The sequence below is a fragment of the Acinetobacter sp. VT 511 genome (genome assembly GCF_001077515.1).
GTDB lineage: Bacteria > Pseudomonadota > Gammaproteobacteria > Pseudomonadales > Moraxellaceae > Acinetobacter > Acinetobacter schindleri.
This window is the reverse complement of the sequence record NZ_LFRE01000081.1, coordinates 1-107,212: the sequence shown is the minus strand read 5'-3', so window position 1 is coordinate 107,212 and position 107,212 is coordinate 1. Positions and strand designations below refer to the sequence as shown.

Annotated in this window: 87 protein-coding genes, 3 tRNA genes and 3 pseudogenes; 45 read left to right on the top strand and 48 right to left on the bottom strand. The window is 42.0% G+C overall.

All coding sequences use genetic code 11. The features are described from left to right. The first annotated feature begins 255 nt into the window (after positions 1 to 255). Both ACS72_RS12670 and lon read left to right on the top strand, forming a co-directional pair. Positions 256 to 846, top strand: coding sequence for a 5-formyltetrahydrofolate cyclo-ligase (locus tag ACS72_RS12670; RefSeq protein ID WP_048882315.1), 591 nt, complete (start codon positions 256 to 258; stop codon positions 844 to 846). A 142-nt stretch (positions 847 to 988) separates the two neighbouring features. Further along, positions 989 to 3,415 (top strand): endopeptidase La, encoded by a 2,427-nt coding sequence (gene lon / locus ACS72_RS12665; protein ID WP_048882314.1) that lies wholly within the window; start codon positions 989 to 991, stop codon positions 3,413 to 3,415. A 61-nt stretch (positions 3,416 to 3,476) separates the two neighbouring features. On the opposite strand, the gene ACS72_RS12660 is transcribed toward lon, so the two are convergent. After that, the gene (locus ACS72_RS12660) at positions 3,477 to 4,421 is read right to left on the bottom strand and encodes a M28 family peptidase (RefSeq protein ID WP_008301956.1); all 945 of its coding nucleotides are present in this window, start codon (positions 4,419 to 4,421) and stop codon (positions 3,477 to 3,479) included. 154 nt (positions 4,422 to 4,575) lie between these two features. Here ACS72_RS12660 and rlmH point away from each other — a divergent pair, with 154 nt between their 5' ends. The 3 genes from rlmH to ACS72_RS12645 all read left to right on the top strand — a co-directional run bounded on the left by rlmH (position 4,576) and on the right by ACS72_RS12645 (position 6,904). After that, positions 4,576 to 5,058, top strand: a complete 483-nt coding sequence (rlmH, locus tag ACS72_RS12655; RefSeq protein ID WP_017401572.1) for a 23S rRNA (pseudouridine(1915)-N(3))-methyltransferase RlmH — start codon at positions 4,576 to 4,578, stop codon at positions 5,056 to 5,058. Between the two features lie 113 nt (positions 5,059 to 5,171). Further along, complete coding sequence (locus ACS72_RS12650) at positions 5,172 to 5,948, top strand: dioxygenase (protein ID WP_008301951.1); 777 nt, start codon at positions 5,172 to 5,174, stop codon at positions 5,946 to 5,948. 185 nt (positions 5,949 to 6,133) lie between these two features. Next, on the top strand, positions 6,134 to 6,904 hold the full coding sequence (locus ACS72_RS12645) for an META and DUF4377 domain-containing protein (protein ID WP_034424213.1): 771 nt from the start codon (positions 6,134 to 6,136) through the stop codon (positions 6,902 to 6,904). Positions 6,905 to 6,976: 72 nt separating this feature from the next. Here ACS72_RS12645 and gdhA read toward each other — a convergent pair whose 3' ends face one another. Next, entirely contained in the window at positions 6,977 to 8,320 is a 1,344-nt protein-coding gene (gdhA, locus tag ACS72_RS12640; protein WP_004810752.1) for an NADP-specific glutamate dehydrogenase, read from the bottom strand. Between the two features lie 347 nt (positions 8,321 to 8,667). Here gdhA and ACS72_RS12635 point away from each other — a divergent pair, with 347 nt between their 5' ends. Beyond that, the gene (locus tag ACS72_RS12635; protein WP_004810753.1) at positions 8,668 to 9,459 is read left to right on the top strand and encodes an RnfABCDGE type electron transport complex subunit B; all 792 of its coding nucleotides are present in this window, start codon (positions 8,668 to 8,670) and stop codon (positions 9,457 to 9,459) included. A 4-nt stretch (positions 9,460 to 9,463) separates the two neighbouring features. After that, positions 9,464 to 10,168, top strand: a complete 705-nt coding sequence (nth, locus tag ACS72_RS12630; protein WP_004810755.1) for an endonuclease III — start codon at positions 9,464 to 9,466, stop codon at positions 10,166 to 10,168. 65 nt (positions 10,169 to 10,233) lie between these two features. Here the strand turns inward: nth and ACS72_RS12625 are convergent, their stop codons facing one another. The 4 genes from ACS72_RS12625 to ACS72_RS12610 form a co-directional block, all read right to left on the bottom strand. Continuing rightward, a complete protein-coding gene (locus tag ACS72_RS12625; protein ID WP_004810756.1) occupies positions 10,234 to 10,446 on the bottom strand; it encodes a hypothetical protein in 213 nt (70 codons plus the stop codon). Between the two features lie 86 nt (positions 10,447 to 10,532). Further along, positions 10,533 to 11,192: an adenylate kinase gene (gene adk / locus ACS72_RS12620; RefSeq protein WP_048882313.1), complete on the bottom strand. Its 660-nt coding sequence runs from the start codon at positions 11,190 to 11,192 to the stop codon at positions 10,533 to 10,535. A gap of 84 nt (positions 11,193 to 11,276) precedes the next feature. Then, the gene (locus ACS72_RS12615; RefSeq protein WP_048882312.1) at positions 11,277 to 12,593 is read right to left on the bottom strand and encodes a membrane protein; all 1,317 of its coding nucleotides are present in this window, start codon (positions 12,591 to 12,593) and stop codon (positions 11,277 to 11,279) included. Positions 12,594 to 12,659: 66 nt separating this feature from the next. Then, the gene (locus ACS72_RS12610) at positions 12,660 to 13,178 is read right to left on the bottom strand and encodes a hypothetical protein (RefSeq protein ID WP_004810763.1); all 519 of its coding nucleotides are present in this window, start codon (positions 13,176 to 13,178) and stop codon (positions 12,660 to 12,662) included. Positions 13,179 to 13,418: 240 nt separating this feature from the next. Between ACS72_RS12610 and mrdA the strand changes: the two genes are divergently transcribed. Next, complete coding sequence (mrdA, locus tag ACS72_RS12605; RefSeq protein ID WP_048882311.1) at positions 13,419 to 15,467, top strand: penicillin-binding protein 2; 2,049 nt, start codon at positions 13,419 to 13,421, stop codon at positions 15,465 to 15,467. Positions 15,468 to 15,470: 3 nt separating this feature from the next. Further along, on the top strand, positions 15,471 to 16,022 hold the full coding sequence (gene rsmD / locus ACS72_RS12600; protein WP_004810767.1) for a 16S rRNA (guanine(966)-N(2))-methyltransferase RsmD: 552 nt from the start codon (positions 15,471 to 15,473) through the stop codon (positions 16,020 to 16,022). Positions 16,023 to 16,107: 85 nt separating this feature from the next. Here the strand turns inward: rsmD and ACS72_RS12595 are convergent, their stop codons facing one another. Further along, positions 16,108 to 16,311, bottom strand: coding sequence for a hypothetical protein (locus ACS72_RS12595; protein WP_004810769.1), 204 nt, complete (start codon positions 16,309 to 16,311; stop codon positions 16,108 to 16,110). A gap of 246 nt (positions 16,312 to 16,557) precedes the next feature. On the opposite strand from ACS72_RS12595, the pseudogene ACS72_RS12590 reads away from it, so the two are divergent. The 3 genes and pseudogenes from ACS72_RS12590 (at position 16,558) to ACS72_RS12580 (ending at position 18,620) form a co-directional block, all read left to right on the top strand. Then, positions 16,558 to 17,294: pseudogene (locus ACS72_RS12590) on the top strand (sulfite exporter TauE/SafE family protein). A 92-nt stretch (positions 17,295 to 17,386) separates the two neighbouring features. Beyond that, a complete protein-coding gene (locus ACS72_RS12585; RefSeq protein ID WP_004810773.1) occupies positions 17,387 to 18,148 on the top strand; it encodes a 3-oxoacyl-ACP reductase in 762 nt (253 codons plus the stop codon). A 151-nt stretch (positions 18,149 to 18,299) separates the two neighbouring features. Then, positions 18,300 to 18,620: a hypothetical protein gene (locus ACS72_RS12580; RefSeq protein WP_004810776.1), complete on the top strand. Its 321-nt coding sequence runs from the start codon at positions 18,300 to 18,302 to the stop codon at positions 18,618 to 18,620. Between the two features lie 67 nt (positions 18,621 to 18,687). Here ACS72_RS12580 and ACS72_RS12575 read toward each other — a convergent pair whose 3' ends face one another. Further along, on the bottom strand, positions 18,688 to 19,275 hold the full coding sequence (locus ACS72_RS12575) for a 1-acyl-sn-glycerol-3-phosphate acyltransferase (protein WP_004810777.1): 588 nt from the start codon (positions 19,273 to 19,275) through the stop codon (positions 18,688 to 18,690). Positions 19,276 to 19,466: 191 nt separating this feature from the next. On the opposite strand from ACS72_RS12575, the gene ACS72_RS12570 reads away from it, so the two are divergent. Then, the gene (locus ACS72_RS12570; protein ID WP_048882310.1) at positions 19,467 to 20,816 is read left to right on the top strand and encodes a hypothetical protein; all 1,350 of its coding nucleotides are present in this window, start codon (positions 19,467 to 19,469) and stop codon (positions 20,814 to 20,816) included. Positions 20,817 to 20,862: 46 nt separating this feature from the next. Here ACS72_RS12570 and ACS72_RS12565 read toward each other — a convergent pair whose 3' ends face one another. Next, positions 20,863 to 22,017, bottom strand: a complete 1,155-nt coding sequence (locus tag ACS72_RS12565) for a helix-turn-helix transcriptional regulator (protein WP_048882309.1) — start codon at positions 22,015 to 22,017, stop codon at positions 20,863 to 20,865. 213 nt (positions 22,018 to 22,230) lie between these two features. Here ACS72_RS12565 and ACS72_RS12560 point away from each other — a divergent pair, with 213 nt between their 5' ends. Beyond that, positions 22,231 to 22,713, top strand: a complete 483-nt coding sequence (locus ACS72_RS12560; protein ID WP_004810783.1) for a copper resistance protein NlpE — start codon at positions 22,231 to 22,233, stop codon at positions 22,711 to 22,713. Positions 22,714 to 22,788: 75 nt separating this feature from the next. Here ACS72_RS12560 and groL read toward each other — a convergent pair whose 3' ends face one another. Beyond that, positions 22,789 to 24,423 (bottom strand): chaperonin GroEL, encoded by a 1,635-nt coding sequence (gene groL, locus ACS72_RS12555; protein WP_004810785.1) that lies wholly within the window; start codon positions 24,421 to 24,423, stop codon positions 22,789 to 22,791. A gap of 71 nt (positions 24,424 to 24,494) precedes the next feature. Then, the gene (gene groES / locus ACS72_RS12550; RefSeq protein ID WP_004810787.1) at positions 24,495 to 24,785 is read right to left on the bottom strand and encodes a co-chaperone GroES; all 291 of its coding nucleotides are present in this window, start codon (positions 24,783 to 24,785) and stop codon (positions 24,495 to 24,497) included. 1,221 nt (positions 24,786 to 26,006) lie between these two features. Between groES and ACS72_RS12545 the strand changes: the two genes are divergently transcribed. From ACS72_RS12545 to ACS72_RS12540, 3 genes and pseudogenes are all read left to right on the top strand, one after another. Then, the gene (locus tag ACS72_RS12545; RefSeq protein WP_048882308.1) at positions 26,007 to 27,836 is read left to right on the top strand and encodes a phosphoenolpyruvate carboxykinase (GTP); all 1,830 of its coding nucleotides are present in this window, start codon (positions 26,007 to 26,009) and stop codon (positions 27,834 to 27,836) included. A gap of 326 nt (positions 27,837 to 28,162) precedes the next feature. After that, positions 28,163 to 28,493, top strand: a pseudogene (locus ACS72_RS18745) (alpha-ketoglutarate permease); the annotation flags it as partial. A gap of 196 nt (positions 28,494 to 28,689) precedes the next feature. Continuing rightward, positions 28,690 to 29,112 (top strand): hypothetical protein, encoded by a 423-nt coding sequence (locus tag ACS72_RS12540; RefSeq protein ID WP_034424215.1) that lies wholly within the window; start codon positions 28,690 to 28,692, stop codon positions 29,110 to 29,112. A gap of 48 nt (positions 29,113 to 29,160) precedes the next feature. Here the strand turns inward: ACS72_RS12540 and ACS72_RS12535 are convergent, their stop codons facing one another. Beyond that, the gene (locus tag ACS72_RS12535; protein WP_048882307.1) at positions 29,161 to 29,829 is read right to left on the bottom strand and encodes a methyltransferase; all 669 of its coding nucleotides are present in this window, start codon (positions 29,827 to 29,829) and stop codon (positions 29,161 to 29,163) included. Between the two features lie 261 nt (positions 29,830 to 30,090). Then, positions 30,091 to 30,939, bottom strand: coding sequence for a bifunctional methylenetetrahydrofolate dehydrogenase/methenyltetrahydrofolate cyclohydrolase FolD (gene folD / locus ACS72_RS12530; protein ID WP_008301933.1), 849 nt, complete (start codon positions 30,937 to 30,939; stop codon positions 30,091 to 30,093). Positions 30,940 to 31,092: 153 nt separating this feature from the next. Between folD and ACS72_RS12525 the strand changes: the two genes are divergently transcribed. Then, a tRNA-Cys gene (locus ACS72_RS12525) sits at positions 31,093 to 31,166 on the top strand. A gap of 10 nt (positions 31,167 to 31,176) precedes the next feature. Beyond that, positions 31,177 to 31,262: transfer RNA gene (locus tag ACS72_RS12520), tRNA-Leu, on the top strand. A 142-nt stretch (positions 31,263 to 31,404) separates the two neighbouring features. On the opposite strand, the gene ACS72_RS12515 is transcribed toward ACS72_RS12520, so the two are convergent. Continuing rightward, positions 31,405 to 31,587, bottom strand: coding sequence for a hypothetical protein (locus ACS72_RS12515; protein ID WP_008301931.1), 183 nt, complete (start codon positions 31,585 to 31,587; stop codon positions 31,405 to 31,407). 353 nt (positions 31,588 to 31,940) lie between these two features. Beyond that, positions 31,941 to 32,933 (bottom strand): NAD(P)H-quinone oxidoreductase, encoded by a 993-nt coding sequence (locus tag ACS72_RS12510; protein ID WP_008301929.1) that lies wholly within the window; start codon positions 32,931 to 32,933, stop codon positions 31,941 to 31,943. Positions 32,934 to 33,191: 258 nt separating this feature from the next. On the opposite strand from ACS72_RS12510, the gene ACS72_RS12505 reads away from it, so the two are divergent. Together ACS72_RS12505 and ACS72_RS18740 are read left to right on the top strand one after the other, a co-directional pair. Continuing rightward, positions 33,192 to 35,360 (top strand): glycerophosphodiester phosphodiesterase, encoded by a 2,169-nt coding sequence (locus ACS72_RS12505; protein WP_249888278.1) that lies wholly within the window; start codon positions 33,192 to 33,194, stop codon positions 35,358 to 35,360. 66 nt (positions 35,361 to 35,426) lie between these two features. Continuing rightward, positions 35,427 to 35,588, top strand: coding sequence for a hypothetical protein (locus ACS72_RS18740; protein ID WP_249888277.1), 162 nt, complete (start codon positions 35,427 to 35,429; stop codon positions 35,586 to 35,588). A 46-nt stretch (positions 35,589 to 35,634) separates the two neighbouring features. On the opposite strand, the gene ACS72_RS12500 is transcribed toward ACS72_RS18740, so the two are convergent. The 5 genes from ACS72_RS12500 to cysD form a co-directional block, all read right to left on the bottom strand. Further along, positions 35,635 to 35,892, bottom strand: coding sequence for a DUF2798 domain-containing protein (locus tag ACS72_RS12500; RefSeq protein WP_008301926.1), 258 nt, complete (start codon positions 35,890 to 35,892; stop codon positions 35,635 to 35,637). Between the two features lie 32 nt (positions 35,893 to 35,924). Next, positions 35,925 to 36,443 carry a PadR family transcriptional regulator gene (locus ACS72_RS12495; RefSeq protein ID WP_008301924.1) on the bottom strand — a complete coding sequence of 173 codons (519 nt, stop codon included), beginning with the start codon at positions 36,441 to 36,443 and terminating at the stop codon, positions 35,925 to 35,927. 241 nt (positions 36,444 to 36,684) lie between these two features. Then, positions 36,685 to 36,951, bottom strand: coding sequence for a hypothetical protein (locus tag ACS72_RS12490; protein ID WP_008301922.1), 267 nt, complete (start codon positions 36,949 to 36,951; stop codon positions 36,685 to 36,687). Positions 36,952 to 37,095: 144 nt separating this feature from the next. Beyond that, entirely contained in the window at positions 37,096 to 38,709 is a 1,614-nt protein-coding gene (cysN, locus tag ACS72_RS12485) for a sulfate adenylyltransferase subunit CysN (protein WP_048882306.1), read from the bottom strand. Between the two features lie 144 nt (positions 38,710 to 38,853). Further along, on the bottom strand, positions 38,854 to 39,768 hold the full coding sequence (cysD, locus tag ACS72_RS12480; RefSeq protein ID WP_048882305.1) for a sulfate adenylyltransferase subunit CysD: 915 nt from the start codon (positions 39,766 to 39,768) through the stop codon (positions 38,854 to 38,856). A 321-nt stretch (positions 39,769 to 40,089) separates the two neighbouring features. Here cysD and ACS72_RS12475 point away from each other — a divergent pair, with 321 nt between their 5' ends. From ACS72_RS12475 to pgaB (ACS72_RS12460), 4 genes are all read left to right on the top strand, one after another. Further along, positions 40,090 to 40,632, top strand: coding sequence for a hypothetical protein (locus tag ACS72_RS12475; RefSeq protein WP_048882304.1), 543 nt, complete (start codon positions 40,090 to 40,092; stop codon positions 40,630 to 40,632). Between the two features lie 582 nt (positions 40,633 to 41,214). Further along, complete coding sequence (locus ACS72_RS12470) at positions 41,215 to 41,850, top strand: YqiJ family protein (protein ID WP_048882303.1); 636 nt, start codon at positions 41,215 to 41,217, stop codon at positions 41,848 to 41,850. A gap of 82 nt (positions 41,851 to 41,932) precedes the next feature. Further along, entirely contained in the window at positions 41,933 to 43,639 is a 1,707-nt protein-coding gene (locus ACS72_RS12465) for a flotillin family protein (RefSeq protein WP_048882302.1), read from the top strand. A gap of 178 nt (positions 43,640 to 43,817) precedes the next feature. After that, entirely contained in the window at positions 43,818 to 45,020 is a 1,203-nt protein-coding gene (gene pgaB / locus ACS72_RS12460; RefSeq protein WP_034591915.1) for a poly-beta-1,6-N-acetyl-D-glucosamine N-deacetylase PgaB, read from the top strand. Here pgaB (ACS72_RS12460) and pgaD read toward each other — a convergent pair. The 13 genes from pgaD to sdhC all read right to left on the bottom strand — a co-directional run bounded on the left by pgaD (position 44,998) and on the right by sdhC (position 63,286). Next, positions 44,998 to 45,579, bottom strand: a complete 582-nt coding sequence (gene pgaD / locus ACS72_RS12455) for a poly-beta-1,6-N-acetyl-D-glucosamine biosynthesis protein PgaD (protein ID WP_008301905.1) — start codon at positions 45,577 to 45,579, stop codon at positions 44,998 to 45,000. The genes pgaB (ACS72_RS12460) and pgaD overlap by 23 nt on opposite strands. Position 45,580: 1 nt before the next feature. Beyond that, a complete protein-coding gene (gene pgaC / locus ACS72_RS12450; protein ID WP_008301903.1) occupies positions 45,581 to 46,843 on the bottom strand; it encodes a poly-beta-1,6-N-acetyl-D-glucosamine synthase in 1,263 nt (420 codons plus the stop codon). Continuing rightward, positions 46,840 to 48,645 carry a poly-beta-1,6-N-acetyl-D-glucosamine N-deacetylase PgaB gene (pgaB, locus tag ACS72_RS12445; protein WP_048882301.1) on the bottom strand — a complete coding sequence of 602 codons (1,806 nt, stop codon included), beginning with the start codon at positions 48,643 to 48,645 and terminating at the stop codon, positions 46,840 to 46,842. The genes pgaC and pgaB (ACS72_RS12445) overlap by 4 nt, the downstream gene beginning before the upstream one ends. After that, positions 48,645 to 51,098: a porin gene (locus ACS72_RS12440; protein WP_048882300.1), complete on the bottom strand. Its 2,454-nt coding sequence runs from the start codon at positions 51,096 to 51,098 to the stop codon at positions 48,645 to 48,647. Before ACS72_RS12440 ends, pgaB (ACS72_RS12445) begins: the two co-directional genes overlap by 1 nt. A 149-nt stretch (positions 51,099 to 51,247) precedes the next feature. Beyond that, positions 51,248 to 52,138 (bottom strand): succinate--CoA ligase subunit alpha, encoded by an 891-nt coding sequence (sucD, locus tag ACS72_RS12435; protein WP_008301898.1) that lies wholly within the window; start codon positions 52,136 to 52,138, stop codon positions 51,248 to 51,250. Between the two features lie 11 nt (positions 52,139 to 52,149). Continuing rightward, positions 52,150 to 53,316, bottom strand: coding sequence for an ADP-forming succinate--CoA ligase subunit beta (gene sucC / locus ACS72_RS12430; protein ID WP_048882299.1), 1,167 nt, complete (start codon positions 53,314 to 53,316; stop codon positions 52,150 to 52,152). A 181-nt stretch (positions 53,317 to 53,497) separates the two neighbouring features. Then, positions 53,498 to 54,928 (bottom strand): dihydrolipoyl dehydrogenase, encoded by a 1,431-nt coding sequence (gene lpdA / locus ACS72_RS12425; protein ID WP_004893506.1) that lies wholly within the window; start codon positions 54,926 to 54,928, stop codon positions 53,498 to 53,500. A 67-nt stretch (positions 54,929 to 54,995) separates the two neighbouring features. Continuing rightward, positions 54,996 to 56,210, bottom strand: a complete 1,215-nt coding sequence (odhB, locus tag ACS72_RS12420) for a 2-oxoglutarate dehydrogenase complex dihydrolipoyllysine-residue succinyltransferase (protein WP_004810833.1) — start codon at positions 56,208 to 56,210, stop codon at positions 54,996 to 54,998. An 18-nt stretch (positions 56,211 to 56,228) separates the two neighbouring features. Beyond that, the gene (locus tag ACS72_RS12415; protein ID WP_008301892.1) at positions 56,229 to 59,051 is read right to left on the bottom strand and encodes a 2-oxoglutarate dehydrogenase E1 component; all 2,823 of its coding nucleotides are present in this window, start codon (positions 59,049 to 59,051) and stop codon (positions 56,229 to 56,231) included. An 838-nt stretch (positions 59,052 to 59,889) separates the two neighbouring features. Further along, a complete protein-coding gene (locus ACS72_RS12410; RefSeq protein ID WP_048882298.1) occupies positions 59,890 to 60,600 on the bottom strand; it encodes a succinate dehydrogenase iron-sulfur subunit in 711 nt (236 codons plus the stop codon). Between the two features lie 14 nt (positions 60,601 to 60,614). Then, on the bottom strand, positions 60,615 to 62,513 hold the full coding sequence (locus ACS72_RS12405; protein WP_004810838.1) for an FAD-binding protein: 1,899 nt from the start codon (positions 62,511 to 62,513) through the stop codon (positions 60,615 to 60,617). A 12-nt stretch (positions 62,514 to 62,525) separates the two neighbouring features. Continuing rightward, the gene (gene sdhD / locus ACS72_RS12400) at positions 62,526 to 62,888 is read right to left on the bottom strand and encodes a succinate dehydrogenase, hydrophobic membrane anchor protein (RefSeq protein ID WP_004810840.1); all 363 of its coding nucleotides are present in this window, start codon (positions 62,886 to 62,888) and stop codon (positions 62,526 to 62,528) included. Continuing rightward, entirely contained in the window at positions 62,888 to 63,286 is a 399-nt protein-coding gene (gene sdhC, locus ACS72_RS12395; RefSeq protein WP_008301879.1) for a succinate dehydrogenase, cytochrome b556 subunit, read from the bottom strand. Before sdhC ends, sdhD begins: the two co-directional genes overlap by 1 nt. 1,001 nt (positions 63,287 to 64,287) lie before the next feature. Here sdhC and gltA point away from each other — a divergent pair. From gltA to ACS72_RS12380, 3 genes are all read left to right on the top strand, one after another. Beyond that, positions 64,288 to 65,562, top strand: coding sequence for a citrate synthase (gene gltA / locus ACS72_RS12390; protein ID WP_008301877.1), 1,275 nt, complete (start codon positions 64,288 to 64,290; stop codon positions 65,560 to 65,562). 186 nt (positions 65,563 to 65,748) lie between these two features. Continuing rightward, positions 65,749 to 66,243, top strand: coding sequence for a hypothetical protein (locus ACS72_RS12385; protein WP_048882297.1), 495 nt, complete (start codon positions 65,749 to 65,751; stop codon positions 66,241 to 66,243). A gap of 341 nt (positions 66,244 to 66,584) precedes the next feature. Next, positions 66,585 to 68,210, top strand: a complete 1,626-nt coding sequence (locus ACS72_RS12380) for an NAD+ synthase (protein WP_048882296.1) — start codon at positions 66,585 to 66,587, stop codon at positions 68,208 to 68,210. Between the two features lie 208 nt (positions 68,211 to 68,418). Here the strand turns inward: ACS72_RS12380 and ACS72_RS12375 are convergent. Further along, a tRNA-Met gene (locus ACS72_RS12375) sits at positions 68,419 to 68,495 on the bottom strand. 79 nt (positions 68,496 to 68,574) lie between these two features. Here ACS72_RS12375 and ACS72_RS12370 point away from each other — a divergent pair. Then, a complete protein-coding gene (locus ACS72_RS12370) occupies positions 68,575 to 69,075 on the top strand; it encodes a hypothetical protein (protein ID WP_081405862.1) in 501 nt (166 codons plus the stop codon). Between the two features lie 259 nt (positions 69,076 to 69,334). After that, the gene (locus ACS72_RS12365) at positions 69,335 to 69,781 is read left to right on the top strand and encodes a universal stress protein (protein WP_004810852.1); all 447 of its coding nucleotides are present in this window, start codon (positions 69,335 to 69,337) and stop codon (positions 69,779 to 69,781) included. A 49-nt stretch (positions 69,782 to 69,830) separates the two neighbouring features. Here the strand turns inward: ACS72_RS12365 and ACS72_RS12360 are convergent, their stop codons facing one another. Next, on the bottom strand, positions 69,831 to 70,163 hold the full coding sequence (locus ACS72_RS12360) for an MGMT family protein (RefSeq protein WP_048882316.1): 333 nt from the start codon (positions 70,161 to 70,163) through the stop codon (positions 69,831 to 69,833). Between the two features lie 120 nt (positions 70,164 to 70,283). Next, a complete protein-coding gene (locus tag ACS72_RS12355) occupies positions 70,284 to 71,783 on the bottom strand; it encodes a sodium:proton antiporter (RefSeq protein WP_048882295.1) in 1,500 nt (499 codons plus the stop codon). A gap of 222 nt (positions 71,784 to 72,005) precedes the next feature. Between ACS72_RS12355 and ACS72_RS12350 the strand changes: the two genes are divergently transcribed. Beyond that, the gene (locus tag ACS72_RS12350; RefSeq protein ID WP_048882294.1) at positions 72,006 to 72,560 is read left to right on the top strand and encodes a hypothetical protein; all 555 of its coding nucleotides are present in this window, start codon (positions 72,006 to 72,008) and stop codon (positions 72,558 to 72,560) included. 85 nt (positions 72,561 to 72,645) lie between these two features. On the opposite strand, the gene ACS72_RS12345 is transcribed toward ACS72_RS12350, so the two are convergent. Continuing rightward, positions 72,646 to 73,548 (bottom strand): neutral zinc metallopeptidase, encoded by a 903-nt coding sequence (locus ACS72_RS12345; protein WP_048882293.1) that lies wholly within the window; start codon positions 73,546 to 73,548, stop codon positions 72,646 to 72,648. Between the two features lie 49 nt (positions 73,549 to 73,597). Then, positions 73,598 to 74,524 carry a DUF808 domain-containing protein gene (locus ACS72_RS12340; protein ID WP_048882292.1) on the bottom strand — a complete coding sequence of 309 codons (927 nt, stop codon included), beginning with the start codon at positions 74,522 to 74,524 and terminating at the stop codon, positions 73,598 to 73,600. Between the two features lie 189 nt (positions 74,525 to 74,713). Here ACS72_RS12340 and trpS point away from each other — a divergent pair, with 189 nt between their 5' ends. Then, positions 74,714 to 75,727 (top strand): tryptophan--tRNA ligase, encoded by a 1,014-nt coding sequence (gene trpS, locus ACS72_RS12335; protein WP_048882291.1) that lies wholly within the window; start codon positions 74,714 to 74,716, stop codon positions 75,725 to 75,727. Between the two features lie 396 nt (positions 75,728 to 76,123). Here the strand turns inward: trpS and lysS are convergent, their stop codons facing one another. Further along, positions 76,124 to 77,653: a lysine--tRNA ligase gene (gene lysS, locus ACS72_RS12330; protein WP_048882290.1), complete on the bottom strand. Its 1,530-nt coding sequence runs from the start codon at positions 77,651 to 77,653 to the stop codon at positions 76,124 to 76,126. A 376-nt stretch (positions 77,654 to 78,029) separates the two neighbouring features. Between lysS and ACS72_RS12325 the strand changes: the two genes are divergently transcribed. Further along, a complete protein-coding gene (locus ACS72_RS12325; protein WP_004810867.1) occupies positions 78,030 to 78,536 on the top strand; it encodes a YqiA/YcfP family alpha/beta fold hydrolase in 507 nt (168 codons plus the stop codon). Positions 78,537 to 78,604: 68 nt separating this feature from the next. Here the strand turns inward: ACS72_RS12325 and ACS72_RS12320 are convergent, their stop codons facing one another. Next, positions 78,605 to 79,147 carry an adenine phosphoribosyltransferase gene (locus ACS72_RS12320; protein ID WP_005221224.1) on the bottom strand — a complete coding sequence of 181 codons (543 nt, stop codon included), beginning with the start codon at positions 79,145 to 79,147 and terminating at the stop codon, positions 78,605 to 78,607. A gap of 497 nt (positions 79,148 to 79,644) precedes the next feature. Here ACS72_RS12320 and rubA point away from each other — a divergent pair, with 497 nt between their 5' ends. From rubA to oxyR, 4 genes are all read left to right on the top strand, one after another. Further along, positions 79,645 to 79,809, top strand: a complete 165-nt coding sequence (gene rubA / locus ACS72_RS12315) for a rubredoxin RubA (RefSeq protein WP_004783011.1) — start codon at positions 79,645 to 79,647, stop codon at positions 79,807 to 79,809. Between the two features lie 78 nt (positions 79,810 to 79,887). Continuing rightward, the gene (locus ACS72_RS12310) at positions 79,888 to 81,066 is read left to right on the top strand and encodes an NAD(P)/FAD-dependent oxidoreductase (protein WP_048882289.1); all 1,179 of its coding nucleotides are present in this window, start codon (positions 79,888 to 79,890) and stop codon (positions 81,064 to 81,066) included. Positions 81,067 to 81,122: 56 nt separating this feature from the next. Further along, on the top strand, positions 81,123 to 82,067 hold the full coding sequence (gene estB / locus ACS72_RS12305; RefSeq protein WP_004810873.1) for an esterase EstB: 945 nt from the start codon (positions 81,123 to 81,125) through the stop codon (positions 82,065 to 82,067). Between the two features lie 12 nt (positions 82,068 to 82,079). Then, the gene (oxyR, locus tag ACS72_RS12300) at positions 82,080 to 82,979 is read left to right on the top strand and encodes a LysR family transcriptional regulator OxyR (protein WP_004810876.1); all 900 of its coding nucleotides are present in this window, start codon (positions 82,080 to 82,082) and stop codon (positions 82,977 to 82,979) included. 116 nt (positions 82,980 to 83,095) lie between these two features. Here oxyR and ppk1 read toward each other — a convergent pair whose 3' ends face one another. Both ppk1 and mtgA read right to left on the bottom strand, forming a co-directional pair. Further along, entirely contained in the window at positions 83,096 to 85,177 is a 2,082-nt protein-coding gene (gene ppk1 / locus ACS72_RS12295) for a polyphosphate kinase 1 (RefSeq protein ID WP_048882288.1), read from the bottom strand. A 128-nt stretch (positions 85,178 to 85,305) separates the two neighbouring features. After that, positions 85,306 to 85,980: a monofunctional biosynthetic peptidoglycan transglycosylase gene (gene mtgA / locus ACS72_RS12290; RefSeq protein WP_004810883.1), complete on the bottom strand. Its 675-nt coding sequence runs from the start codon at positions 85,978 to 85,980 to the stop codon at positions 85,306 to 85,308. Between the two features lie 77 nt (positions 85,981 to 86,057). On the opposite strand from mtgA, the gene ACS72_RS12285 reads away from it, so the two are divergent. After that, on the top strand, positions 86,058 to 86,876 hold the full coding sequence (locus ACS72_RS12285) for a rhomboid family intramembrane serine protease (protein ID WP_008305178.1): 819 nt from the start codon (positions 86,058 to 86,060) through the stop codon (positions 86,874 to 86,876). 18 nt (positions 86,877 to 86,894) lie between these two features. On the opposite strand, the gene ACS72_RS12280 is transcribed toward ACS72_RS12285, so the two are convergent. Both ACS72_RS12280 and ACS72_RS12275 read right to left on the bottom strand, forming a co-directional pair. After that, positions 86,895 to 89,369 carry an ABC transporter permease gene (locus ACS72_RS12280; protein WP_008305179.1) on the bottom strand — a complete coding sequence of 825 codons (2,475 nt, stop codon included), beginning with the start codon at positions 89,367 to 89,369 and terminating at the stop codon, positions 86,895 to 86,897. Between the two features lies 1 nt (position 89,370). Further along, positions 89,371 to 90,096 carry an ABC transporter ATP-binding protein gene (locus ACS72_RS12275; protein ID WP_048882287.1) on the bottom strand — a complete coding sequence of 242 codons (726 nt, stop codon included), beginning with the start codon at positions 90,094 to 90,096 and terminating at the stop codon, positions 89,371 to 89,373. A 27-nt stretch (positions 90,097 to 90,123) separates the two neighbouring features. On the opposite strand from ACS72_RS12275, the gene ACS72_RS12270 reads away from it, so the two are divergent. After that, a complete protein-coding gene (locus ACS72_RS12270; protein ID WP_167367467.1) occupies positions 90,124 to 90,741 on the top strand; it encodes an arylesterase in 618 nt (205 codons plus the stop codon). Between the two features lie 35 nt (positions 90,742 to 90,776). Here the strand turns inward: ACS72_RS12270 and ACS72_RS12265 are convergent, their stop codons facing one another. Further along, positions 90,777 to 91,391: a carbonic anhydrase gene (locus tag ACS72_RS12265; protein WP_004810892.1), complete on the bottom strand. Its 615-nt coding sequence runs from the start codon at positions 91,389 to 91,391 to the stop codon at positions 90,777 to 90,779. 309 nt (positions 91,392 to 91,700) lie between these two features. On the opposite strand from ACS72_RS12265, the gene ACS72_RS12260 reads away from it, so the two are divergent. Both ACS72_RS12260 and ACS72_RS12255 read left to right on the top strand, forming a co-directional pair. After that, positions 91,701 to 92,735 carry an alpha/beta fold hydrolase gene (locus ACS72_RS12260; RefSeq protein ID WP_026056764.1) on the top strand — a complete coding sequence of 345 codons (1,035 nt, stop codon included), beginning with the start codon at positions 91,701 to 91,703 and terminating at the stop codon, positions 92,733 to 92,735. A 14-nt stretch (positions 92,736 to 92,749) separates the two neighbouring features. After that, positions 92,750 to 93,757, top strand: coding sequence for a hypothetical protein (locus ACS72_RS12255; RefSeq protein ID WP_048882286.1), 1,008 nt, complete (start codon positions 92,750 to 92,752; stop codon positions 93,755 to 93,757). A gap of 39 nt (positions 93,758 to 93,796) precedes the next feature. On the opposite strand, the gene ACS72_RS12250 is transcribed toward ACS72_RS12255, so the two are convergent. Together ACS72_RS12250 and nfuA are read right to left on the bottom strand one after the other, a co-directional pair. Next, the gene (locus tag ACS72_RS12250; protein ID WP_008304772.1) at positions 93,797 to 95,860 is read right to left on the bottom strand and encodes a TonB-dependent receptor; all 2,064 of its coding nucleotides are present in this window, start codon (positions 95,858 to 95,860) and stop codon (positions 93,797 to 93,799) included. Between the two features lie 178 nt (positions 95,861 to 96,038). Then, positions 96,039 to 96,677: a Fe-S biogenesis protein NfuA gene (nfuA, locus tag ACS72_RS12245; RefSeq protein ID WP_048882285.1), complete on the bottom strand. Its 639-nt coding sequence runs from the start codon at positions 96,675 to 96,677 to the stop codon at positions 96,039 to 96,041. A gap of 160 nt (positions 96,678 to 96,837) precedes the next feature. Here nfuA and ACS72_RS12240 point away from each other — a divergent pair, with 160 nt between their 5' ends. Next, complete coding sequence (locus ACS72_RS12240; protein WP_008304768.1) at positions 96,838 to 97,455, top strand: rhomboid family intramembrane serine protease; 618 nt, start codon at positions 96,838 to 96,840, stop codon at positions 97,453 to 97,455. 201 nt (positions 97,456 to 97,656) lie between these two features. Continuing rightward, positions 97,657 to 99,198, top strand: a complete 1,542-nt coding sequence (locus ACS72_RS12235; protein ID WP_048882284.1) for a hypothetical protein — start codon at positions 97,657 to 97,659, stop codon at positions 99,196 to 99,198. A 372-nt stretch (positions 99,199 to 99,570) separates the two neighbouring features. On the opposite strand, the gene ACS72_RS12230 is transcribed toward ACS72_RS12235, so the two are convergent. Beyond that, positions 99,571 to 101,190 carry an inorganic phosphate transporter gene (locus ACS72_RS12230; protein WP_017401556.1) on the bottom strand — a complete coding sequence of 540 codons (1,620 nt, stop codon included), beginning with the start codon at positions 101,188 to 101,190 and terminating at the stop codon, positions 99,571 to 99,573. Positions 101,191 to 101,706: 516 nt separating this feature from the next. Here ACS72_RS12230 and metH point away from each other — a divergent pair. Both metH and ACS72_RS18735 read left to right on the top strand, forming a co-directional pair. Next, positions 101,707 to 105,393, top strand: coding sequence for a methionine synthase (gene metH, locus ACS72_RS12225; protein ID WP_048882283.1), 3,687 nt, complete (start codon positions 101,707 to 101,709; stop codon positions 105,391 to 105,393). Positions 105,394 to 105,509: 116 nt separating this feature from the next. Next, positions 105,510 to 107,027: pseudogene (locus ACS72_RS18735) on the top strand (AAA family ATPase); the annotation flags it as partial. Between the last annotated feature and the right edge of the window lie 185 nt (positions 107,028 to 107,212).

Here is a 107,212-nt window from a genome sequence, read left to right as displayed (position 1 = left end):
GAGCGATTGCAACCCGATTTGATAAGCTTGCACGAAATTACCAGTCTATGATTTACATTGCTTGCATGTTTATTTGGTGTAAAGCCAAATGAGGACACGCCCTAATAAAATATTTTTCAATATCTGAATAGCTGTGTAAATTCTTAGTCATCACCTGCTTTTACTCAAAATTTATCTTCTTTAGGTCTTCTTTTTTACTTTTTGCTTTTCCTGCCTTAGACTTATGCTCAGCACCATCTAAAGTTCAGATAATTTATGTATACGACCGTTCAGGAACTTCGAAAAAAAATCCGCCAAGCCCGTCGTCGCATTTCCCGATTTGAACAAAAAAAATCTGCCCAGCAAGTGCTAAATCTGCTTAGATCAAATCCTCAATTTATTCACTCACAGCATGTCGGTCTTTACTTAGATGCTTTTGGTGAAATTCGCACTCAGCAAATTATTGAATATTGTTTCTCTGTCGATAAAAAAGTCTATTTGCCAGTGATCTGTAACATGAATCAGCGATTAGAATGGGTACGGATTAACAAACACCTATACCGAAACAAGCGTTTTTTCCATCATCGTTTAGGCATGCGTGAACCTATGCAAAGTCGTGGTTTGCATGTATCAAAACTTGATTTATTAATTATGCCGTTATTGATCTGTGACTATCGAGGTACCCGGATCGGAATGGGTGGTGGGTATTATGACCGTACCTTGGCGACAGCGTATAAGAAACCCTATCGTCTTGGTTTGGCACATGATTTACAGCTTGTAGAAACATCATTACCCCGGGAAAAATGGGATCAGCCTGTAGATGCACTTTTAACTCCTACACGCTTGCTACATTTTAAGCGTTTGTAAATCAATTCATTGACTAAGTTACTTTTAAATCAAATAATTAGTCAATAATTATACAATTTCATCTGAACGACCCTTGTAATTTTAAAAATACCCATCACTATAAAATACATGGCAACATCGTTGTCACTCATTAGGAGTGCCCATGTCTGAAATTATTATGAATGAAGAAAGCTTTGAGCCTCAGGTTCCAAGTGTATTACCACTTTTAGCGTTACGTGATGTAGTGGTATATCCACACATGCAAATCGCGCTATTTGTCGGTCGTGAAAAATCGATCAATGCAGTTGATGTGGCTCGTAACAGTGACAATCTGGTATTTGTGGTTGCGCAAAAAGATTCGCTTACAGAAGAAATTGATCACGACAACTTATATCAATACGGTACTGTCGCGAAGATTGTGCAGGTTGTGAATCATGAAAATGATGAAAACTGTATCAAGGTACTCATCGAAGGCCTTTATCGTGCCAAATTAACTAAAATCATTGATGACACTGATTATCTGACTGCTGAACATGAGCTTAGTCCGATCACTGTCAAGATGGACAATGACACTCAGGATACCCGTGTAGAGGAACTGCGTGCGTTATTTGCCCAGTATGCAGAAGCGAAGTTACGTAATGCACGTGAACTGATTGCAGCTGCAAATAAAATTGAAGACTTGCTTCAGTTATTGTTCTTCGTGGCAACTCGAGTGCCGCTGAACATCGAAATCAAGCAAAAATTCCTTGAGCACGATGAGTTTGAAGCGCATCTGGCTGAACTAATGACTTATTTACTGCAACAGTCTGAAGAACAGCAGATTGAGCAAACCCTGCATGATTCAGTCAAACGCCAAATGGAAAAGAATCAGCGTGAATATTTCCTGAATGAAAAAATGAAGGTGATTCAACGCGAACTTTCTGACCTGAATGGTGGTGCAGAAGATGATGTCGCTGAGATTGAAAAACGTCTGGCTGAAGCAGACCTGCCTGAGCACGTACGTAAAAAAGCGGAAGCTGAGTTCCGCAAGCTGAAAGCCATGCAACCTGCATCAAGTGAAGCTGCGGTTGTTCGCAACTATCTTGAAGTGATCCTAGATACACCTTGGAACAAAGCGAGCAAAGTCAGCATTAACCTGAACAAGGCTCAGGAAATTCTGGATGCTGATCATTATGGTCTGGATGATGTCAAAGATCGTATTGTGGAATATCTGGCAGTTCAGTCACGTGTGAAAAAACTGCGTGGCCCGATTCTATGTCTAGTAGGTCCTCCGGGTGTAGGTAAAACCTCTCTGGGTGAATCTGTTGCCAAAGCAACTGGTCGTGAATTCGTGCGTATGGCCCTAGGTGGTGTACGTGATGAAGCTGAGATCCGTGGTCACCGTCGTACTTATATCGGTGCGATGCCAGGTAAAATTGTGCAGTCTTTAACCAAAGTTGGTGTAAAAAACCCACTGTTCTTGCTTGATGAAATCGACAAGATGGCTCAGGACTACCGTGGTGACCCTGCTTCTGCACTGCTTGAAGTACTAGATCCATCACAAAACAGTAAGTTCAACGATCATTACCTGGATCTGGATCTGGATCTGTCTGAAGTGATGTTCATCTGTACTGCGAACAGCATGAATATTCCGGAAGCTTTGCTTGACCGTATGGAAGTGATTCGTCTACCGGGTTATACCGAAGATGAAAAAGTCAATATTGCTGAACGCTATCTTGTTCCGAAAGCAATCAAGAACAATGGTTTACGCAGCAAAGAATTGACCATTCATGAAGAGGCGATTCGCGACATCGTACAGCGTTATACCCGCGAAGCTGGTGTGCGTAGCCTGGAACGTGAAGTTTCTAAAATTGCCCGTAAGGTAGTTAAAGAAGCGGTGAGCAAGAAAGCGAAAAATCTTCAGCTTGAAGTGAATTCGAACAACTTGCCAGAGTACCTGGGTCCTCACAAATTCGATTTCGGCATGGCTGAAGAAGAACCAGAAGTGGGTCGCGTAAATGGTCTGGCTTGGACTTCGGTTGGTGGTGAGTTACTGACAATTGAAGTAGCAGCGGTTCCGGGTAAAGGTAAATTCATTACTACCGGTTCTCTCGGTGATGTGATGAAAGAATCGATTACCGCCGCGATGACCGTAGTACGTACGCGTGCAGCTGAATTGGGTATCGAAGCTTCCCGCTTTGAAGAAACCGATGTACACGTACATTTACCTGAAGGTGCGACACCGAAAGACGGTCCATCTGCTGGTCTGGCACTAACCACTGCTCTCGTGTCTGCATTCACAGGTATTACGATTCGTCCTGATATCGCGATGACCGGTGAAACCAGCTTACGTGGTCGTGCGATGCGTATCGGTGGTCTGAAGGAAAAACTGCTTGCTGCTCACCGTGGTGGGATCAAGCTGGTATTCATTCCGCAAGACAACGTACGTGACTTGGCTGAAATTCCTGAAAATGTGAAAGAAGGTCTGGAAATCAAAGCCGTGAAATCAATCGATGAGATTTTACCATTGGCACTTACCTCTATGCCGAAAGCATTGGTAAAAACCCCAATTGTAAAAGCGACTGATGAATCTAAAGCCGCACGTCACTAAGTGATCTGCTCATAAAAAAAACCTGCTCCGGCAGGTTTTTTTTATTATCTCTACCTAAATTTTATGGATTTAGAACGGTTTGCATCAATCCGTCTACCACATAAGTCATTTTTTTCAGATCCAGTTTATCTAGAGTGTCCTGCTCAGTGTTGTAATAAGGATAACGGTAATGAGCTGTGTCACTGATCAGTACAGTTGGAAAATTCTGCTTGGCATAACTGAGATAGCCCGAATAATCCAGTCCCTGCATAAAAGTAGGAATAATAAAACGTTCACACTCTAAACGCTGACGCGTCTGCATAGCTTCGCAAAATCTTCCTGTAAGTCCTACTGAACTTAGATGTCCAATACTGGCAATATAATTGGCATGCCGAGGATAAAACCATTTTAGAGTTGTCGGATAGCTCTGTACCAGATTTTCATCATAGTAACCAATAGAGTCCAGTACAAAGACGCCACGTATTTTCTGCTTTTGCTTTCTCAATGCCTTGGCATGGATCGCACTGCCCATATGCTCTGTGTTGAGATACGGCGGTTCTTCCAGACCATAGAAAACAAACTCGATATTATTTTTCAGTTTATTTTTTTGCAGGGCCAACAATCGTGCAGCTTCCACCACTCCTACGACGCCAGAAGCATTATTATTCGCACCGAGATGATTGGCAAAAACATCATAGTGAGCACCAATGACGATTTTATCTTTGGCTTTTACATTGAGCTGACAAACCAGATTGCGATAGCCCTGACTATTCACAATATAGCTTTGAAACTGGCACGGAATACCAAAGCGTCGCATCTGCTCTTTCAACCAACCGGATACCCGGTTCAGTTCAGCCGTATTCTTGTGATTTCTAAATTCATCCACATTCAGGATCTGGCTAAAGTAAAGCTCGAGATTTTTGACTTGAGCGTTGGCTGGATTGGCCCAGGCCCAACTCGGGAAGATTAAAGACAGACTGATCAGCAAACCCAGATAACTTTTTCTTAAAATGGCTACAATCCGCATTTGTTATTATTTCCATGACATGATCAAGCAGAAACTTGAACTCTGGATATTTATGCAGCAGTGCTTTTTCTAATTCAATTTCAATTTGTTTCTATACTCAACTTCATGTTGTTTCATCGTTATAATGAGCACTTCTGAACTACACGATGTCTGTATGAAAATCCGTATTCTGACCATTGGTCAAAAAATGCCAGCTTGGGTGCTCACTGGTTTTGAAGATTATTTCAAGCGCATACAGCCATTTGTTCAAACACAAATCATTGAATTACCGATGGCGAAACGTGGCAAGAATGATTCAGAAGCCGACATCCTGAAATATCGTAATATCGAAGGCGATAGTATCCTGAATGCATTAAAGCCAAATGAAACCCTGATTGCACTTGAAGTCGGCGGCCGTGAATTCAGTACCGAAAAACTGGCTGAAACCATGAAAGGCTGGATGCTGGAAGGTAATGATGTGGCTTTAGCCATTGGTGGGCCGGATGGTCACTCTGAAGCGGTACGTAAGGCAGCTGCATGGCACTGGTCACTATCCAAACTGACCTTGCCGCATCCTCTGGTTCGTGTCATGCTGATTGAACAGTTGTACCGTGCCATGAGCATTAATCATAATCACCCTTATCACCGTGCGGGTTAAGGTGAGAATTGGCTATTGTTCTATTTCCGCAACGAATTGTTGAACAATCTCCCCTCCTTACTTCGCTTGCTTTCATGCATTATTGAAGACATCTTCCAGATGTGGCTTGAACTATGAACTTACAAACGCTTCCCGGCCTGTTTATCTCCCATGGCTCTCCAATGCTTGCCCTGAATCCCGAACAGGTAGGTCCGGCACTGGAGCGTTTAAATGTCAATTTGCCACGTCCAGAGGCAATCATTGTAATGTCTGCCCACTGGGAAAGTAATGCACTGGAAGTAAATACCGGTATTCGTCCAGAAACCTGGCATGATTTCCGTGGCTTCCCGCCTCAACTGTATCAACTACGTTATCCTGCGCCGGGTCAACCAGAACTGGCTGAACAGATTCTCGGCTTCCTGTCTGAAGCTGGCTTTAGCGCCTATGCCAATAATTCACGCCCGCGTGATCATGGCGTGTGGATGCCACTGCTACATATGTATCCGGATGCAGATATTCCGGTGATAGAAATTTCCCTGCCCATCAACATGACTGCACATGACATTTATAAAATTGGTCAAACGCTGGCACACCTGCGTGAGCAGCAGGTCCTATTGATTGGTTCAGGCAGTATCACGCATAACCTGCGAGAGCTGGATCGTACTGGACTATCCAATATTGTTCCAGAATGGGCCTCGACCTTCCGCAATTATGTGGTAAGCAAACTCGCTCATAGTGACTATGAAGCAGTATTGGATTGGCCAAGTATTCCTTACCTGGAACGTAATCACCCGACCCTGGAACACTTTGCACCGATTTTCTTTGCAATGGGAACTGGTACCCGTTTTAGTCTGGTGCATAGCAGCTTTAGCATGGGTTCACTGGGTATGGATATCTATCGTTTTGATTAGGATTTAAAGGCTCTATCTGAGCCTTTTTTCTTAGGCCTAAGAAAAATCTTCCTGTCTTATTTTACTCATCATTCAATTTTCATGGATACATTTTGCTACCTAAAGCTTCAGAATGTATCCATATCTTTTAAAAATGAATCGTTTAAGCTTAAGTCTGATTTATTTGCTTCATGACTATTCCATCAATGAAATTAAAATACTTAATTATTGCATTATTCCCTTTAACCCTTGCAGCTTGTCAGTCCAATGATGTCCAAAAAGTAGGAGATCTTGCCGTGTCCGTATTACAGCAACAAAATGCCGCCAATACTTTGAGTGCTTATGAATGGCACATTGATACTGGTGCAAAAGAACATATGGTACTGAGCTTCCATGATGAGAATCGTTTTAGTGTCACTACCAGCTGCAATAGCTTGGGTGGTAGCTGGAAAATCTCTGAGGGTCAGCTGGAAACTGGCACCCTAATCTCAACCATGAAAGCGTGTGATACCAATGCCATGCAACAGGAAAAGCTGGCAGGTGAAATTTTTAATGATGCCCGTATTCCATTTAGCTTAAATACCAGTGATGCTCAAAATCCGGTTTTGACTCTGACCGTAAACGGAAAGGCTTACGTCTTCACAGGGAAGATGACGCCAGAAGCCCGTTATAATGGTCAGGCTGATATCATTTTCCTGGAAATTTCTCCTGAAACCAAAGCTTGTACCGGTGTAGCACAGCAAACCTGCCTTCAGGTGCGCGAAGTCAAATACAATGAGCAGGGCTTAAAAACTCAGGTCGATAAAGATTGGAACCTGTTCTATGACCAAATCGAAGGCTTCCAGCATACGCCAAATGAGCGTCAGGTAATTCGCGTAAAACGCTTTGAAATCAAGAATCCGGCAGCAGATCAGTCTAAATATGCTTATATATTTGATATGGCCGTCGAGCGTGAAGCAGTAAAAGGCTCGCTATAAAATATTTTTATAACAGAGACAAAAAACCGAGGCGATGGCCTCGGTTTTTTTAAAGCTTAAACTAAGTCAGACTTAGAATACGCCTTGAGCAAGCATTGCATCAGCAACTTTTACGAAGCCCGCAATGTTTGCACCGTCAACATAGTTCACAGTACCGTCTTCTTTAGTACCGAATTTCACACAGTTACGGTGAATTTCTTTCATGATTGCATGAAGACGTTCATCAACTTCTTCGAAAGTCCAGCCAAGACGCAATGCATTTTGAGACATTTCAAGACCAGAAGTTGCCACACCACCTGCATTCGATGCTTTACCTGGAGCGTAAAGGATTTTCGCTTCAACGAATTTCTCTACAGCACCTAGAGTAGATGGCATGTTTGCACCTTCAGCAACACAGATTGCACCGTTTGCAAGAAGTTTAGCAGCATCATCAGCATCTAATTCGTTTTGAGTTGCACATGGAAGCGCGATATCACACTTAATACCCCAAGGACGTTGACCTTCAAGGTACTCAAAACCGTGTTTGGACGCGAATTCAGAAATACGGCCACGTTTAACGTTTTTCAGTTCCATCACTTCAGCAAGAAGTTCATCAGTGAAACCGTCTTTAACATAAACAGTTCCCGCAGAGTCAGATAGAGAAACGACCTTAGCACCTAAGAACATTGCTTTTTCAGCAGCGTACTGCGCAACGTTACCCGAACCAGAAATGGTCACGACTTTATCTTTGAAGCTATCGCCACGAGTTTTCAGCATTTCCTCAGCGAAATACACAGTACCGTAACCAGTTGCTTCAGGACGAGCCAATGAACCACCGAAAGACAAGCCTTTACCAGTGAATACGCATGAAGTGTCATTGCTGAGCTTCTTCATCATACCCGCCATATAACCTACTTCACGGCCGCCTACACCAATGTCACCCGCAGGAATATCAGTATTAGAACCAAGGTGACGGTAAAGCTCGATAATTAACGCTTGGCAGAAACGCATGATTTCGCCTTCTGACTTGCCTTTAGGATCAAAGTCAGAACCACCTTTACCACCGCCCATAGGCAAAGTAGTCAAAGCATTTTTAAACGTTTGTTCAAAGCCCAGGAATTTCAGAATTGAAAGGTTCACAGATGGGTGGAAACGCATACCACCTTTAAATGGACCAATCGCTGAGTTGTACTGTACGCGGAACGCACGGTTTACTTGAGTTTGACCTTGGTCATCTACCCAAGAAACGCGGAACTGGATCGCACGCTCTGGTTCAACTAGACGTTCTAGTAAACCGTGAGCTGCATATTGTGGGTTCTTTTGAATGAACGGCCACAAGCTTGTCATCACTTCTTCTACAGCTTGAAGAAATTCTGGTTGATGTGCATCACGTGTTTTAACGTAATCTAGGAACTCATTAAGTGTGTTGTATTTCAACGCTTAATCCTCAGCAGAAAATGGATCAAAATTGGTCAAATTTACAATCGATGTTAAATTTTGGCGCAAAATATTAAATATCTTTTGTAACCAATCCACAATAGTTTTTTTGAAAAAATATGAAAATTAATTTTATAACAGTTATTTATATTTATTATGAATTAAATTTTTAGATAGCAAAATATCAGTGGAATCAAAGTCTAAATTCTTATTTATGCATGATAATAATGCATATTGGTTACCTTAATTGTGCACAAACAAGCTGATCAAAATATGCTAAAATTTGTAATTCTGACATATTTTGTTTCACCTCCTGAAATGCTCACTGTGAGCGGCTTTGAAATATCATGAATTCGCAGATTTCCCTCATCCAATCCATTGATGCGTTATTGCCACAGACCCAATGCGGTTTGTGTGGTCATCGTGATGGCTGCCTACCCTACGCCCAGTCCATTGCTGAGGGAGAAGAAGCCAACAAATGTGTACCCGGTGGACAGCCAGTGGCAGATGCCCTCGCCAGATTGTTAAATCGTCCTAAACTTAGGGCTGAGCCAAGTGTCTGGCCCATTCAGGCTGATGGGCGTCCTCAGCGCATGAAGGCAGTGATTCGTGAAGATGAATGCATTGGCTGTACCAAATGCATTAGTGCCTGCCCGGTCGATGCCATTATTGGCTCAGGAAAACTGATGCATACGGTACTGACAGATTTGTGTACTGGCTGCGAACTGTGTATTCCCCCCTGCCCGGTCGACTGTATTGATCTGGTGGAAGATACCCATCCACTCATGTCAGATGAACAGCATGTGCAAGAACAGAATGATCTGCGCCAACGTTACTATGCACATATCCAACGTGAGGAAAAACGCCGCATTGACCGTAAAGGTCCTGTGGTACGTGCTGAAATCAATACCGAACTATTTGCCGAGTTCTCTGCACAAAGTCAAAATGTACCCGTGATTGAAGTGGTGGAAAAGCCAAATGAGGATGGATTGATTCAAGACGCCAAAACTACGATTAAGCTGGCCAAACTGCGTACCCAGATCAAGAAACTTGAGAAACAGCTGTCTGTCCGCGAAGATACAGGTAAACGCACTCAGCTTGCCGAACTAATGCAGCAATTACAGGATTTACAGGGATAAGATAATGACAAGCATGAGCGGCAAACCTGTAAAGAACATGACCAGAAAACAGATTCAGACTTTTTTTGAACGCTTACGTGAACAACGTCCGAATCCAAAAACTGAACTGAATTATTCTAATCCTTTCGAATTACTGGTCGCAGTGACACTCTCGGCACAAGCAACTGATGTCAGCGTCAACAAGGCGACTGACAAGCTATTTCCTGTTGCAAATACGCCAGAAGCGATTTATGCCCTTGGCGTGGATGGGCTGAAGGAATATATCAAAACCATCGGGCTTTATAACTCCAAGGCAGAAAACGTGATTAAAGCCTGTGAGATGCTGATCAAGAAACATAACAGCGTGGTACCGGATAATCGTGCTGATCTGGAAGCTTTACCAGGCGTAGGTCGTAAAACTGCAAATGTGGTACTGAATACTGCCTTTGGCCAACCGACAATGGCGGTCGATACCCATATTTTCCGGGTGGGTAACCGGACTGGCTTGGCTGTGGGTAAAAATGTGCTTGAGGTTGAACATCGTCTGGTTAAGGTGATTCCCAAAGAATTTATTATTGATTCGCATCATTGGCTGATTTTGCATGGGCGTTATTGCTGTATTGCACGCAAACCAAAATGTCATGAATGTGTGGTCGCTGATGTCTGTAACTGGCCGGACCGTTTCGACTTTGGCGCACTCAAACCAATTGCAGTTAAAAATATTGACTGATCCCTTAAATAAAAAAGCTGAACTCTGGTTCAGCTTTTTTTGTCTCGTTCAGCAAATAAGAATGCTTATTTTTGCTTTTCCTCTAACTGCTGCTGCATTTTCTTGCGCTGCTCTAATTCAGCCTGTAATTTCGGGTGCAATTGTCGCTCTGGGGTTTTGCCTCTATTTTCGATTTTTTCCTGTTTCTGCACTTTTTTTAGCATTCGGTAGCTCATGACCAGAAGGCCTGCTAGAACAACCAAGAACACCACCATGAGCAATAACAAACCAATTTTCACAGTCGCAATTCCTTTAAAGACGCAGAAATAAAAAGAGCCCTAATATGACTTAGGGCTCCCTGAATGTCAAAATTATCGTGAAATGATTATTTTGACTGATCCAGAATCGCGAACAGATCCGCTTGAACTTGTTCAATTGGACGTAGACCGTTCAATTTGTCATAAGTTGGTGCATTTTCACCTGATGCAGCACGGCTTTGATAGAAGCCAACCAGCTGTTCAGTTTCAGTATGGTAAGAACCTAAACGCTTACGAATAGTTTCTTCCTGGTCATCAGGGCGTTGAACCAGATCTTCACCAGTTTCATCATCTTTACCTTCCACTTTTGGTGGGTTGTAAACAATGTGGTAAACACGACCAGAAGCCGGGTGCTGACGGCGGCCAGAAAGACGTTGCACGATTTCTTCGTCCGGTACATCAATTTCAATCACGTGATCGATGTTGATGCCTTCGTTTTCAAGTGCTTCAGCTTGTGGAATAGTACGCGGGAAGCCATCAAAGATGCAGCCATTTACACAGTCAGGCTGTGCAATACGTTCTTTAACCAGACCGATGATCAACTCATCAGAAACCAAACCGCCATTGTCCATGACGCTTTTAGCTTTTAAACCTAATTCAGTTCCTTCACGAATTGCAGCACGGAGCATATCACCGGTTGAAATTTGTGGGATATTGTAGCGCTTACAGATCAACTGAGCTTGTGTACCTTTACCTGCTCCAGGTGGTCCGAGTAAGATAATGCGCATATATAAACATCCTCATTTTTTAACAATGTATAGGACACCAAATGTCTGGACATCCCCAAAGGTATCCAGCATTTCAGCGTCTCGTTATAAGAAAGCCACAAACAAATGGATTAAACCCGCGACAAAGCCGGTTACTCCACCCAATACAATCAGAATCCACTCATCTTCCTGAAACGCAGGTCGTAAAAGATTCTGAAACTCCTTCGGTGTTAACTCGCGTATGCGGTCTCTAAACATTTGATAGATTTTCTGTGCACGGCTCGCATTAAACGCAGGGTCGCATACAGGCACCATCGTAATTTCAATTGAGCGATCGATCAAGTCTGTCTTGAGTTTTGCATACTCTCTTGGCCCCAAGGATAGCTGTAAAGAGGTGCGAACCAATGGAGTTTCCATAATTTCGTTAATGTGACGCTTGACGATCCGGCGGGTTTTTTCTTTCTTACCACCATACATCATTTCTGTCATGATCGATTTTAACGTAATCAGATCTTCTGTCACTACACTTGCGAAGACGTCAGAGACTTCTTCCTGACGTTTCATAAAAGCACCTTGTATGTTATAGGTGCCAATACGTGGAATAACCGGTTTGATCCATGGAAACTTGCGGCTCTGCGTGCGGGTGAAGAACTGCGGGTATTTCACATAGTGTGGTTCTATCGGATTGAAGACCATCCAGATGGCAATCCAGTTAGTCAGGAAGCCCCAGATAGCCGCCCAGAACGGTACGGTCCAGTGCCATGGCACCACAAACCAGACCACCATTTGGAACAGGCCAAAGAACATCCCGATCAGCGCACTGATATGCCAGATAAAGTTAATTTCTTTCTGTCCAACCTTCAGGAACATGCGTACCATCAGACGGCGGTCACCCTCCATTTGACTGACCACCATGTCACGCATATCCACAAGTGACTCGACGTTCATGGTCAGCTCAGTCACTAATTCGCGCAACACATCCGGCAACTGCTTGTGTGCTTGGGAATAAATACGGCGCTTGATGGAATACGGCAAGTTTTCCCATAAAACTGCATTACGGTCGATCATGACCTCATCAATCAGATGTTCAAGTTCGAAACCGACCTGTTCACCGATGATGCGTGCCATATCATCCGGGTCCATCGCCTGTAGAAATTCCTGGATCGATCCCAGTTTAGACAAGGTATTGTCTGTGATAATTCCTGAAATTCTTCCTGCTTTGCGTGGCACAATGCCCTGCCAGCCGACAGGCAATGGACCAATATGGAATCCCCAGAACGTGATTGGATAAAACACCATTTTCAGGGCCATCCATACGTGTGCCCAGGTAACGAATGCAGTGACAGGAATGATACTGAGCACGGCCCAGAAATCTGGACGCATCAGAAAGGCTTGCCACAACTCGTTAACGTACTCAAGCATGTATAACTTCCATATTTAATTCTTTGTTCACAGAATACAATTTTCTTATCAAGTCGAATATTTTCTCTATAAACCGATACTTAAAGTATAGGAGAATTGTAGTTGAGGTTCGATTTCGGCCACAACATGTCCACTTCGGCTTTTCATTTCCTCACCAGCACCGATTCCGACACTGAAGGTACTGATCCGTTCTGAACTCAGCATGACATAGGATAAATCCACCCCGCCACCCAGACGTGCTTCATATTCTCCATCTACTTTCTTACTCTGGATATGTCCGGCATAAGCCCCGACATAATACCCATTTTTATCTTTTCCTGTGAGGTGTGCCGGGTACCGAAAGCCAACTTGTGCACCAAATGGCTTGTCATCGTCCAGAAAAACACCACCTTTGACATATGTGATTCCATACGGATTCACCCACTCAGTATTCAGATGAATCATATTCCGGGTAAATCCTGCCCCCACATTCCAGGTACTTGCCTGACTATCGCTCAGTTTTGCTTCAGATCTATACGTAGAATCATCTGCATAAGCCGTATTTGCGATGAAAGCAAATGCCAGCAAAGGGTATAATTTATTCATTCCTTTTCACCAATATCCTTGATTCATTATAGTTTTAAGGTATCGTCCTTTTTTTATTCAATTTGGACTTTAGCAGAATTATCAACACAGTTGTATACAACTGCAGACAATTTTAATGTCTGCAAAGTCAACGTTTAGCAGATGGGTAGCCCACTCGTATTTCAATATCCAAACCAGGTCAGTTGGGTTAGAATAACGCACTTTCATTCCTATCCGTGTTCAGGTCTAAGTCGATCTCGTATGAAGCAGCATTTTCCATTAAAAAATGTACAGCAAGAAAAACGCATTTATCGCAATCGTGTGTTTTTCTCGATTGGCTTGGTCATCATCTGCATGCTGCTACTGATCAGCCGCTATGCCTATTTGCAGATTGTCAGCTTCGATGAGTTCAACACGGCTTCTGACCAGAACCGTATCCGCCTGCAACCACTTGCGCCTGCACGTGGCTATATCTATGACCGTAACGGCGTCCTTTTGGCAGATAACTATCCGGTATTTACCGCGACCTTAAGTCGTGCCGATGTTGAGGATATTGATGATACGATTAAGCGCCTGATCCCGATTCTGGAACTGAACGAAGAAGATATCGAGCGTTTTAATAGCCGGATTAAAACCGCAAAAAAAACAGAACGTGTTTCTATCAAACTGAATCTGACCGAAACCGATATTGCCCGCTTTAGTGAAATTAAGCACCTGTTCCCAGGGGTAAAAATTGATACCCAGATGACCCGTTACTATCCACATGGTGAATTGTTTGCACATGTGATTGGTTACGTGGGTCGTATTAATGACAAAGAATTAAAAAGTATTGATAAGGACCTTTACGCGGGTACCAACCTGATCGGGAAAATCGGGGTCGAAAAATCCTATGAGGAGCTACTCCACGGTGTTCCAGGAAATGAATCAGTCGAAGCAGATGCACATGGTAATGTGCTGCGTCATCTTGGACGTAAGGATCCAGTACGCGGGAATGACCTGTTTTTATCTTTAGATTATGGCCTGCAAATGGTTGCTTCCGAGCAACTGGCGGGACGTCGTGGCGCTATTGTTGCCATGGATCCAGGTACAGGGGAAATTTTAGCACTGGTTTCTAGCCCAAGTTTCAACCCGAACCTGTTTGTAACCGGAATCAGCACCAAAGATTATTCTTACTTACGTGATAACCTTGATCAGCCGTTGTATAACCGGGCGGTGCAAGGAACTTATCCTCCAGGTTCGACCATTAAACCGATGTTTGGCCTGGGTGGCCTTCATTATGGCCTGGTCGATTGGGATACAGCGATTTCCGATCCAGGTTATTTCACTTTGCCGGGTGATAGTCACCGTTTCCGCGACCACAAGAAAACTGGTCATGGTACTGTAAATCTGCATAAAGCCCAGGTGGTTTCCTGCGATACCTATTTCTATGTCATGTCCTATCGTATGGGTATTGAACAGATGAATGGCTGGATGCGTCAGTTTGGTTTTGGTGAAAAAACGGGGGTAGATTTACCAAGTGAAAGCTCTGGTCTGTACCCAAGTCCTGAATGGAAAATGCGTACCCGCAAATCTAAATGGTCACGTGGTGAAACGATTTCTGTGAGTATTGGTCAGGGTGCCTTTACAGCAACACCATTACAGCTAGCGATGGCAACAGCAATTACTGCCAACCATGGCAATAAAGTCGTACCGCATGTCCTGCGCGAAAGCCGTGGCGCCAAAGCATTTAAAGTCCATAATGGTACCCATGGCAAGATCGATTTTAATGGTAAAGAAGAAGACTGGTTCAAAATGCGCGACGCCATGGTTGATGTTATTCAGTCGGGTACGGGTCGCGGTATTAAAGGCGGCCTGCAATATAGTATTGCCGGTAAAACCGGCACAGCACAGGTAAAAAGTATTGCCCAGGGTAAACGTTACAATGAAGCCCTGCTAACTGATCGCCAGCTTGACCATGGTCTGTTTGTCGGTTTTGCTCCTGCAGAAAAACCTGAAATTGCCATTGCAGTCATTCTGGAGAATGGCCGCGGCGGTAGTGCCGCCACTGCACTCGCTCGTCCTATTTTTGATTACTGGTTACTGCATAAAAATAAGAATCCGGTACGCCCACTCAATCATCAATTAAGTGGGGGACTGATGACCGCCGGTATTAAACCTGGCGAGCTACCAAGTGGTGCAAGTATGCTTAGCCCTGATGCTGCGGCAACACCTAACAGCACGGATGCACCACAAACTTCCTCAAACGCAACATCGAATACATCTCGTTCGAGCTCATCTGCAAACTCTGCACCAGCTGTAGAAGGAGATTAATATATGAAAAATCAGCTACGAATTATTGGTGGTGACTGGAAACGCCGTCAGCTAGCCTTTGCCAGTATTGACGGTTTACGTCCCACCCCAGACCGTGTCCGTGAAACCCTGTTTAACTGGCTGATGTGGGATGTACAGAATGCCAAGGTGCTGGATATCTGTGCCGGTTCTGGTGCTTTGTCCTTTGAAGCACTTTCCCGCGGTGCGACTAGCGTGGTGATGATTGAACCGGATCGTACTCAGGCACAATTTCTGAACCAGAATCTGGAGCTGCTTCAAGTCACCAAAGCACGTGCACAACTGAAAGTAACCACGGCGCAACAGGCTTTGCAAACTTTGAAAGATCAATTTGATCTGGTCTTTTTAGACCCGCCTTACAGCTTGGACTTATGGACTTCTCTGGCTGAACTTGCTGATCCGCTAATCAAGCCTGAAGGCCTGATTTATGTCGAAGCAGATCGGGATTTAAATACTTTGCAGCTCCCCTCTTCTTGGCAACTGATTAAAAATACCAAAGCTGGGACAGTACGTGCAGGCTTATATCAGAAAAAGTAAATGAATATTTGCACAATAAATATTAAAAAAGGATTCCTGTATGGAATCCTTTTTTGTGAAATGTAAGTTATAAATAGCTGATCTCTTAACGGCGATCACGCCAGTCACGGTCTTCCCGATCACGTTTCCAGTCACGATGATCTCTATCTTTCCAGTCCCGGTCACCATGGTTACGGTCATAATGTCCATTACGGTCTCGATGGCCACGATAATCATCATCCCAAGGATCGACCATACAACCGGTTAAAGCCACTGCCAGCACAGATGACAGTAATATCATTTTTTTCATTTTCATCACCTCTTCCTTCCTGCACTCTGCCAGTATCAGGCGATTTCATGGAGAGTGCACGCAGCCATTGTTGCTCTCCTGTACCGATTTGTTTGCTTTTTATTCACCATCAAAACAATTCAACTATCTTCAAATAAATTATTTATCTGAAATTCGACTAAGCTGTGCACAAATACAGCTAAATATTAGCTTGGCTTTTTCAGCAATCTTTTGAATACTGCTGGCTTTATTTACTGACTGATCAGAATGACTTGGCTGTTATTTATTTTAGGCGCAATGATCGCAGGATTTGTACAAGGTCTTACCGGTTTTGCCTTCGCTTTAATTGCCATGTCATTTTGGGTATGGGTACTCAGTCCTCAAGTTGCTGCCCCCTCCTTGTGTTTGCTTCGATTTGGAGCCATGTCATTTCATTATCGAATGAAAAAAAGCATGTTCATTTGTATAAAGCACTTTACTTACCGTATTTAATTGCCGGACTGATCGGCGTCCCGCTCGGCACCTGGTTACTGAATATCATTGAGGCACATACTTTCCGTATCTTACTGGGTATGTTCCTCGTTATCTGGTGTCCACTCATGTTGTTGAATCCTCAGATCCGACTAATTCGACATTCAGGCAAAGCTGCAGATGCCAGTATCGGTTTGGTAGGTGGCATTTTAGGTGGCTTGGGGGGATTTTGTGGTTCCGTACCTTCTGCCTGGTTAATGCTCAAACAGCTCCCCAAAGATCAGCAGCGCTATATTTTACGTCATTTTAATTTCGCCATTCAGATGTTTACCTTGGCAGCCTATCTATATCAGGGCAATTTAAATCAGAGTCACTTGCCCTATATGGCTTTACTGATTCTTGCAGTCAGTATTCCTGCTATTTTGGGTACACGATTATTCCATCACATTTCAGAACTGCACTTTAAGCAAATTGTTCTTGGACTACTCTTCAGTTCAGGATGTTTCCTGCTGCTTAAAGAGTTGATCCATTAAACTGTTCCAAAAAGGCCAAAGCCTTGTCCTACTTTGCTTTCAGCCAGTTTACTGCTAAGGTAACTTGAATGATTTTTCTGTAGAAATGAGCTATGCAAATTCGTGATCAAATTGTACTTGTGACTGGCGGTGCACGTGGACTTGGCCTGGCAATTAGCCAGCTTCTGATTGAAGAAGGTGCACGTATAGTGGTGAACTATCTTAGTAGTAAAACGCAGGCTGAAGCTTTACAGAAGCAGTATCCCGATCAGGTATTTACCTATCAGGCAGACGTTACTCAAGTAGATCAGGTCAAAGCCCTGTTTACCGCAAGCAAAGCACATTTTGGTGAAGGCATTCATTCGGTTGTGAACAATGCCTTGGTACAGTTTGAATTTAATGGTGATAATCGTCCCAAGGTAGAAGATTTGTCTTGGGAGATGATGTCGCATCAATTCAGTGGTGCTGTTCAGGCTTGCCTCAATACGACTCAGGCGGCGCTAGAAGATATGAAACAGGCACATTTTGGCCGGATTGTGAATATCGGTACCAATCTGGTTCAAAATCCGGTGGTGCCTTATCATGACTATACGACTGCTAAAGCCGCGCTACTGGCATTTACCCGTACTACTGCGCAGGATCTTGGTCAATATGGAATTAATGTAAATATGCTTTCAGGCGGCCTATTACAAACCACAGATGCCAGCAAAGCCACACCTGATTTTGTGTTTGATCTGATTGCTCAGTCAACGCCATTACGCCGTGTCATTACCCCTGAAGAATTCGCGTCGGCAATCTTGATGTTCTTGTCTCCTTATTCACGCGCTGTCACGGGGCAAAACCTGATTGTAGATGGAGGCTTAGTCAAAGGTTAATCAACCTTAATACATGATCATAGAATCGTTCAATACTGAATCCGATTGTACGATGCCTCATATTTTAACCAACTGTTCAAAAAAAACGGTTTTGAAACTCGAAATACCTTTTAAAATATCGAAACCTTTCAAAACCGTTTGACTTCTCCCTATGAAAGCCTTAGCAGTATTGAGCCTGACTCTGCTACTGACAGCTTGTATGTCACATGATGCCCAAAAAGCCGAACACATTTTAAAACTCTTCCATTGTAAGGGTATTGAACCTTCACAAATGCAGCATAATAGTGTGACTCAATATTATGAGCATTCTCTGTATAGCTCAAAAAGCAAAGCAGAGGCTTATATAGAACAGTATAAAAATGGCGAGGAATCTTTTGAAATCTCGCTCTCTGAAATCGTGAATCAGCAATATGAACTATACAAATCGGCCTGTCAAAATCTGGGGGGCATTCCAGCCAAAGAAGCATTCTGATCTTTAAGGCAATATGAAATAAAATCTTAATGCTAAAAAAACAGGAGTATTCTCCTGTTTTTTCATTTTAACTCGCTTTGTAATATCGCTGATCTACACTAAATTCTTTAGGAAATTTGGCCTGGATGCCTGCATAGAAATCCATGATCTCAGCCATATCTTCCTCAAAATCCCCTGTGGGATGAATGATTTTTCCTACACCCGCCTTCTTTTGTTCATAATCCATATAAGCCAGTGCAATCGGGACGCCAGCATTTACCGCAACATAATAAAAACCGGTTTTCCATTGCTCCTGACGGGCACGTGTTCCTTCAGGTGTAACCAACATGACCAGTTCAGGATGCTGCTTAAACAGGTCTGTCATCACCTGAACCATACTTGGACGCGGCTCACCTGCCTGCTTGGGACGGCGATCAATTCCGATTCCCCCCATCGCACGTACAAAAGGACCCAATGGGAACTGCATGTAGCTGTCTTTAATGGTAAGACGTACATTGACACCTAATGCCTTCAGCGCTAGCCGTGCATATAATGCATCCCAATTACTGGTATGCGGTGCGGCAATCATGACACATTGGCTCAGGTTTTCAGGCCAGTGATTGTCTGTTTCCCAGCCCATCAATTTAAGTGCTTTTTCAGCTAAATTCTTAAACACAGTTCAATCGCAAAATAAATAAAAAATTATGTGATAGTGTACCAATATTAGAGTTTAATTCGCTTTGTAATCGATTGTAAATACATTATTTGATGCACTTTTTATACAATTAACCTCCCAATATTGGGATATTCCTTAATCATTGGCTTCCCTAGACTCAGGTGGACAATTATAAACCACCCATGGGGTCAATGATGAAAAAAACTATACTCGCAGTAATGCTTTCCACCCTTGCATTAACCGCATGTAATGATGATGACGATGACCATCACTCACCAGGAAATGGTGGCAACCCACCTGGAACACAGCAAGGTATCTTGACTGATGGCCCAATTGAAAACGTCCGCTATGAAACATCAAGTGGTGTAAAAGGCTCTACCAATGCGGAAGGTAAATTTAATTATAATACAGGTGATACAATTAGATTCTTTATCGGAAACCTTCAGCTAGGTGAACAGGATGGAGTTCCAGCTCAAGCACGGATTACTCCGACAGATCTTTATGAGAATGATCCGGACATCCCTGGAAATGAAGATGAAGAATTAGAAGAAGCTTTAACAATCTTCCTGCAATCGATTGATGCAGATTATATTACACCGCCAACAGGTGCTCCCGCAGATTACAATGCTCATGATAATGGTATTCAAATTACTCAAGATGTCATTAATCGAATTAACACAGCTTTCACCTCTGCAACTACATTCGAGACAGCACTAGAGGATTCTGATAACAGTATAACAACCCTTATTCAAGACCAATTACAGCTTAGCGACGTAACTCCAGTTACTCCTGATGAAGCTGCAGCTAATATTCAAGAAGCTTTCTATAAAGATATTGCTGGCACATGGCAATTAGGCTCTGCAGATAAATCGGACAAAGTCATTCTAGTGGTTTATACCGATGGTAGTTACAAACTGGGCGAAGCTGATAATGCAGATGATGATGGAGAACCAGGTTATGAACTTGGGAATCTTCAGTGGAACTGGAAAGGTGGTGTTATCACACCTGTGATTGATGAAAATGGTGACACCAATGGATCATGGGGGCTTTCAGATTCAGAAGGTGACGAAGGTTATACCCTAACTTTTGACGGTACAAACTTAGTTCTTACTGAAACTGGTTTGGATGAAGATGATACCTCTACCCTTACACGAGTAGAAAATTCAACCAATGGCCTCGTAGGTACGTGGGAGCTGGATGATACTCATGTACTGGTATTCTTGAACGACGGCTACTACTTCCTGATTGATACTACAGGAGGAGAGGATTGTGGCCCAGAGGGTATTGAATATGGTCAATATACTACTTCGAACAACACCCTCACAGTCACCGATAACTTGTTCGATACAAATGAAAGTTGTGGTCTATATGATGGTCAAAACTCTCCATTCGTTCTTGGAACCTATACAGTTAATGCAACTACCATGACATTAACCCCAACAGGTGAACCTGCTATCACTTTCACTCGGGCTGATTTCCAGCGTGATCCAGAACCCGCTCCTGAGCCACAGCCACAGCCACAGCCACAGCCAACAACGTAATATCTCTTGGTATAACTTTAAAAAGCCAGGTAATTAACCTGGCTTTTTATGCAATATGCTGAAACTGTAACGTACAGTTCATTAACTTATGTATCAGCTCAATCTGGCTATTCACTTCTAGCTTTTCATAAATCTTTTTCATATAAGTTCTAATGGTTTGAATACTGAGTTGCATCTGTTCAGCAATCTCTTCAGGTTTATAACCATTGATCAGGTATTCACATAATGCGATCTCCCGACATGTCAGCTGATAATGCTGCCTTAAATAACTTTGTGACAAGATGTGATATTGATTTCGATCCGTCAAAAATATTGCAACTTGATATCGTCTCGATTCTTCAATAGGTGTCATTGACTGTTTCGACCAAGGTACGATCGTCAGCATGATGCAATGACCTGTTGCATCCTCTACAGTCATTACTCCACCGATTTTACTTATTCCCCCACTCCCCTGCTGTAAAGACCCTCTGATAAGTTGTTCTAATTGCAGATGATAGGCTCTATTAAGCTTCAGATGATTGTACTGATCTATTTCAATTTCCTGATTCTGCCTCAGCATTTTTTTTGCTTCAATATTGGCAAACTTTATCTCGAAATTCTCAAGTAATAATACAATCCCGACCTTTAGAGCATTCATGGCCTGATAAGCATTGTACTTATCCTGAATAACTAAACTGAACTGACGATAAATCTGTAGCGCTCGCCTTAAATGAATACTGATACGCTTCAGAAAATCCAGTTGCTCTTTACCATAAGGGATGGCCTCAGGTGCCCGGTGAATTCCCAGTACTGCCCAACTAAAATCACCGCGATCCAGCAATACACCTGCAAGATGTAAAATACCGGTAGGCTTTAAACATTTTTCATAAAAGATATGCTCTTCCGAGCCTTTCATGGAGGGATAATGCTGACAATTGATCTGTAAAGCCTCTCCCACTGCAATCTCATTCCATAGCGGCAGGTGCAGCTTCATATCAATGACTTGAATACGTTCATCCCGATAAGCTGCTAGACCTTCATAAGGAATATTATAGGTATGGACAAAGTTATAAGCTGGGTTGAGCTGATCCATCGCAGTAAAGATGGCTGTCTTACTTTGTGTGTATTCCACTAACTCATGCATAACCTGATTCCACAACTGAGGATCCAGTGCTGCATCATAGATATGCGCAATAATGTTATTTTCTTTATTCAAATCCATCATTGCCCTCATTATTATTTTTTTAAACCTGTGAAAGCACTATTTATTTGAGATGATAGTGATTTTATTTTTTATTATTTTAGCAATTCCTTTACCTCATCACACGTGCAGAGTGAATTTCACTTAATCAATACATCATTTACAAAGTTGTACTACCCTTATGATTTTTAAATTTTTATGTTGAATATTAGCAAATGCAAAACGGGCATAGAAATGAAAAAGTCTCTCCTTATCGTCGCAATGACCACAATCACGCTAGGTTTAAGTGCCTGTTCTAAAACCCAAGAACCCTCTAGCAATGAAAATATGGATTCAGAAAATTCTGCTCAGATGAATACGCCAGCGACATCACGCAGCTTACCTGCAGGCGATACTGCAGAAACTTCTCTTGACTGGGCGGGCGAATACGAAGGAACTTTCCCATGTGCGGATTGTGAAGCCATTAAAGTTGAGCTGGAACTTCATCCTGACAAAACCTATGAGTTGAAAGAAGAGTATGTTTCCGATACCAAAAGCACAGAAACCAAAACCAAAGGAAGTTTTAGCTTTGACCCTAAAATGACTTCAATTATTACGCTGGATGAAAAAGGTGAAAATCGTAAATTCTTTGTCGGTGAAAATTTCTTAGAAGCTCGAGATATTCAAACTGGCGAGAAAATTAACAGTAATCTGAATTACAGATTAATCAAACATTAATATTTTTCAGCTAACCTGAATGAAAAAAATCCCCGCAAATGCGGGGATTTTTTAGATCAATGACCGGTTGATGAATTACATCATGCCGCCCATACCACCCATGCCGCCCATATCAGGCATAGCAGGTTTGTCTTCTGGGATATCAGTGATCATACATTCAGTTGTCAACATTAATGCAGCAACAGAAGCAGCATGCTCAAGCGCAGAACGTGTTACTTTTGCTGGATCTAGAATACCCATTTCAAGCATATCGCCGTATTCGCCAGTTGCAGCGTTGTAACCAAAGTTACCTTGGCCATTTTTCACTGCATTGATCACAACTGAAGGCTCATCACCAGCATTAGATACGATTTGACGAAGTGGCGCTTCAATTGCACGACGAAGAATGCTGATACCTACGTTCTGGTCATCATTTGCACCCTTCACACCGTCAAGTGCAGCTGCAGCACGTACCAGTGCAACACCACCACCCGCAACAACACCTTCTTCAACCGCTGCGCGAGTTGCGTGAAGTGCATCGTCTACACGGTCTTTCTTCTCTTTCATTTCAACTTCAGTTGCAGCACCGATTTTGATAACAGCAACACCGCCAGCCAATTTAGCTACGCGTTCTTGAAGTTTTTCTTTGTCGTATTCAGAAGTAGATTCTTCGATTTGTGCACGGATCTGTTGAACACGGTCAGAGATCTGAGCTGCATTACCAGCGCCATCCACAATCACTGTGTTTTCTTTAGAAACTGTTACTTTGTGCGCAGTACCCAGGTGTTCAAGAGTCGTTTGGTCTAACTGCATACCGATTTCTTCAGAAATCACAGTACCACCAGTCAGGATCGCGATGTCTTGCAGCATTGCTTTACGACGGTCACCAAAGCCAGGTGCTTTAACAGCACATACTTTAATGATACCGCGCATGTTGTTAACAACCAGAGTTGCAAGCGCTTCGCCTTCAACATCTTCAGCAATGATCAGAAGTGGTTTGCCAGTTTTCGCAACTGCTTCCAGTACAGTGATCAATTCACGGATGTTACTGATTTTCTTGTCAACCAATAGGATGTATGGGTTTTCAAGTTCAGCAGTTAGGGTATCTTGTTTGTTTGCGAAGTATGGAGAGATATAACCACGGTCAAACTGCATACCCTCTACAACGTCAAGTGCATCTTCGAAGCCTGAACCCTCTTCAACAGTGATCACACCCTCTTTACCTACTTTTTCCATTGCTTGCGCAATCAGTTTACCAACAGTAGTGTCAGAGTTAGCAGAGATCGAACCTACTTGCTCAATTGCTTTAGAATCAGAAGCAGGCTGAGCAGTCGCCTTGATTTCAGCAACTAAAGTTTTCACTGCGATATCGATACCACGTTTCAGATCCATTGGGTTCATACCCGCAGTTACTGACTTGATACCTTCATTTAAGATTGCTTGAGCAAGAACAGTCGCAGTTGTTGTACCGTCACCAGCAATGTCATTGGTTTTTGAAGATACTTCGCGAACAAGTTGAGCACCCATGTTCTCGAACTTGTCTTTTAAAGTAATTTCTTTCGCCACAGTTACACCATCTTTAGTGATATGTGGTGCACCGAAAGAACGGTCGATGACAACGTTACGGCCTTTAGGACCAAGGGTAACTTTTACAGCATCTGCAAGGATGTTCACACCAGCGATCATTTTCGCACGAGCTGAATCACCAAATTTTACGTCTTTAGCTGACATATTTGACTCCGAGTATTTTTAATAGCTTTACAAAATCTGATATGGAATATGTAAGACTGTTTTAGCGAAGATTAACCTTCAAGAACCGCTAAAATGTCAGATTCTTTCATGATAAGTAGTTCTTCCCCGTCTACTTTTACAGTTGTACCTGCATAAGTGCCGAACAATACTTTGTCGCCAACTTTAACGTCTAACGCGCGTACGCCATTGTCAGTGATTTGACCATTACCAACTGCAATAATTTCCCCTTGCGCTGGTTTTTCTGCTGCAGAACCTGGAAGTAAAATACCGCCAGCTGTTTTAGTTTCTTCTTCAACACGACGAATAACAACGCGGTCATGTAATGGACGAATGTTGCTCATTTTTAACTCCATCAGACTAAGTCTTTTTGATTACTGATGACGACTTAGTTATTCCCTGGTCGTCATCAAAACTTTTAGATGTCACTTTTATGGAGATGGAATAAATCGCTTCAAGGGTAAAACTGAAAAAAAATTCATTTTTTTTTATTTTTTTATCATATGCATATACTTTTGATGATTTTTTCTTCAAGACCAGTCTGAAATTAGAGTATAGCCTTCAGTTTTCAGAATTTTTCATCTTTCTATAAGCTTCTTTAAGAACGTGGTGAAGCAAAATAGAGCTTATATTTGAACAGTCAGTAGATACAGCGCTACTCCTCTTTCCTATCTGATAAATAATTTAAAATAAACGATGCAAACACCTTGAACTCATCTTCTATACAAAAATCTTTTTGGCATGAACCAGGTATATAGATAGTTTTTTCCAGATAATGAATACTATTTATAAAGTGCTTCAGCCTTGTACAGGATAATCATTTCTATGCCCACATTCGTTGAAGATACTTACCTGGAGAATACTGTTATTGGCTTCATAGAGCTAAGCCATAAAAGATCAAGGTTGACTTTATAATACCTACTAATCGTAAGTTACTAACCAATTAAAAACTAATCTTAAAGTGGTTTTTCTTAGGCGCTTTAAGAAAGCAGAAACTATAAATTTTATTTTTAAAATCAAAAATTTAAAACCAAAAGAAGCTATATAGCAGAGTTCAATTATGATCTTAAATAGGAATGACCCCAACATTCTATAACTACAGCCTTTTATGTGATAGAAATTAGATATATATGGTTTATAATAGTTCGGAAAATCATCAGCATTGATTATTTTTCTGGCAAACTGTCTAAATGCTAAACAGATGTCATTAAGTACTATGCAAAATTCAAATTACCCTCATTTATTTAATCAATGATAAGAGTCGTTACTAGAAAAATAATAAGTAAATGTTTTTTATAATTATATTTATTAAAAATATTAACCATAATTAAAATAAATACAAGATTACTCTGCAATGTTATTTTATATACTACTGTTTTTTAAATACTTATTTAAAATATTGCATTATGTGACAATTTAACTCTAACCCTGCTTTGGTCTTATTTTTTTTGTCATTTTATGCTTTAATACAGCCACTTTTTTTTCATATTTCATCTGGGCGATGTTTTCATCACCCAGACTATACTTTGTACATAGTTTTGTACACTTTTGAGATAGGCCTCACCATGACCCAAGTGAACGCACCAGAATTCGTTCGTCACCCTAAGCTTATTGCTTGGGTGGAAGAGATTGCTAAATTAACAAAACCAGCAAAAATTGAATGGTGTGACGGTAGCGCAGAAGAGTATCAACGTTATATCGACTTGATGATCGCTAACGGCACAATGCAAGCGCTTAACCAGGAAACTCATCCAGGTTCTTACCTTGCAAATTCTGATCCTTCTGACGTTGCTCGTGTTGAAGGTCGTACTTATATCTGTTCAGAAAACAAAGAAGACGCTGGCGCGACAAATAATTGGGAAGCTCCAGCTGAAATGCGTGCACGTCTAAATGGTTTGTTTGACGGTTCAATGAAAGGTCGTACTTTGTATGTTGTTCCTTTCTCTATGGGTCCTTTAGGTTCTCATATTGCACACATCGGTATCGAACTGACTGATTCTCCTTATGTTGCTGTTAGCATGTCTAAAATGGCGCGTATGGGTAAAGCGGTTTATGACGTTTTAGGTACTGACGGCGAATTCGTTCCATGTGTACACACTGTTGGTGCACCATTGGAAGAAGGTCAAAAAGACGTTGCTTGGCCATGTAACCCAGACAAATGGATCGTACATTATCCAGAAACGCGTGAAATCTGGTCTTACGGTTCCGGTTACGGCGGTAACGCATTGCTAGGTAAAAAATGTCTAGCTTTACGTATTGCATCTTACATGGGTCGTCAACAAGGTTGGTTAGCTGAACACATGCTGATCCTTGGCGTGACGAATCCACAAGGCGAAAAACATTACATCGCAGCGGCATTCCCTTCTGCGTGTGGTAAAACAAACTTCGCGATGCTGATTCCACCAGCGGGCTACGAAGGCTGGAAGATTGAAACTGTAGGTGACGATATTGCCTGGATCAAACCAGGTGAAGACGGTCGTCTATATGCAATTAACCCTGAAGCTGGTTTCTTCGGTGTAGCGCCTGGTACAAATACCAAAACTAACCCGAACTGTATGGCAACACTTCATAAAGACGTAATCTATACAAACGTTGCTGTGACTGACAACGGCGAAGTATGGTGGGAAGGTCTAACTAAAGAAGCGCCTGCAAACCTGACTAACTGGAAAGGTCAACCACACACTGGCGAAGAAAAAGCAGCTCACCCGAATGCTCGCTTCACCGTTGCTGCGGGTCAATGCCCTTCTATCGATGCTGACTGGGAAAATCCAGCAGGTGTTCCAATTTCTGCGTTCATTTTCGGTGGTCGCCGTGCGGACACAGTGCCTCTAATCTCAGAAGCATTTGACTGGGTAGACGGTGTTTATAAAGCTGCAACTATGGGCTCTGAAACTACTGCTGCTGCTGTTGGTCAACAAGGTGTTGTCCGTCGTGATCCATTCGCAATGCTTCCATTTGCTGGCTACAACATGGCTGACTACTTCACTCACTGGTTAGAAATGGGTGAGAAAGTTGGCGAGAAAGCTGCTGCTGCTGGTAACAAGCTTCCAGGTATCTACAACGTGAACTGGTTCCGTCGTGATGCTGAAGGCAACTTCGTATGGCCTGGTTTCGGTCAAAACATGCGTGTTCTTGAGTGGATCATCGATCGTTGTGAAGGCCGTGCAACTGCTGTTGACACTCCAATTGGCCGTGTTCCAACTTATGAACAGTTGAACTGGACTGGCACTGACTTCTCTAAAGAGCAGTTTAACCTTGTAACTTCTCAAGATAAAGATCAATGGATCAAAGAACTTGAAAGCCATACTGAATTGTTCGAAAAACTAGGCGACCGTATGCCAGAAGCGTTGAAAAAACGCCAAGCTGAATTACTGGAAGCTGTTAAATCTGCATAATTGCTGATTTAATTTAAAAAGGTCGCATAAGCGACCTTTTTTTATTGCTGGTTATTCATTAAATTTAAATACTTTCATTTTTCCAATTTCTGTAGTTATTAGATCTCTCTAATACCTCTGAAATTATTCAAAAACAACATTTAGTCAATAAAAATTATCTCAAAAATCAAAAATTTAATATAAAAATAAATAATTTAATGATTTGAATTATAAAAACTATCTTTTTTGTTTTATTAAGACTCAAGTTCTATAAAAAATTAAAAACTACATAAGCACAAGACACTGTAATTATTTAACTTTACTTCGATAAAACATGTGTCAACTCTATTCTCGGTGGTTCCGCAGGAAACCTGGTCGAATAGTACGACTGATATGTTTATGCAGCCTTTTCTTTATATTTTGCTTCGAAATTTTTCCCTAAAGGCGATGACACCGCAAAGCTGCTGCTGTTTTGCCCTAGGTTTTTTTTAATGCACCGATTGGCGAATAGATTATGGGAATCTATACATACTGTAGAGACTGTAAAGCCGGCCTGACTCTTTCAGTATCGCTAATGTGTATTGGTTCACTGATTATTACCTACCCCCCCCAACCTACGAATTTTTTGGTATGCTAGCTCCTGCAATGCTTTTATTTGCATGCTCACCACAAGGCTTAATTACTGACTTATATCTTCATGAAGGACACTAAAAAATACAGCATGATTACTGACGACTAATTAATGCTTGAGCTGTTTAAGCTTTCTAAGTGGAAACATTCAGAAAGCTTTTTTATTGGATTTTTAAGTTTACTGCCATTTTGTCTTTTCAATGCTATGGCATACTTGCTGTATAAAAAATGGGAAATCATCATGATGAAAAAAACAGTTTTTCTACTAGGTTTGGGTTTCGGCACTTTGGTGCTTACTGCCTGCCAAAGCACACCTCAACCTTATAACGGTCAATCTGGTTACGAAGTCATTGAGCAAGGTGCAAATACTGCAACATTGCGCTATACACTTTCTGGTCGTACCAGTCAGGATGAAGGAAAATTGCAGGCTGCTTGCAGACAGGCACTTGGTACTTCTAAAAACTGGAATGTAAGCGTACTCAGCAGCAATGAAATTAGTAATACTGCATTACCAGATGAACAGTATGGTCGCCAGCTCGGCAATAGTCGCACTCAAATCAGCTTAAGCAACACGCCTGACCTGTACAATACTGAAAATCCAGGCGCGCGTGATGCCCTGAATGCCCGCCCAAGCACATTACGCGTGATTCAATTCACCTGCTCATAATCTCTAAGATATGAAAAAAGGGCTTAATGCCCTTTTTTATTTTTCGCTTCAAAGTGTCTTATAGAAACTGACGTTTCTGAATTCTGGAGATTCATCCAAATCCGGCCAGGTGGTAGCACTACGCTCATCCAGTTTTTCATATTTGGGATGACTAAAGTTTTTTACCCGACTATCTGCAACCCACACCTCAGGCGCAAATTTTAAAAACTCATCCAGGAAGAAACGGTTGCATTGGTCATAAAGTACGTCGGCGGCTAACAGGATATCCACCTGTTCTGCTTTATACAGATCATCCAAGTATTCAAGCTCAACACCATTCAACTCAGCATTAGCACGACAAGCATCTAAACTCACTTGATCAATGTCACAGCAAATCACACGCTTAGCACCTGCCATTTTTGCTGCAATTGCAACGACACCTGAACCTGCACCAAAATCCAGCACTACTTTATCTTTTACATGATGTGGTTCTGCCAGCAGCCACTGCGCCATCGCAAGACCAGATGCCCAGCAAAAGATCCAATACGGCGTATCATTCCAGATACGACGGATGACTTCATCATCCAGCTTATCAGTTGGAAATACTGGCGGAATTAGCCAAAGTGAAATAGGTGTATCCGGCAATTGCTGTGCATGCAGTTCACAATGTGGAATCACATCATGCAAGGCTTGTAGAAGATGCTCAGGAGCTTTAGGAAATTGGAAAGTACAGCTCATATAAAAGCCTTGGTGCAAAAAATCTTTTATTGGAATTTATAAATTAACCAGAATACATGACTATGTCATTCGCAGCTGTCCGAGGCCACCTAAAATTTGATTCGCTCTGTTTCTGCGACTTATTCATCGCTGAAGGAATAAGACGAGTTCTGCGAATGACAAATGGTTTTGGTTACTTTTGCCGAAACAAAAGTAACGATCGAGCTTCTTAAATCTGTAGTCACAATGGTAAGACTCCACCGCAACTACTTTTAATCTCAATTAACCTAAAGCTTTCTCAGCAGCTTCAACCGTTTGACGAATCAAAGTGGTAATGGTCATAGGGCCTACACCACCTGGAACTGGCGTGTAAGCAGAAGCAATTTCTTCGATACCAACTAACTGGATATCCCCTACACCACCGCCATCACGTGGATGGAAGCCAGCATCAACCACTACTGCACCTGGTTTGATCCAGTCTTTTTGAATCAGTTCAGCTTTACCTACCGCACCAACAATGATATCCGCTTGTTTCACAAATGCTGGCAGGTTTTGAGTACGTGAATGGCAAATCGTCACAGTGGCATTCGCTTCAAGCAGCATCGCTGCCATTGGTTTGCCCAGAATTGCAGAACGGCCGACAACAACAGCATGTTTACCTGCAATTTCAATGTTGTTTTCTTTCAGAATGGTCATGATGCCAGCAGGTGTTGCAGAACCATATGCCGCTTCACCCATCGCCATACGGCCATAGCCAAGGCAAGTTACGCCATCAACGTCTTTTTCAAGCGAGATTGCATCGAAACAAGCACGCTCATCAATTTGCGCAGGCACTGGGTGTTGTAACAAAATACCGTGAACATCTGGATTGGCATTGAGTTTTTCAATTTCTGCAAGAAGTTGTTCAGTTGTGGTTTCTTTTGGAAGCTCAACTTTCAATGAATCCATACCGACACGACGGCAAGCATTGCCTTTCATACGAACATAAGTTGCAGATGCACCATCGTCACCTACCAAAATAGTCGCAAGAATTGGAGTACGACCTGATTTTGCTTTCAGCGCTTCCACGCGAGTTAACAAGTCAGCTTCAATTTGCTTCGCCAATGCACGACCGTCTAGAACTAATGCCACGGCACTTCTCCCAAGTGTTGATATGAATCAATTTTGCACATTCTACATGATAATTCTTAATATTTTCCGCCATATGCTGCTTTTATGCGCATATGAATGAATACACTATTGTTTTTTTTTCAGAGCTTGATAATATACGCATCAACAAGACGCGGCGGGGTGGCAGAGTGGTCATGCAGCGGACTGCAACTCCGTGGACGCCGGTTCGATTCCGACCTCCGCCTCCATCTTGTTAAAGCCCGAGTGGTGAAATCGGTAGACACAGGGGATTTAAAATCCCCCGCCCACAAAGCGTGCCAGTTCGAGTCTGGCCTCGGGCACCATTCTTCTACTACTGAAGATGGTGCAAATAAAGAATCCAGCGAAAGCTGGTTTTTTTATGCCTGAAATTTAGTGAAATCTATTTACAGCCGAAATCAATAAAATAGATTTGCCTTCTGCGAGGGTAAGATAGCTTGAATCGGCTTAACGACGTTTGCGTTTAGGCTTAGACAATTTGGTCATATAACTTTCAAGATTTAATAATGCCAAATAGAAAATTTTAGCCTGCTGTGTCGTAACCCGGTTAAATAATCTGGCTTGAATCACTTGTGTTAGTGCTCGAGTTTGATGGATCCTTTTAAATGGTCCTTTTGCAATCATCATCATTATTACTCTCTTGGATAAAGGAGAACAAGGTGACTATTGGATAAACAGTCTCTATAAGGATTGCAAAAACCTGACCATTTTTTACTTAAAGTTCAAAAACATAACTACCGTTCGTCGGAATTAATAAAACAGCTCCCAAATAAAAACCCTAAATATTTGTTATTTATATATTTTTATAAAAAAGACTTTGAGAAAATTTTCACATAAATAAGTATGTTTTCTTTCAAGTTTAAATGCTATAAATTTCAGCTGTTATTATATTGCTAAAAACTGACATACCTTGTCATTTTTTGCACAAAAAAAGGGAGGGAAGCCATTAGCCCCCTCCTTTAAGTATTTTAATAATATGTGAACTAGATCACTTCTACCACAATTTTTCCGATATGTTCGCCTGTATCCATAGCTGCATGTGCATCCTGAATCTGATTAAATTTGAAAGTCTTATAAATCATTGGCAAACATTCACCTTTTGCCCATAAAGGTGCTACATGCGTTTTCAGACCTTGTGCAATTTCAGCTTTTTCCGCTGTGTTACGCGCACGCATGGTTGAACCGGTAATCGTCAGGCGCTTCATCATAATCTGACCCAGCTTCACTTCCTTAGCCTTAGCTCCCCCCAAGAATGCGATATACACCAGACGACCATCACGGCGTAACAGATTCAGGTTTCTCTCCAGATAGGGCGCACCAACCATATCCAGAATCACATCTACACCAGCATTGTCTGTCGCTTCATTAATTACCTGCTCAAAGTCCTGAGTTTTGTAATTAATTCCTGTGGTCAGATGTGAAATCGCCTGGATTTTTTCGTCACTACCTGCTGTGGCAAAGGTTTTAATACCCAGTGATTTACATAGCATGAGTGCCGTAGTCCCAATCCCACTGGTTCCACCATGCACCAGCACCGTTTCTCCTGCCTTGGCTTTACCCATCTGGAATACATTTGCCCACACCGTAAAGAAGGTTTCCGGAATAGCAGCGGCCTGAACAAAGCTTACGTTTTCAGGAATATTCAAAGTTTGGCTTTCAGGTACGACGCAATATTCTGCATAGCCCCCACCATTGGTCAGGCCACACACCTTGTCACCGACTTTAAACTGATTTACGTCACTTCCAACTGCAACCACTTCACCGGCTACTTCCAGACCTGGAACAGGCGTCACCCCTTTTGGCATCGGGTACAAGCCCTGACGCTGCAAAATATCCGGACGGTTAATTCCAAAGGCATGAACCTTGACCAGCACCTCATCGGCCTTCGGTTCAGGAATGACAACCGTTTCATAAGCGAGTTTATCCACTCCACCCGGTTCTGTAATGATGACGTGTTGCATAGTTTTTTGTGACATAGATCATTCCGCATGTATTAACTGTTTCCTAACCCTATTTGAACATAGATAATTCCAGCTTTAAAGCCAAGTCGGACTTATGTCGAAGACCTGGCCATCATTAAGAAAAATGCATGGCATTGAGATCTCACCTTATTCTTTAAAAAAGAAATTTTAATCTGTAAGAATTATTTTCATTTATGACAAATCCATATAAATGTCATGTTCTGCTTTTAATTTCTCAAATTCAAATATAAATGACTTGAGAATATTAAAAGTATGAAACCTGCTCATCTCTACCTGTCTATTTTGCTGTCCTTGGGCCTCACCGCATGTTCTGATGATGACGACAAGAATTTAGGCTCCTCACAGCCACCGGTAACCCAGCCAGATCAGCCGGCTCCTGAGCCCAATATTCCTGATGAAGAAGTTCCCATTCCAGAGGTTCTACTGGATGAGAATTTTGATAAATGGGCGGCTCTTCCTGGCGACTGGATACAACCTAAAAATAACGCGGGCCAGGTATATCTTGAAAATGGCGACTTGTATATCGATGGTCGTGCTCATAGCACACAAATGACAACCCTGCATCTGCCAGAGAAATTCCAGCAATTACGCAATTACCGTATCGATATGGAATTTTCATTTGAAGAAGCACTCAATGAAGCCCGCTGGGGCAGTATCATCTACCGAGGCGCAGATCAGTTCGCTGATCCGTCTTTTACCCCCTATTATCAGTTTGCCATGCGGGTTGCTACTACGAGTGCTAGCGGTCTGGAACTATCTTTACGCATGCCGACCAATAGTTGGAATGTGCTACAGAAATCTGCTCATAGCGAAGATATTGGCCTTCAGAAAACTCATAAGGCCAGCGTTGTAGTGTATGGAAATCGTGTACGGCATTATCTGGATGATCAACTGGTATTGGATAGCACCTTGCCTTATAACCTGGCTCAAGGCAGCATTGGTTTATCTAGTGCCGGCTTATTGATGAAAGTAAGCCACCTCAAAGTCACTGAACAACTCGATGCCTTGCCTGAATCCAATAAAGTCACTGACATTATTGACCAGCAACTCCCGGTTTCAATAGCACCGACTTTAGCCCAGGCTGCACCGCTTAATGGCCCAGTCTCGACCGCGGCTACCCATGTTGCTTATCAGCTTGATGCAGATCTTAATTTACTAAGCAACAATCAGAAAGTAAGCCACCTGACTGATTATCTTAAAGATACCCAGCGTCGAACTTTACCTTTACTCACTATCCAAAATTCGGCAACCGTTCAGGCACTGAAAGGACTGACAGAAAATTATAATCTGGCTGATATCACCCTCATTTCCGATAATGTAGATTTACTGCGTCAGGCCCGTATTGATTTACCGATGCTCCGAACAGCTCTGGATTATTCCAAGCAGACCGGGCTGGGTTATAACAGCAAAGATATCGTGACCATCGCCCACAATACCAATGTAGCGCTGTCCAAAATCGTCATCTTGCCACCACAATTACTAACACGTGAAGCAGTTAGTCATCTACAACGTTTATTGATTACGCCTTGGGCCAAGAGTGACAGTGCACAGGTCTTAGACGCAGCAAAAATTCTAGCTACAGGTGTTAATGGAATTTATAGCAACCATCCTGACCTATATAAAGAAATTATGCAGCGCATGGCACCCAACACCCTGTTGCGTAAGCCGCTGATTACCGGACATCGCGGTATCCCGGCGCAAGACGATGAAAACACACTGGAGGGGACTCTCAAAGCGATCACTGTAGGTGCTGATGCAGTAGAATATGACGTGTATCTGACTAAAGATGATCATGTCATTCTTATGCATGATACCTCTGTGTTACGCACGACTGGTGTCAACCGCAACATTGAGGATATGACACTGGCAGAAGTACGTGAGCTCAGAACACTGAACTATAACCGTCAGATTCCTACCATGGATGAAGTGCTGGCTGAGGTGAAAAAATATCCACATGTCACCAACTTCATTGAAATTAAAAGCTACAAGCCTGAGATCGTACCAAAGATCAAAGCACTGCTAGATAAACATGATGCCTATGATCAAGCTATTGTGATCAGTTTTAGTGGCGACCAGATTTTACAAATGAAGAATGTGCTTCCAGGTGTATCAACCGGTTTCCTTACCAGTACTCCAGCCGCACAAAGCGATTTGGTCAATACACGGCGAATTCTGGATGCAACTCAACAGTATTCATCCACTTTCAATCCGTCTTTTAGCGGCTTGAGTGCGAATTTAATGCGTGCTGCCTCCCAGCGCGGAGTCACTTTCTGGCCGTGGACATTCCGTTTAAACAAGGATGATTTTAATCGCATGTATGTCCAAGGAACACATGGTCTTACCACAGATTATGCACATGATGCATCCAATTTTGTGGTAAAACTGAATACGCCAAAACAGCTCAATGCTACAGCAGGTTAAGCTCTGGAAATTCCAGGTGAGATTCAGACACAAGTTGGCAGTAAATCCTCTTATATCTTTAAAAATATGCTGGTTCTGCCTGGCTCGGCTAAATATACGCAAAATGGTCAGAATGTAACATTTGTAGAGAAAGGCACAGCTTATGTGATGCCGCGTTATGACTATACAATCGCTCCAAATTATACATACACCCTGTATGCAGAACCTGTAACTGTCACTATCCAATAATCGTTTTATAAGCAAAACACCCAATTCACGAATTGGGTGTTTTCATTTAAAGATTTCCTTTAGGCACATCCACGAATTTCATTAGGGTACGACGTACTAAGGGCAGCACCACCAAAATTAATGGAAATGCCATCAGCCATGACATGCTCCAGGCATGCAGCCATAATGAAATAAACTGATCACTCCAGCCTTTATTCAGCAGCATGTTAAAGCAGGAAATTGCACCACTCATAATGCCGGAAAGGATCAAGGGCATGAGCCAATTCAAATGTTTGGCATGAAATTTGGGAACTATTTTTTTCATCATTTTACCTGATTTTTAAATCGTGAATCGGATTACAGACGTGTGATGTTTATGGCTGCTTGATCAATCTGTTCTGCAATTTCACGTATTTGGATTTCATTAAGTTTGCTATGTTGAATCTTTAAACGCAGTGAGGTTTTTAAATTTTCCATCGCATGTTTAATATCAACATATTGTTCATTCGATTGAATTTGTTTACGCGTATTAAAACGGTCTAGTACCTTTTGTAAGGTTTGCTGACGTTCTTTGAGATGTGCCTGACCTTTTTCAGTAATGTGATACTGCTTGCGCCCATCAGCACGCATAGTCATTTGCGTATATTGCTGTTCTTCCAGATAATTAATGGTTGGGCAGATTGTGCCGGTGCTCGGCTTGTAGTTTCCGCCCACTAAAGCAGCCACTTCTTTGATAATGTCGTAGCTAAATTTGGGCGCTTGAGCAATAAAATGCAGCACCAGCAATTTCATTTCACCTGCTTCAAACAGGCGTTTGCGAGGTTTTGGAGAGTTCTCTTGTTCTTCTGTTAGGACAGAATTAGGAATTCTAGACATAGCAAAGATATATCTTAAAATTAATTAAGATATATCTTATCATACTTAAGCAAAGCGATAAAAGTCAGATTTAAAGATAAAGAAATTGGACAAAAAATGTTTTTTGAAGAACATCAATATACAGGCTCATTCCTAGTTAAGATCAATATTGAAAAATTAATGGAAAACCCACAATGTGTATTGTTACCGCCTTATATGAATGCTTAAATGTGGATGATTGATAATCTCACACATTAGAATTTTAACGTTTATATTCCCTTACCATCCGGTCACTTACATCCTCCGGATAACAAAGTGGCGCATATCCACCCGCTCGGTTATAAGCACTACGCTTACCACAACGACTACCATTACTCGCTGTATTATAAGGACATGGGCAATTGCCCGAATAACTCTCAATTGATTCTTTAATAATCTTCTGCTTGATTGCTTCAACGCTTTGGCTACTCTGTTTGGCTTCAACTCCAAAAGTCATACACAAGCCAGCCAGCAATAATAATTTTTTCATAAATCCCCCATCTAGGGAGAATTGTATTTAGTAACTAATAAATTGAAAGATCACATTTTGACTAATTGAGCGATTTTCATGCAAACAAAATTTATGCAATAAAAAACCCGCTTTTCAGCGGGTTTTTCTAAAATCAGTCCAGTCTTATAGACGAACCAATTCCACAATTTTCTCAGCAAGTTCTTCAGCAGATTCCTGAGCAAAAGTCACATCTGTACCTTCAGTTACCTCAGTCACCACAACCACACCAGTTTCACGAACCAGCGCAACTTGATCAGCTGAAAGACCGACTTTCGCAATCGCAACCACACCTTGCTGAATTAACAGGCTTTCAAGTGCTTGAGCATTTTCAAGCGCTTTAGCAGATACAGATACCGCAGCTGGTTTTTGACCCAAACGTGCAGCACGATCTTCAGCAGTCACAGGATTGGTATGTGCAGTCCATTCGATTGCATCTTCAATCATGCCCGCACCAACAGTGACGTTGCTTAAACGGTCAATGAAGATAAACGAACCAGTATGACGGCTTTCACGGTAACGGTCGAATACCACTGGCGCATCAAACTCGATTTGAACATCAGCAATTGCGTTCAGATCCAGCTGCTCTACCTGAGTTTTCTCAAGTGTATTGACGTTTACACGGTAGTTGATCTCTGCAACTTTTGCAGGAACCGTTTGCGTACCTAGCTTAACGTTATACAACTTACCTTTAACCAATGGCTGGTCATTCATCCATACCACAGAAGCACGAACCGAACGTGAAGCTAAAGGCTGATCACCCGCTTTAACCAGCATATTGCCGCGAGAAATATCAATCTCATCGTTCAAGGTTAAAGTCACTGCCTGACCTGCAAATGCACGTTGCAAATTGCCGTCAAAAGTCACAATTTCCTTAACAGTAGATTTCTTGCCTGATGGTAAAGCAACAATCTCATCGCCTACAGCCACTTCACCCAGCGCTACAGTACCGCAGAAACCACGGAAGTCGAGGTTAGGACGGTTAACATACTGAACCGGGAAACGGAATTCTTCTTTATCTACGCTGTGGGTAATTTCAACAGTTTCCAGAGTACCCATCAGGGTCTGGCCTGTATACCACGGCGTATTTTCAGACTTGTTCACCACGTTATCGCCATTCAGGGCAGAAATCGGTGTGAAGATAATATTCGCTGGCGTACGGTCACCTAACTGGTTCACGAAGTCAGTATAGTCTGCCTTGATCTCGTTGAAACGAGCTTCAGAGAACTCCACTAGGTCCATTTTGTTGATCGCAACAATAATGTTCTTAATACCCAGCAGGCTGGCAATAAAGCTATGACGGCGAGTCTGAGTCTGTACGCCATAACGTGCGTCAATCAGGATAATTGCAAGATCTGCAGTAGATGCACCTGTCGCCATGTTACGGGTATATTGCTCATGTCCCGGAGTATCCGCGATAATGAACTTACGTTTTTCAGTAGAGAAATAACGGTAAGCGACATCAATGGTAATCCCCTGCTCACGTTCCGCTTGCAGACCATCTACCAGCAAAGCCAGGTCAGGTGCATCGCCAGTCGTACCGACTTTTTTAGAATCACGTGTTACAGCTTGCAACTGATCTTCATAAATCAATTTTGAATCGTAAAGCAAACGACCGATTAAAGTAGATTTACCATCATCAACGTTACCGCAAGTCAAGAAACGCAGTAAGTCTTTATTTTCATGTTGTTTTAAATAGCTCAGGATATCCTGGCTGATTAATTCAGATTGATGAGACATCGCTCAAACTCCACAAATGCTTAAGAAATCGGTTTAATCTTGAATTCCTCTAAGTCTCCCTCTGATAAAGGGAGATTTGGCTCCGTTCCGTTGGGAGTTCCCCTTCTTTATCAAAGAAGGGGTTAGGGGAAGATTTGAAGATGCTTAGAAGTAGCCTTCCTGCTTCTTCTTCTCCATTGAACCTGCCTCATCATGGTCAATCATACGGCCTTGACGCTCAGAGCTGGTTGCAAGCAACATTTCCTGGATAATTTCCGGCAAGGTGTTGGCAGTGGATTCAACTGCACCCGTTAATGGATAACAACCTAAAGTACGGAAACGAACCGATTTCATTTGTGGTACTTCGCCTGGATTCAGGCGCATACGCTCATCATCAACCATAATCAGCGTACCATTACGCTCAACGACTGGACGTTCAGCAGCTAAGTACAATGGAACAAGTTTGATATTTTCTAGGTAAATATATTGCCAGATGTCCAGCTCAGTCCAGTTAGACAATGGGAATACACGAATACTTTCGCCTTTGTTCACTTTACCGTTGTAAAGGTTCCAAAGTTCTGGACGCTGGTTTTTCGGATCCCAACGGTGTTTAGAGTCACGGAATGAATAAACACGTTCTTTGGCACGTGATTTTTCTTCGTCACGACGTGCACCACCAAAAGCAGCATCAAACTGATATTTGTCCAAAGCCTGTTTCAAGCCTTGGGTTTTCATAATGTCAGTATATTTAGAGCTACCATAGTCGAATGGGTTTACGCCCGCATCACGACCTTCTTTGTTCTGATGCACGATCAGATCAAAGCCATGAGTTTTTGCCATGTTGTCACGGAAGGCAATCATGTCTTTGAATTTCCAGCCTGTGTCTACATGAAGTAGCGGGAATGGAAGTTTTGCAGGGTAAAACGCTTTTAATGCTAGATGCAGCATTACCGCAGAATCTTTACCAATCGAATAAAGCATGACTGGGTTTTCAAACTCGGCAGCAACTTCGCGAATGATGTGAATACTCTCAGCTTCAAGCTGTTTAAGATGAGTAAGTCTTTCCTCATTTAATGACATGGACAACCTGCGTATTACACGTGTACTTATTACACTTTATAAAATTTATATTCATTATAGTGATTAAGTTTTCATAACGTTTTCTTGTTTTGTGCTATCCATATATCAAAACATCATATAAAACTTCACTGATATCTATTATTAGTTTTATTCAATCTAGTGATTTTTAATGCTTTGAATTTTAGTATTTTCTTCTATTTAGCTTTTTAAACCTACTATTTTTTAGCAATAACTTCATAGATAAATCATCTAAAGTACCTGTTCCCAACGGTAGCAAAACCACCTAGAGTAATCCTAGTACCTATGGATCTAAATTTAGACATGCCATTTACTCAATATACCCTAGAAACGTTAAAAACCCGTCTTGAACAGGCCAACCTGGCTGGCTATATCTATCAGCATCAACAGCACATGCTGGTATTACAAGAACCCTTTGCTGATGATGATAATGCCTTAAACGTTTATATACAGCATGAACTGACAGCAGATCAGATCGGTCTACAGTTCGGAGTTCGCTTGCAAGATAATAATGCTGAATATGTTATTGGTCTGACACATAGTAACCAGAATCCGAAATATGAAATTGGTGCAGGCAATCTAAAAGGCGACCAGAAAGCTTTTAACCTTTTATATGCCTTTTATAACTATCCTAAAGCATTTTATCTGGTTGCCCTGCCTTTAGCCGCAAATAGCCAGACACTTGAACAGGCACTTGAAGATCAGCGGTTTAGCCAGCCCGAATTGGATTTCCTGAATACGGCAGTGAAAACCAATCCAATGGGTGAACAGGTACAATGGATGAAAGCGTATATTCTTCAGCAAGCTTTAGATATGAAAGTACGGATTCAGACGTCATTGTTGTAATTCTACTTAGGCTAATTGAGTTAAATATAGAGTCGATATACATGCGATCAACTCGATTCAATTTAGCCTTCTTTAGGCAATCCCTATGTCAAAATATTTATATAAATCAAATATTTTAAGATCAGTAGGACAGACATATACTTTTAAAAAGAAGGATGAATATTAAAAATGTTTAATATTGTGCTTTCTCGCATTCATTACTACATACCTCCTATCCGATACTAGAAAGTGCTTATTAAGATATCCTTCGATCAAATAAAGTCATTGTCACTGACCTAAATGCCTGTTTCATTCGAATTTCAGCTTCAACAAAACTGTGACCATGTTAATTTTTTATCCATTTATTCATAAATTTATTAAGATATTGTCATCTTTTTGAAGCTATTGTTTTCTAAAATATTAATTTGATAACTCATACAAGAATTCAATCTAATTTCCAAATATTTAAATTTTTCAAGTTTCATATCCGCTACTTTTGTGTGTATTTAGATTGCAAAATGTATAATCAATGTTATCTTTTTATAAGTAAGAATTATTGTTACTCATTTTGCCAAACATAATTATAGATAGAGACCCGAAGGAATGTGGGAGCTTTTTACCGAACCGTCGAATGTTGTTTTCAGTATCAGTCTTAGCCTGATGCTGATGTTTGCAGCACTGGAATGTATATTGCTGTTTCTGGGTGGTGGTTCACAAAGTGTTTTTGACCAACTCTTACCTGAAGACTCGCATCATGTAGACCTTCATCCTGCCAATAACCCCAATATCTTTAGCAAGGTATTTGACTGGTTGTATCTGGGACAACTTCCTCTCTTTATCTGGCTGATCATTTTCCTGACTACCTATGGCTTAAGCGGTCTTTTGATTCAAGGTATATTTGAACGTTTTACTGGACATTTAATTAATGGCTGGATCATTTCTCCCGCCTGCCTGTTCCTGTGCATGCCTCTGGTCCGTTTTAATGCCAAAATAGCGGAAAAGATCCTGCCAAAAGATGAAACTACTGCGATTCATATTGAAGAACTGATTGGCCGAACTGCAATCATTATCCTCGGCGATGCTCGTGCCAACTCACCAGCACAAGCCAAAGTTCAAGATCAGTATGGCCATACTCATTATGTGCTGGTCGAACCTGCCGATGGTGAAATCCTGAAACAGGGCCAATCTGTGATTTTAATGGATAAAACCCGCAATGGCTTCCAGGCCATGAAAGTCTAAATACTTATTCTTTCTTACTTTATATTTATTATTTAATCCAAAATTATATTTTCAAATACGCTAAAACAGAGAACAAACAACAATGCTAAATTTTGATTTATATAACATTTTAATCATTACTGGGGTTATTTTCTCCGGCCTGATCACCTTTGGTTTAATCATCGCTCGCCTTTACCGTCGTTCAAGTAAGGAAATTTCTTTTGTCCGTACCGGTTTTGGCGGGGAGAAAGTCATTCTAGGCGGTGGTGCGTTGGTTCTGCCCGTATTGCATGAAACTATACCGGTAAATATGAATACCCTGCGTCTGGAAGTTCGCCGTGCTGATGATCAGGCACTGATTACCCGCGACCGTATGCGTGTCGATGTTATGGCCGAATTCTATGTGCGGGTTAAACCAACCGCCGATTCAATTGCAACGGCAGCACAAACCCTTGGTCAAAAAACCATGTCGCCGAACGAGCTGAAAAATCTGGTAGAGGGCAAATTCGTGGACTCGTTACGTGCCGTAGCTGCTGAAATGGCGATGGAAGAACTTCATGAAAAGCGTGTCGACTTTGTACAAAAAGTACAGCAAGTCGTGTCGGAAGATCTGCATAAAAATGGTCTTGAACTTGAAACTGTTTCTTTAACAGGTCTGGATCAGACTGGCTTCAAATATTTCAATCCACAAAATGCTTTCGATGCTGAAGGTCTGACCAAACTGACTGAAACCATTGAAGACCGTCGCCGTAAACGCAACCATATTGAACAGGATACTGACCTGGCAATTAAAACCAAGAATCTTGAAGCTGAACAGGCACGCTTACAGATTATTCGTGAAGAAGAATACGCCAAGCTGCAACAGGAACGTGAGATTTCGATTCGTCGCGCTGAACAGCTGGCTGAAATTGCCGCCCAAGAAGCTGCTAAAAGACGTGAAGCAGAGGAAGCACGTATTGCGGCTGAACGCGAAGTAGAATTAAAACGTATTCTGGCTGCCCGTGATGTCGAAAATGAAAATATCCAGAAAGCACAGATTATTCAAAAAGCTCAGGTTGAACAAAAGAAAACCATTGAACTGGCTGAACAGGACCGTGCGATTGCGATTGCTGAAAAATCTCGTGCCGAATCTGAAGCCAAAGCACAAGCAGATCTTGCCCGTGCTCAAGCAGTAAAAGCTGAAGAAGAAGTCGTAACAGTACGTCAGATTCAGCAGGCAGAACGTCAAAAAGCAGTTGAACTGGTGGCTGCCAAAGAACAGGCCGAGAAAGATGCAATTGCGATTACCGTGGCTGCTGAAGCAGGTAAACAGGCAGCGGCTGATGATGCAGAAGCGATTCGTATTGCCGCTGAAGCAGAAGCTGAAAAAGTTCGTTTAAAAGCCAAGGGGGAAGCAGATGCTAAAGTTCTCCTGGCTCAGGCAATGGAGAAACAGTATCAGGTCGATGCTGAAGGTACCCGTGCAGTGAATGAAGCTAACAATGTACTGTCTTCAGAGCAGGTAGAAATGCAGATCCGTCTGGCAATGCTCAAATACCTACCTGAAATTATCCGTGAAAGCGTTAAGCCAATGGAAAACATTGATGATATAAAAATTCTTCAGGTGAATGGCCTTCACGGAGCACATACAGGTTCTTGTCAGGCAGATGCCCATCATGAAAGTAGTAATGTTCCTCTCTCTGACCAAGTTGTAAATAGTGCTCTACGCTACCGTAGTCAAGCTCCGCTCATTGACAGTCTGATGAGTGAGTTAGGCATTCAGGGTGGTGATATTAATGGGATGACACAAAGTTTAAAAACGAAAACCTAAAAATTTATCGCTAAAATTTTTAAAACAAAAAAGCTTCCAAGATGGAAGCTTTTTTCAAAAATTACACATATATTTTCAAATAAACATGCTATCAGTAAAGAAAGCGAATAAGCATCATTCTCATGATGGATTATTAAGATAAGAAAATTTATAACAACGATAATTACTGGATAGCATAATGAAAAATACAACTCCTTCCAGAAAATCTGCACTCAATATAACTTTAAGCTTAGGTTTAATTACCTCTTTAAGTTTACTTAGCACCTTTTCTAGCTCGTCAAATGCCCTGACCAAACCTTTATCTTTTTCATCATTAATTGAAAGGTACCAGAAGAACCAACAATTAGAGATGTCAATTATGCATCTTGATTTAGACTATATTTATGACCCTGATCCACGTCAGATGACACGTAATATTAACCAGTTAATCAAGCGTATAGAGACTGTCCAGCCTAATACTATTTTTTTACAGGCTTATGCTGATGAGGATGCTAATGGTTCAGCAAATGAAGTGTATTTCCCTAACCCACATATGCCTGTCAGGGAAGATTTATTTAAAAAAGTCACTGAACAGATTCGAAATCGCACCACTGTTAAAAAAATCTATGCCTGGTTACCCATGTGGGCTTGGGAACTGCCAAAGCACTACCGGGCAAATTATGTAGAAACTACAAATCAGAACATAAAAGGTTATATTCGCCTGTCGCCATTTGATCCAAAAAACTTTGATTATGTCTATGATATCTATAAGGCATTAACAGATAAAATAACTGTGGACGGTATTTTGTATCATGATGATATTACCTTGAATGACTATGAGGATAGTTCCCCCTCTGCCATGCAAGTATATAAATATTGGGGATTTAAAGATGCTGAAAAAATATTACGTCATCCTCAACATCCAGAACAAATGAAGTTTGCTAAAGCTAAAACCGCCTATTTAGATAACCTTGCTTTAAAATTGAGTAATAAGCTTAAAATCACCCATCCCTCCCTCAAATTCGCCCGAAACTCTTATGCGCCTGTGATGTTAAATCCTGAAAGCGAGAAATGGTTTGCACAATCAACCTCAAGTACCCTACAGCATTATGATTATAATGCTGTTATGGCTATGCCCTATATGGAAAAAGCTCCGGACCATTCCAAGTTCTATCTTAATTTGGTAGAAAAAGCACGGCAGTATGACCCTACTCTATCTCGGACCATTTTTGAAATTCAAACCATAGACTGGAATACACAGCATAAACTTTCAAATGAGGAGTTATTAGAAACGGTACATCTATTAAAAGAACAAGGAGTGCAGCATATTGGCTATTATCCAGAAGATCCTTTTATGCCACACCCACATGCAACGATTTTTAAGCCAAAGAAATTTTCATAGGCCTACCTTGTATGTCGTACTGCTCTAATCTCCCCTCCTGATTATAGTACAGGGTCAATTGTTTGGCCTGTACCATTTCCAGTAGAGCATGCTTTTCAACCTCAAAGCTATAAGCAATCTCCTGAAGTTCAACCGGTCTAGGTGCCGAACGCCGATCTACTCGATTGAATCGGATCCAGTTATAACACGCCCATAACAGCAAGCTTGAAAAAGCAATAATAATCAGTAGGGCCAGCTCAAGTAGCGTCATTCCCTGATAAGGTTTATGGTCTATTAACACATGATCAACAATCAGACTCGATTCAAACCACCATAAACCCAGGGAGGCCAATGGCATAAATAACCATATCCACGCCATCCAGCCTAGTGCCATCAGGCTATAACCACTCGTTCGACCACTTACATATTCTGGAACATCGATATACTCCGGAATATCGAGTTTAGATTCTTTAACAGTTGCTGCGACACTGAGTTCAGAAAGTTCAACAGTTGTTGGGAGCTCCATATACTCGGCAATTTTAACCTGCGGCTTGGCAGGAATATTTTTATTGTTTTTCACCTTATTTTACCTCTGTTTCACCACGGAAGCCTCGGTCTGGACTGATCCACCGTGCACGGGTTTGGGTTTTAAAAATGGTCTTCGGCAACGATACAACGGTCGTTAACATGGTTAAAATCCAGAAAAATAGTGGGTACCAGATTACCCAGAAATAACTTCTAAACATTCGACCTTTATCATATCTGCGGTCAATCCATAGACTGACCATGAACTGAATCAAACAGCTTGCGCCGAGAATCACACCATACCACTGCGGCAACAGAGAATTGATATACCACTCTGGGGCCACAGGAAAGAACAAACCATAAAAGAACAAGACAAATACACCAAACATGGTATATGCCCATAACACGCTAATCACAGATTCCAGTGCGATCGGCCACATGCGGCGCAAACGCCATTTAAATATTTTAGGAATATAGGCAAAGAGTACTTCAATACCACCTTGTGCCCAGCGTAATCGCTGCTGCCACAACCCTTTAAAAGTTTCGGGCATATAAATATAGGTGAGTGCTTGAGGGACATACTGCACATCCCAATGATCAAACTGCAAACGCCATGACACATCAATATCTTCGGTAATCATGTCATCACGCCAGTAACCAATACGATCCAGAGCAGTTTTTCTAAATCCGGCACAAACACCAGAGACAGTGAAAATACGACCATAAGTACGTTGTGCCCGCTTAATCAATCCGATAATAGAAGAAAATTCTCCAACCTGGACTTTGCCTAGTATGCTGGAGCGATTGATAATACGCGGGTTACCCGTTACCGCTCCGACACGCGGGAACATGGTTAAGTGGTGCATCATCCAGAGTACACAATGTGGATGCATTAAAGCATCGCCATCAATACAGATCAGGTACTCATAACCACTTACCATTGCGCCTGCACGTAGTGCATACGCTTTACCCTGGTTCTCTGCCAAATGTACTACACGTAATTTTGGATATTTTTCTGCCAGTTCATTTAGAATCTCTCCAGTCTGATCCGAACTGCCATCGTTAATCGCAATCACTTCAAATTTTGGATACTGACTTTGCATGGCATAGCGAATAGTTTGCTTGACCTGTTCAGCCTCATTAAAACAGGGAATTAAAATACTACAACCTGCTTCTTTGGGTTCAGGTAATGCTTTCTGATTCAGTTCGCGTTTTATAAAAAACCAGATTCCGCCAGCAATCCACATCCAGGCCATAAACAATGGATAGAAAAAAGCAAAGCCAAAGATGACATCATGTAAACTGATACTATTAATCATTTACGTTCTCCCTGCTGAGCCTGAAAGGGATCACGATAAACGAAAGGATTACTGTTTAAGCTAATCGATGCATAAAGTCTCTGTTGAACCTGCCCGGCATTTTTAAAGTTATAATTTTCAAGCGAAATCTTCTGGATACCTTGTCTACGTAAATTCGCAATACTATTAGTAATCCATTGATCTTGTTCTGATTGACCTGCCAAATCAAAACCGATCATCAAACGTTGTTTTTGTACGGAGGTCAACTGCTGAATATTTTTGAGCAACTGGTTATGCTCAGCTTTGCTGGTTTTTTGATCCAAAACCAGATAGATATAGTCTGAATCATCTGCCAAGGTTTCAAATAAGGCCTTCAGCCCCATAGTTTTATGGGTATTTATTTTCAGTACTGCCAAATAGACATTACTGATATTGGCATAGTATTTGGCACGTCGACTCGTATTTTGTTTTAAGTTAATAACTCGCTCAATCTGTTTCTTACATTCAGCCGACCACTGTGTACTCTCTACAGCACAATTTAACTCTTGGCCAGCATCTATCACCAAGCCTTCCAGATTGCTGTTATATTTGAATATATCTTCAACCAGCTGGACCATATTATAGCCCTGATTCATCATACTGAGCGGTAACTCTGCATAAACACGCTGATACGTACGGGTACGTGCTTGCCATAAAGTACGGTTCAGTAAATCCTGTTGCATTTTTAACTGGCTGTTCGGGAAGTAAGCTACATCAACCGTGCCATTACCATCGAGATCGGCAACAGGTTTCAAGATCAGCTGATTGGTTTTCAGCGCATCTAACTGGTTGAGGAACTGACCGAGTTTTTCATCAGCCTGTTTTATACTGGGCTGCGCAAGATCTTTCAAATTAAACTGAATAAAGCTCTTCTGCTCCAGATAGGGTTGCTTGGTGTGATACAAAAACTCAGACATTGCCTCTTTAATTTCTGCCAGGTTCGGGTTATTCATAATCAAGGCACGCTGATAAGTTTTTACTGAATCAGCCAATGGCGCCATAGTCCCGAGGCTAAAAGACATGCTTAGTCCTGCCTGCTTAGCAATATCTTCTGTTTCTGCTGTTACAGCACCATAGGGCCAGAAAATAGCATGAGTCGGTACTGACAATTCCTGTTCCAGAATGGCTTTAGAACGCTTTAAGTCTTCCAGCACACGCTGCCTATAAGCGAGGTCAGATTCATAACGTGCCTTTGTCAGATCATATATACGTGCAGTTGCAGCAGGCTGCATATTTCTTTGTGGATTCGAAATAACTCCACGATGCAGATTATGTGAATGCGATACAAACTCGACCAAGCCACTATTTTGCATTTCCCGCATCTGGTCCCAATTCATCAGATTATTTGCCCCATAGGACTCTATGGCATCTTTATGCTTGGTACCAATCCAGCTGGTTGGAATAGCAAAAACGGCATGTAATTTATATTGCCTTAATAAAGGAAATACTTGGGTATATCCGCTTAGTGCCCCATCATCGAAGGTCAAAAGTACCGATTTTTCTGGTAATGGAATTTTTTTCTCACGGGCACGGCGGATATCTTCCAAAGAAATAGTTTTCCAACCTTCACGTTTTAACCAAGCAAAATATTGCGCCAAATATTCAGTACTAATTGCATATTGATCACGATCACCCTGACGTGCTACATCATTCCTGACATCATGAAAAGTGAGTGTTACGAACTGGTTTTCAGGCAGATCCATCGCTTTATTTTCAGCATGAGTATATGCCATAAAAAGAGTTAAGCATCCTAATAGAGCGAGTGTATTTTTTATTGTTTTCATTAGAATCTCCCTTCAAATCCAAAACTTGCTTCGAGTCTATTTTCATCTTCACCGTCATAAGGGTGTTGCCCATAGGACACCCCATAATTCAGGGACCAAGTTCTGGTGATTTGCCAGAGGTGTTGATATTTCGCCAAATAAATCAGGCCTGAGTCATAATCTTCCTGGTCAAATACACCAAGATTTAATGAAAAACGTTGAGTCAACGACTGATCATAACTACGCCAGGTTACCCAATCATGTTCCAGACCTGCTTCTGCACTCCAACTTGAAGATGGATTGAAATAGGAAGTTTCTACATCATCTTTATTCGATGACCAAAATCCATATAAGTTCAGATGGGTTAAATGATGTGGAGCCTGGAAAATACGTTGCTTGAAATAGGTACCTAGTTCCTGACGCTCATTTCCGTCATCAATAGCAGTAAACTGATAGCTCAATCCAGCCTTTGTAGATTCATGCTGTTGCCAGTTTAAGTCGAAACGATAAGACTGCCCTTCATGTTCATCCTGTATCTGCAATGGAATCTCTGCTTGGCTGTTATAAGCCAGACCATAATTCCAGTGATCACTTAACCAGTGATTCCAGGTTATATTCACACCAAAGCGATCACCCTCGGTCGCTTGTGAAAGTGCTATAGTGGCATACTTACGGTTATCGACCCATTCCAGTCCTACACCGATCCGTTGATCATCTCGCTTACCTTCTTCATACTCTCCACTACGGTACTGATGCTCCACAAAAGCACGGTAATAATCCGAAAACCATGGGGTATTGAGTCGCGTCCAGCTTTGTTTCTCACGAGAACCATTCAGATTATTGACCAGATCTTGATCATCCGTTTCACTTTTCGCATAAAGACTATTATGTGAAATGGTAAACCGCTCACGATCTTTGAGCTCCTTATGACTACGTACTACCCCGGTATCAGTTCCTGCCCGCTCTAAAAGATCAGTATTGCTACTACGCCATGTCTGCACATCAAAGACAGCTTGTGCATTTTGCATGCTATTAATTCGGGTGGCTTGTGTTGATGGCTCTGTACCATTGAGTAAGGAAACTGTTGCCTGTGCTTGCAAAGGTTTTTCACGCCAACGCTGTATAGTCGCAAGATAATTGATGTAATTACGATTTCCTGGAGATTTATTTACCAGGTCCTGAAAATACAGTTCTGCCTTATCCAGCTGGTTTTTATAACTATAATGAAGACCTCTTAAGATCACATACTCATCCCGGTCCATATGAATCGTACGGTCTACACCTTTAGCCTGACTATAGAAGAAGATTGGTAAGCGCTGATCCATTTCCTTAATTACTTCATCAGCGGCTTTAAATTTTTCTTGTTCAATCAAGCTATAGTACAGACCTGCATAGACGTCATAGTCCACATAGTTCTTTTCTTTAAACAGACTGCGGTACAATATTTCCGCCTGCTTTGGTTTATGGTTGCGCAAATAGCTATCAGCTAGTGCATGTCTGGTATAGGCAGGCATCTGTTCTACCGGCTGATTGATTTTAGCCAGTTGGGCCAAAGCTTCAGCAGAACGTTGCCGTGCACTTAAGGCAAAAATATATTCATAATAAAATCTTTGACGTAACTCGGGATATTGGGCTAGCTCATTTTCATAAGCCTGCATTTCCGAAATCACCTGATCCAGCTCTGTATAGGCAATTTTGCCCTGATCCTTTTCACTTTGTACTTTATAGAAATCAATGGCATTACGAATATGTTGACTAAACTTGATCAGCTGTACTTCATGTTTGAGACGACTTTGCCCTTTACCCTCCTGCTGTAAATAACGGTTTGCACTGTCATAATCAGCACTGGCTGCCAAAGCCAGCACATACTGTTCCTGCACACTTTCCGAACGACTCATCGATAAAGCGCGAGTTGCGGTATTCAGTGCCTGTATAGGTTGTCTTAATAAGCGATAGGTATAAGCCAATTGTACCAGCTGATCAGCATTCAGCTGTTTCTGGTCAACTTTCCTGATTTGTTGCTCTGCCTGCTCCAACTGACCACTTTCCGCAAGCAACATGCCACGGTATAAATCCCATGGAATATCACTTGTGCTGTTTTTCTGAAATTTTGCTGCATATTGTTCAGCCAGCAAAAATTTACCCTGATCACGCAATAACATCACCAGAGGCAGTTGCCCATAGACTGGATATGTTGAAATTTTTAAGTGATTCAGATTGTAATCTTGCTGAATTAGGGGGGAATTATATTGTCGGCTTAACAAAATAAAGTCAGCCAGCAGGTTCATGTTCGCAGGATCTTTGCGTACCATTTCTGCGAGTATTTTAAGACCTTTTTGGGTATCCCCAGACTTAATTTGCTTGACCACCTGATGCCTTTGCGTGTCTGTAATAGCTGCATATAAAGGATTCAAGCTGATTCCTGTAGCAAGCAACACATAGGCGATTGAGTAATAGTTATTGTTATTTAGCATTGGCATTTGTCTTGTTATGTATTTTATTTATACAAACATTATAACAAAGTGCGATTTAGCTCACAATTTCATCCTGTCAGACCAAACTATTATGTATTTCTTCTAAAAAAAGCCCTCAATAAGAGGGCTTTATGTTGGACTTTTATTGTTTAGATTAAGCCTTTATCTTTCAGCAACTGATACATGGTCGAACCAAGCTCAGCAGGACTACGGGTATAAGCCATGCCAGCACGTTCAAAGGCTGCAAATTTTTCTTCCGCGGTGCCTTTGCCACCTGAAATAATCGCACCGGCATGTCCCATACGTTTTCCTTTCGGTGCTGTCACACCCGCAATATAACCCACCACAGGCTTAGTTACATTAGACTGAATATATTCAGCAGCTTCTTCTTCAGCTGTACCACCAATCTCACCAATCATGATAATAGCTTCTGTTTCAGGGTCTTCTTCAAACAGTTTCAAGCAGTCAATCTGGTTCATACCTGGAATTGGATCACCACCGATACCAATACACGTCGATTGACCTAGACCCAGTTTAGTCGTTTGCGATACAGCCTCATAAGTCAGAGTACCTGAACGAGAGATAATCCCGATCTTGCCTTTCTTATGGATATGGCCTGGCATAATTCCGATTTTGCATTCTTCAGGCGTAATAATACCCGGACAGTTTGGGCCAATCAGACGCGTGCCATTACCATTGGTTTCCAGATAGCGCTTGGCTTTTAGCATGTCCAGTGTTGGTACACCTTCAGTAATCACTACAATCAGCTCAATACCTGAGTCAACCGCTTCCACAATAGAGTCTAATACAAATGGTGCAGGTACATAAATTACAGAAGCATCGGCCTGAGTTTCTGTTACCGCTTCACGCATGGTATTAAATACTGGCAGATCCAGATGTGATTGACCACCTTTGCCCGGTGTTACCCCACCGACCACTTTAGTACCGTAAGCAATTGCCTGCTCGGAATGAAAAGTTCCGTTTTTACCAGTAAAACCCTGAACTAAAACTTTGGTGTCTTTATTAATTAATACGCTCATTGTGATACTCCTTAAGCTTTTACTGCAGCAACAATTTTTTCTGCAGCATCGGCCAGGCCATTTGCAGAAATTAATTTCAAACCAGATTCATCCAGTAATTTGGCACCAAGCTCAGCATTGTTCCCTTCAAGGCGAACCACAACCGGCACAGTGACATTTACTTCTTGAACTGCTGCAATAATTGCTTCAGCGATCATGTCGCAACGTACAATTCCACCAAAAATATTAATCAACACACCTTGTACAGAAGTATCTGCCAAAATAATTTTGAACGCCTCAATCACCCGCTCTTTGGTTGCACCACCACCGACATCGAGGAAGTTAGCGGGCTGACCACCATAAAGCTTGATAATATCCATGGTGGCCATCGCAAGACCTGCACCATTGACCATACAACCAATATTACCTTCCAAGGCAACATAGTTCAGATCAAATTCAGAGGCTTTTAGCTCACGCTCATTCTCTTGTGATTTATCGCGTAGTGCCGCCACTTCAGGCAAACGATACAGCGCGTTCGAATCGATCCCTACTTTGGCATCGACACAAAGAATGTCGCCATTTTCACGGACTGATAGCGGATTGATTTCAAACAGAGCAAAATCATTTTCCAAAAAGGCTTGATAAGCTGCAGTCATGACTTTAACAAATTGATTGATTTGTCCATCTTTAAGGTTTAAAGCAAATGCAACTTCACGTGCCTGGAACGGCAATAAACCAACGAGTGGATCAACTTCAACTTTAATAATTTTTTCAGGCGTTTCTTCTGCCACTTTTTCAATTTCAACACCGCCTTCAGTCGATGCCATAAAGGTAATACGGCGAGTTGAACGGTCTACCACAGCACCCAGATAAAGTTCACGCTCTACCGGATAAACATCTTCAGAGACCAGAATGCTGTTGACTGGTTGACCATTGGCATCGGTTTGATAAGTCACTAAACGTGAGCCAATAATTTGATTGGCATATTCAGCGGCTTCGTCGGCAGATTTAACTACCTTTACCCCACCCGCCTTACCACGCCCCCCGGCATGCACCTGGGCTTTTAATACGGCAAATTTTCCGCCCAGCTGTTGAAAAGCCTGCACTGTTTCTTCAGCATTTGTCGCAAGAATACCTTCCTGAACTGGCATGCCATATTTTTTTAATAACGCTTTTGCTTGATACTCATGTAAATTCATTGATTGACCTTTTACTACTTTTTCACTTTGTTATTACTGCGTCCAATATCCTGTGGCGCTGCAACATCGATATTGGAATTTATTAAAACGATGTTTTGATTCTTATCTTTATTTTTAGATGATTGTTCTAATAAAAACAACCATCAAATGTAAAAAGAGCGGCCTAAGCCGCTCTTTTTTATTACTTACGCTTACGCTGGATCGCGTGAATTGCACGACCATCCACTGCCAGAGCAGCTTCATGTACGACTTCAGAGAAAGTTGGGTGACCGAAAGTCATCAACTGCAAGTCTTCTACTGAAGATACAAATTCAAGTGCGATCATACCTTGGTGAACGATGTCAGACGCAGCAGGTCCAATCACGTGCATACCAAGTAGACGGTCTGTTTTCGCATCAGCAACAAACTTCACGAAACCAGCATTTTCGCCAGCAGCCATTGCACGGCCGTTCGCAGCGAAACCGAATTGACCAGTTTTCACCTCAATGCCTTTTTCTTTCGCTTGCTCTTCTGTTAAACCTACCCACGCCGCTTCTGGATGTGTATAAATTACAGAAATGATCGTGTCGTAGTTGACTTGTGCAGCGTGACCGTGAATACGTTCAACTGCCATTACGCCTTCTTCCATTGCTTTATGTGCAAGCATTGGACCACGTACCAAGTCACCAATCGCGTATACGCCTTCAACAGAAGTTGCACACCAATCGTTTACTTCAACTAAACCACGTTCAGTCAATTTAATACCTGAATCTTCAGCCAATAGACCTTCAGCATAAGCACGACGACCTACACAAACGATCAACTTGTCGAAAGTTTGAGTTTTGTCTTCGCCACCTTGAGTGTACTGAACAGTAACTTCACGGCCATTCACTTCAGTACCAGATACTTTCGCACCAACACGGATATCCAGACCTTGCTTCGTCAATACTTTTTGGTAGTCTTTTGCCAATGCTTTATCAGCCATTGGTAAGAATGCATCCATTGCTTCAAATACAACAACTTCAGCACCCAGACGACGCCATACTGAACCAAGTTCAAGACCGATTACACCTGCACCAATTACACCTAAACGCTTAGGCACTTCCTGGAATTCAAGCGCGCCAGTAGAGTCAACAATAATGTCTTGATCTACAGGAGCAACAGGAATATTTACCGGCACAGAACCAGTTGCAAGAATCACGTATTTAGGTTCTAAAACTTGAGTTTCGCCTTCATGTGAAACAAACTCAACTTTTTTGCCAGCGAGTAATTTACCAGTACCTTTTAACCATTCAACGCCATTGCCTTTAAGCAGACCGTCGATACCCATGGTCAATTGGTTTACGATTTTATCTTTACGCGCAAGCATTTTAGACAAATCAAATGCGACTTCACCAGTCGTAATACCGTGATCATCTAGATGATGAACAGTATCTTCATAACGGTGAGAAGAATCCAGAAGTGCCTTAGAAGGGATACAACCTACGTTTAAGCAAGTACCGCCTAGAGAAGGTTTACCTTTATGAATACGTTTTTCGATACACGCAACTTTAAAACCAAGTTGAGCTGCACGAATAGCAGCTTCATAGCCGCCTGGACCACCACCGATTACAACTAAATCAAACTGAGACATTTGTATCTCCAAAAACGAGTTCAAAGGATCGCTTCGAACTCGCTCTGATTATTCTTAAAAACTAAAATTATAGATCAAGGATAAGACGTGCTGGCTCTTCTAACAATTCTTTGATTGTTACAAGGAAACCTACAGCTTCTTTACCATCGATTAGACGGTGGTCATAAGAAAGCGCAAGGTACATCATTGGCAAGATTTCAACTTGACCATTCACTGCCATAGGACGTTCCTGGATTTTATGCATACCCAGAATCGCAGTTTGAGGCGTGTTCAAGATTGGAGTTGAAAGCAATGAACCGAAAGTACCACCGTTGGTAATTGTGAAAGTACCACCAGTCATGTCTTCAATTGCAAGTTTACCTTCACGCGCCTTACCAGCGTATGCACGGATACCATTTTCAACTTCAGCATAGTTCATGCGGTCTGTATCACGAAGTACAGGAACCACCAGACCACGGTCAGAAGAAACCGCTACACCGATGTCATAGTAACCATGGTAAACGATGTCGTCACCATCGATAGACGCATTCACTGCTGGGTAGCGTTTAAGCGCTTCAGTCGCTGCTTTAACGAAGAATGACATAAAGCCAAGACGCGCACCATGACGTTTTTCAAACGCATCTTTGTACTGGTTACGCATTTCCATGATTGGTTTCATGTTTACTTCGTTGAACGTAGTCAACATTGCTGTTTCTTGAGTCGCAGCAAGCAGACGTTCAGCAACACGTTTACGTAGACGAGTCATAGGTACACGTTTTTCGATACGCTCACCAACTGCAACGCTCAGCGGTGCAGCAGCAGGTGCTGCTGGTTTCGCTTGGTGGTTTGCAACATCTTCTTTGGTGATGCGACCGCCACGACCTGTACCAGATACGTCAGATGCAGCAATACCAGATTCAGTTAAAGCTTTACGTACTGCAGGTGCCTGGTCAGCAACTTGAGTACGCTCAACAATCGGCGAATTACCCGCTTCAGTTTGTGCAGCAGCTTGCTCAACTTTCTCTTCAGATTGAACTGCTTGAGTTTGTGTAGCGCCAGAAACAGCACCTTCTTCAAATTGAGCAATCACTTCAGCAGAAAGCACTGTGTCGCCTTCATTTTTGATGATTGATGCAATTGTACCGTCAGCAGGAGCAACAACTTCTAAAACAACTTTATCAGTCTCAATATCACAGATCACTTCATCACGTGATACTGCTTCACCTGGTTGTTTGTGCCAAGTTGCGATCGTACCGTCCGCAACTGACTCTGGAAATACCGGTGCTTTAATTTCGGTTGCCATTACTTAGAATCTCCTGGATTATTCAGCATCGATCGCTAGAGCGTCGTTAACGAGCTGAGCTTGTTGTTTTGCATGCAAATATGGTGAACCACACGCCGGTGCAGCAGAAGCTTCACGGCCAGCGTAGCTAATACGAACCTGTTTACCAGACTTCATTACGTCGTCATACAGACGTGGCGCGATGAAGAGCCAAGCACCTTGGTTCTTCGGTTCCTCTTGAGCCCAAACCAGCTCTTTCAGGTTTGGATACTGAGCAAGAACTTCAGCAAGACGTGCTTCTGGGTACGGATATAATTGTTCAATACGAACAATCGCTGTATTGTTCAATTCTTTTTCACGACGTTTTTCAACTAGGTCGTAGTAAACCTTACCACCACACAGCACCAGACGAGTTACGTCTGATTTGTTGATGTTATCTACTTCATCGATCACAGTCTGGAATGTGCCGCTTGCAAGTTCATCAAGGTTAGACACAGCTAACTTGTGACGCAGTAATGATTTTGGCGACATGATGATCATTGGCTTACGGATTGGGCGGATTGCCTGACGACGTAATGCATGGAAGATCTGTGCAGGTGTAGTTGGAGTCATCACTTGCATGTTGTCTTCTGCACATAACTGCAGGAAGCGCTCAAGACGTGCAGATGAATGCTCTGGACCTTGACCTTCGAAGCCGTGTGGTAGAAGCATAGTCAGACCACATACACGTTCCCACTTGGTTTCACCAGATGAGATGAACTGGTCGATCACAACCTGTGCACAGTTCGCGAAGTCACCAAACTGAGCTTCCCAGATGATCAAGCTCTTAGGAAGAGTCGTCGCATAGCCGTATTCAAATGCCAATACTGCCATTTCAGACAATAATGAATCATAGATCGCAACGCGTGGCTGATTCTCTTTGATATGACAAAGTGGAATATAGGTTGAGCCATCTACCTGGTTATGCAGTTTTGCATGACGGTGTGAGAAGGTACCGCGACCCACGTCTTCGCCAGTTAAACGAACCAAGTAGCCATCGTCTAGAAGCGATGCATATGCTAGAGTTTCAGCAGCACCCCAGTTCAATGGCATTTCACCAGTCTGCATTTTCAGACGGTCATCAATCACTTTAGAAACCTGACGCTGCATCACGAAGCCTTCTGGAAGCTCACGCATTTTACGACCAAGTTCTTTAAGACGTTCTAGATCACAAGTTGTATCCCACTCGTCTGTGTAGTCGTGACCTAAGTACGGAGACCAGTCTACGAACATTTTCTTGTTCGGCTCTAATACCAAGGCATTGGCAACGTGTTTACCTGCTTCAAGGTCTGAACGATAGTTTTCAACCATTTGATCTGCAGTTGCGCGGTCAAGGATGCCTTCTTGAACAAGTTTGTCAGCATACAAAGTACGAGTCGTCGCTTTCTTGTTGATGACTTGGTACATCATTGGCTGAGTTGCAGCTGGTTCATCCGCTTCGTTGTGACCACGACGACGATAACAGAACATGTCGATAACCACGTCTTTACGGAAAGTATGACGGAAATCATGTGCAAGCTGAGCAACAAACAATACAGCTTCCGGATCATCACCATTGACATGGAAGATCGGTGCCTGAATCATTTTCGCGATGTCAGTACAGTATTCTGTAGAACGTGCATCACGTGGATCAGAAGTGGTGAAACCAACTTGGTTGTTCACAACAATGTGCACTGTACCACCAACGGTGTAGCCACGCGTTTGTGACATCTGGAAGGTTTCCTGATTGACACCTTGACCTGCAAATGCTGCATCACCGTGAACGATGATTGGTAATACGTCATCACCACCGATGTCTTTACGACGTACCTGACGAGCACGTACCGAACCTTCAACTACCGGTCCAACGATTTCAAGGTGTGATGGGTTAAACGCCAATGCCAAGTGTACTTCGCCACCTGGAGTCATTACGTTAGACGAGAAACCTTGGTGATACTTAACGTCACCAGAACCTTTCTTATGAAGAGACTTACCTTCGAATTCGCCAAACAGGTCAGCCGGGTTTTTACCCATGATGTTAACCAGAAGGTTCAGACGGCCACGGTGTGGCATACCGATTACAACTTCTTTACAGCCAACAGAACCTGCACGTTGAATCACTGCATCAACCATCGGAATGAAAGACTCACCGCCTTCAACACCGAAACGTTTTGCACCAACGAATTTATTACCTAAGTATTTTTCTAAGCCTTCAGCTGCAGTCAAACGTTCAAGTACATGTTTTTTCTGTTGTGTGTTGAAACCAAACTGGCCACGTGCACCTTCAAGACGTTGTTGAATCCAACGTTTTTCCTTGGTGTCAACGATGTGCATGTATTCTGAACCAACAGTACCGCAGTATGTAGACTCTAATGCAGCAAGAATTTCAGCAAGCGTTGCTTCTTCTTTACCGATCGCAAGATTACCAGTATTGAATACTGTGTCTAAATCAGACTTGGTTAAACCATGTGCATCCAGTTCTAAGTCAAATGCTTGTTCGCGTTTTGCAAGACCTAATGGATCTAATTTAGCTTTCTGGTGACCACGGTTACGATAAGCCGCAATGAGTTGTAATACGCCAATTTGACGACGCTCGTGATCAGAACTTACTGTCGCTTGAATGACAGGCTGAACACGGCTTGAATTACGACCTAACAGTAGGAATTGCTCACGTACATTGCTGTGTGGTTGGTCACCTTTAGGGAACTTACCGAAGTATTCCTGCCAGTCAGCACCCACTGAGTCTGGAGCGGTCAGATACTGCTCATAAAGTTCTTCAATATACGCTGCACTATCAGCGCTAAGTTCAGTGTCAAGACGCAGAGCGTCAGCAACTTCTTGCATTTGTGGACCCATTTCCTATTGCAAAAACATTTTCAGGATGCTTTTTAAGCAAAACCCAGGATTAGTAATGTCAAATTGGTAAGATGACATTAGTCCCCCATAAGGCATAAGCCATGAGGCGCTATCACCACACCAAGAGCAACTCTTGATATGTTTAATGAACAATAACGCCCCTCAGCGGCATCATCACTCATCGAATACCCGATAAAAACCGAGCAATTTTTTTGCAAATCGACTTAGAAAAAACAAAGGCTTAAGCTGTATTTTTTCTAAAGCGACTCTAACTTACCTTTATATACCAGTCGCAGGTTTTTCCGTGTTTAAAAAGTGTACATTAATCCTTACATTTTTTGGATATAATCTTATGCTAAATGCTATCACGATCTCGACTAATCAATTGATTTTTTTGACGAGAAATGTGTGTTTTTTAGTCAAATACATCAACCAGAAATTACTCTAACATAGGGAGCTTTAAATGAAAAATACAATCTCCGTAGACTAAAGTCCTACATCCATCCACCATACCACTGATAAACAAAAAGAGAGTAAATCTTCCAATCCACTCCCTTTGCAATCTTGCGTTATATAATAACATTATCGGGAATCTTTTTCAGGTCAGTTTTACATCTAAAAATCATAAATAAATCGAACTACATCATATTAGTGCACAAACCTGAGTAAAATGCTCTGAAATGATTCATCACCCTTTATGATTGCACCAGAACTCCTGCTGATAACACCTGCTTTTCGACTAGTCTTACCCTTTTCAGCGCCCCTATAAAGCAAAAAGCACACCAAGTGGTGTGCTTTTTTGACAAACTGTTATTCGCAGTCTGAATTAGCCAGCCATATCTAGAAGCATGTTACGGATGTGACCGATTGCTTTGGTAGGGTTCAAGCCTTTAGGACATACAGATACACAGTTCATGATGCCTTTACAACGGAACAGCGAGAATGGGTCGTCAAGACGAGCCAAACGCTCTTGAGTTGCTGTATCACGTGAGTCAATGATGAAGCGGTAAGCATTCAACAATGCTGAAGGACCCAAGAACTTATCAGGATTCCACCAGAATGACGGACATGAAGTTGAACAGCATGCACAAAGAATACATTCATACAGACCATCAAGATGTTCACGTTGTTCAGGAGACTGCAGACGCTCTTTAGGCGGTGCAGGCTGATTGTTGATCAAGAACGGATGAATTTTGTTGTACTGATCGTAGAACTGATTCATGTCTACAACAAGGTCTTTAACTACTGGAAGACCTGGCAGTGGACGGATTGTGATTGTTTCTGGTAAATCATTCAGGTTCCACAGACATGCAAGACCGTTTTTACCATTGATGTTTACACCATCAGAACCACAAATACCTTCACGACATGAGCGACGGAACGTTAAAGATTCGTCTTGTACTTTTAATGCCAGAAGTGCGTCAAGCAACATACGGTGCTTGTCAGTCAATTCCAGTTTAAAAGTTTGCATGTACGGTGCTGCATCCTTATCAGGATCGTAGCGGTAGATATTAAATGTACGAGTACCTCTACTCATCTTACTTCTCCGAATTAGAATGTACGTGGTTTAGGTGGAATTGCATCAACCGACAATGGACGGTAACGCACTGGTTTGTACTCAAGACGGTTGTCCGCAGAGAACCATAATGTGTGCTTCATCCACTCATCATCACGACGACCGTATGGGTATGCAGGATGGTCAGGAGACTCTTCAAAGTCTACTACCGTATGCGCACCACGGCATTCTTTACGCGCTGCAGCTGAAATTAGAGTCGCTTTAGCAACTTCATACAAGTTTTCAACTTCAAGTGCTTCAATACGTGCTGTGTTGAATACTTTAGATTTGTCTTTCAAGTGAATGTTGCGCACGCGCGGTTCAATTGCAAGAATCTGTTTCACACCTTCTTCAAGAAGTGCAGATGTACGGAATACACCAGCGTGGTCTTGAACGATGTCACGAATCGCATCAGCAACTTCTTGAGCATTTTCACCTGTAGTTGATTCGTCAAGTTTACGAATACGTGCAACAGTTTGCTCAAGTACAGTTGTAGGAAGCGGTTCATATTCATCACCGTGGTGTTTAGTCACATAATCGATGATGTGCTGACCGGCAGCCTTACCAAATACAACCAAGTCAAGCAGTGAGTTTGTACCTAGACGGTTTGCACCATGTACAGATACACAAGAACATTCACCAATCGCATAGAAACCTTTCACTGGTTTAGTGAAGTTACGGCCTTCTTGGTTAGTAGAGTATGTATCAGTGTTTTTGTCGTAGTGAGTAACCAGTGCTTCAGTTTCTGGAGACTCTGGAACAACAACCTGACCATGAATATTCGTAGGAATACCACCCATTTGGTAATGGATTGTTGGTACTACAGGAATTGGCTCTTTAGTGATGTCAACGTTCGCGAATTTCTTACCAATCTCAAATACAGATGGAAGACGTTTCATGATGGTATCCGCACCCAGGTGCGTCATATCAAGAAGGATATAATCACCTTTAGGACCACAGCCACGACCTTCTTTGATCTCTTGGTCCATAGAACGTGATACGAAGTCACGTGGTGCCAAGTCTTTCAAAGTTGGAGCATAACGTTCCATGAACGGTTCGCCATCTTTGTTACGAAGGATTGCACCTTCACCACGACAACCTTCAGTTAGCAATACGCCTGCGCCCGCAACACCTGTAGGGTGGAACTGCCAGAATTCCATATCTTGTAATGGAATACCTGCACGAGCTGCCATACCAAGACCGTCACCAGTATTGATATACGCGTTAGTAGATGCACGGTAAACACGACCCGCACCACCCGTAGCAAATAGAGTAGCTTTCGCCTGGAATACTGCAATTTTACCAGTTTCCTGATCGATAGCAGTTACACCCAATACATCGCCAGCTTCGTTACGGATCAAATCAAGTGCGATCCATTCTACGAAGAATTGTGTACCCATTTTCACGTTGCTTTGATAAAGCGTATGAAGAAGTGCGTGACCTGTACGGTCAGCTGCAGCACATGCACGAGGAACCGCTTTTTCACCGTAGTTTGCAGAGTGACCACCGAATGGACGTTGGTAAATCGTACCGTCTGCGTTACGGTCAAATGGCATACCTAAATGTTCTAATTCATATACCACTTGAGGTGCTTCACGCGTCATAAACTCGATCGCGTCCTGGTCACCTAACCAGTCAGAACCTTTAACTGTGTCATAGAAGTGGTAGTGCCAGTTATCTTCTTGCATATTACCAAGAGATGCACCAATACCACCCTGTGCCGCAACAGTGTGTGAACGTGTCGGGAATACTTTAGTCAGTACAGCAACTTTTAAACCAGCTTGAGCAAGTTGGTAAGATGCACGCATACCTGAACCACCGCCACCCACGATGACAGCATCGAAAGTTTCATGTGGAATATTTGTGTAATCTTCTTTAGGGTTAATTGCGCCCATGATCTCTTCCTATCAAGCCCAGAAAATCTGGATTGCCCAGATTGCGTATGCTAATACAGCGATAATCACTGCTGAAGTCAATACAATGCGTAAACCTGATGCTGATGGACCCATTTGACGAGTAGTCACATAGTCAGTGAAAACCTGCCACATGCCAATCCATGCGTGTGCAACAAGAGAGAATACTGCCAATAAAGACAAAATCTTCATTGGTGTAGTCATCATAAAGCCGTACCACTGTTCAAAGTTGAAGCCACCATTCAGTAGAATCCAACCCAAAACGATAACAGTATACACAGCTAGAACCACTGCACTCACACGTTGAAGAAACCAATCGCGAGAACCTGAACCCGTTAAACCAGTAGCACTTTTCATTAGAGTACGATCCATACAAATGCTGCAACAATACCGATCGCAGACAAGATTAATGAAATAGTAGCTGCAGTACGGCCGCTTTGCAGTTCTTCTGCAACGCCAACATCTGCAAGTAAGTGCTTAATACCAGTAAACGTATGATAGATTAAGCCGGCTACAAATACCCATACAACAAAACGCACGATGAAACCGTTAAAGATTTCTTGCACTTGAGCAAAACCTTCAGGCGAAGACAATGACTTGTCTAAAATCCATAAAAGGACCGGTACGAGTAAGAATACGATCACACCAGAAAGACGGTGTAGAATTGATGCAATAGCCACAGGTGATTTTAAGTTTACTTCTAAAACTTGACCCATGGACAAATTGACAGGTCTGTTGCTTTTCACAGCGGGCATCCTGTAGTTAAAAACTCCATCCGGAGTTTGTTGGAATTAATTCGAAGGAAAGCTGGCATTGATTAGGCAAATACATGCTTAAACGTAAAACGACACTGAATTATAAAACGCTCACTATCAAAATACAAACAACTCTCATAAGCTTTTTGGCTAAAAATCCTTTAAATAAGAATCATTAACAATAAGATTAATCTGCAATAATTTTATAATTGCCTTCAATCAATACTTATATATATGTTTTTAAATAATAAAGCCGATTAATTTAGTCCGATATGGATATATATTAGAAACATCTGTTCTTTAGACTAAAGGTGAAGATTCAAGCACTTAGTGCTCGATTGAAAATATCACTCAAACTATACAGAACCCTCTATTTTTTAAAGATTTACGATAAGCCAAATGGTGAATACAAAACTATCTTTATAATAGTTGAATGAATACGTCACTTAGGCAGATAAAACGCATTTCAGTACCACTTTATGCTATTCAACTTAAAAATGTGAAACAGGTCTCCAAATAAATCAAATTAGCATGATTTAATCGAGCAAAAATAAGTCATTTTTTAATCAAACAGACATTTCCAAATATTCTATTAAGTGCTTTTATTTATAAGACCTGACAAAAACTACCAACCCTTGAAAAAGCTGTAAGTAGTGAAATTTATATAGTTTTAGCCACTTTATCATTATAAACCTAATCATTTTAAACATTTTTTTACGATTAAAAGATGATGATTATTGCTGCAAACAATGCATTTTTTTCTGCACCTCCTGCATGTTTTATCTTATTATAGCGCGTTGATGCTGTGATTTTAATAAAGCTTTTTATACAGAGATTATGTGACTAAGCCGCTGTGTAACGTCATTTTTTATCCATAAGTATAATTGACAAAATTTCAGTACTCACTAATCTTATAGCAAATTTTTGATCCGTCCGTTTTGTACATTAAAAGATTGATAGACAACTCGGATAAACATTCACCAGGACAGGAGATCTATTGAATGTCTGAAGCAACTGGCAAGAAAGCCGTTTTACAGCTTGATGGCAAAGAAATTGAATTACCAATTTACAGCGGCACATTGGGCCCAGATGTAATCGACGTTAAAGATGTGTTGGCTGCAGGTCACTTTACTTTTGATCCTGGTTTTATGGCAACAGCTGCATGCGAGTCTAAAATCACTTTCATCGATGGTAATAAAGGTGTTCTTTTACACCGTGGCTACCCAATTGACCAGTTAGCAACTAAAGCTGATTACCTAGAAACTTGCTACTTACTTCTTAATGGCGAGCTTCCAACAGCTGAGCAAAAAGAAGAATTCGACGCTAAAGTTCGTAACCACACTATGGTTCACGATCAAGTAAGCCGCTTCTATAACGGTTTCCGTCGTGATGCTCACCCTATGGCAATCATGGTTGGTGTTGTTGGTGCGTTGTCTGCGTTCTATCACAATAATCTGGACATCGAAGATGTTAACCATCGTGAAATCACTGCGATTCGTTTAATCGCTAAGATTCCTACTTTGGCAGCTTGGAGCTACAAATACACTGTTGGTCAACCATTCGTTTACCCACGTAACGATTTGACTTACGCTGAAAACTTCCTGTACATGATGTTTGCTACTCCAGCAGACCGTGACTACAAAGTAGATCCAATCCTTGCGAAAGCAATGGACCGTATCTTCACACTTCACGCTGACCACGAACAAAATGCTTCTACTTCTACAGTACGTTTAGCTGGTTCTACTGGCGCTAACCCATATGCATGTATCGCTGCTGGTATCTCTGCACTTTGGGGTCCTGCTCACGGTGGTGCGAACGAAGCTGTTCTTAAGATGCTGGATGAAATCGGCACTGTAGAAAACGTTGCTGGCTTCATGGAAAAAGTGAAAACTAAAGAAGTTAAACTCATGGGCTTCGGTCACCGTGTGTACAAAAACTTCGATCCACGTGCGAAAGTAATGAAAGAAACTTGTGACGAAGTTCTTGGTGCTCTTGGCATCAACGATCCACAGCTTGCTCTTGCTATGGAACTTGAACGTATCGCGCTTTCTGACGAATACTTCATCAAACGTAACCTTTACCCTAACGTAGACTTCTACTCAGGTATCATCCTTAAAGCGATTGGTATCCCAACAGAAATGTTTACTGTGATCTTTGCGCTTGCACGTACAGTTGGTTGGATCAGCCACTGGTTAGAAATGCACAGCGGTCCTTACAAGATCGGTCGTCCTCGTCAGCTTTATACTGGCGAAACTCAACGCGATATCGCTCGTTAATTCGAATCGCGTCGAAAGACCCAAAAAACCGCCCTTTCGGGCGGTTTTTTATGGGCAATGAAAATATTAAGCACAGCAGCAAATAAAAAGTTGAGATTATTGTCTTAAATAGAATGATAAAGATGCTTACAAATCCAAGCCTATAATCCCGTTATAATCAGGTCATCCTGACTATTCATAAATACTATGCCCTATCGTTTTTTAGTCCTGCTGTTAAGACTGATCCGATTTCCACAATTTAAATGCCGTCAGCTGACTGTGGGCGAAATCCAGATGTGCCGTTCAGTGTTTGGAGACCGGATTGATTACGGCAAGGTGCATGTTATGAACCATCCTTTCCTGCCGTGGCAACCCAAGCATATTCTGATGGCACCTAGTGGATATATTCATGTACGCAATGCACTTTTTAAAGATGATTATTCCAAAGAGACTGCAAGTTATCGTGCAGTGTTTATTCATGAGATGACGCATATTTTCCAACATCAGCATGGCATTAATGTGGTATTGCGTGGCGCGATATTACAAACCGCTTATTTTTTGAGTTTTGGCCGCTATAATCCTTATCAATACTCCTATATTCCCGGCAAGTCTTTCTGGACCTACAATATTGAGCAGCAAGGTGATATTGCACGTGATATTTATCTTCAAAAGCTGCCAAATATCATTCAGGAAACGGATTAGAGAGTAATATATTAAAATTTTTATATATAAATCTTTTCGCCCTGGCCAGGCAGATTCGATACAAAACAATATGTGATCCCTTTATTTTTAATCATCCAGTTGCATTTCAACAATAAATCTATGCAAACAACGCTAGCATCTGCTTCAAATTTCGATAGAATAACTCTTGTATGATATTTTATTTCCAAAAATGAGATTAGGTATCAAGCTTTTATTATTGTGTTTATGTTTCTCGCCATTTGGCATTATGTAAGTACCAGATTGCATTCGGCTAAATAACTATAATTTTAAACAATAGCCGATTAGTGCAAAAAATCTATCAGGATTAGGATTTAGTTGGAATGAAAAGTTTTAAAATTGCCCTTGCTCAATTCTCTCCACATGTTGGCAATATCGATGCAAATACGCAAAAAATGATCGAACAGGCCAATCTGGCTAAAAAAGGCAATGCTGACCTGATTATCTTTCCAGAACTTTCGACTCTGGGCTACCCTGCAGATGACTTGATTCTGCGTCCAAGCTTGACTAAACGTACCCAACAGGCATTTGATCAACTGGCACAAGTCAAAGATATCGTAATGGTCTTTGGCTTTGTCAACCAGACTGAAGATGGTCAGCGTTTTAACTCTGCTGCAGTGATGAAAGACGGTCAGGTATTGGGAATTTATAACAAGCAGACTTTACCAAACTATGCTGTATTTGATGAGAAGCGTTATTTTAATGAAGGTCATCAACACCTGGTATTTGAATACCTCGGTCATAAATTTGGAGTACTGATCTGCGAAGATGTATGGTCTCTGAATGTTGTTCAACAGCTGGCTCAGCTGAATGTTGATACTGTGGTGGTACTGAACTCTTCTCCATATGAAGTCGGTAAGCCACAGCACCGTATTGAAACCATGGCAGCTTTGGTTAAACAGCTCAATATCAACCTGGTATATTGCAACCAGGTCGGCGGTCATGATGATCTTGTTTTTGACGGTACGAGTTTCGTACTGAATAAATCTGGTGAAGTTGCGCTGCAAGCAGCAAGTTTCCAGGAAAATCTATCTATTGCTGAATATGATGCAACTAACCTTGCGTTTAGCAAAACCAGCATTACCCCTACTCTTGACACCATGGCAGAGATCTATCAAAGCCTGGTCATGGCAACACGCGATTATGTACAACGTTCTGGCTTCCCGGGTGTAATTCTAGGTCTGTCTGGTGGCATTGATTCTGCCTTGACACTTGCGATTGCTGTAGATGCCATCGGTGCAGATAAAGTACAAGCGGTAATGATGCCTTACACCTATACGGCTCAGATCAGTGTGGAAGATGCAGCTGAACAGGCGAAAACACTGGGCGTGACTTTTGGTATTGCCGAGATCAACCCGATCGTAAATGGTTTCCTGCAAACCCTGTATCCGTTCTTCGGTGATGCTCCAGTGGATGCAACTGAAGAAAATCTGCAGGCTCGTTCACGTGGCACACTATTGATGGCTTTGTCGAATAAATTTGGCAACCTGGTACTATCGACGGGCAATAAATCAGAAGTAGCTGTGGGTTATTGCACTCTGTACGGTGACATGGTTGGTGGCTTCTCAGTACTGAAAGATGTGTATAAGACTATTGTGTTTGAACTGGCGAAATATCGTAACAGTATTGCAGACAAACCAGTGATTCCTGAGCGTGTGATTACCCGTCCACCTTCGGCAGAATTACGCCCAGATCAGGTTGATCAGGATTCATTACCTCCATATGAAGTATTGGATGCAATCCTTTACTCTTATATCGAAGAAGACATGAGTCAGGATGACATCATTGAGAAAGGCTTTGAGGAAGAAGTGGTAAAACGTGTGATTCGTCTGGTTGACGTGAATGAATATAAACGTCGTCAAGGTGCGATAGGTCCTCGTATCAGCTCACGTGCTTTCAGCCGCGAACGTCGCTACCCAATCGTAAATGGATGGAAAGCGGGTATCTGATTTAACCCTGTTTATTCAGAAAAACGCCCAAGTCCGCTTAGGCGTTTTTTTATTGGTAGTGATTTAAGATAAATGTATAACTCAAATATATTAATAAGTTGGCGCTGGAAAATTTAAATTAACAAGAATAGTGCAACAATTTTATAGGCTTGAATATATTTATTTGACACAAAAAAAGAGACCAAGCTGAGAGCTTGGTCTATAAAAATGGTGGCTATGACGAGACTTGAACTTGTGACCCCCGCATTATGAGTGCGGTGCTCTAACCAACTGAGCTACATAGCCGTAAACTGTGTGCGCATTATCGTAACTTCCGCATTCCCCGTCAAGCATTTTAATTCACAAATGTTCAGTCTTTAGGCAAATGCGTGTATTTGCATCAAACTTTAACCAAAATCAGTTTTTATTATGTATTTCACGTATTAATATGAATTTTAAAACCGTTTTAAGTTACTCAGATATGATTAAAACTAAAATTTTCTTGACCATTTCTACGGCACTCAACCTGAGTTCTTGCCAATTGATTTCACCACTTATGGTGGATTATAACGGTGTACGCCGTGATGTTGCACATTGGATTAATAATCATCAACTTATGAGCATGCAACAAAAACGAAGTTTGGTTCAACTGAGTAAAGCACAGCAAAAACTGAAGCATTTTGCTGAATATGATGCAACTAAACAAATGAAAGTTACCCAAGAAAACCAAATCGCCCTGCATTTTGCACGCATACACATTACAGAATCCAAAATCTCCCAACTTCAACAACAAATTTATGGATCAGCCAATGCCTCTATTCAACAACAGTATCAACGGCTCGCATCAAAATTTAAAATAGATACGACACAAATTCAATGTGAATAATGCAGATGATCTATTAGGCGCGACCTTAGTCTGACAGCTTGAAGCATTTAAAATTCAAACGAATTTATAGTTTATTATTTTTAATATAAAACAATAATTTATAAAAAATATTTTTACTAAAACATTATTTAACCATATGGATTTACTTGGTTTTATTTTAACCTAATTAGCGTTATTATTTAAAAAACACCATGCCCGACGGATCATAGGCATTGTTTAAAATTTTTATAATACCCATAAATACATGTGGAGAATGACCATGGCTTTTCAACATATTTTAGTTCCAATTGATGGTTCAGAAACGGCTTATGCTGCGGTAGATCAGGCAGTACAACTGGCGAAAACTTTTAACGGTAAAATCACTGTAGTTCAGGTGATGACCTTAGACCCTTATATTGCGGCTGAATACATTACCGCAGCACAAACCAATGATTTAATTGAACGTGCACGTACTGCAATCCAGCAAAACCTGGATGAAGCGAAAAAACGTTTCGAAACAGCTGGTGTACAGGTAGATACCCAGTTGCTGGAAGGTCAGGTGGTAAATACCGAGATTGCCAAAGCAGCAAAAACTTTAGGTGCCGACCTGATTGTGATTGGATCACATGGCCGTACCGGGTTCAAGAAATTCTTCCTTGGCAGTGTAGCTCAAAGCATTCTAGGACAGTCCGATGTTCCAGTGCTTGTGGTTCGTGGTCAGGCATAAATTATTATTTTATCCTCTTCAAAATACCTTATGTACACATGGGGTATTTTTATTGGATGCTGCCATCCCATTGGTAAAGTTTCAGATTAATTTTACCCTTAATAACTGCAACGCCTTCTTCTAGTAATTTACTTGCCTGAATATTCATCCCCTGCTCATCCAGTTTTTGCACACTGATTTTGCCTTGCGAACTAACGACGCGATGCCAAGGCAGATCAGATGCTTCATCCATCTCTCTCAGTACTCGTCCAACCAGACGTGCATGGCGTGGCAATCCTGCAAGCTGGGCCAGCTGACCATAGCTAGCAACTTTTCCTTGAGGGATTAATGCAATCACACCAAGAATCATTCGAGCAAGTTCATCACTGGGTTTGGCTGGCATTTTCAATATATCCATTTAAGCTGCTTTGATCATAATATTTGGATTCAAACTCACCAAGTTAATATCTAGGAAATAAAAAAAGAGAATCCAAAAATTCTCTTTTTTTAAATCAAAATTATTTTAGAAGTTATCCGGACTTTCCAGACGTTTCACTTCGTGTACTTTTTCAGGATTATGCACTGCTGCTACGCCATCTTCATCTTTTTCATCAATCAGGCTTTCAGGCTTGTACACCGTAATAATTTCATTGCCATTTGCATCTTCACCGATAATGTATTGGAAACCTTTCCGGTTCATTTTATGGCACATCCGCTGATACCAGCCTTTCCAGCCTTCTTTCTCTTCATTCGGATTATAATAAAAGGCATTCATTACAGCTGGTAAACCTAGACCACAAACCACACCGGATAACAGCACCACAATAAAGGTATAACCGACCAGAATACTGCTGTACTCTTTTAGTTGCGGAACATTGGCAACAGCCAGAATCAAAGCTAAAGAAATTCCACCACGGACACCACCCCAAGAGAGAATTGCAAGACTGCCGTTATAACGTTTTTTACGCAGATGTGGAAACATTGAAAAAGACAGGAAGTTTGCTGCGAAACGCACTACATGCAGAATAATAAAAGCCACGATTCCACCCAGAATCAGGCTAGTGCTTAAATCCAGAATAAACAGTTCAAGACCAATCAGGGTAAACAGGAAAGAGTTAATAATTCCTTCAACCGTATGCCAGAAATGGTTCACATCACCAATATCGGCATCTGCCAGAATTTCCTTCCATTTATTACCAACGATCAGGCCTCCAATCACACAGGCAATTGGTGCAGAAGCATGCGCTAGCAAGGCCACTAGATAGGAACCACAAGCCAGTAATGCAGTGGTTAGAATCAGGGATTCCATTTCATGTTTGCCGCGAAGAATGCGTAGGATTGCCCAACCGAATACCACGCCAATGAATACAGCCACCACAATTTCGTAGAGCAGTGTTTGCAGTACGCCCAATAAAGTAAAGTTCTCACCCTGTAATACATTCAAAAGCGTCATAAACAAGGCAATACACATCGCATCGTTAAACAATGACTCACCTTCCAGTTTTACCATTAAGTGATGCGGTGCACGAACTGAACTGAGCACCCCTTTAATTCCGATCGGGTCCGTTGCACCTAATGCTGCACCCAGTAATAGCAATACCAACAGATCAACATGCTTACCGATCAGGAACTGGTAACCATACAGGACTAGACCAAACAAGACTGCACAGATCACCAGCGCCAGACTGGCTAGAATTCCGATCGGACGCCAGTGATTGCGCAAATCGGAAACCTTAAATTTCAGCGCAGATGAGGTCAAAATAAAACAGATGACGCCGTTAATCAGAAAATCATAAAAATCGATATGCCGGACTGCATTTTCAATATTGGCAATATTGATACTGAAAAAAGGATTGCCCTGCAGCAGGCTCGCGCCCCATTGCAGGATAAATACAAAAATTGCAGAAACAATCGGAACACCAATCGCTTGAGGAAAACCTAGCACTCTTTTATTAAATAATGTCGTGGCAATAGATAATGCAAAAACAACGGTCAAAAGTTGCAAGAAAAAGAAATTGCCCATGGGTTCCCTTAAAGCGCGCCTCATTCCTGAAAATGAGTGATTTGGCTTATTTAAAAATAAAATATCAAATGAAAAAGCATTTCTGGATGAAATAATTTTAATCCTGTTTATTTTGCTATTTAGTTAAGTTTCTTTTCAATAGTTCCAAATGGTGGTTTATCATACAATTCTATCTTAGTACTTTGCTGTATTCTTTTACCAGTTCTTCTGAATCCTTCTCCCATGCATCAAACCGTTAAACTTGTTTTCCGTCTTTTTCTTGCTACTGTGATTTTTTTGGTCACGCTTGCATTGTGTTTTACCTGTTTTGCCAAAATTCAGGAGATCATGCAGGCCGAGCAGTATTATCAACAAGGCAAGTTAGTTAACTTAACCAGCTCACCAGATCAGCAGTATGTTTTGCTGTCCAATAACCAGAAACCAGATCATGCCATTTTTGTCCTGATTGCAGGAAATGGCTATATTTCCAAAAGTAGTTGTACCCATTATACGGCGTTGTGTAGCGATGATTTTAATCAGTCTCATACCCGTCAGATTGATCAGGTAAAACTGTTTAAGGCAGGTCAGTTTTCTTATATTCAACAGGTTAAATATAAAGATAGCCGCACTGGTCAGGTTTCAGAATTTTCCTATTCTGCTAATGAGATCCAGCAATTTTATCAGCAGGACATTGCTGGGCTGAAATATGTAGTCTTTGGTATTAGCTTATTTGCTTTAGCTGCTTTATTTGTCAGCTTCAAGCTGATCAGGAATTTTCAGCGATTTCTGAATAAATAAGTTTTTCTATGCTTAAGAAAAAGGAGCAACTGCTCCTTTTTCATTTCATTTGGCACTTTAAATAGATCTAAATACCTTTACGATATTAAATGCCTTTATTAAAAGTATCACAATCTGCCATTTGACCAGATTTCAGGCCGGTATTAAACCATTGCACGCGCTGCGCACTGGTCCCATGAGTAAAGCTATCTGGCACCACATGTCCTTGGGCTTTTTTCTGTAAATAGTCATCACCAATTTTATGCGCTGCATCCATGGCTTCCTGTACATCACCCTGTTCCAGGAATTGGGTACGCTCATGATTATGATAAGCCCATACTCCCGCCAGACAATCGGCTTGCAGCTCCTGATAGACTGACAGCTGATTCGCTTGCGCCTTTGTGGCTTGCTGGCGTGCCTGCTGTACCTGAGAAGAAATACCCAGGATGGTCTGGATGTGATGTCCAACCTCATGTGCCACGACATACGCTTGAGCAAAGTCACCAGCCTGATCATTACGCGATAGCTCAGTTGAATTCTGCTCACCACTAATGCCCATCTGGCTACGCATATCCCTAAAGAAGGTCGTGTCGATATACACTTTCTGATCTGCCGGACAATAAAACGGCCCCATGGCGGATTGCGCCGCACCACAACCTGAGTTCACCACACCGCTGAAGAGTACCAGTTTAGGGGGAGTGTACTGCTGATTCAGCTGCTGCTGGAACACCTGTGACCAGGTATCTTCTGTATCGGCCAGAACAGTTCCGACAAAGTCAATTGCTTCTTGCTGCTCTGGCGTTGGATTTTCCAGACCACGCGTTTCAGCACTGGAAACACCTTGTGTCACCTGCTTGGTGGCTTGATAAGCTTGTTGCGGATCCACACCAAAAAATTTCCAGGCAACAAAAGCTACAATCAGCCCCAGAATACTGATACCACCCGCCTTGGCACCCCCACCGCGGCGGTCTTCAACATTGCTACTAACTCGACGACCTTTCCAGCGCATAGTAAGATTCCTTATAGTTTATTTTTGACTTACTTCTAGCCAACCAAAATTATGCCTGCTTTGATTTTGCTCTGATCTTTTGAATAAAGCCAATCACAATGAATACCAATAATCCTGCGATAAAACCAATGACTAAATTAATGAGTGTTGGTGTAAGAGCACCTATAATACTGCCCATTGTAGGAATATGCTCTACATACTCGACTGAATCTTCAGTGAAATGATGAAACCATGGAATCGCGTGAGCAATAATCCCGCCACCGACCAGGAACATGGCAATTGTTCCCACAATAGTTAAAGTTTTCATCAGTTTGGGTGCAAAAGCTAACAAGCCTCGTCCTACACTTTGCTTGAAACTCGATGCCTGCTTGCTCAAGTGCAAACCTAAATCATCAATTTTAACAATCATGGCAACGAAGCCGTACACCCCGACTGTCATTAATATGGCGATCCCTGCTAGTACGATGACCTTGGTGGTAAAAGCTGCGGCTGCCACGGTGCCCAAAGAAATCACTACAATTTCCGCAGACAAAATAAAGTCAGTTCGGATCGCACCCTTAATTTTCTCTTTTTCAAATGTGGCTAAGTCAGTTTCGATCGTAGTGAATTCAGCCTCAGCATCTTCTTCAGTTTTGGCTTTCTTATGCTTTAAGCTATGCAGGACTTTTTCTACGCCTTCATAACACAGGAACAAGCCGCCAATCATCAATAAAGGATTAATTAACCATGGTGCAACCACACTGATCAGCAGAGCCAAAGGAACAAGAATGAGTTTATTGACAAAAGAACCTTTGGCGACGCTCCATACCACCGGAAGTTCACGTTCGGCACGTACACCGCTTACCTGTTGAGCATTGAGCGCCAGATCATCTCCCAAGACCCCGGCCGTTTTTTTTGCTGCCATTTTACTCATGACTGCAACATCATCTAGAACTGTGGCTATATCATCCAATAATATTAATAAGCTACTCGCCATTCTTGTTATTCCTTATAAATGTAAAAATATTCTAATCAAAAAGCAGCAGAAAGATTGTATTTACTTCTTTAATTTCAGAGATTTTTTATTACTGTGATTCATTGTGACTGACATTCAAAAACAGAATGCCGTACAATGTTGCGATCCTAAAAATTTGAATGTAGTACGACTACTGGTTTGGAATAAATAATGAGTAATCAAGATAATCGTCCAGTGATCTTGACTGGCGACCGTCCTACCGGACAACTTCACCTCGGTCACTTTGTTGGTTCATTACGCTCTCGCGTGGGTTTACAGGATTCTCACCATCAGCATCTTCTGCTGGCAGATGCACAGGCCTTGACAGACAATGCAGATAACTTCGAAAAAGTACGTCGTAACATTATTGAAGTTGCAACAGATTATCTTGCGGTAGGCATTGATCCGACCAAAACCACAATCTGTATTCAGTCTTGCCTTCCTGCCCTCAATGAATTGACCATGCTTTACCTCAACTTCGTGACTGTTTCACGTCTCGAGCGTAACCCAACAATTAAGTCTGAAATTCAGATGCGTGGTTTTGAGCGTGATATTCCGGCAGGCTTCTTGTGCTATCCAGTGGCGCAGGCTGCGGACATTACTGCATTCAAAGCGACTGTGGTTCCAGTGGGTGAAGACCAGATCCCAATGATTGAACAGACTAACGAAATCGTGCGTCGTCTGAACCGTCAGGTAGGTCGTGAGCTACTTCCAGAATGTAAAGCCCTGCTATCTAACGTTGGCCGTTTACCAGGCTTTGATGGTAAGGCGAAAATGTCTAAATCTTTAGGCAATACCATTGTGCTAGATGCATCAGACAAAGATATCAAGAAAGCCGTTAACGCAATGTATACGGATCCGAACCACCTGCGTATTGAAGATCCAGGTCAGGTTGAAGGCAACGTGGTATTTACTTACCTGGATGCGTTCGATACCAACAAAGAAGAGCTGGAAGAACTAAAAGCCCATTACCGCCGTGGTGGTTTGGGTGATGGTACAGTGAAAAAACGTCTTGAAGGTATTCTAAAAGAATTAATTGGACCAATTCGTGAACGTCGTATGGAACTTTCTAAAGATCCTGACTACATTATGGATGTACTCAAGACTGGTACAGACAAATGCCGTGATATTACTCAAGCAACTTTGGATGAAGTTAAAACTGCCCTTGGGGTGTTCCACTTCTAATGCTTGGATAAAGTTTGAAAAGCCCTTCACATGAAGGGCTTTTTTATTGAATTCCTACACATTTGATTCATATTTTCTTTTTCCTGTCACACAAAGGTAGAAAAACTTACTTTAGTTAACAGCTCTTTACACGTTTACCAATGTAAAAATAACAAGCCAGTTTTAATATGAAAACATATTCAGGAAATAGCAAGAACCATTCTCCACAGTTTCATTTGCAACAAGTTTTTCCTTTTTCTACGCAATGACAACCCCAATCATTGCGTTTTTTTTGTCTGAAACTTTTATAAAAACTATTTTAGCTCACGCTGCTCTTTTACAATGTCTAGCTTATGTAGCGAAAAAACTAATAAAAAAACCCGCAACATGTGCGGGTTTTTTTATTAGTTTTTTTACTTAAGCGTGTTTATGACGCATGTGCGGGAACAGGATCACGTCACGGATACTTGGCGCATTGGCAAAGATCATCACCAGACGGTCAATACCGATACCTTCACCCGCTGTTGGAGGTAAGCCATATTCTAATGCTTCAATAAAGTCTGCATCGAAGTGCATTGCTTCATCATCGCCTGCGTCTTTCTCGGCAACCTGTGCCTGGAAGCGCTCAGCCTGGTCGATCGGATCATTCAATTCTGAGAAACCATTTGCCAGCTCACGACCACCAATAAAGAATTCGAAACGGTCAGTGATGTGCGGATTGTGATCATTACGACGAGCCAGTGGAGAAGTTTCTGCTGGATATTCAGTAATGAATGTTGGCTGACGCAGTTTAGTTTCTACTGTTTCCTCAAACACGATAGTTTGCAGTTTACCCAAACCAAAACCTGGTTTCACCTGTTCTTTCAGCTCTTCCTGAACGTATTTTGCCAGAAAGTCACGGTCGCCTACATTTTCAGGCGTGAACTGTGGGTTGTGCTCAAGAATCGCATCAAACATTGAGATTTTCTTGAATGGACCTTTGAAGCTAAATACTTCTTCGCCATAAGGCACATCAGTTGTACCCAAAATATCCAATGCCAGTTTTTCCAGCATTTGCTCAGTCAGTTCCATCAGGTCTTTATAGTCTGCATAAGCCTGGTAGAACTCGATCATGGTGAATTCCGGGTTATGACGAGTTGAAACACCTTCATTTCGGAAGTTACGGTTAATTTCGAACACTCGCTCAAAACCACCGACAACCAGACGTTTCAAATAAAGCTCAGGTGCAATACGCAAAAACAGTGGCATGTCTAATGCATTGTGATGCGTTTCAAATGGACGCGCAGAAGCACCACCTGGAATCACGTGCATCATTGGGGTTTCCACTTCCATATAACGTCTTTCAGTCAGGAAGTTGCGGATACCAGCGACAACTTTAGCGCGGATTTCAAAAGTCTTACGTGTTTCTTCATTCACGATCAGATCCAGATAACGCTTACGATACTTCACTTCTGTATCTGTCAAGCCGTGGAATTTGTCTGGAAGTGGACGAAGTGATTTTGTTAATAATTCGAATTGTTCGATGTGTACATACAGATCGCCTTTACCCGAACGACCGATATAACCTTCAACGGCAATGATATCACCAAGGTCTAGACCTTTAATTGTAGCAAGTACTTCAGCATCTAATTCTTTACGAGGAACATAAAGCTGAATACGGCCAGTCATGTCCTGAATCACAATGAATGAACCACGGTTCAACATCACACGACCCGCAACTTTTACATACACCTTTTCGCCTGCTTCAATTTCTTCTTTTGATTGGTCAGCGAACTGGTCTTGAAGATCTTGCGCATAGTGCTCACGCTTGAAAGTATTTGGCCATGGGCTCTTGCCGGTTTCCTTGGCTTGATCTTCGATTTGCTTTAACTTGGCATGACGCTGTGCAATTAAATCGTTTTCGGAAATGATTTGTTCAGAAGTCGATTGAGCGTTAGTTTGCGTCATCTCTGCCTCGAATAAGATTAGTTAAAAAATAGAAGGTGCATACAATAGCAGATTTTGCAGTTAAATCGTAGCGTCCAGCAGCATCTCAATTGGCTTTTCTTTTCTAATATCTCGGGAAGACTCAAATTCCTCTTTTGGGCAGGGCCTTTCACCCTAACCAAGCCGAGGAATATACAGTTTTAATTGACCAATTAATCAAAAAATAACGTTTTAATATCAAATTCTTTACAGAACCTTTCAGTCTTTTTGACTAAGGTCGGCTTGGACTAAAGTCTTTAGACCAAATGCTAACTTCATTCCCTGTATAGAAGTTCTACAATGCTCCCTGACGCAAATCATTGCCGAACTATAAAACGAATTGATACGAACCACCATAATGAGCCAATGCACCTCTAAAATCCTGTTTTTTCATGGACTTGATTCTTCACGAGAATCTACGAAATTCCATGCCATCGATGCCGATCATAAATATTGCATTGATGTGGATTACCGCAACCTCAATTATGCGACTGTGGCAGAGTTTTATAACGAGATGATTGAAAAAATTCATCCAGATATTCTGGTTGGGCACAGTCTGGGGGGTTACTGGGCACTGAAAATGTCACAGCAACACCAGATTCCTTGTGTAATTGCCAATCCAAGCCTAGCCCCCTATTTCCGCGATGATTATCCTGCAATTTGTGATAATGACCTACAACATGACATTCCTCAGCTTGCCTATATTGAGTTAGGCGATGAAATACTGGATATGCATGCAGTACAGTCCCAACTAGAAGATTATATGCAGGTAGAAGCGGTTCCCGGTGGACATCATCGCCTTGAAACACCGGAACGGATCAATCCCCTGATCCTGCAAATCCAACAGAATCTGCAAAAAAGTTAAGTATTACATTTAAAGAAGCCATAAAAAAAGCCCTGCATATTGCAGGGCTTTTTATTCATCTTTTGCGCTTAAGCGGCATTAGCTTCAGGCTTAGATTTGTCATCCAATACAGACCAGATATTCAGCCCAAGATCACTATGTAAATCAGGTAGATCAAGAAAAATGCTCGCGCCGAGTACTTTATGATTACATTTTTCAGCCAGTTCATTGACAGCTTTCAATGTACCGCCAGTAGCCAATACGTCATCTACAATAATCACTTTTTGTGATTGAACCTCAGCAGACATTTCCAGACGGTCCAGACCGTATTCCAGGCTATAACCCACACCAACCACTGGAGGTGGTAATTTACCTGCCTTGCGAACCAACAACAGGCCCTTGCCGGTACGTTGTGCCAACAAGCTTGCCAATACAAAGCCACGTGCTTCAACAGCAATAAAGCTATCTACTTCTGCCAGTTTTTCAGCAGGAATGCTTGCAATCAAAGCATCAGTTAATGAACCGATGTTATTCATGAAAAGCGGTGTTAAGTCAAAGAAACTAATACCCGGCTTTGGAAAATCCTGGACAGTACGAATGTGAGACCACAATGAAGTAGACATATTGCTCATGGGAGATCGTTAGATAAGAAAAAGGAACCGGCAAATTTTAAACTGAATTACGACTAAAGGATAGGGAAAACCGAGTATTATTGCAGCAACACCCCTATTGACATACAATTATTCACTTATATTTCATTAATTTATAAGAGCACTTTTTTCATAAAAACTTTAATGATTGTTTTAAATCCATGAATCATTACCCGACGGTAAAATATTGTTTTATTTCTCTCAGTGTGAGAAACAATAAGCTTTTATTTATTTGCATAAATAAAATTATATTCCGGCATTTCTAAGAGAATAAAAAGCTTGAGTAAAGGACTTTTACTGGCCCGGATAACTATTCTGCTTTTAATTTTGCTGTTTAAACTGTTATCTACTTTACTTTCTAAACAGAACTGCGTAAAAATTTAGCCAAATATGTCCGCTATTAAATGCCATATTATTAGAGTCTTGCCTGTTTAGGATTTTTGAGCCAGCTTCCATATTCGCTGGTTTTGGAGAGTTACATGAAAAAATATCAATGCATCGTTTGTGGATGGATTTACGACGAAGCGGAAGGTTGGCCTCAGGACGGGATCGTCCCTGGTACTAAATGGGAAGATATTCCAGATGACTGGACCTGCCCAGACTGTGGCGTTTCTAAAGTCGATTTTGAAATGATCGAAATCTGATTTCGCCCAAACAAAGGCCATATTGAGTGGTCTTTTTTTATGCCTTTCTACTATCTATAAAAAAGCATGGAGTTAAATATGCATCCTATCGTCATCATTGGTTCAGGTATGGCAGGCTATGCTGTCGCACGCGAATTCCGCAAGCTGAATCCAGACCATGAACTCGTCATGATTTGTGCCGATGATGCAACCAACTACGCCAAACCGACACTTTCCAATGCTTTAGTGGGCAAAAAAGCACCCGAAAATATTGCCTTGGGCGATGCTGCCAAAATGGCAGCTCAGTTAAATATGCGTATTGAAACGCATACCTGGGTTAAAGCCATTGATGCTACTGCACATGAACTGATTGTTGTAAAAGATCAGTCTGAGCAAAAACAGGCATATTCAAAACTGGTTCTTGCCGTGGGTGCACAGCCAATTCGTCTGGCAATTGCCGGTGATGGCAGTGACGACATTCATGTGGTCAACAACCTGAATGATTATAAAGCTTTCCGTGCCAGCCTGGAAAAACGTGAAGATAAGCGCGTAGTGATTTTGGGTGCCGGTTTGATTGGCTGTGAATTTGCCAATGACCTTCAGCACACGGACCATCAAGTGACTGTAATTGACTTGGCACCTCAGCCTTTAGCCCGTTTATTGCCTTCACATGTTGCAGATGTTTTCCAGCAAAACCTGGAAGAAACTGGTATTAACTTTGTATTAGGCACGACTGTAGAGAAAGTCTCTAAAGTCGAAAATGGTGACTACCTGGTGACATTAGCCAATGGTCAGTCAGTCGTTGCAGATGTGGTTCTGTCGGCGGTGGGCTTGCAACCAAATGCATCAGTAGCCAAAGAGTCTGGTGTGCAAATCGGTCGCGGTATCTTGACCAATAGCCAGCTCGAAACGAATTTAGCTGATATTTTCGCTGTCGGTGACTGTGCTGAAGTGAATGGTACTTTATTGCCTTATGTGATGCCAATCATGCAGCAGGCGCGTGCGCTGGCTAAAACCTTGAATGGTGAAACGACAGCAGTGCATTATCCAGCAATGCCTGTTGCGGTAAAAACACCTGCTGCCCCCCTGACTGTACTGCCTGCACCCGCCAATGTTGATGTGACCTGGGACACTGAAGAGTTTGAGGATGGCATGATTGCCAAAGCCACAGATACTGAAGGAACCCTGCGCGGCTTTGTACTATTAGGCGCTACCGCAGCGAAACAGCGTCTTACATTGACTAAGCAGGTTCCTGACTTGATTCCTGTATCAGTTTAAGGTTTAAATACAAAGGACATTCTTTGTACAGAATGTCCTTTTATAGGGAACTTAACATGAATAGTCATGTGCAATCGAGTCTATTACCATCACCATATACTGCTTTCATGCATGAAACCAAGGTTGACCTTGGCAATGGTATTGAATTGCATGTAGAGGTAGGTGGTCAGGAGAATCACCCGACCTTATTGCTGATTATGGGCCTGGGTGCACAGATGCTGTATTGGCCGGACTTTTTCTGTAAATCTTTTATCGACCAAGGTTTCCGGGTCATCCGTTTTGATAACCGCGATATTGGCCTATCCTCTAAAGTCCATCATAAAGGTCCACGATTAAATACCATTAAACTGATGAGTCGCTTCATGCTAGGCCTGGGTAACCAGGGAGCACCTTATACCCTGTATGACATGGCAGATGACGTCAGTCTGTTGATTGATAAAATGGAATTGGATGAGGTGTATGTGCTCGGTGCTTCGATGGGTGGTATGATTGCCCAGATTCTGGCAGCACGTTATCCTGAAAAGGTTAAAAAGCTGGCTCTGTTATTTACCAGTAACAATCAGCGTCTGTTACCTCCACCATTTCCAAAACAGCTCTTTAGTCTGATTGGCAAACCCGCTTCGCAGGATGAAAATGGTATAATTGACCATAGCTTGAAACTGTTTAACATTATTGGCTCGCCTGGTTATATTAATCAGCTTGAGGCAATGCAGACCGCCCGTAAATTATATAATCGAAGTTATTACCCAGCGGGTGTACTTCAACAGTTTTTAGCAATATTATGTACGGGCTCGTTGCTGCAACTGGATAAGCAAATCCGACAAGAGACACTTGTAGTTCATGGTTCTCAAGATCGCTTGCTACCACCCAGCCATGGTAAGGCTGTTGCGAAAGCAATATCTGGTGCTAAATTTGAATTAATTGATGGAATGGGGCATGATATCCCACCGCATTTTATTCCATATCTTAGCGAATTATTTGCTGATCATTTTAAATCATAAAATTAGGACACTATGGCTGCATTACCATCCCTAAGACAGCTGTCATATCTCGTAACACTGTCTGAGACGCTGCATTTTACAGAAGCTGCTCGCCGTTCATTTGTGACCCAGTCCACCCTATCGGGCGGGATCATGGAGTTGGAGCGTTTACTCGGTGGCGTTCTTGTTGAACGTGATCGCCAGAATGTACGCTTGACTCCACTCGGAGAGCAAGTGGTTGCACGCGCTCGTGTTCTACTGGCTGATGCTCAGGACTTAATGCGTTTAAGTCGTGAGATGAGTGAACCTTTAACAGGTGATCTGCATTTAGGTGTGATTCCGACCATTGCGCCGTTCATTCTGTCGCAACTTCTTGATGAAGTGCATAAACAGTTGCCGAAAATTCAGCTGCATCTGCACGAAGCACAAAGTGAAAAAATTGTTGAAAAGCTGGAACATGGCAACCTGGATATGGTTGTACTGGCCCTGCCTTTTGATACACGTAGCCTAAAAGTTGCTGAAATTGTGAAAGAAGATCTGTATGTGGTTCATCACAAGTCAGATCAGAATGCAGCTCAGGCAACTTCCTTAGAAGATCTGGATCTTTCTCGTTTAATGTTACTTGAAGAAGGCCACTGTCTACGTGATCATGCTTTAAGTGCTTGTCCAATTGGTGAGCGTAAGAATGATCATCGCCTGAAAGCAAGCTCATTGCCAACGCTGATCGAGATGGTATCTTCCGATCTTGGTTTTACCCTGTTGCCTGAAATTGCACTTCATACCAACATGATTAAAGCCAATCCTGAGCTTCAGGTGAAAAAGATTGCTGCTGCACCAAGCCGTACCTTGGCATTGGTGACACGCAAGAGTACACCGCTACAAAGTGAATTCGATGTACTGCTACCTATCCTGCAAAAGATCGCGCAGCAATAATGATACTGCTATAGCGTAAAAAAGGAGCTCACACTGGCTCCTTTTTTTGTTTTTAGAGACAGCATATTTATATAAAAAGAGACTGAAAATTCAGTCTCTTTTTAAAAGATTATGTCTTATTTAAAGGTTTCCAGTAACACGCGCTGTGCATTATGCGGCTGTTCACCTTGCGCAGGTTGTGCACGGATCCAGGTACCATCACTTTGCAGTAACCAGGATTGCTGATTATCTTTGAGATAGTTCAATAAGCCTTGCTGATAGATGCGTTTTTTCAATGCTTCATCTTCAATCGGGAAACAGGCTTCAACACGATTAAACAGGTTACGGTCCATCCAGTCTGCGCTTGAGCAATAAATGCGGGAATTGCCATTATTGCTAAAGTAATACACGCGAGTATGTTCCAGGAAACGTCCGACGATGGAACGAACGCGGATATTTTCCGACAAGCCCGGTAAACCAGGACGCAAACAGCAGATCGAACGGATAATCAGGTCAATCTGCACGCCTGCTTGCGATGCTTCATACAATTTATTAATGAGCTGTAGTTCTGTCAGCGCATTCACTTTGACAATGATCTGAGCCTTTTTGCCTTCTTTGGCATTGGCAATTTCATTGTCAATGTAATTCACCAGCTGGGTATGCAATGTAAATGGTGCATGTAACAGCTTTTTCAGCTTGGCCATTTTTCCCATACCGGTGAGTTCCTGGAAGATACGGTGTACATCTTCACACAGTTCTTTGTCTGTGGTTAACAGTCCATAATCAGTATAGATACGTGCATTACCCGCGTGATAGTTCCCGGTCCCCAAGTGTACATAGCGCACCAGCTTGTTATTTTCACGGCGTACCACCAGAATCATCTTGGCATGGGTCTTATAGCCAACAATGCCATAGACAACTACGGCCCCCGCTTCTTGCAGGACATTGGCCACAGCGATATTAGACTCTTCATCAAAACGCGCACGCAGTTCGATGACCGCAGTCACTTCCTTGCCATTCCGTGCTGCTTCAGCCAGTACCTGAACAATTTCCGAGTCCGCTCCACTACGGTATAAGGTCTGCTTGATCGCCAAGACTTGTGGATCACGCGCAGCCTCACGCAATAATGAAATTACGGGCGAGAATGATTCAAAGGGATGATGTAGCAGGATGTCCTGTTTCTGCATCGCGCTAAAGATATTTTCTGATTTCTTTAGTACTTTCGGTACGATTGGCGTGTGTGAATCATAACGTAAATGTGGACGTTTAAAATTCGATAACAGACGTGCCAGATTCACCGGTCCGGCAACCTTATATAGATGCTCTTCTTCTAGATCAAATTCATCCAGCAGGTATTCATAAATATGTTTTGGACAGTTTTCTGTAACTTCCAGACGTACTGCACGTCCAAAACGACGCGAGTTCAGCTCACCTTTTAAGGCAATCGCCAGATCTTCGACATCTTCGTTTAAAGCCAGATCAGCATTACGGGTTACTCGGAACTGGTAGCAACCTGTTGCAGTCATACCCGGGAACAGGTCAGAGACATGTTCATGTATAATTGCGGAAAGCATCACATGATGTTCCTTGCCACCCGTTAATTCATCCGGTAAACGTACCACACGTGGTAATGAACGTGGTGCAGGAACAACAGCCAGATCGATCTGACGGCCAAAAGCATCCTTCCCTTCCAGCGTCACAATAAAGTTCAGCGACTTATTCACCAAGCGCGGGAATGGATGGGCTGGATCCAGGCTGATCGGGGTTAAGACTGGTGCCACCTGTTCCTGAAAATATTTTTTTATCCATTGTGACTGTGCTGGTGTCAGTTCACCGCGGCGCAGGAAACAGATATCTTCTTCACGCAGTTTAGGCAGAATTTCTTCATTCAGAATGCGGTACTGGCGTTCAATGGCAGCATGCGCAGTTCTGGAAATTTGATCCAGCACCTGCTTCGGCGTTAGCCCATCCGGACTACGACTTTCATTGCCCAGATCCAGCTGTTCCATCACGCCAGCCACACGAATTTCAAAGAACTCATCCAGATTACGCGAGAAAATCAGCAGAAAGTTCATGCGTTCAAGCAGTGGATGTAAAGGATCGACAGCCTGTTCCAAGACACGCAAATGGAAATCCAGAATAGACAATTCTCGGTTAATGTACCGGTCATTATAGGTATATTCAGTTTGTACCGAAGGGCTGTTGGCTGCCGTATTCATATTGAACCTTTAATCGTTTTAAAGCCTGAGTCAATAGTATCAGTATGCTTCAAATTTATGACAATTTCATAAAAAAAGCCCGAATTCTCGGGCTTTATGGCAATTTTTTTTATAACGATTTTTTACTGTCAGGGTAATTCTGCATAGCGCATATAACGTTGAATCATGCGTTTACGTGCTTTTAAAGCAGAAGCATTGCGATTTTCTTCAAAATATTTTGGATTGGTCAAAATTGCCGCCAAGAAAATTGCCTCTTCTCTGGTCAGACTTTCTGAAGTTTTACCAAAATAATGTTTGGCGGCCGCTTCCACCCCGTAAATATGATGACCAAACTCAATCGAGTTTAAATACACTTCAAGAATACGCTCTTTCGACCACATGCGTTCCATCATCCAGGTGGCAACCGCTTCCTGACCTTTACGCAGGAAAGAACGTTTGTTGAACAGGAACAGATTTTTTGCCAGCTGCTGGGAAATGGTAGATCCCCCCGCAACAACTTTACCCTGCTCTTTATTACGGCTTAAAGCTGTTTGAATCCCATCCCAGTCAAAACCATGATGATGCACAAATTTTCCATCTTCCGCAGTCACCACTGCTTTTTTCAGATTGGTACTGATCTCATCATAAGGACGCCATTGGTGTTGAATGGGCTTGGAGGGTTCAGTCCAATAATCGATCCGCATCATCATCGTGGTATTGACCGGATTAAAACGCCACCAGGCCAGGCTGGCAAAGATCCAGAGTTGAATACATAAAACCACACTGAACAGCAGCAAGAATATTCGGATTAGAAAAGCTTTCATGTCAGTGGGTTACTCCTGAAGTTGTTATTTTTTCGTGTTAAGCTTATTTGAAATATCTCATACAGCGCAAGAATAGCATGTCTGAATACGCACCTCCTTCCATTCACCGTAAACTGGATGTCCACACCTGGTGGTTTACTGCGGTATTGATTGCAGTGAATGTCGGATTGTTTGCCTGGCAGATTTTTTCTGGCACAGATGCCAGCCATCCAAGTACGCAAGATGCCATCCGCTGGGGTGCTGATTATGCACCTTTGACTTATCTGGCGGAACCCATTCGCATATTCAGCAGCATGTTTTTTCATTTTGGCCTGATTCACTTGATGTTAAACATGTGGGCGCTTTATATTTTTGGCAGCGTGGCAGAACAGCTATTTGGGCGCTGGTATTTTGTTGGCCTCTATCTTTGTGCTGGGCTGATGGGCAGTCTGTTCAGCGGTTATATAAATATTCAGGATAGTTATGCCTTAATTGAAGGTGGGGTCGCCAATCCGGGACTTTTACCAAGCGTAAGTGCTGGTGCATCGGGTGCTGTCATGGGCTTGGGCGGTGCACTGACAGTCTTGTCGATTCTGCCAGTTCTTCCACGTCAGCGCTTTATTTTAGATAAAAAAACCCTGCTGATGGTGATGGGGATTAACCTGTTTATGGGGTTTATGATTGCTGGCATTAACAATGCTGCACATATTGGTGGCATGATTATGGGCGCTGTGCTGGCTGTACTCTGGTATGCCGGGCAAAAGCTGCAACGCGCAGGTTTTATTCAATTCATCGCACTCATAGCTGCTTTAGCAGCCTGCTATGGGCTTTATCAATATAACTTGATCCTGATTGATCCTATTAAGCCACTCTGGCAGGAGATTCTGGAGATGATGCGTCAGCAGTTAAAACTGTAACTGACGCATCTTCAATTTTTATTGATTCAGTTCGCGCAGACTTTGCAGCGGTGGAATATCACTCAGATAACTCAGTCGATAACGACCAATCAGCGCACAGAGCAAAGTCATAAAGATCGGTAGAATCAGCCAGATTTCCCAGTGTGGCTGAATCGGTAATTCCATGCGGTAACTGGCGACGGCGCTAATCACTTCGGCAAACAGACAAGATACAATTCCGGCACATAGACCAATAAAACCAATTTCCAGACTAAGCATGGTTTTCAGTTTCTGTTTGGAACTTCCGAATGAGCGAAGTAAAGCCACTTCCCGCTTGCGTTCATCCATGAGCAGATTCAGACAGGCAATCAGAACCAGTATCCCTGCTACACTCACCAGTAAGGCCAGGATAGTCACGATCTGCACCAATACATTCACAATACGCTTGATCTCGTTCAGAATCAGGCTGACATCGATAAAGACCGTATTAGAAAACTGCTGGATCAGCTGAACCAGTTTTGGTCGTTCCTGTTCCGGCACATAGAAACTGCCCAGATAACTACCGGCATTGGCATCCATGGTATTCGGAGTAAAGATAAAGAAAAAATTCGGACTAAAGCTTTCCCACTCCACACTACGCAGATTCACCACTTTGGCTTCTAGTGGTCCCTCAGGTAAGCTAAACGTCAGCTTATCTCCAATCTTGATTCCCAGTTCTTCCGCAGTCGTGGCTTCAACTGAAACTTCTCCCGGCTGTTTCAATTGCGCTTCGCCACTTAAAATCACATTGTCTTGTGGATACTGATCGGTTTGGGTCAGGTTCAGTTCACGGCGTAGTGTATTACTCTTTTTGACTAAGTCTGCAGCGAATGGCTGATCATTTTTGGCAATCAGACGGCCACGAATATTCGGATATAGCGGCGTACTGTTCCAGCCATTTTGCTCTAACTCGGCCCTCAACTGTGGCATCTCAAAAGGCGGCAAGCCATAGACAAACTGGTTCGGTGTACCTTCTGGTAACTGCTGTTGCCAGCGTTCCAGCAGATCGGTACGCAATACGGCTAATACAGTAATCAGACTCAAGCCCAGTGCCAAAGCGGTGATCTGTAATGCAGTCTGATACGGTGTCCGTACATAAGCGGAAATCCGGGATTTTGTATTACGCAGGACTTTCAGCAATCCCCATACGGTGAGATACAGCACAGCGCAAAGCAGAATAATGGCACCAATTACCCAAGCCGTTAATACAATATTCTCGGTGAGCACCACACTGAAAATAATCAGGCTCAGTGTCCCACTCACCAGCATCCACAACATGGAATGTACGGATTTTTCTTCCTGACGGATGACCCGGATCGGTGCAGTATTGAGTAATTGCCACAAACTTGGTAGCACAAAACCAAGCAATACCACAGCACTGGTCAGCATCGCAATCGGCAATGGACCTGATAGCATTGCCATCGCCGAGAATTGCAGCTGCAGATGTGGAATCAGCTGTAACATGAGTTGCAGCAAAGCATAACCTAAACTGATGCCAACAATGGTGCCTATGAGCATCGCGATTGCCAGTACCAGTCCAAGTAATGCCAGATAAGCCGCCAGAATTTGCTGTTTCGTCGCGCCGATACAACGCATTAACGCAATATGATCCTGATTCTGCTGTACATAGCGCTGTGCGGTTAAGGCAATCGCGATACCACAAAGCAAGATGGTCAAAATATTTGCCAACTGCAAAAAGGTATCCAGATTAGCAATCGGCTTCATCAAACGGGTATTGCTTTCACTGGCATTTCTTAGACGCAGACTATTCTGCTCCTCAAACTGTTGTTCCTCAGCTTCTGTATCCACACCCGGTTTAACAATCTTCTTAAAGTCTTTTTGATAGGTTTGAATACTGTCCGGATCACCTGCCATGAGCAGGCGATAATCAATCCGGCTACCGACCTGAATCGCATTGGTTCGTGCCACATCTGCCTGAGAGATAATTACGGTCGGTGAGAAACCTGAGAAGCCTAATTCCTGATTAGAGTCATAGTCAATCACGGCAGTAATCTTGAATGAGGCATCGGCAATATTAACCTGATCCCCCACTTTAACTTTGAGCAGATCCATGGCACGCTGACTGAGCCAGATTTCACCCGGTTTTAATTGTTTAGCTTCAGGTTTGACTCTTAGCTCACCGCGTAAAGGAAAAGCAGTATCAATCGCTTTGACATTGACCATGACAAATTCGTCATTGGTATGTGCCATGCTGCCAAATACAGTCACTTCTGATTGCTGCAAACCCAGCTGATCAGCCTTTTCTCGCCAGGCATCTTCGATTGGCTCGTTATTACTGAGTAGCAGATCTCCAGCCAGCATTTCCGCAGCTTGCAATGCCACGGCATTCTGAATCTGCTCATTACTGAACTTAAGCGCTGTGGTCGCGCTAATTGCCAGGGTCAATGCAATAATCAGCAGATAAATGCCCGTAGTCTTAAAACTTTGAGTCAGTAAAGGACGGAAGAGGTTCATATCATCCTCCATTCACATGTTCAGTCAACTGACCATTGCTTAACTCAAAATGACGCTGGCATAGTTGTGCCAGTTTCTGGTCATGGGTCACGAGAATTAAAGTGGTACCCAATTCATGGTTTAACTGAAATAACAGCTGTTCAATTTCCTTGGCGGTCTCCCCATCCAGATTTCCAGTCGGTTCATCAGCAAAAATGATTTTTGGCTCACTCACCAAAGCACGGGCAATCGCAACACGTTGCTGTTCCCCGCCAGAAAGCACTTTAGGGGTTTGCTGGGCCTGACGGTCCAGCCCTACTCTTTGCAACAGATTCAACGCTTTTTGTTCGGCTGCGGCATAATTGAAGTTTGGCTGTAAACGTAAGGGCAACATCACATTTTCTAATGCAGTCAGATGTGGCAACAGCTGAAAAGACTGAAATACAAAACCGATATTTTCCAGTCTGACCTTGGCTCGCTGTTCTTCATTCATTTCAGTAATGGATTCGCCACAGACCCGTAACTGACCTGAACTGGCCTGATCCAGGGTTGCCAGTATGCCCAGTAAGGTGGATTTCCCAGAGCCGGATCGTCCGGTAATCGCTACCTGTTCTCCAGCCAGAATCTCCAGATTGAGGTCCTCAAAAATCGTCAACTGTTTTTGTGATAGTTGTATCTTTTGTGTCAATTGTTGAGCAGAAATTATTGGCTGTGGCATGATGGTAGCTTTCTGGCGATCTTGAATCATACTTTTCCTATGCATCTGAATATTCAAATTCTAAAGTCTTATCTATTCCGCAGCTTAGCACTGTTTGGCCTGTGCCTGATGCCGGTGCTGGTTTCAGCAAAGACCATTATGATTCTGGGTGACAGCTTAAGTGCGGGTTATGGTATTCAACCTGAACAGGGTTGGGTCAATCTGTTGCAAAAACGTTTAAACCAACAGTATCCGAAACAGCATAAAGTGGTCAATGCAAGTGTGAGCGGTGAAACCACCAGCGGTGCACTGGCACGTCTGCCTAAACTGCTCCAGACCCACAAGCCACATATTGTCGTGATTGAACTGGGTGGCAATGATGGCCTACGTGGTCAGCCGCCACAGATGATTCAGAAAAATCTGGCAAATCTGGTTCAGCAAAGTCAGAAAGCCAAAGCAAAAGTCATTCTTTTTGGCATGAAAATGCCGCCAAATTATGGTCAAAGTTATACAAAAGCTTTTGAAAATAATTACAAGGTGGTGAGCCAGCAATATAAAGTGAAATTGTTACCATTCTTTTTGAATGGGGTAGCAGGAAATAAAAACTTGATGCAACAGGATCTGGTACATCCAAATGCCAAGGCACAAAGTATCCTGTTAAATAATGCTTATCCATATATTAAAGGCGCCCTCTAAGGCGCCTTTAATATCATTCATTCTTAAAATTCAAATTAGAAATCAAAAAAGGTGACTTCACCAGTTTCCAGTGAGTATTCAGCACCCACCACCAGTAATTTGCCTTGTGCAATGAGATTTTCCAGTACTGCTGAACCATGACGTAACTGGTTCACGGAAGCAAATACATTCGAACGCACTGCATGCTTAGACAGTTTGTTGAGGTCATCCTTCAGTTCAGTCTGCATCAGAATTTCAACTGATGGACGTACACGGTTAACAATTGACATCAGATTTGCAGATGGCGGAGTTGCCGGATTGGTTAGTGCTTCAATCGTAGAATGAATTGCGCCACAATGGGTATGACCCAAAACAATGACTACAGGACAACCAAAGCTTTCTGCAGCAAACTCAACACTACCAACCTGAGACGGTGCGACAATATTCCCTGCTACGCGAATGACAAACAGATCACCCAGACCTTGGTCAAATACCATTTCTGCTGGCACACGTGAATCTGAACATCCTAAAACAATAGCAAATGGTTCCTGACTTTCTGCCATTTCAGCACGTTGCTGATGCGATAATAATTTTAAATGCTGCGTTTCACCGTTGACAAAGCGTTGGTTACCCTTTTTAAGACGTTCTATAGCTTCCTGAGCTGTGAGCATTCGTGTTTACCACCGTTGTTTTAAGTTGCAATATTTTAATCCTCTGATTTATGAATGTCACTTGCAAAAAATCAGCTTGTCTAAATTTCTATCAGTAGACCTGTATCACAATAATATTTCAATTTTAATCAGAGTTCACATGAAAACTGAATTTTTTTCACTTATGTGGATAACTTATTGGTGACATTACTTCACAATTATTTACAATAGAAATAACTCTATGATTTTATCCGAACAAGGTGGATTTGCTTCAGGATAAAACTGTTTTGAACAGTACACTGGATGCAAGACAAGGAATGTGACGCCATGATAAGAAAATTAATAAAGCGCTCAAAATTACTCTGCGCCATGACTCTAATATTAGCCCCAAGCTTCAGCACACTAAGTCAAGCCCAAGTCAGTTTTCCTACGCGTGCTCAGCCAAGTAATAATATTCTTAGCCAGTATCTGGTTCAGGAACGGCTACAGGCGGGTCTGAAAAGCAAAACGCTGAAAGTCGGTCATATTTCCTGGAGCTATAACGAGGGCGGGAATGTCAATAAACCCTCTATTTTACTGATTCATGGTCTGGCGGGCACCAAAGACGACTGGAATCGTGTCGCACGATTTCTTACCCCTTATTATCATGTGATCGTTCCCGATTTACCCAATAATGGTGACACCCGTACACCTGCAGATTTTGATTTCTCAGTACCGAATGTAACCTCTCAACTGCGTATCTTTCTGGAAGCTTTGGATGTCAATGAGAATCTGCATGTTGCTGGACATTCTCTAGGGGGGTCGATTGCCACAGTTTATGCTTCTCAATATCCTTTCGATACGCAAAGCCTGTTCTTACTGAATAGTGCCGGAATCTATAAAAACGCCAATACGCGCTATACCCGTGATCCATATGCTTTAAAGAACCTGATTGTAAGCAAACCGGGAGATCTGGAAGATGTCAGTCATAAACTGATGCAGCATCCGCCTGCTCTCTCAGATCAGTTAAAACACGCCCAGGAAAAACTGCTGATTTCCCGTTCCGAGCAGACCAGCAAAGCTATTGATCAAATTGTCATGCTGAGCCGGATTTATACCCCGGAAACATTTGCTCGTTTGACCCGTACTGTAGAAGCACCAACGTTGATTTTATGGGGTAAGCAGGATCGTATTATTAATGTTGAAGTAGCTAAAGAGCTGCACTCCCTATTTAAACGTGCCGAAACACCAGTGATTCTGAACAATGTTGGTCATATACCGATTCTTGAAGCAGAAAGACAGGTTGCACAGTATTATTTACCTTTTCTTGCAAAGACACAGACCCTAAAAAATCCACTTGCTGATAAACTCATCCCTTTAAATTAACTTTTAGAATCAATATGCAGAAACACCCGATGATTGAGCAATTGATCGAAGCTCAGCTTGACTTTCTAGATCAGTCATTTGCTCAATCTGAAACGATTCAAAATGAGTTTCAGACTTTTTATCTCTGGTTCCGCAAACAGACCCTGAAAGATCTGTGGAGTCCAATGCAAATTAACCTGCTATTGCAAAAACAAATATTAGGCACAGCAGCCAGCTCTTTTTTGATTGAACAAATTGCAGAACATATCCGTTTTGCTTTGGTCCATCCTGCAAATGACAACACCAAGATTGCCGATGTGATTCCTGTACTGACCATTGATAAGATTGCTCAGTATGTCGCAAGTAAAAGTGGTCATCGTCAGCGCCTGATCAAGAAAGTAGTGAGTAATCCGGCCTTCTCTGCCATGATCAGCCAATTGATCCAACATTCAATTCAGGATTATCTGGATAATTCGGTGATTGCCAAGAGTGTACCGGGCGTTTCCCGCTTTATGAAAATGGGCAAATCTGTACTGGAAAATGTGACTGATACCAGTCTGGACAATACCATTGCCAAATACTTGCAAAAGAATATTCTCAAGCTTGGCCAGTTGAGTGAAAATATCCTGAACCAGCATTTTGATGATGAAAAACTCTATCATTTTCAAGCGAATCTCTGGCATAAAATCAAAGACATGCCTCTGTCCGTATTAAAGAATTATATTGAAGTACAAGATCTGACCCAGACTGTGAATTTGGGCCATGAAATCTGGGATCACATGCGCCAGACCGATTATCTGCAACAGCAGATACAGGATGGCGTACATGCCTGGTATGTCCGTAATCAGGAGCACACTTTTGATCTGCTACTTCGTGATCTGAATATCGATGAGTCGCTGATTCAGCATGAACTGAATGCCTTGCTGACACCGATTATTCAGCAGATGATTTCACAAGGCTATTTACGTGAACGTGCACGCCAATATCTGGAACAGTTTTATTATTCCAAAAGTACACTGAATATCTTAAAGATTGAAGTATAAAAAAAGCCGCTTCACGCGGCTTTTTTTATACTCACAGATTTAGAATTTTGCATTTAAGCTGATACCGTAACGACGACCATCTAATAATTGGTCACCATCAATATCTTCTGCTTTTTCATCCAGCAGATTATAGACCCCAAATTTACCTGTCAGGCTCGGGCTAAATTTGTAGTTAAAACCAAGGTCTATAAATTGATAGCCTGGATTCGGCTGGGCTATAGAGGTACGACTCAGGTAAGCAGATGTTTCAGAACGATGGTGCAAGCGGCTCCATACATTTAATGCATCGCTTAATTCATAATCTACCCCGATATTGAACATATGTTCTGGCATCTGGTTCAGTGGCTGACCTTTAAAATCACCCGACTTAAACTCGGAATCTGTATAAGTATAATTTGCAGTTAATGTCGTATAGTCATTTAAAGTAGCTTCTAAAGTAGCTTCCACACCACGAATTTCTGCTTCATCCACGTTAATACGCTCACTGATGAAGTAAAACGGCGTGTCTCCTTCGAAACATGTCCAGTTTTGCCAGTTATTTCGGTTTGTCGTTGTACCATCGGTATCGGTTTCACAGGCACGCACTTCGGTAATACGGTCTTCATATTTAGTGATAAAGCCGGTAATAGAAGTACTGATATAATCATTTTTCCAGTTGAAGCCCAGTTCAGTAGATAGACTCGATTCAGGTTCTAAATCCGGATTCGCACGAATGATGCCACGCCCTGTTGGTAATGGTGAACCGCTACCACCGGTAACACTATAGAAACCTTCAGTGGCTGCACGAATATCAGGTTGTTTATAACCTGTAGCTACACCGCCTTTTACAACAAAATTATCATTTATAGCGTACACCCCATACAGACGTGGTGATAAATGACCACTATAGTTTTCATCATGGTCATAACGTAGGCCGGCTGTTAAATCGAAACGATCTGTCATGCTCCAGGTATCTTCCAAGAATGCTGCAGCAGACCATCGCGTCAATTCACTAAACTCAGGTGAATTCGGATTACGGTTAGTGGCTTTATCTTCGAGCTTTTCATCTTTAAAATATCCACCAAATGATAAAGTATGGTCACCCAATAACAAATTCCATTGACTGTTAGCAGTCCAGGTATCCAAGGTAATTCCTTTGGTACCCAGTTCCGTATTGCCTCGATCCGGATTTTTTGAATTTTCATATTGAATATATGATGAACTGTCCAAGTTATCGTTATAACGGCCATTATGAGTTACTGAATAAACATTACGATAATTGCGCGAAAACGAATCTGCAGCACCTTGAGCGGGTGCTACCGTTTTACCGACTGAAGTCGTAGATTCCTGTTGTACAAAATTGGCTTCAACTTGCACATCATGATCATCATTAATCGCATAGGTCAAACGCGAGTTTAAGCTTTCACGCTCGGTGCCACGGAAGCCGCCAACATAACGATCTTCATTACGTTCCTGCTTATTGACTGCCAGTTGCAAGCCAAGCTTATCTGCAATTAAAGGACCGGCAAGATATACAGAACCATTTTTGATATCACCTGAGCGGTTACTATCCTGAATGATGGTCCCTAACTCAATATTGCCAGACCATTCATCAGACACTTTTTTGGTAATGATATTGACTACCCCGCCCATGGCGTCTGTGCCATAAAGAGTTGATGCTGGACCACGGATAATTTCAATACGTTCAATTGCGGCAATTGGTGGCAGGATATTTTTTTCAAAACCACCGTCATCACCATTTGGGTTTACATCTTTACCATATTGACGCTTACCATCTACTAGAAACAAGGTGTAATTTGAGCTCATGCCACGAATACTGATGGTCTGTGCAGAACCTGCACCTGAAACTACGACCCCTGGCGTATTACGCAATACATCGGTAATGTCGTTATATTCACGCTTTTCTAATTCTTCACGATCAATGACCGTAATGGATGCAGGTGCTTTAGCCAGGTCTTGTTCATAACCTGTTGCAGTTACCACAATCGTTTGCAGTTTCGCAGCTTCAACTTGTGGAGCACCAACTTCTACTGCAAATGTATTGCCCGCCATTGCCGAGCCGATTGCAAAAGCTAACGTCGATTTCAAAAACGGTGTGTTCATACTCTATTTACGCCCCAGAAGTAGATTTATGAAGAAATATTGATGGAATTGTGACGCATTGTATCAAATGTTACTCTAAACACAATTACTATTGATAATTATTATCATTATTAATTGCAGATAAAAAAAGACCTCAATTATTTGAGGCCTTTTTTATAAGCTAACTTTTATTTGCTACTTACTTGAAGTATGCACCTTCAGCCTGACTATGGTCAGTCTGGTCAACCACACGTGCAAGCTCAGGAACGTGCTGTTTCAAAGTTGTTTCAACGCCTTGTTTCAAAGTCACGTCAATTGCTGAACAGCCCTGACAGCCGCCGCCAAATTTAAGTACAGCAGTCAAACCGTGTTCAGGATCTTCAACCACTTCAACCAGTGCACAGTTACCACCATGACCTGCCAGACCTGGATTAATTTCTGACTGAAGCACGTAAGTAATACGCTCTTCTACAGAGGCATCAGGACCTACACGTGGCACTTTAGAGTTTGGTGCACGGAAAGTCAGCTGACCACCAAAACGGTCTTTGTTGTAATCAATTACTGCATCAAGCAAATAAGGAATAGATGGAGTATCGATGTACGCAGGGAATTCTGGATAATCCTGCTTGTAATCTGTCGGTACAACTTCATCTGGTGCACTATAAGCCATGCAACATTCAGCGCGCGGTGTACCCGGATTTTCCACGAAAACGCGTACACTAATACCTGGTGTATTTTGCTTTTCCAGTAGATCCTTTAAATACTCTTGTGCAGTCGGTGTAATCAATAGATTTGGAATTTCTTCTGTAACTGCAGTGCTGCTGTTCTCAGTCGACATAACAATAATTTCCTCAAGCTGAAGCTGCTATTTTAACTGAAGATGCGGGGTAAATTTAAAATTTCAACTAAAATTGTCGGATTTATTATAAAAGTACTACCTAAATGTCAGAATAATGGCAAGATTAAGGATTACTACTTCAGAATTAGAACTGCCGTCTATGCTGCATTTACCCTTTAATCATACCGTTACCCTTATTCTGATTACCTGCATCATCTCTTTTATTGCCTTTTCCAAAGAGCAGGTCATGAACCGTTTGATTTTCTGGCCACCAGCAATTCAACGTGGTCAATATGACCGTTTTATTTCGCATGGCTTTATTCATGCAGATGGCACACATCTACTGTTCAATATGATTACGCTGTTCTTCTTTGGCAGTATTATCGAGAGCTTTTATCGCCAGTATCTTTATGATCTGGGCTTTGTCCTGTTCTATCTGGGTGGTCTGATTGCGGCAATTATTCCGAGTTATCTGCAAAATAAAAATAATCCACGCTGGGCAAGTCTGGGTGCCTCGGGTGCAGTATCAGCAGTGCTATTTGCCTATATTCTGTTTGAGCCATGGAAACTGATTTTCGTGTTTTTTATTCCTGTGCCGGCCATTATTTTTGCAGTACTTTATGTCGCTTATAGTGTCTGGTCTGGCAAACGTGGGAACAGCAATATCAATCACAGCGCCCATCTTTGGGGGGCGGCTTATGGTGTGATTATGACCATTATCCTGGAACCTCGACTTATTCCACACTTCCTAAATAAACTGGCTCAACTCCCCTTCTAGATTCTTTCATTCATGAAGGGTACTGAGAATTATTTTTTTAAACGAGTGATGATAAGGAAGCCATGTGCTTCCTTTTAGTTGGAAACATCTCGTAATAATTTTAAAAGTCAGGATGTCATATATTGCCAACCTTGGAGTGGATTTTGCAGTGATAATGTATACATCTGTATATTAATTGCTGTAAATCGCGAGATATTTTGCATGTCCAATTCCCCAGACGGTCTTCAATTCCCTATTTCTGCTTCACAACAAAAACCTAGCACTTCAAAAATTGGCCGCACTATCATTTCTGAAGCCTTAAACGCTGTTGATCCTGTACATGCCAGCGCAGCTCAACAGGAAAAAAACTGGCGTAAGCAATATCCGGTTCACTTTAAACATCTGGTTGAAGATGGCCTGCGCTCTCCAGGTGCAGCATTGAATATTGCCCAACAAGGTCTGAAAACAGCGCATGCCAGTTTTGAATATTACCGTGATGGCCAGAAGCATCTACTCAAAGATGTAATGTCTTTACCTGCGCAAAACCTGAGTACCTTTCAGCTGAAAGGTCAGTCTGAAAAAGCTCCTGAATGGTATGTGCCTTATCATGGTAAAAAATTGCGGGGACAAGCCCTACTGGACCAGATCCAACTATGGGAAGAACGTGGTATCGTCGAGCCAAGTCATGCTCATGCCCTGCGTGAATGTATTGCCCATCCGGAATGGTTTGACCTGTCAGATCGTACCACGGTGCTGTTCGGTGGTGCTTCTGAAGCAGGTCCACTGACCTGGTTATCTAAATGGAAAGCCAATATCGTGGCAATTGACCTGCCAAATACCCGTGTCTGGAGCAAGATTCTGGATACAGTAAGTGAAGGTAATGCTACTTTATATGCGCCTTCAGCTGAAACTCTGCCAGCGGATACCTCAATTGAAGTTCTAAAAGAAAAGCTCGGTGCCAACCTGTTGACGCAAATTCCAGAAATTGCCCAATGGCTGATTCAGTTCGAGCAAAACCTGGATCTGGCAGCAATCGCCTATCTAGATGGTGAAAAACATGTGCGTGTTTCCATGGCAATGGATGCAATCATGAAACATGTCAGCGAGCAGAAAGCCAATACCAGTTTGATGTATATGTGCACGCCAACTGACGTCTATGCGGTGCCAGAAGAAGTGGTTCAAGCATCACAAAGCAAATACCAGCAACTGTCTAAATTGGAAAGCACTTTGACCAAAGGTATTTCGCTAATCTCACGCAAACATTTCTTTAAGAAAAATGCACAAAATTTATTCAAAGTTGCTGATCAATCCTATGGCATATGTGACTGCCTGGTGGTTGAACAAGGCCCGAACTATGCGCTGGCAAAACGCATCCAGCAATGGCGTGCCACACTGGCACGTGCCAATGGCCAACGTGTCAGTATTAATATCGCACCTTCTACAACCACTTATTCTGTAACCAAGAATCCGCTGCTTAAAGCTGCGTTTAATGGTGCCAGCCTGTTTGATGTCGAAGCTTTTGCACCAGAAACTACCAATGCGATTATGGCAGCCTTATGGATTCATGATCTGCGTAATCCAGAGTCTGTGGCTAATCCAGATGTAAAACTGAATCATCCACTTGAGCTGATGATGTCCGGTGCAAATCATGGTGGTTTATGGCGAGTGGCTTATCTGGCACGTACTGCACTGCCATTTGCTGCGCTGTATGGTTTTGCGACGGATAAGTTGCCGAAAGGATTGTTGGGTAAGTTGAAGAAGTAAATTGAAAGTTCCTTATCCTCCTAGGAGATGAGCAGCACTGCTGCGCAAGGAAGAGGTCAATATAGGCTTTGAATCTTTCAAATTTTTATGAATGGACTTTAAGCAAATTGAAGTTGATCCATTCTATACATTCTTTTTTTCTTTACGTTTGAAATATGAGAAGCATGTCTTCGCAAGGTAACAAAAATCTTTTGTTAGGCTGATGATATATCCTGAGTAATTTTTTAAGCATTGCTTTAAAAAATTACGCAAGACAGCCTAACGGCGATATTCCTGTCGCCTTCATCATAATTTAAAACCTTTCGATTTTTAAACTTTTCAAAACGTCATAAAAAACGCTGCCGAGGCAGCGTTTTTTTACATCAAATTTTCTTAGAAAACTTTTAACAGTACCCAGTACAAACCACCTGACAGACAGATCGTTGCTGGCAGTGTGAACACCCAGGCAGACAGAATCGTTTTCACCATCTGGAAGTTCAGGCCAGACTTGTTCGCTACCATCGTACCTGCAACCGCAGAGTTCAGGACATGAGTCGTTGATACCGGCATACCGAAACCGTCTGCAGCAGCAATTGTAGTCATGGCTACCAGCTCGGCAGACATCCCCTGACCATAAGTCATATGTTGTTTACCAATACGCTCACCTACAGTCACTACAATACGTTTCCAGCCCACCATGGTACCTAGACCAAGTGCCAAAGCAACCGCCACTTTTACCCAAGTCGGGATGTATTGCAGGAATGAATCCAGGTTATCACGATAGTCGTCAACTGTTTTTTCCTGTGCAGCAGTCATCGCAGGTAAAGCTTCTGCTTTATCCAAGCGTTTAAATGCTGTGGTGCTCAAGTACATGTCATTACGGAATTCTGAAACTTGCGCCTCAGGCACATCTTTAATGTTCGTGTATGAACCGACTTTTTCACCCAAATGATCCGTTAAGCTTGCCAATGCTGGTACAACTTCAGCATTTAACTCTTTAGTCTGAATATATTTGGTAATTACGGCACGTGCCTGTTCATCCGGAATATCATCATGCTGTGGATAGATCACATCAGCAGTTTGAGCAGATAACTGACCGAAAGACTGGATATGCTGTGCATCAAGATTCTTGTTTAACGAGTATGCCAAAGGTACACAACCGATCAAGATCAGCATGATCAGGCCCATACCTTTTTGACCATCATTTGAACCGTGGGCAAAGCTTACGCCAGTACAGGTAAAAATCAGAATGGCACGAATCAGTGGTGGTGGTGGCTTGTTACCTTCAGGTGGCTTAAACAGTTCTAGCTGCTTTCTGAAGATTTTTTTCACCAGCAAGAACAGGATTGCAGCAAAAGCAAAACCGATCAAAGGCGAAAATAACAGCGCCTTACCGACTTTCATCACCTGTTCCATGTCCACACCGGAAGCACCGCCACCTGCGTTGAGCAGATAGTTCATGATGCCCACCCCCAGAATCGAACCAATCAGGGTATGTGAACTCGAAGCAGGAATACCCAGGAACCAGGTGCCCAGATTCCAGAGAATCGCGGCGATCAGCATGGCAAAGACCATGGCAAAACCGGCCCCTGTACCCACGTTCATAATCAGTTCAACAGGAAGTAATGCAATGATCCCGTAAGCAACGGCACCACTGGCAACCATTACCCCAAGGAAATTACAGAAACCTGCCCACATGACTGCAACCGGTGCAGACAATGCGTTGGTATAGATTACGGTGGCAACCGCGTTGGCTGTATCGTGGAAACCATTGACGAATTCAAAGCCCAGCGCAATAAATAGCGCTGTGGCTAAAAGAATCATCGAATACAGACCGATTGCTGGAACATGCGCCAGATCTGAAGTCAACTGAAAGCCGATATAAATCAGCGTAGAAATAATTACAGTCAGAAACACCGGCATAAAAAATTTCGGTGTTGGCACATGAACATTAGTCGACTTATGTGAAGGCGACTGATGGGCTGAACCTGAGGGAGTTTGATTAGAATTCATGCAAGCAGGAATAGAGGATTCAAGAATCCCCATATTGTTCAGTTTAATTGTGACAATTATATGACAAAGCGCCGTCATATAGACCAATTTTTTAGACTTTCTTGCTGCCGTTCATCCTAAAGCTACATACTATCAATATTAAAATTAAAAAATAAAAATCAATAATTTATTTAAATAAAAACCGTTTATCCATTCAACTTCATTCATGTTTTGCAAAAAAATTGATCATTTTCTCAGGACTGTCATCTTCCTAAGCCTGTCACAGTTGACTCTATATTGCCCCAGTCATATGACACTTTCATGAAACTCATTTATATTTTATTTTCGGTCAAATTCCTCCATAACTGACTTCGAGCTTTCTGTTTTCTATCTGTTTTCAGCTTTCTATGCACAGTTCAGTTTGCTTATCAGATTTTCATATCAGCCATATCCAGCATTCTGAATAATGGCTACAGAAAACTGCGCACTAATCTGTTAAGATTATTGCCGTTTTTGATGCTTACTGAGAAAGTCTGAATGTCCACACTTGCCACCCTGAAAGAACTTCTTGCCAAAAGAATTTTAATTATCGATGGTGCGATGGGTACCATGATCCAACGCCATAAATTGGAAGAAGCCGATTATCGGGGTGAGCGTTTTGCTGATTGGGCATATGACCTTAAAGGCAACAACGACCTTCTGGTTTTAACACAACCACACATTATTCAAGGTATCCACGAAGCGTATCTTGAAGCGGGCGCTGACATTATTGAAACCAATACCTTTAACGGTACCCGTGTTTCAATGTCGGATTACCATATGGAAGATCTGGTACCGGAGATTAACCGTGAAGCGGCACGTCTTGCCAAAGAGGCCTGCGCGAAATACTCAACCCCTGAAAAACCACGTTTTGTGGCAGGTGTAATTGGTCCAACCTCACGTACCACCTCTATTTCACCAAACGTAAATGACCCGGCGTTTCGTAACATCACTTTTGATGCATTAAAAGTCGACTATATAGAATCGACCAAAGCATTGATTGAAGGTGGTGTGGACATCATCCTGATCGAAACAGTATTTGATACCTTGAATGCCAAAGCTGCGATCTTTGCGGTGAAAGAAGTCTTTAAAGAAATTGGTTATGAATTGCCAATCATGATTTCGGGCACAATTACCGATGCCTCAGGTCGTACGCTTACAGGTCAAACGGCTGAAGCGTTCTGGAACTCAATGCGTCATGCAGAACCGATTTCAATCGGCTTTAACTGTGCGCTGGGTGCAGATGCGATGCGTCCACACGTAAAAACCGTATCTGACGTTGCTGATACTTTCGTTTCTGCACATCCAAACGCAGGCTTACCAAATGCGTTTGGTGGTTATGATGAAACCCCTGAAGAAACGGCTGCTTTCATCAAAGAATTTGCAGAAAGTGGCTTGATCAATATCACGGGTGGTTGCTGTGGTACGACGCCGGATCATATCCGCGCGATTGCGCAGGCGGTTGAAGGTATTGCTCCTCGCCAGATTCCTGAAATTGAGCCTGCATGTCGTTTAAGTGGTTTAGAACCATTTAATATCACCAAAGATTCATTATTCGTGAACGTCGGTGAACGTACCAACGTCACAGGTTCTAAAAAATTCCTTCGTTTAATTAAAGAAGAAAACTTCACAGAAGCGTTGGACGTTGCCCGTCAACAGGTGGAAGCCGGTGCGCAGATCATCGATATCAACATGGATGAAGGCATGTTGGATTCACAAGGTGCGATGGTGCACTTCCTGAATCTGATCGCATCTGAGCCAGATATTTCACGTGTGCCTATCATGCTCGATTCTTCTAAATGGGAGATCATTGAAGCAGGTTTGAAATGCGTGCAAGGTAAAGCGGTTGTTAACTCGATCTCTCTCAAAGAAGGTTATGACGAGTTTGTAGAACGTGCCCGCCTGTGCCGTCAGTACGGTGCAGCGGTCATTGTCATGGCATTTGATGAAAATGGTCAGGCGGATACGGCAGAGCGTAAAAAAGAAATCTGTAAACGTTCTTACGACGTGCTGGTAAATGAAGTCGGCTTCCCATCTGAGGACATCATCTTTGACCCGAATGTGTTTGCAGTGGCAACCGGTATTGAAGAACACAACAACTATGGCGTCGATTTCATTGAAGCGACTGGTTGGATCAAACAAAACCTGCCAAATGCGATGATTTCAGGCGGTATCTCCAACGTATCATTCTCATTCCGTGGTAACGAGCCTGTACGTGAAGCGATCCATGCAGTGTTCCTGTATCACGCGATCCAGAAAGGCTTGACCATGGGGATCGTGAATGCCGGCCAGCTTGCGATTTACGATGATATCGATGCAGAACTGAAAGAAGCTGTTGAAGATGTGGTCTTGAACCGTAATCAAGGTGAAAGCGGTCAAGAAGCGACTGAAAAATTACTGACTATTGCTGAAAAATACCGTGGTCAAGCAGGCGCACAAAAAGCCGAAGAAAACCTTGAATGGCGTAATGAAAGTGTTGAAAAACGTCTTGAATATGCATTGGTGAAAGGCATCACCACGTACATTGACCAAGATACTGAAGAAGCTCGTTTAAAATCTGCACGTCCTTTAGATGTCATTGAAGGGCCTTTAATGGCAGGTATGAACGTGGTCGGCGACCTGTTCGGTGCTGGTAAAATGTTCTTACCGCAAGTGGTAAAATCTGCACGTGTGATGAAGCAAGCTGTGGCTTGGCTCAACCCGTTCATTGAAGCGGAAAAAACCCAAGGCGAAGCCAAAGGTAAAATCCTGCTGGCTACAGTAAAAGGCGACGTACACGACATCGGTAAAAACATTGTGGGCGTGGTATTGGGCTGTAACGGTTATGACATCGTTGACCTTGGCGTAATGGTGCCATGTGAGAAGATTCTACAAACGGCGATTGATGAGAAAGTGGACATCATCGGTCTATCTGGTTTGATCACACCTAGCTTAGATGAAATGGTCTTTGTTGCCAAAGAAATGCAACGTAAAGGCTTTAACATTCCACTGATGATTGGTGGTGCAACGACTTCTAAAGCCCATACGGCGGTGAAGATTGCTCCGCAATATCAAAATGATGGTGTGTTCTATACTGCCGATGCATCTCGTGCTGTAGGTGTGACCACACAATTGCTTTCTGCTGAAATGAAACCACAATTGATGGCGGACTATGCAGCGGATTATGAAAAAATCCGTACCCGTCTTGCCAACAAACAGCCGAAAGCTGCGAAGCTTTCATATGCAGAATCAGTTGAAAATGGTTTCAAAATCGACTTCGACAAGAATGCACCAGTAAAACCAAACTTCATTGGTTCTGAAACATTCACCAACTATCCTTTAGAAACCTTGGTTGAATACTTCGACTGGACACCGTTCTTTATTTCCTGGAGTCTAGCGGGCAAATTCCCGAAAATCCTGGAAGATGAAGTGGTGGGTGAAGCCGCGCGTGACTTGTATGAACAAGCACAAGCAATGCTGAAAGACATTATCGAAAACAAACGTTTCGATGCGCGTGCAACCTTCAGCATCTACCCTGCCAACCGTGTCGCAGCGGATACTGTTGCGGTGACTGATGAAAATGGCAATGTAACACACAGCTTCGAGCACCTTCGTCAGCAGTCTGACAAAGTAACCGGTAAAGCAAACTACTCTCTGGCTGACTTTATTGCCCCTAAAGATGTGGCGCAGGATTACTTGGGTGGTTTCACCGTGTCGATCTTTGGTGCGGAAGAACTTTCTCAAGAATACAAAGCCAAAGGCGATGACTATAACGCGATTATGGTTCAAGCCTTGGGTGACCGTTTTGCAGAAGCTTTTGCTGAGCATTTGCATCAACGTATTCGTAAAGAATTCTGGGGCTACCAGGCAGACGAACAGCTTTCTAATGAAGAATTGATCAAAGAGAAATATATCGGTATTCGTCCTGCACCGGGCTACCCTGCTTGTCCTGAACATTCTGAAAAAGCGCCGCTGTTTGATTGGTTAGGTACGACAGAGAAGATGGGTACTTACCTGACTTCTAGCTTTGCGATGTGGCCACCTTCATCAGTGAGCGGTTTCTATTATGCAAACCCTGAAACTGAATACTTTAACGTAGGCAAAATCTCTGGCGATCAGCTAGAAGATTATGCGAAGCGTAAAGGCTGGACACTGGATGAAGCGAAACGCTGGTTAGCGCCAAATCTGGATGATTCAGTTAATTAATAATTTAACACTATGGAAGCCCTAGTTGATGGGTTTCCATAACATTAAAAAAATAATATAGCCTCTAAACCTTTCATTTGAAAAAAATAAATCTATAATATTACTAGATAAATTAAATGAAATTCATTATGGAAAATCCAAACCTTATAAATCGACTAATTCAAAAAGATGAAGATTTATGCTTAGAATTTAAATCCTTTTGGTATTGGTCATCAGAATCAAAAAAAGAAAAAGGTTGGAATGAGTTTCTAAAAGACTTTATTTCCATGTTTAATACATATAATGATAGTAGTCCATCTAGGTATTTCATCTTTGGATACGATGAAAAAACTCAAGAATTTAACGATTACTTTCGTCTAAAAAACGATCAAATTTTAGAAGAATTAAAGAATATCGAAGAATTAAAAGATGCCTTAAATCAAAAGTTAATGAGCACATGTATACATTCTTCGACTTTTAATAATTTCGAACTCAAGGATTTTTATGAGTTTGAACAATATGAAGTTAATGAAAAAAATATCTTGCTTCTAACAATACATTTTTCACCATTTTATTTAATTTTAAACAGAGATTTATCAGATGGAATGAAAAAAAATGTTATTCCCATCCGTTCAATGCAAGAGAATTCCCCTAGAAACGCTATTATCAATAATAAAGATTTAATCAATTTAAAAAGAATTGTAGAAAATAATGAAAAAAATCTAATTAAACACGAAAAAAGAACTATAAAAAAAATTGTCGAAGCTTTTCAAACAAAACACTTACCATCTGCAAAAGTTCAGTTAATAAATGAATTAAGACAAAAATTAAATATATATTATGAACTTTTTGAAATTAAGTCAGACTTATATGATTCACAAATATTTATTTACATAACGTCATTCACAAGCCAAGAAAAAACTATAAATCATATATATGATGAATTTAAGGAACTATTAGAAAATTCTTCAAATATTTTCATATTAGTCGATGAACATAATAGAACAGGTGGTACTATCGATTTAGAAAGGATTGAAAAATTATTTAAAGAGAAAATTTCAAGAAAAAAAGGAGCTGTCAAAGTTGAAAGACTTGAAAGTTTTTCTGAAAATAGAATTTATAAAGAAGAATTGTCCGAAGAAATATTTTCTATTGAAAAACCTTCATCACATACCGAATATATTTCTCCTAACATAAAAGTTGAGAATTCAAAAATCACTAAATCAGAAGTATTTTTTGATAACTGGATAAAAAATGATGAAAGCTCAATTTTACTTATTAAAGGTACCGGTGGTGTTGGTAAAACAACTGTAGCGAGACAATTTATTTATAAGATACATAATAAAAATAAAATTAATAAAAAAAACAATACTAAATTTTTATTCATCAATTCACACGATATTATCAATGAATTAATGTCAAAAGGTAAAATTAATGACCTCTTTGACTTTTATCAAGTTTTAGCTGAAGTATATGATACTGAAAAAAGATTTAATAAACACACTTTTAGCTTATCAGCAGATAATGGGAATTTAGTTATAGTCTTAGATGGAATAGATGAAGTAATTGCAAAGAAAGGAAGTGATTTTGATATTACTAAATTTATGCACTCCATAACTACAGACTATTTAGGCAGCTTAGGTAAGACAAAAATAATTCTTACATGTCGAGATAGTTTCTGGAGTAGTGATTCTATTGAATCAAATAATATTAAAGAAATAGAAATATTACCTGGCGAATTCAAACATGAGGTGCGACAGTTTCAAAAGCCATATGATAATCAACAAGCTGAGCAAATTTCTCTAATGGTGTAAGCCAATCTAACGCCTTTCTAGGACGA

What these genes read in the sequence shown, in the direction of transcription:
- ACS72_RS12670 (WP_048882315.1), top strand. Translation starts at nt 256, where the DNA reads ATGTATACGACCGTTCAGGAACTTCGAAAAAAAATCCGCCAAGCCCGT.
- lon (WP_048882314.1), top strand. Translation starts at nt 989, where the DNA reads ATGTCTGAAATTATTATGAATGAAGAAAGCTTTGAGCCTCAGGTTCCA.
- ACS72_RS12660 (WP_008301956.1), bottom strand. Translation starts at nt 4,421, where the DNA reads ATGCGGATTGTAGCCATTTTAAGAAAAAGTTATCTGGGTTTGCTGATC.
- rlmH (WP_017401572.1), top strand. Translation starts at nt 4,576, where the DNA reads ATGAAAATCCGTATTCTGACCATTGGTCAAAAAATGCCAGCTTGGGTG.
- ACS72_RS12650 (WP_008301951.1), top strand. Translation starts at nt 5,172, where the DNA reads ATGAACTTACAAACGCTTCCCGGCCTGTTTATCTCCCATGGCTCTCCA.
- ACS72_RS12645 (WP_034424213.1), top strand. Translation starts at nt 6,134, where the DNA reads ATGAAATTAAAATACTTAATTATTGCATTATTCCCTTTAACCCTTGCA.
- ACS72_RS12635 (WP_004810753.1), top strand. Translation starts at nt 8,668, where the DNA reads ATGAATTCGCAGATTTCCCTCATCCAATCCATTGATGCGTTATTGCCA.
- nth (WP_004810755.1), top strand. Translation starts at nt 9,464, where the DNA reads ATGACAAGCATGAGCGGCAAACCTGTAAAGAACATGACCAGAAAACAG.
- adk (WP_048882313.1), bottom strand. Translation starts at nt 11,192, where the DNA reads ATGCGCATTATCTTACTCGGACCACCTGGAGCAGGTAAAGGTACACAA.
- ACS72_RS12615 (WP_048882312.1), bottom strand. Translation starts at nt 12,593, where the DNA reads ATGCTTGAGTACGTTAACGAGTTGTGGCAAGCCTTTCTGATGCGTCCA.
- ACS72_RS12610 (WP_004810763.1), bottom strand. Translation starts at nt 13,178, where the DNA reads ATGAATAAATTATACCCTTTGCTGGCATTTGCTTTCATCGCAAATACG.
- mrdA (WP_048882311.1), top strand. Translation starts at nt 13,419, where the DNA reads ATGAAGCAGCATTTTCCATTAAAAAATGTACAGCAAGAAAAACGCATT.
- rsmD (WP_004810767.1), top strand. Translation starts at nt 15,471, where the DNA reads ATGAAAAATCAGCTACGAATTATTGGTGGTGACTGGAAACGCCGTCAG.
- ACS72_RS12595 (WP_004810769.1), bottom strand. Translation starts at nt 16,311, where the DNA reads ATGAAAAAAATGATATTACTGTCATCTGTGCTGGCAGTGGCTTTAACC.
- ACS72_RS12585 (WP_004810773.1), top strand. Translation starts at nt 17,387, where the DNA reads ATGCAAATTCGTGATCAAATTGTACTTGTGACTGGCGGTGCACGTGGA.
- ACS72_RS12580 (WP_004810776.1), top strand. Translation starts at nt 18,300, where the DNA reads ATGAAAGCCTTAGCAGTATTGAGCCTGACTCTGCTACTGACAGCTTGT.
- ACS72_RS12570 (WP_048882310.1), top strand. Translation starts at nt 19,467, where the DNA reads ATGATGAAAAAAACTATACTCGCAGTAATGCTTTCCACCCTTGCATTA.
- ACS72_RS12565 (WP_048882309.1), bottom strand. Translation starts at nt 22,017, where the DNA reads ATGGATTTGAATAAAGAAAATAACATTATTGCGCATATCTATGATGCA.
- ACS72_RS12560 (WP_004810783.1), top strand. Translation starts at nt 22,231, where the DNA reads ATGAAAAAGTCTCTCCTTATCGTCGCAATGACCACAATCACGCTAGGT.
- groL (WP_004810785.1), bottom strand. Translation starts at nt 24,423, where the DNA reads ATGTCAGCTAAAGACGTAAAATTTGGTGATTCAGCTCGTGCGAAAATG.
- groES (WP_004810787.1), bottom strand. Translation starts at nt 24,785, where the DNA reads ATGAGCAACATTCGTCCATTACATGACCGCGTTGTTATTCGTCGTGTT.
- ACS72_RS12545 (WP_048882308.1), top strand. Translation starts at nt 26,007, where the DNA reads ATGACCCAAGTGAACGCACCAGAATTCGTTCGTCACCCTAAGCTTATT.
- ACS72_RS12540 (WP_034424215.1), top strand. Translation starts at nt 28,690, where the DNA reads ATGAAAAAAACAGTTTTTCTACTAGGTTTGGGTTTCGGCACTTTGGTG.
- ACS72_RS12535 (WP_048882307.1), bottom strand. Translation starts at nt 29,829, where the DNA reads ATGAGCTGTACTTTCCAATTTCCTAAAGCTCCTGAGCATCTTCTACAA.
- ACS72_RS12515 (WP_008301931.1), bottom strand. Translation starts at nt 31,587, where the DNA reads ATGATGATGATTGCAAAAGGACCATTTAAAAGGATCCATCAAACTCGA.
- ACS72_RS12510 (WP_008301929.1), bottom strand. Translation starts at nt 32,933, where the DNA reads ATGTCACAAAAAACTATGCAACACGTCATCATTACAGAACCGGGTGGA.
- ACS72_RS12505 (WP_249888278.1), top strand. Translation starts at nt 33,192, where the DNA reads ATGAAACCTGCTCATCTCTACCTGTCTATTTTGCTGTCCTTGGGCCTC.
- ACS72_RS18740 (WP_249888277.1), top strand. Translation starts at nt 35,427, where the DNA reads ATGCTGGTTCTGCCTGGCTCGGCTAAATATACGCAAAATGGTCAGAAT.
- ACS72_RS12500 (WP_008301926.1), bottom strand. Translation starts at nt 35,892, where the DNA reads ATGAAAAAAATAGTTCCCAAATTTCATGCCAAACATTTGAATTGGCTC.
- ACS72_RS12495 (WP_008301924.1), bottom strand. Translation starts at nt 36,443, where the DNA reads ATGTCTAGAATTCCTAATTCTGTCCTAACAGAAGAACAAGAGAACTCT.
- ACS72_RS12490 (WP_008301922.1), bottom strand. Translation starts at nt 36,951, where the DNA reads ATGAAAAAATTATTATTGCTGGCTGGCTTGTGTATGACTTTTGGAGTT.
- cysN (WP_048882306.1), bottom strand. Translation starts at nt 38,709, where the DNA reads ATGTCTCATCAATCTGAATTAATCAGCCAGGATATCCTGAGCTATTTA.
- cysD (WP_048882305.1), bottom strand. Translation starts at nt 39,768, where the DNA reads ATGTCATTAAATGAGGAAAGACTTACTCATCTTAAACAGCTTGAAGCT.
- ACS72_RS12475 (WP_048882304.1), top strand. Translation starts at nt 40,090, where the DNA reads ATGCCATTTACTCAATATACCCTAGAAACGTTAAAAACCCGTCTTGAA.
- ACS72_RS12470 (WP_048882303.1), top strand. Translation starts at nt 41,215, where the DNA reads ATGTGGGAGCTTTTTACCGAACCGTCGAATGTTGTTTTCAGTATCAGT.
- ACS72_RS12465 (WP_048882302.1), top strand. Translation starts at nt 41,933, where the DNA reads ATGCTAAATTTTGATTTATATAACATTTTAATCATTACTGGGGTTATT.
- pgaB (WP_034591915.1), top strand. Translation starts at nt 43,818, where the DNA reads ATGAAAAATACAACTCCTTCCAGAAAATCTGCACTCAATATAACTTTA.
- pgaC (WP_008301903.1), bottom strand. Translation starts at nt 46,843, where the DNA reads ATGATTAATAGTATCAGTTTACATGATGTCATCTTTGGCTTTGCTTTT.
- pgaB (WP_048882301.1), bottom strand. Translation starts at nt 48,645, where the DNA reads ATGAAAACAATAAAAAATACACTCGCTCTATTAGGATGCTTAACTCTT.
- ACS72_RS12440 (WP_048882300.1), bottom strand. Translation starts at nt 51,098, where the DNA reads ATGCTAAATAACAATAACTATTACTCAATCGCCTATGTGTTGCTTGCT.
- sucD (WP_008301898.1), bottom strand. Translation starts at nt 52,138, where the DNA reads ATGAGCGTATTAATTAATAAAGACACCAAAGTTTTAGTTCAGGGTTTT.
- sucC (WP_048882299.1), bottom strand. Translation starts at nt 53,316, where the DNA reads ATGAATTTACATGAGTATCAAGCAAAAGCGTTATTAAAAAAATATGGC.
- lpdA (WP_004893506.1), bottom strand. Translation starts at nt 54,928, where the DNA reads ATGTCTCAGTTTGATTTAGTTGTAATCGGTGGTGGTCCAGGCGGCTAT.
- odhB (WP_004810833.1), bottom strand. Translation starts at nt 56,210, where the DNA reads ATGGCAACCGAAATTAAAGCACCGGTATTTCCAGAGTCAGTTGCGGAC.
- ACS72_RS12415 (WP_008301892.1), bottom strand. Translation starts at nt 59,051, where the DNA reads ATGCAAGAAGTTGCTGACGCTCTGCGTCTTGACACTGAACTTAGCGCT.
- ACS72_RS12410 (WP_048882298.1), bottom strand. Translation starts at nt 60,600, where the DNA reads ATGAGTAGAGGTACTCGTACATTTAATATCTACCGCTACGATCCTGAT.
- ACS72_RS12405 (WP_004810838.1), bottom strand. Translation starts at nt 62,513, where the DNA reads ATGGGCGCAATTAACCCTAAAGAAGATTACACAAATATTCCACATGAA.
- sdhD (WP_004810840.1), bottom strand. Translation starts at nt 62,888, where the DNA reads ATGAAAAGTGCTACTGGTTTAACGGGTTCAGGTTCTCGCGATTGGTTT.
- sdhC (WP_008301879.1), bottom strand. Translation starts at nt 63,286, where the DNA reads ATGCCCGCTGTGAAAAGCAACAGACCTGTCAATTTGTCCATGGGTCAA.
- gltA (WP_008301877.1), top strand. Translation starts at nt 64,288, where the DNA reads ATGTCTGAAGCAACTGGCAAGAAAGCCGTTTTACAGCTTGATGGCAAA.
- ACS72_RS12385 (WP_048882297.1), top strand. Translation starts at nt 65,749, where the DNA reads ATGCCCTATCGTTTTTTAGTCCTGCTGTTAAGACTGATCCGATTTCCA.
- ACS72_RS12380 (WP_048882296.1), top strand. Translation starts at nt 66,585, where the DNA reads ATGAAAAGTTTTAAAATTGCCCTTGCTCAATTCTCTCCACATGTTGGC.
- ACS72_RS12370 (WP_081405862.1), top strand. Translation starts at nt 68,575, where the DNA reads ATGCGTGTATTTGCATCAAACTTTAACCAAAATCAGTTTTTATTATGT.
- ACS72_RS12365 (WP_004810852.1), top strand. Translation starts at nt 69,335, where the DNA reads ATGGCTTTTCAACATATTTTAGTTCCAATTGATGGTTCAGAAACGGCT.
- ACS72_RS12360 (WP_048882316.1), bottom strand. Translation starts at nt 70,163, where the DNA reads ATGCCAGCCAAACCCAGTGATGAACTTGCTCGAATGATTCTTGGTGTG.
- ACS72_RS12355 (WP_048882295.1), bottom strand. Translation starts at nt 71,783, where the DNA reads ATGGGCAATTTCTTTTTCTTGCAACTTTTGACCGTTGTTTTTGCATTA.
- ACS72_RS12350 (WP_048882294.1), top strand. Translation starts at nt 72,006, where the DNA reads ATGCATCAAACCGTTAAACTTGTTTTCCGTCTTTTTCTTGCTACTGTG.
- ACS72_RS12345 (WP_048882293.1), bottom strand. Translation starts at nt 73,548, where the DNA reads ATGCGCTGGAAAGGTCGTCGAGTTAGTAGCAATGTTGAAGACCGCCGC.
- ACS72_RS12340 (WP_048882292.1), bottom strand. Translation starts at nt 74,524, where the DNA reads ATGGCGAGTAGCTTATTAATATTATTGGATGATATAGCCACAGTTCTA.
- trpS (WP_048882291.1), top strand. Translation starts at nt 74,714, where the DNA reads ATGAGTAATCAAGATAATCGTCCAGTGATCTTGACTGGCGACCGTCCT.
- lysS (WP_048882290.1), bottom strand. Translation starts at nt 77,653, where the DNA reads ATGACGCAAACTAACGCTCAATCGACTTCTGAACAAATCATTTCCGAA.
- ACS72_RS12325 (WP_004810867.1), top strand. Translation starts at nt 78,030, where the DNA reads ATGAGCCAATGCACCTCTAAAATCCTGTTTTTTCATGGACTTGATTCT.
- ACS72_RS12320 (WP_005221224.1), bottom strand. Translation starts at nt 79,147, where the DNA reads ATGAGCAATATGTCTACTTCATTGTGGTCTCACATTCGTACTGTCCAG.
- rubA (WP_004783011.1), top strand. Translation starts at nt 79,645, where the DNA reads ATGAAAAAATATCAATGCATCGTTTGTGGATGGATTTACGACGAAGCG.
- ACS72_RS12310 (WP_048882289.1), top strand. Translation starts at nt 79,888, where the DNA reads ATGCATCCTATCGTCATCATTGGTTCAGGTATGGCAGGCTATGCTGTC.
- estB (WP_004810873.1), top strand. Translation starts at nt 81,123, where the DNA reads ATGAATAGTCATGTGCAATCGAGTCTATTACCATCACCATATACTGCT.
- oxyR (WP_004810876.1), top strand. Translation starts at nt 82,080, where the DNA reads ATGGCTGCATTACCATCCCTAAGACAGCTGTCATATCTCGTAACACTG.
- ppk1 (WP_048882288.1), bottom strand. Translation starts at nt 85,177, where the DNA reads ATGAATACGGCAGCCAACAGCCCTTCGGTACAAACTGAATATACCTAT.
- mtgA (WP_004810883.1), bottom strand. Translation starts at nt 85,980, where the DNA reads ATGAAAGCTTTTCTAATCCGAATATTCTTGCTGCTGTTCAGTGTGGTT.
- ACS72_RS12285 (WP_008305178.1), top strand. Translation starts at nt 86,058, where the DNA reads ATGTCTGAATACGCACCTCCTTCCATTCACCGTAAACTGGATGTCCAC.
- ACS72_RS12280 (WP_008305179.1), bottom strand. Translation starts at nt 89,369, where the DNA reads ATGAACCTCTTCCGTCCTTTACTGACTCAAAGTTTTAAGACTACGGGC.
- ACS72_RS12275 (WP_048882287.1), bottom strand. Translation starts at nt 90,096, where the DNA reads ATGATTCAAGATCGCCAGAAAGCTACCATCATGCCACAGCCAATAATT.
- ACS72_RS12265 (WP_004810892.1), bottom strand. Translation starts at nt 91,391, where the DNA reads ATGCTCACAGCTCAGGAAGCTATAGAACGTCTTAAAAAGGGTAACCAA.
- ACS72_RS12255 (WP_048882286.1), top strand. Translation starts at nt 92,750, where the DNA reads ATGCAGAAACACCCGATGATTGAGCAATTGATCGAAGCTCAGCTTGAC.
- ACS72_RS12250 (WP_008304772.1), bottom strand. Translation starts at nt 95,860, where the DNA reads ATGAACACACCGTTTTTGAAATCGACGTTAGCTTTTGCAATCGGCTCG.
- nfuA (WP_048882285.1), bottom strand. Translation starts at nt 96,677, where the DNA reads ATGTCGACTGAGAACAGCAGCACTGCAGTTACAGAAGAAATTCCAAAT.
- ACS72_RS12240 (WP_008304768.1), top strand. Translation starts at nt 96,838, where the DNA reads ATGCTGCATTTACCCTTTAATCATACCGTTACCCTTATTCTGATTACC.
- ACS72_RS12235 (WP_048882284.1), top strand. Translation starts at nt 97,657, where the DNA reads ATGTCCAATTCCCCAGACGGTCTTCAATTCCCTATTTCTGCTTCACAA.
- ACS72_RS12230 (WP_017401556.1), bottom strand. Translation starts at nt 101,190, where the DNA reads ATGAATTCTAATCAAACTCCCTCAGGTTCAGCCCATCAGTCGCCTTCA.
- metH (WP_048882283.1), top strand. Translation starts at nt 101,707, where the DNA reads ATGTCCACACTTGCCACCCTGAAAGAACTTCTTGCCAAAAGAATTTTA.